This window comes from Pseudomonas farsensis (genome assembly GCF_014268805.2).
GTDB classification, from domain to species: domain Bacteria; phylum Pseudomonadota; class Gammaproteobacteria; order Pseudomonadales; family Pseudomonadaceae; genus Aquipseudomonas; species Aquipseudomonas farsensis.
The window spans coordinates 1,525,467-1,639,870 of record NZ_JABWRF020000001.1 but is presented as its reverse complement, the minus strand read 5'-3'; the positions used below and the strand labels follow the sequence as shown (position 1 = coordinate 1,639,870).

Annotated in this window: 105 protein-coding genes and 3 pseudogenes (2 of these 108 cut by a window edge); 42 read left to right on the top strand and 66 right to left on the bottom strand. The window is 61.8% G+C overall.

Annotated elements, in window-relative coordinates:
• A protein-coding gene (locus HU719_RS07535; protein WP_186536389.1) for an alpha/beta fold hydrolase crosses the window boundary here: on the top strand, positions 1-551 show its 3' portion. 262 nt of this gene lie to the left of the window's left edge; 551 of the gene's 813 nt are visible here — the last part of the coding sequence; its start codon lies off the left edge, out of view; the stop codon is at positions 549-551.
• Positions 538-1,701 carry a PAS domain-containing sensor histidine kinase gene (locus HU719_RS07530; RefSeq protein ID WP_186536388.1) on the top strand — a complete coding sequence of 388 codons (1,164 nt, stop codon included), beginning with the start codon at positions 538-540 and terminating at the stop codon, positions 1,699-1,701. Before HU719_RS07535 ends, HU719_RS07530 begins: the two co-directional genes overlap by 14 nt.
• 31 nt (positions 1,702-1,732) lie before the next feature.
• On the opposite strand, the gene metC is transcribed toward HU719_RS07530, so the two are convergent.
• The 6 genes from metC to HU719_RS07500 form a co-directional block, all read right to left on the bottom strand.
• On the bottom strand, positions 1,733-4,432 hold the full coding sequence (metC, locus tag HU719_RS07525) for a cystathionine beta-lyase (protein ID WP_186536386.1): 2,700 nt from the start codon (positions 4,430-4,432) through the stop codon (positions 1,733-1,735).
• Between the two features lie 155 nt (positions 4,433-4,587).
• On the bottom strand, positions 4,588-5,178 hold the full coding sequence (locus tag HU719_RS07520) for a cysteine dioxygenase family protein (RefSeq protein ID WP_186536384.1): 591 nt from the start codon (positions 5,176-5,178) through the stop codon (positions 4,588-4,590).
• A gap of 24 nt (positions 5,179-5,202) precedes the next feature.
• Entirely contained in the window at positions 5,203-6,021 is an 819-nt protein-coding gene (locus HU719_RS07515; RefSeq protein ID WP_186519531.1) for an amino acid ABC transporter ATP-binding protein, read from the bottom strand.
• Positions 6,011-6,691 (bottom strand): amino acid ABC transporter permease, encoded by a 681-nt coding sequence (locus HU719_RS07510; RefSeq protein ID WP_186519533.1) that lies wholly within the window; start codon positions 6,689-6,691, stop codon positions 6,011-6,013. Before HU719_RS07510 ends, HU719_RS07515 begins: the two co-directional genes overlap by 11 nt.
• Entirely contained in the window at positions 6,681-7,415 is a 735-nt protein-coding gene (locus HU719_RS07505) for an amino acid ABC transporter permease (RefSeq protein ID WP_186536382.1), read from the bottom strand. The genes HU719_RS07510 and HU719_RS07505 overlap by 11 nt, the downstream gene beginning before the upstream one ends.
• Positions 7,415-8,254: a transporter substrate-binding domain-containing protein gene (locus tag HU719_RS07500; protein WP_186519537.1), complete on the bottom strand. Its 840-nt coding sequence runs from the start codon at positions 8,252-8,254 to the stop codon at positions 7,415-7,417. Before HU719_RS07500 ends, HU719_RS07505 begins: the two co-directional genes overlap by 1 nt.
• A gap of 291 nt (positions 8,255-8,545) precedes the next feature.
• Here HU719_RS07500 and HU719_RS07495 point away from each other — a divergent pair, with 291 nt between their 5' ends.
• From HU719_RS07495 to HU719_RS07475, 6 genes and pseudogenes are all read left to right on the top strand, one after another.
• Entirely contained in the window at positions 8,546-9,403 is an 858-nt protein-coding gene (locus HU719_RS07495) for a LysR substrate-binding domain-containing protein (protein WP_186536380.1), read from the top strand.
• A 68-nt stretch (positions 9,404-9,471) separates the two neighbouring features.
• Entirely contained in the window at positions 9,472-10,395 is a 924-nt protein-coding gene (locus tag HU719_RS07490; RefSeq protein WP_186519541.1) for a DNA-3-methyladenine glycosylase family protein, read from the top strand.
• Positions 10,396-10,533: 138 nt separating this feature from the next.
• Positions 10,534-10,857 carry a chorismate mutase gene (locus HU719_RS07485; RefSeq protein ID WP_186536378.1) on the top strand — a complete coding sequence of 108 codons (324 nt, stop codon included), beginning with the start codon at positions 10,534-10,536 and terminating at the stop codon, positions 10,855-10,857.
• 183 nt (positions 10,858-11,040) lie between these two features.
• Positions 11,041-11,178, top strand: a pseudogene (locus HU719_RS23580) (chromate transporter); the annotation flags it as partial.
• Between the two features lie 54 nt (positions 11,179-11,232).
• Complete coding sequence (locus tag HU719_RS07480) at positions 11,233-11,382, top strand: hypothetical protein (protein ID WP_186536376.1); 150 nt, start codon at positions 11,233-11,235, stop codon at positions 11,380-11,382.
• A 115-nt stretch (positions 11,383-11,497) separates the two neighbouring features.
• The gene (locus HU719_RS07475; RefSeq protein WP_186536374.1) at positions 11,498-12,598 is read left to right on the top strand and encodes an SMP-30/gluconolactonase/LRE family protein; all 1,101 of its coding nucleotides are present in this window, start codon (positions 11,498-11,500) and stop codon (positions 12,596-12,598) included.
• On the opposite strand, the gene HU719_RS07470 is transcribed toward HU719_RS07475, so the two are convergent.
• The 3 genes from HU719_RS07470 to HU719_RS07460 form a co-directional block, all read right to left on the bottom strand.
• Positions 12,586-13,110, bottom strand: a complete 525-nt coding sequence (locus HU719_RS07470) for a hypothetical protein (RefSeq protein WP_186536372.1) — start codon at positions 13,108-13,110, stop codon at positions 12,586-12,588. The genes HU719_RS07475 and HU719_RS07470 overlap by 13 nt on opposite strands.
• A gap of 301 nt (positions 13,111-13,411) precedes the next feature.
• A complete protein-coding gene (locus HU719_RS07465) occupies positions 13,412-14,071 on the bottom strand; it encodes a hypothetical protein (RefSeq protein ID WP_186536371.1) in 660 nt (219 codons plus the stop codon).
• 1,265 nt (positions 14,072-15,336) lie between these two features.
• Complete coding sequence (locus tag HU719_RS07460) at positions 15,337-15,570, bottom strand: PLD nuclease N-terminal domain-containing protein (RefSeq protein ID WP_186536370.1); 234 nt, start codon at positions 15,568-15,570, stop codon at positions 15,337-15,339.
• Between the two features lie 164 nt (positions 15,571-15,734).
• Here HU719_RS07460 and HU719_RS07455 point away from each other — a divergent pair, with 164 nt between their 5' ends.
• On the top strand, positions 15,735-16,238 hold the full coding sequence (locus HU719_RS07455; RefSeq protein WP_186536369.1) for a CinA family protein: 504 nt from the start codon (positions 15,735-15,737) through the stop codon (positions 16,236-16,238).
• 54 nt (positions 16,239-16,292) lie between these two features.
• Here HU719_RS07455 and HU719_RS07450 read toward each other — a convergent pair whose 3' ends face one another.
• The gene (locus HU719_RS07450) at positions 16,293-16,586 is read right to left on the bottom strand and encodes a DUF6555 family protein (protein ID WP_186536368.1); all 294 of its coding nucleotides are present in this window, start codon (positions 16,584-16,586) and stop codon (positions 16,293-16,295) included.
• 221 nt (positions 16,587-16,807) lie between these two features.
• Between HU719_RS07450 and HU719_RS07445 the strand changes: the two genes are divergently transcribed.
• Entirely contained in the window at positions 16,808-17,272 is a 465-nt protein-coding gene (locus HU719_RS07445) for a PA2171 family ribosome-binding persister protein (protein ID WP_186536367.1), read from the top strand.
• A gap of 35 nt (positions 17,273-17,307) precedes the next feature.
• On the top strand, positions 17,308-17,451 hold the full coding sequence (locus tag HU719_RS07440; RefSeq protein WP_186519561.1) for a hypothetical protein: 144 nt from the start codon (positions 17,308-17,310) through the stop codon (positions 17,449-17,451).
• Between the two features lie 182 nt (positions 17,452-17,633).
• Here the strand turns inward: HU719_RS07440 and HU719_RS07435 are convergent, their stop codons facing one another.
• From HU719_RS07435 to HU719_RS07415, 5 genes are all read right to left on the bottom strand, one after another.
• A complete protein-coding gene (locus HU719_RS07435; RefSeq protein ID WP_186536366.1) occupies positions 17,634-18,782 on the bottom strand; it encodes a GGDEF domain-containing protein in 1,149 nt (382 codons plus the stop codon).
• A 214-nt stretch (positions 18,783-18,996) separates the two neighbouring features.
• The gene (locus tag HU719_RS07430; protein ID WP_186536365.1) at positions 18,997-21,546 is read right to left on the bottom strand and encodes a bifunctional diguanylate cyclase/phosphodiesterase; all 2,550 of its coding nucleotides are present in this window, start codon (positions 21,544-21,546) and stop codon (positions 18,997-18,999) included.
• A gap of 114 nt (positions 21,547-21,660) precedes the next feature.
• Positions 21,661-22,221: a DUF4174 domain-containing protein gene (locus HU719_RS07425; protein ID WP_186536363.1), complete on the bottom strand. Its 561-nt coding sequence runs from the start codon at positions 22,219-22,221 to the stop codon at positions 21,661-21,663.
• 216 nt (positions 22,222-22,437) lie between these two features.
• On the bottom strand, positions 22,438-24,798 hold the full coding sequence (locus HU719_RS07420; protein WP_186536361.1) for a DNA polymerase II: 2,361 nt from the start codon (positions 24,796-24,798) through the stop codon (positions 22,438-22,440).
• A gap of 73 nt (positions 24,799-24,871) precedes the next feature.
• Complete coding sequence (locus HU719_RS07415; protein WP_186536359.1) at positions 24,872-25,789, bottom strand: LysR substrate-binding domain-containing protein; 918 nt, start codon at positions 25,787-25,789, stop codon at positions 24,872-24,874.
• A 172-nt stretch (positions 25,790-25,961) separates the two neighbouring features.
• Here HU719_RS07415 and HU719_RS07410 point away from each other — a divergent pair, with 172 nt between their 5' ends.
• From HU719_RS07410 to HU719_RS07375, 8 genes are all read left to right on the top strand, one after another.
• The gene (locus HU719_RS07410) at positions 25,962-26,738 is read left to right on the top strand and encodes a YqcI/YcgG family protein (RefSeq protein ID WP_186536357.1); all 777 of its coding nucleotides are present in this window, start codon (positions 25,962-25,964) and stop codon (positions 26,736-26,738) included.
• Between the two features lie 2 nt (positions 26,739-26,740).
• The gene (locus tag HU719_RS07405) at positions 26,741-27,370 is read left to right on the top strand and encodes a LysE family transporter (protein WP_186536355.1); all 630 of its coding nucleotides are present in this window, start codon (positions 26,741-26,743) and stop codon (positions 27,368-27,370) included.
• A gap of 32 nt (positions 27,371-27,402) precedes the next feature.
• Positions 27,403-28,503, top strand: a complete 1,101-nt coding sequence (locus tag HU719_RS07400; RefSeq protein WP_186536353.1) for a hypothetical protein — start codon at positions 27,403-27,405, stop codon at positions 28,501-28,503.
• A 107-nt stretch (positions 28,504-28,610) separates the two neighbouring features.
• The gene (locus HU719_RS07395; RefSeq protein ID WP_225917125.1) at positions 28,611-29,333 is read left to right on the top strand and encodes a sel1 repeat family protein; all 723 of its coding nucleotides are present in this window, start codon (positions 28,611-28,613) and stop codon (positions 29,331-29,333) included.
• Between the two features lie 72 nt (positions 29,334-29,405).
• Entirely contained in the window at positions 29,406-30,104 is a 699-nt protein-coding gene (locus HU719_RS07390; RefSeq protein ID WP_186536352.1) for an AzlC family ABC transporter permease, read from the top strand.
• On the top strand, positions 30,101-30,415 hold the full coding sequence (locus tag HU719_RS07385) for an AzlD domain-containing protein (protein ID WP_186536351.1): 315 nt from the start codon (positions 30,101-30,103) through the stop codon (positions 30,413-30,415). The genes HU719_RS07390 and HU719_RS07385 overlap by 4 nt, the downstream gene beginning before the upstream one ends.
• Complete coding sequence (locus tag HU719_RS07380) at positions 30,412-31,245, top strand: AraC family transcriptional regulator (RefSeq protein ID WP_186536350.1); 834 nt, start codon at positions 30,412-30,414, stop codon at positions 31,243-31,245. Before HU719_RS07385 ends, HU719_RS07380 begins: the two co-directional genes overlap by 4 nt.
• Positions 31,246-31,309: 64 nt before the next feature.
• A complete protein-coding gene (locus HU719_RS07375) occupies positions 31,310-31,534 on the top strand; it encodes a hypothetical protein (RefSeq protein WP_186519585.1) in 225 nt (74 codons plus the stop codon).
• A 30-nt stretch (positions 31,535-31,564) separates the two neighbouring features.
• Here HU719_RS07375 and HU719_RS07370 read toward each other — a convergent pair whose 3' ends face one another.
• Positions 31,565-32,353: an EAL domain-containing protein gene (locus HU719_RS07370; protein WP_225917124.1), complete on the bottom strand. Its 789-nt coding sequence runs from the start codon at positions 32,351-32,353 to the stop codon at positions 31,565-31,567.
• A gap of 207 nt (positions 32,354-32,560) precedes the next feature.
• Between HU719_RS07370 and HU719_RS07365 the strand changes: the two genes are divergently transcribed.
• Entirely contained in the window at positions 32,561-33,538 is a 978-nt protein-coding gene (locus tag HU719_RS07365; RefSeq protein WP_186536349.1) for an AraC family transcriptional regulator, read from the top strand.
• Positions 33,539-33,638: 100 nt separating this feature from the next.
• Here the strand turns inward: HU719_RS07365 and HU719_RS07360 are convergent, their stop codons facing one another.
• The 5 genes from HU719_RS07360 to HU719_RS07340 form a co-directional block, all read right to left on the bottom strand.
• Complete coding sequence (locus HU719_RS07360) at positions 33,639-34,112, bottom strand: copper chaperone PCu(A)C (protein ID WP_186519589.1); 474 nt, start codon at positions 34,110-34,112, stop codon at positions 33,639-33,641.
• Complete coding sequence (locus HU719_RS07355) at positions 34,113-34,721, bottom strand: SCO family protein (RefSeq protein WP_186519591.1); 609 nt, start codon at positions 34,719-34,721, stop codon at positions 34,113-34,115.
• Between the two features lie 276 nt (positions 34,722-34,997).
• Entirely contained in the window at positions 34,998-35,582 is a 585-nt protein-coding gene (nfuA, locus tag HU719_RS07350) for a Fe-S biogenesis protein NfuA (protein WP_186519593.1), read from the bottom strand.
• A 57-nt stretch (positions 35,583-35,639) separates the two neighbouring features.
• Entirely contained in the window at positions 35,640-36,674 is a 1,035-nt protein-coding gene (locus HU719_RS07345) for an acyltransferase family protein (RefSeq protein ID WP_186519595.1), read from the bottom strand.
• Between the two features lie 108 nt (positions 36,675-36,782).
• Positions 36,783-39,083 carry a fatty acid cis/trans isomerase gene (locus tag HU719_RS07340; RefSeq protein ID WP_186536348.1) on the bottom strand — a complete coding sequence of 767 codons (2,301 nt, stop codon included), beginning with the start codon at positions 39,081-39,083 and terminating at the stop codon, positions 36,783-36,785.
• 167 nt (positions 39,084-39,250) lie between these two features.
• Here HU719_RS07340 and metH point away from each other — a divergent pair, with 167 nt between their 5' ends.
• On the top strand, positions 39,251-42,958 hold the full coding sequence (gene metH / locus HU719_RS07335; RefSeq protein ID WP_186536347.1) for a methionine synthase: 3,708 nt from the start codon (positions 39,251-39,253) through the stop codon (positions 42,956-42,958).
• On the opposite strand, the gene pvdQ is transcribed toward metH, so the two are convergent.
• A complete protein-coding gene (gene pvdQ, locus HU719_RS07330) occupies positions 42,936-45,335 on the bottom strand; it encodes a bifunctional acylase PvdQ (protein ID WP_217843698.1) in 2,400 nt (799 codons plus the stop codon). The genes metH and pvdQ overlap by 23 nt on opposite strands.
• Before the next feature lie 225 nt (positions 45,336-45,560).
• Between pvdQ and HU719_RS07325 the strand changes: the two genes are divergently transcribed.
• A complete protein-coding gene (locus HU719_RS07325) occupies positions 45,561-45,923 on the top strand; it encodes a fe2+ zn2+ uptake regulation protein (RefSeq protein ID WP_186519602.1) in 363 nt (120 codons plus the stop codon).
• Between the two features lie 36 nt (positions 45,924-45,959).
• On the opposite strand, the gene HU719_RS07320 is transcribed toward HU719_RS07325, so the two are convergent.
• The 18 genes and pseudogenes from HU719_RS07320 to HU719_RS07240 form a co-directional block, all read right to left on the bottom strand.
• Positions 45,960-46,148 (bottom strand): hypothetical protein, encoded by a 189-nt coding sequence (locus HU719_RS07320; RefSeq protein WP_186519604.1) that lies wholly within the window; start codon positions 46,146-46,148, stop codon positions 45,960-45,962.
• A gap of 189 nt (positions 46,149-46,337) precedes the next feature.
• Positions 46,338-47,191, bottom strand: a protein-coding gene (locus tag HU719_RS07315) for an IS5 family transposase (RefSeq protein ID WP_186537262.1) whose coding sequence is annotated in 2 segments (ribosomal slippage) — positions 46,338-46,835 and positions 46,838-47,191 — 852 coding nt in all. Because the reading frame shifts where the segments join, the coding sequence is not laid out codon by codon here.
• Positions 47,192-47,618: 427 nt separating this feature from the next.
• The gene (locus HU719_RS07310) at positions 47,619-48,071 is read right to left on the bottom strand and encodes a hypothetical protein (protein WP_186537263.1); all 453 of its coding nucleotides are present in this window, start codon (positions 48,069-48,071) and stop codon (positions 47,619-47,621) included.
• Positions 48,072-48,353: 282 nt separating this feature from the next.
• Complete coding sequence (locus HU719_RS07305; RefSeq protein ID WP_186537264.1) at positions 48,354-48,857, bottom strand: hypothetical protein; 504 nt, start codon at positions 48,855-48,857, stop codon at positions 48,354-48,356.
• Positions 48,858-49,587: 730 nt separating this feature from the next.
• Positions 49,588-50,049 carry a hypothetical protein gene (locus tag HU719_RS07300; protein ID WP_202883369.1) on the bottom strand — a complete coding sequence of 154 codons (462 nt, stop codon included), beginning with the start codon at positions 50,047-50,049 and terminating at the stop codon, positions 49,588-49,590.
• A gap of 1,334 nt (positions 50,050-51,383) precedes the next feature.
• On the bottom strand, positions 51,384-51,911 hold the full coding sequence (locus HU719_RS07290; RefSeq protein WP_225917123.1) for a hypothetical protein: 528 nt from the start codon (positions 51,909-51,911) through the stop codon (positions 51,384-51,386).
• A 450-nt stretch (positions 51,912-52,361) separates the two neighbouring features.
• Positions 52,362-52,580, bottom strand: coding sequence for a hypothetical protein (locus HU719_RS07285; RefSeq protein ID WP_186537265.1), 219 nt, complete (start codon positions 52,578-52,580; stop codon positions 52,362-52,364).
• Between the two features lie 29 nt (positions 52,581-52,609).
• Positions 52,610-52,816: a colicin E5-related ribonuclease gene (locus HU719_RS07280; RefSeq protein WP_496197693.1), complete on the bottom strand. Its 207-nt coding sequence runs from the start codon at positions 52,814-52,816 to the stop codon at positions 52,610-52,612.
• A 37-nt stretch (positions 52,817-52,853) separates the two neighbouring features.
• Entirely contained in the window at positions 52,854-53,324 is a 471-nt protein-coding gene (locus tag HU719_RS07275) for a hypothetical protein (protein WP_186537267.1), read from the bottom strand.
• The gene (locus HU719_RS07270; RefSeq protein ID WP_186537268.1) at positions 53,321-54,241 is read right to left on the bottom strand and encodes a hypothetical protein; all 921 of its coding nucleotides are present in this window, start codon (positions 54,239-54,241) and stop codon (positions 53,321-53,323) included. Before HU719_RS07270 ends, HU719_RS07275 begins: the two co-directional genes overlap by 4 nt.
• 781 nt (positions 54,242-55,022) lie before the next feature.
• Positions 55,023-55,298, bottom strand: a complete 276-nt coding sequence (locus HU719_RS07265) for a MafI2 family immunity protein (protein WP_186537269.1) — start codon at positions 55,296-55,298, stop codon at positions 55,023-55,025.
• A gap of 30 nt (positions 55,299-55,328) precedes the next feature.
• A complete protein-coding gene (locus HU719_RS24000; RefSeq protein ID WP_496197692.1) occupies positions 55,329-55,418 on the bottom strand; it encodes a hypothetical protein in 90 nt (29 codons plus the stop codon).
• Positions 55,384-55,581: pseudogene (locus HU719_RS23755) on the bottom strand (polymorphic toxin type 50 domain-containing protein); the annotation flags it as partial. The pseudogene HU719_RS23755 and the gene HU719_RS24000, both read right to left, overlap by 35 nt.
• A 44-nt stretch (positions 55,582-55,625) precedes the next feature.
• Positions 55,626-55,916 carry a MafI2 family immunity protein gene (locus HU719_RS23995; RefSeq protein WP_496197689.1) on the bottom strand — a complete coding sequence of 97 codons (291 nt, stop codon included), beginning with the start codon at positions 55,914-55,916 and terminating at the stop codon, positions 55,626-55,628.
• 4 nt (positions 55,917-55,920) lie between these two features.
• Positions 55,921-56,247 (bottom strand): polymorphic toxin type 50 domain-containing protein, encoded by a 327-nt coding sequence (locus HU719_RS07255; protein WP_186537270.1) that lies wholly within the window; start codon positions 56,245-56,247, stop codon positions 55,921-55,923.
• A gap of 23 nt (positions 56,248-56,270) precedes the next feature.
• Positions 56,271-56,588 carry a MafI2 family immunity protein gene (locus HU719_RS07250; RefSeq protein ID WP_186537271.1) on the bottom strand — a complete coding sequence of 106 codons (318 nt, stop codon included), beginning with the start codon at positions 56,586-56,588 and terminating at the stop codon, positions 56,271-56,273.
• A complete protein-coding gene (locus tag HU719_RS07245; protein ID WP_217843697.1) occupies positions 56,585-63,334 on the bottom strand; it encodes a two-partner secretion domain-containing protein in 6,750 nt (2,249 codons plus the stop codon). Before HU719_RS07245 ends, HU719_RS07250 begins: the two co-directional genes overlap by 4 nt.
• Positions 63,335-63,358: 24 nt before the next feature.
• A pseudogene (locus HU719_RS07240) lies at positions 63,359-65,121 on the bottom strand (ShlB/FhaC/HecB family hemolysin secretion/activation protein).
• A gap of 383 nt (positions 65,122-65,504) precedes the next feature.
• On the opposite strand from HU719_RS07240, the gene HU719_RS07235 reads away from it, so the two are divergent.
• The gene (locus HU719_RS07235) at positions 65,505-65,885 is read left to right on the top strand and encodes a Mor transcription activator family protein (RefSeq protein ID WP_186537286.1); all 381 of its coding nucleotides are present in this window, start codon (positions 65,505-65,507) and stop codon (positions 65,883-65,885) included.
• A gap of 110 nt (positions 65,886-65,995) precedes the next feature.
• Here the strand turns inward: HU719_RS07235 and HU719_RS07230 are convergent, their stop codons facing one another.
• Genes HU719_RS07230 through HU719_RS07220 form a run of 3 tightly spaced genes read right to left on the bottom strand, consistent with a single transcriptional unit; the run spans position 65,996 to position 72,103 of the window.
• Positions 65,996-69,667 carry a translocation/assembly module TamB domain-containing protein gene (locus HU719_RS07230; RefSeq protein WP_186537285.1) on the bottom strand — a complete coding sequence of 1,224 codons (3,672 nt, stop codon included), beginning with the start codon at positions 69,665-69,667 and terminating at the stop codon, positions 65,996-65,998.
• Positions 69,667-71,409: an autotransporter assembly complex protein TamA gene (locus tag HU719_RS07225; protein ID WP_186537284.1), complete on the bottom strand. Its 1,743-nt coding sequence runs from the start codon at positions 71,407-71,409 to the stop codon at positions 69,667-69,669. Before HU719_RS07225 ends, HU719_RS07230 begins: the two co-directional genes overlap by 1 nt.
• A 52-nt stretch (positions 71,410-71,461) precedes the next feature.
• The gene (locus tag HU719_RS07220; protein WP_186537283.1) at positions 71,462-72,103 is read right to left on the bottom strand and encodes a GNAT family N-acetyltransferase; all 642 of its coding nucleotides are present in this window, start codon (positions 72,101-72,103) and stop codon (positions 71,462-71,464) included.
• 161 nt (positions 72,104-72,264) lie between these two features.
• Here HU719_RS07220 and xthA point away from each other — a divergent pair, with 161 nt between their 5' ends.
• The 3 genes from xthA to HU719_RS07205 all read left to right on the top strand — a co-directional run bounded on the left by xthA (position 72,265) and on the right by HU719_RS07205 (position 74,698).
• Positions 72,265-73,077 (top strand): exodeoxyribonuclease III, encoded by an 813-nt coding sequence (gene xthA, locus HU719_RS07215; RefSeq protein ID WP_186537282.1) that lies wholly within the window; start codon positions 72,265-72,267, stop codon positions 73,075-73,077.
• A 147-nt stretch (positions 73,078-73,224) separates the two neighbouring features.
• Positions 73,225-73,542: a DUF2388 domain-containing protein gene (locus tag HU719_RS07210; protein ID WP_186537281.1), complete on the top strand. Its 318-nt coding sequence runs from the start codon at positions 73,225-73,227 to the stop codon at positions 73,540-73,542.
• Between the two features lie 145 nt (positions 73,543-73,687).
• Positions 73,688-74,698 carry a zinc-binding alcohol dehydrogenase family protein gene (locus tag HU719_RS07205; RefSeq protein WP_186522191.1) on the top strand — a complete coding sequence of 337 codons (1,011 nt, stop codon included), beginning with the start codon at positions 73,688-73,690 and terminating at the stop codon, positions 74,696-74,698.
• A 7-nt stretch (positions 74,699-74,705) separates the two neighbouring features.
• On the opposite strand, the gene HU719_RS07200 is transcribed toward HU719_RS07205, so the two are convergent.
• Complete coding sequence (locus tag HU719_RS07200; RefSeq protein ID WP_186537280.1) at positions 74,706-75,629, bottom strand: LysR family transcriptional regulator; 924 nt, start codon at positions 75,627-75,629, stop codon at positions 74,706-74,708.
• A gap of 115 nt (positions 75,630-75,744) precedes the next feature.
• Here HU719_RS07200 and HU719_RS07195 point away from each other — a divergent pair, with 115 nt between their 5' ends.
• Entirely contained in the window at positions 75,745-76,971 is a 1,227-nt protein-coding gene (locus tag HU719_RS07195; protein WP_186537279.1) for a M20/M25/M40 family metallo-hydrolase, read from the top strand.
• Positions 76,972-77,115: 144 nt separating this feature from the next.
• Here HU719_RS07195 and HU719_RS07190 read toward each other — a convergent pair whose 3' ends face one another.
• Positions 77,116-77,388, bottom strand: a complete 273-nt coding sequence (locus HU719_RS07190; RefSeq protein WP_186537278.1) for a PepSY domain-containing protein — start codon at positions 77,386-77,388, stop codon at positions 77,116-77,118.
• A 241-nt stretch (positions 77,389-77,629) separates the two neighbouring features.
• Here HU719_RS07190 and HU719_RS07185 point away from each other — a divergent pair, with 241 nt between their 5' ends.
• The 6 genes from HU719_RS07185 to HU719_RS07160 all read left to right on the top strand — a co-directional run bounded on the left by HU719_RS07185 (position 77,630) and on the right by HU719_RS07160 (position 84,802).
• Entirely contained in the window at positions 77,630-79,171 is a 1,542-nt protein-coding gene (locus HU719_RS07185) for an ABC transporter ATP-binding protein (protein WP_186537277.1), read from the top strand.
• 12 nt (positions 79,172-79,183) lie between these two features.
• On the top strand, positions 79,184-80,281 hold the full coding sequence (locus tag HU719_RS07180; RefSeq protein ID WP_186537276.1) for an ABC transporter permease: 1,098 nt from the start codon (positions 79,184-79,186) through the stop codon (positions 80,279-80,281).
• A gap of 59 nt (positions 80,282-80,340) precedes the next feature.
• The gene (locus HU719_RS07175; RefSeq protein WP_186537275.1) at positions 80,341-81,267 is read left to right on the top strand and encodes an ABC transporter permease; all 927 of its coding nucleotides are present in this window, start codon (positions 80,341-80,343) and stop codon (positions 81,265-81,267) included.
• A gap of 336 nt (positions 81,268-81,603) precedes the next feature.
• Positions 81,604-82,686: a BMP family ABC transporter substrate-binding protein gene (locus HU719_RS07170; RefSeq protein WP_186536784.1), complete on the top strand. Its 1,083-nt coding sequence runs from the start codon at positions 81,604-81,606 to the stop codon at positions 82,684-82,686.
• Between the two features lie 141 nt (positions 82,687-82,827).
• A complete protein-coding gene (locus HU719_RS07165) occupies positions 82,828-83,793 on the top strand; it encodes an isopenicillin N synthase family dioxygenase (protein WP_186536785.1) in 966 nt (321 codons plus the stop codon).
• Between the two features lie 217 nt (positions 83,794-84,010).
• Positions 84,011-84,802, top strand: coding sequence for an outer membrane protein OmpK (locus HU719_RS07160; protein ID WP_186536786.1), 792 nt, complete (start codon positions 84,011-84,013; stop codon positions 84,800-84,802).
• A 296-nt stretch (positions 84,803-85,098) separates the two neighbouring features.
• Here HU719_RS07160 and HU719_RS07155 read toward each other — a convergent pair whose 3' ends face one another.
• Genes HU719_RS07155 through HU719_RS07140 form a run of 4 tightly spaced genes read right to left on the bottom strand, consistent with a single transcriptional unit; the run spans position 85,099 to position 87,930 of the window.
• Complete coding sequence (locus HU719_RS07155; RefSeq protein ID WP_186518405.1) at positions 85,099-85,833, bottom strand: amino acid ABC transporter ATP-binding protein; 735 nt, start codon at positions 85,831-85,833, stop codon at positions 85,099-85,101.
• Entirely contained in the window at positions 85,820-86,467 is a 648-nt protein-coding gene (locus HU719_RS07150) for an amino acid ABC transporter permease (protein WP_186536787.1), read from the bottom strand. Before HU719_RS07150 ends, HU719_RS07155 begins: the two co-directional genes overlap by 14 nt.
• Positions 86,468-87,133, bottom strand: a complete 666-nt coding sequence (locus HU719_RS07145) for an amino acid ABC transporter permease (RefSeq protein WP_186518409.1) — start codon at positions 87,131-87,133, stop codon at positions 86,468-86,470.
• Between the two features lie 11 nt (positions 87,134-87,144).
• Positions 87,145-87,930, bottom strand: coding sequence for a transporter substrate-binding domain-containing protein (locus HU719_RS07140; protein WP_186536788.1), 786 nt, complete (start codon positions 87,928-87,930; stop codon positions 87,145-87,147).
• Between the two features lie 251 nt (positions 87,931-88,181).
• Between HU719_RS07140 and HU719_RS07135 the strand changes: the two genes are divergently transcribed.
• Positions 88,182-88,880, top strand: coding sequence for a FadR/GntR family transcriptional regulator (locus HU719_RS07135; protein ID WP_186536789.1), 699 nt, complete (start codon positions 88,182-88,184; stop codon positions 88,878-88,880).
• A 6-nt stretch (positions 88,881-88,886) separates the two neighbouring features.
• On the opposite strand, the gene HU719_RS07130 is transcribed toward HU719_RS07135, so the two are convergent.
• The 3 genes from HU719_RS07130 to HU719_RS07120 form a co-directional block, all read right to left on the bottom strand.
• Positions 88,887-89,549, bottom strand: a complete 663-nt coding sequence (locus tag HU719_RS07130) for a TetR/AcrR family transcriptional regulator (RefSeq protein WP_186536790.1) — start codon at positions 89,547-89,549, stop codon at positions 88,887-88,889.
• Positions 89,550-89,654: 105 nt separating this feature from the next.
• A complete protein-coding gene (locus tag HU719_RS07125; RefSeq protein WP_186536791.1) occupies positions 89,655-90,590 on the bottom strand; it encodes a 5'-nucleotidase in 936 nt (311 codons plus the stop codon).
• A 157-nt stretch (positions 90,591-90,747) separates the two neighbouring features.
• On the bottom strand, positions 90,748-91,629 hold the full coding sequence (locus tag HU719_RS07120; protein WP_186536792.1) for a LysR family transcriptional regulator: 882 nt from the start codon (positions 91,627-91,629) through the stop codon (positions 90,748-90,750).
• A gap of 115 nt (positions 91,630-91,744) precedes the next feature.
• Between HU719_RS07120 and argC the strand changes: the two genes are divergently transcribed.
• Both argC and HU719_RS07110 read left to right on the top strand, forming a co-directional pair.
• The gene (gene argC, locus HU719_RS07115; RefSeq protein WP_186536793.1) at positions 91,745-92,674 is read left to right on the top strand and encodes an N-acetyl-gamma-glutamyl-phosphate reductase; all 930 of its coding nucleotides are present in this window, start codon (positions 91,745-91,747) and stop codon (positions 92,672-92,674) included.
• Between the two features lie 72 nt (positions 92,675-92,746).
• Positions 92,747-93,433, top strand: coding sequence for a GNAT family N-acetyltransferase (locus HU719_RS07110; RefSeq protein ID WP_186536794.1), 687 nt, complete (start codon positions 92,747-92,749; stop codon positions 93,431-93,433).
• Positions 93,434-93,587: 154 nt separating this feature from the next.
• Here HU719_RS07110 and HU719_RS07105 read toward each other — a convergent pair whose 3' ends face one another.
• The 5 genes from HU719_RS07105 to HU719_RS07085 are packed head-to-tail and all read right to left on the bottom strand — an operon-like array spanning position 93,588 to position 98,021.
• Positions 93,588-94,343: an ABC transporter permease gene (locus tag HU719_RS07105; RefSeq protein WP_186518426.1), complete on the bottom strand. Its 756-nt coding sequence runs from the start codon at positions 94,341-94,343 to the stop codon at positions 93,588-93,590.
• A complete protein-coding gene (locus tag HU719_RS07100) occupies positions 94,343-95,548 on the bottom strand; it encodes an ABC transporter substrate-binding protein (protein WP_186536795.1) in 1,206 nt (401 codons plus the stop codon). Before HU719_RS07100 ends, HU719_RS07105 begins: the two co-directional genes overlap by 1 nt.
• On the bottom strand, positions 95,535-96,356 hold the full coding sequence (locus HU719_RS07095) for an ABC transporter ATP-binding protein (RefSeq protein WP_186536796.1): 822 nt from the start codon (positions 96,354-96,356) through the stop codon (positions 95,535-95,537). The genes HU719_RS07100 and HU719_RS07095 overlap by 14 nt, the downstream gene beginning before the upstream one ends.
• On the bottom strand, positions 96,353-97,417 hold the full coding sequence (locus HU719_RS07090; protein WP_186518432.1) for an acyl-CoA dehydrogenase family protein: 1,065 nt from the start codon (positions 97,415-97,417) through the stop codon (positions 96,353-96,355). The genes HU719_RS07095 and HU719_RS07090 overlap by 4 nt, the downstream gene beginning before the upstream one ends.
• A 43-nt stretch (positions 97,418-97,460) precedes the next feature.
• On the bottom strand, positions 97,461-98,021 hold the full coding sequence (locus HU719_RS07085; RefSeq protein ID WP_186536797.1) for a carboxymuconolactone decarboxylase family protein: 561 nt from the start codon (positions 98,019-98,021) through the stop codon (positions 97,461-97,463).
• 101 nt (positions 98,022-98,122) lie between these two features.
• Between HU719_RS07085 and HU719_RS07080 the strand changes: the two genes are divergently transcribed.
• Together HU719_RS07080 and HU719_RS07075 are read left to right on the top strand one after the other, a co-directional pair.
• Complete coding sequence (locus HU719_RS07080; RefSeq protein WP_186518436.1) at positions 98,123-99,037, top strand: AraC family transcriptional regulator; 915 nt, start codon at positions 98,123-98,125, stop codon at positions 99,035-99,037.
• Positions 99,038-99,110: 73 nt separating this feature from the next.
• Positions 99,111-100,511: an XAC2610-related protein gene (locus HU719_RS07075; protein ID WP_186536798.1), complete on the top strand. Its 1,401-nt coding sequence runs from the start codon at positions 99,111-99,113 to the stop codon at positions 100,509-100,511.
• Positions 100,512-100,728: 217 nt separating this feature from the next.
• Here the strand turns inward: HU719_RS07075 and HU719_RS07070 are convergent, their stop codons facing one another.
• From HU719_RS07070 to HU719_RS07025, 9 genes are all read right to left on the bottom strand, one after another.
• A complete protein-coding gene (locus HU719_RS07070; RefSeq protein WP_186536799.1) occupies positions 100,729-102,141 on the bottom strand; it encodes a DOPA decarboxylase in 1,413 nt (470 codons plus the stop codon).
• A gap of 95 nt (positions 102,142-102,236) precedes the next feature.
• On the bottom strand, positions 102,237-103,181 hold the full coding sequence (locus HU719_RS07065; protein WP_186536800.1) for a LysR family transcriptional regulator: 945 nt from the start codon (positions 103,179-103,181) through the stop codon (positions 102,237-102,239).
• Between the two features lie 242 nt (positions 103,182-103,423).
• The gene (locus HU719_RS07060) at positions 103,424-104,128 is read right to left on the bottom strand and encodes a YebC/PmpR family DNA-binding transcriptional regulator (protein ID WP_186518443.1); all 705 of its coding nucleotides are present in this window, start codon (positions 104,126-104,128) and stop codon (positions 103,424-103,426) included.
• Positions 104,129-104,235: 107 nt separating this feature from the next.
• Positions 104,236-105,114 carry a DMT family transporter gene (locus HU719_RS07055; protein ID WP_186518445.1) on the bottom strand — a complete coding sequence of 293 codons (879 nt, stop codon included), beginning with the start codon at positions 105,112-105,114 and terminating at the stop codon, positions 104,236-104,238.
• A 160-nt stretch (positions 105,115-105,274) separates the two neighbouring features.
• Entirely contained in the window at positions 105,275-107,761 is a 2,487-nt protein-coding gene (locus HU719_RS07050; RefSeq protein WP_186536801.1) for a sensor domain-containing protein, read from the bottom strand.
• 147 nt (positions 107,762-107,908) lie between these two features.
• Positions 107,909-108,409: a GNAT family N-acetyltransferase gene (locus HU719_RS07040; RefSeq protein WP_186536802.1), complete on the bottom strand. Its 501-nt coding sequence runs from the start codon at positions 108,407-108,409 to the stop codon at positions 107,909-107,911.
• A gap of 68 nt (positions 108,410-108,477) precedes the next feature.
• The gene (locus HU719_RS07035) at positions 108,478-108,897 is read right to left on the bottom strand and encodes a RidA family protein (RefSeq protein ID WP_186536803.1); all 420 of its coding nucleotides are present in this window, start codon (positions 108,895-108,897) and stop codon (positions 108,478-108,480) included.
• Positions 108,898-108,968: 71 nt separating this feature from the next.
• Positions 108,969-109,181, bottom strand: a complete 213-nt coding sequence (locus HU719_RS07030; RefSeq protein WP_186518453.1) for a PLD nuclease N-terminal domain-containing protein — start codon at positions 109,179-109,181, stop codon at positions 108,969-108,971.
• A gap of 96 nt (positions 109,182-109,277) precedes the next feature.
• Positions 109,278-109,748 carry an FAD/FMN-containing dehydrogenase gene (locus tag HU719_RS07025; protein ID WP_186536804.1) on the bottom strand — a complete coding sequence of 157 codons (471 nt, stop codon included), beginning with the start codon at positions 109,746-109,748 and terminating at the stop codon, positions 109,278-109,280.
• A 132-nt stretch (positions 109,749-109,880) separates the two neighbouring features.
• Between HU719_RS07025 and HU719_RS07020 the strand changes: the two genes are divergently transcribed.
• The 4 genes from HU719_RS07020 to HU719_RS07005 form a co-directional block, all read left to right on the top strand.
• Positions 109,881-110,888: a helix-turn-helix domain-containing protein gene (locus HU719_RS07020; protein WP_186518457.1), complete on the top strand. Its 1,008-nt coding sequence runs from the start codon at positions 109,881-109,883 to the stop codon at positions 110,886-110,888.
• 509 nt (positions 110,889-111,397) lie between these two features.
• Positions 111,398-112,771, top strand: a complete 1,374-nt coding sequence (gene ppnN / locus HU719_RS07015) for a nucleotide 5'-monophosphate nucleosidase PpnN (RefSeq protein ID WP_186518460.1) — start codon at positions 111,398-111,400, stop codon at positions 112,769-112,771.
• Between the two features lie 132 nt (positions 112,772-112,903).
• Positions 112,904-113,584 carry a response regulator transcription factor gene (locus HU719_RS07010; protein WP_186518462.1) on the top strand — a complete coding sequence of 227 codons (681 nt, stop codon included), beginning with the start codon at positions 112,904-112,906 and terminating at the stop codon, positions 113,582-113,584.
• Positions 113,562-114,404 carry the 5' portion of a sensor histidine kinase gene (locus HU719_RS07005; protein ID WP_186534919.1) on the top strand. The gene runs 549 nt beyond the window's last position, so the window shows 843 of its 1,392 coding nt (coding positions 1-843); it begins with the start codon at positions 113,562-113,564; its stop codon lies beyond the right edge, outside the window. Before HU719_RS07010 ends, HU719_RS07005 begins: the two co-directional genes overlap by 23 nt.

The window sequence follows — 114,404 nt, the reverse complement described above, 5'->3', positions numbered from 1 at the left end:
TGATCGTGGTGGGGCATTCGGTCAGCGCCATGATCGGCGCCCTCGCCGACCGCCTGCAGCCTGGGCGCATCGCCGCCCATGTGATGGTCGGGCCCTCGCCGTGCTACATCGACTCCGACGGCTACGTCGGCGGTTTCACCCAGGCCGACATCCACTCGCTGCTGGAGACCTTGGACAGCAACTACCTTGGCTGGTCAAGCACCATGGCCCCGGTGATCATGGGCGCCCCTGGGCAGCCGGCGCTCAGCGACGAGCTGGCTAACAGCTTTTGCCGGACCGACCCGGAAATCGCCCGCCAGTTTGCCCGCGTGACCTTCCTATCGGACAACCGCCAGGATATCGCCGGCCTTGAAACTCCGGTGCTGATCCTGCAATCGACCGAAGACATGATCGCCCCGGTTGCCGTCGGCCACTACCTGCACGGGGTGTTGCCAAACAGCCAACTGTGCATGATCGACAATATTGGCCATTGCCCGCACATGAGCGCACCGACCGCGTGTTCAGAGGCCATGGACGGGTTCCTGGCGCAATGGGCGCATGCCCATGGATAGCCACCTGCCAAGTGCCGACGCCCTGTTCGAACGGGCCCCCTGCGGCCTGGTGGTGACCACAGAAGATGGCACCATCCTGCGCAGCAACGACACCTTCAACAATTGGCTCGGCACTGAGCGCGCAACGCTGCTGGGGCGCAGGTTCCAGGAATTGCTGACCATGGGCGGGCGCATTTTCCATCAGACCCACTGGGCGCCGCTGATGAAGATGCAGGGCTCGGTGGCTGAGGTGAAGCTCGACCTGATACACCGTGACGGCCAGATCATCACCATGCTGCTCAACGGCGTGCGCCGCGACGATGAGCACGGGGTGTATTACGAACTGGCGCTGTTCGGCACCCAGGAACGCGACCGCTACGAGCGCGAACTGCTCAACGCGCGCCGCCGCGCCGAAGAGCTGCTTTCGCAGAAGACCCTGGCCGAAGGCGCGCTGCAGCAGGCCCAGCAAGAGCTGGCCGCCGCCTACCAGAGCGCCGAGCGCCGCGCCGTGTTTGCCGAGCAAATGGTGGCCATTGCCAGCCATGACCTGAAGAACCCACTGACCGCCATCCGCATGGCCACACAGCTTTTGGAGCGTTCGGAACACCGCGAGCGGGACCGACGCCTGCTGGAGAGCATTGCCAGTTCCTCGCAACGTGCCCAGAGGATGATCGCCGACCTGCTCGACTTCGCTTCGGCCCGAATCGGCCAAGGCATCAGCATTCGCCGCGAACGGGTCGACTTGCAAGCAACCGTCGAGCAGGGCCTGGGCGAGCTGCGCGTGGCCTTTGCCCATGCCTCGATCCGCCATCTGGCTCGCGGGCAAGGCCAGGTCAACCTGGACCCGGACCGCTTGCAGCAGATGGTCGGCAACCTGGTCGCCAACGGCGTGAGCTACGGCGACCTGAGCTACCCGATCACCCTGACCACCGACCTGCGTGCTGACGCGGCGCTGATCACCGTGCACAACCACGGTCTAAGCATCCCCCAGGACCTGCTGCCAAGCCTGTTCGAACCCATGACCCGCGCCAGCGACCGCGCCGACACTGTGCGTTCGGTTGGGCTGGGGCTGTTTATCGTCAGGGAGCTCAGCGAGGCCCACGGCGGTGAGGTCAGCGTGCGTTCCTGTGCGGTGTATGGCACGACCTTCAGCATCCGGCTGCCGTTGTAGAGCGGCTCAAACAGCGCGATGCCAAGGCGCCTCAGCGCGCCCGCGCCAACGCCTGCTGCAGGTCCCTTCGCAACGACCCCACCTCCTCCAACCCCACATGCAGGCGCAGCAACGGGCCGTGCAGCGGCGCAGCGAACTGCCGATCACCTGGCTCTGCGAGCATTACCAGGCTTTCGAAGCCGCCCCACGAGGCGCCAATGCCGAACAAGCGCAAACCATCAGCGAAGGCTTCAGCGCAGCCGGGGCGGTTGCTTGCCAGCTCGAAACTCAGCAGCCCGTTGCTGCCCTTGAAGTCGCGTTGCCACAGCGCGTGCCCCGGGTGACCAGGCAAGGCCGGGTGATAAACCCGCGCGACCTGCTCATGGCCCTGCAACCAACTGGCGATTTCCAGTGCCTGGCGCTCATGCACCGCCATGCGGCTAGCCAGGCTGCGCGCACCGCGCAGCACCAGCCAGGCATCATCCGGGCTGACCGTGCAACCACACGTGTCGCTGCTGCGCGATAAGGCAGCAAATGCGTCTGCGGTAGTACACACACTCCCCATCATCACATCGCTATGACCCGCCAGATACTTGGTCAGCGCCATCACCGAAATATCTGCGCCCAAGGCCAGCGGCTGGTACAGGTAGCCCGAACCCCAGGTGTTGTCTACGGCAAGCAGAATGCCGCGGGGTTTGCACAAGGCCGCCATGGCTGGCAAGTCATTGAGCTCGTACAGCAACGAACTGGGGCTCTCGCTGTAAACCATGCGGGTGTTGGCGCGCAATGCGGCCTCCAGGCCTTGGCCGTCTGCTGCGAAGTACTCCACCTGCACGCCGAACGGCTGCAGCAGCTCGCGGGCCAGGCGTCGCACCGGGCCATACACGCCATCGCTGATCAGCAAGTGGTCGCCGGGGCGCAGGTAGGCGAGGAACGTCTGGGTGATTGCCTGAAGCCCGGTTGCAAACAGCTTGGTGCGGTGGCCGCCCTCAAGCTCACTGACCAGGTCCTCCAATGCAAAGGCGGTGGGGTTGCCTCGGGCGCCGTAACTGAGCACCCGCTCCTGGTCACGCCGGCCACGTGCCGCACGCAGGTCGGCGACGCTGTCGAACAACACCGTGCTCATGCGGCTGACTGGAACGTTTACCGGGTGCGCCCCCTGCCCCGGTTCGCCACGCCCGCCATGCACCAGGCGGGTAGCGACAGGGTCGCCTTCGGTCAAAGGGCTGAAGCTGGCCGTCTCGGCGGCGTTCATTTGCGCGATCAACCCGGTTTCCCACGCCAGATAGCGGCGAGCGGCGTCCTTGTTACCGGCATGGCGGTCGTGCACGAAAAACAGGAAGTCGATGCAGGCGGCGTCCGGGAGTGAATCATCGCCCTCGACGGACGGCCAGTCGGCCAGCAGCGACCGTGGGAACAGCCGCGCTGACTGGCGCTGGGCGTCAGGCAACTCGCTAATGGCCAGCTCAGCCACGCGCGGGTCATCGGCGATCAGTACCAGGCGTCGTGTTTCTGCACTGACCTGCGCCGCCAAATGCGGGCGGATGGCCCACTGCGCGCCTTGCAAGTGGCTTTTGCGGAACGCCGTGCTCGGGCGCAGATCCAGCAGCAAAGCACTGTCCAATTCGCCGGCGCTGGCCTCGGCCAACGTTACCGCAAGCGCCGGTGCCACCGGTAACGCCAGCCCGCTGGCCAGCCCCTCTTGCAGCACATACGCCTCGTGGCCCATCTGCCGCAACCAACTGGCCACTACCGGTGCTCGCACGCCATCGTCATCAAAAAGCACCACCTGCGCCTTGCGCACACCCAGGTACAGGTCAGTGCCCTGGATCAACTGCCCGCCAGGGCAATGCTGGGCGCCCGGCAGGCTGCCGGCGGCGAATTCCTCAGGGGTACGCACATCGCACAGAAACAGCGTGCGCTGCGCGTGCTGCTGCCACTGGCGCACTTGCGCAGCCGTCACCCATTGCACACCGGCTTTGCGCGCCAAAGCATCGGCCCGCGCCTGCTGTCGCGCCAGCGCCGCGCCGCTGTGCGCGGGGTAAGCGCGAGCGCTGCCGTGTTCCAGCGGCAGGTCCACCAGGTACCAGCCCTGGGTGCCGTTTTCCAGGGCATATACGGGGTTGTCGATACCCAGGTTGAGCAACGTCTGCGCACCAATGATGCTGCGTGTTCGCCCGGCGCAGTTGATCACCACTGGCGTGTGCGGGTCGCTGACCAGGTCGTCCAGTCGATAAGCGAGTTCACCGTTTGGGCAGCACGTGGCACCTGGGATGTTCATCTTGGCGAACTCCTCCAGCGGCCGGCCGTCAAGCAGCACCAGCGGCTTGCCTTGGCGCTGCCATTCGGCCAGTTCCTGCGCACTGATGCGCGGCGTATGGCAGGCATGCTCGATCAGCTCGCCAAAGGCCTTCGATGGCAGGTGCACCCCTGCAAACAGTTCGAACCCCGCCGCCTGCCAGCCCTCGCTGCCCCCCTCGAGCCTGTGCACGGCGCTGTAGCCCAGCGCCTGCAGACGCTCGGCGCCGCGCCGGGCAAGCTCGCCGCCGTCAGCGTCGTAGATCACCACCCGCACCGCAGGGTTCGGCGCCAGGCGCGGTGCTTCGATTTCCAGCCGGCTGTACGGCAGGTTGACGGCATAGAACAGGTGAGCTTCGCCGTACTGGCCATGCTCGCGCAGGTCGAACAGGGCGATTTCCTGGTCGTCGAATAGCCAGGTGTGCAGCAGCGCGGGGGTGATGCTCGGGGTCATGGGACGCAGTCCGTGGTCGTTGGGGGGGTGGGGTTCAAGTTGGTAGACTGTTGTGGCTGGGCCGGCCTCTTCGCGGGGCAAGCCCGCTCCTACAGGGACAGCGCAAGGCGCAGACTTCACGCCATCCTGTGGGAGCGGGCTTGCCCCGCGATGCTTCACAGCCCGTATGCAGCAATCGAGGGCGCCATATGCGATTTGTTGTAGTTCACCACGCTGCCGTCGTCCTTGACCCCGTAGCGGTTTTCCAGCGACTCCAGCGGCCGCCCGTACAGGTGAAAGTGCAAGGTCGGGCTGTCGCCTTCCACGCGGATGCCGTGCAGGTCTTCACCGAGAAACGCCACCGGCGTACCCGGCTGCACCACCACCTCGCGCTCCAGCACAAGGCTTGCCCGGGCTGGGTCCCGGCCATCGTCTTCGCGGCGGTACACGCGGTTCAGCTCCTGGCCCTCCACGGCCACGATAATCGCCCAGGTTTCATGGTTGTGCGGCAGGGTCGCCTTGCCGGGCAGCAGCGAGTTGACATACAGCGTTGGCGACTCGCCGTCGTCGTTCAACCGGTAGCGAAACTGCGTTTCGCCGGTCGCGGCATCCGGCGCCGGGAAGCGTTCGAAGTTGAACAGCTCGCGGTGCTCGGCAAGCCCCTCGAGCAGGCTGACAATCTGCTGCAAGGCCGCGCGGTCGACGCCACGCTCATGGATGGCGCGCACCTGCGCCAGAAACGGCTGAATCACGGATTCACGGGACATAGCTGGGGTTCTCTGGTTATGGGGTCATACGCTGAGGCTGTAGCGCCCCAGGTTGCGGTACACATCGGGCGCCGGGCGGCTCGGGCGTTGGCCGCCCTGCCCCAGCGCATGCTGCAGGAAGGTGCGGGTACGCTCGTGGACCGGGTCGCCAAATATCTGTGCAGCGCTGCCGTGCTCGACGATGCGGCCATGCTCGGTGAAATACACCTGGTCGCTGATCTCCTCGGCAAAGCGCATCTCATGGGTGACCAGCACGCAGGTCATGCCCTCTTCGGTGAGCTCGCGGATCACCGCCAGCACCTCGCCAACCATCTCCGGGTCCAGCGCCGAGGTGACCTCGTCGAACAGGATCAGCTCTGGCCGCATCGCCAACGCCCGGGCAATTGCCACGCGCTGCTGCTGCCCGCCCGACAGCTCACCGGGAAAGGCCGCTGCCTTGTGGCCCAGCCGCACTTTGTCGAGCAACGCCAAGGCCTGCTCACGGGCCTCGTTGCGGTTGCGGCCAAGCACCTTGGTCGGGGCGATCAGCAGGTTTTCGAGCACGCTCAGGTGCGGGAACAGGTTGTACTGCTGGAACACAAAGCCAACCTGCTTGCGCAATGCGATCAGCTCGGCCTCACCGCGCAATTGATCGACCTGGGTCTGGCCAATGCGGATGCTGCCAAGCTGGGGCCGCAACAAGCCGGTCAGGCAACGCAGAATGGTCGACTTGCCCGACCCCGACGGGCCGATGATCGATACCGCCTGGCCTTTATGCACGTCAAGGTCGATGCCCCGCAGCACTGGGTTGTCAGCAAATGCCAGGTGCACGTCACGCAGCTGGATCAAAGGTTCAGAAGGCATAGCGGCGCTCCAGGCGTTGGGTCAGGCGGGCGATCGGGTAGCAATAAGCAAAGAACAACGCCAGCACGCTGAAGTACACCAGCACTGTGAAGCCGCTGCGGTTGACGGTGTTGGCGGCAATCTGCGCGCTGTCGATCAGGTCGTGTACACCCACCAGCGAGGCCAGCGCCGTGCCCATGGTCACCACCGCGTACAGGTTCATCCAAGGCGGCAGCATGCGCCGCAGGCATTGCGGCAAAATGATCGAGCGCAAGATCTGCCCACGGCTGAAGGCCAGCGAACGCGCAGCCTCCCACTGGGTGGCCGGGATTGAGGCCACCGCACCGCGAAAAATCTCTGCCACGTTGGCGCTGGCTGGCAATGCCAGGCCCACGGTGACCTTGAGCCAATCAGGGAAGGCCACCCAGGTGCTGCCGACCTGGATATCGAACGGGAATACGTAAGACGTGAAATAGATCAGCACCAGCCAAGGCGCATTGCGAAACACTTGCACCCACAGCCGTGCCAGCGCCCGCACTGGCGCCAATGGCGAGAGCAACAGCAGGCCCACCAGCAGCCCCAGCAGCGTGCCCAGGCCGATGGCGCCGACGCTCATCTGGATATTCTGCAGCAGGCCCATGCCCAGCGTTGGTGCCCAGTGCCACAAGGTGGCAAGGTGTTCAGTTGCCATAGCCAGGCATCCTCAGGCGCGCTTCCACAGCGCGGCCGGCACAGTTGACGGCAAAACTCAGCAGCCCGTAGAAGGCCAGAATGAGGATCATCAGCTCGATGACGTTATCGCCCTGGGTCCAGATCATGATCGAGGCGTAGGTGATGTCGTTGACGGCGATGGCCGAGGCCACGGCGGTCATTTTCACCAGGTCGATCAGGTTGTTGACCAGCGCCGGCAAGGCAAAACGCACCGCCAGCGGCAACTGCACCTGGAACAACTGCTGGCGGCGGCTGAAGGCCAGTGAGCTGGCGGCTTCCAGGGTTACCGCAGGCACTGCCTCGATACCTGCACGTAGCGCTTCGGCATGGAACGCGCCCTTGTGCAGCGAAATCACCAGCACCACCCAGGCGAAAGGTGTCATCGGGTTGGCGTTGCCCAGGCTCTGGTTGATCAGCATGTTAAGCACCAGAAACGCGCAGTACAGCTGCACCAAAGTTGGCGTATTGCGCGTGACTTCGATAAACGCCCGCGCCGGCCACTGCAACCAGCGCCGCGCCGAGGTCACGGCCGCCGCCAGCAGCACGCCCACCAGCAGGCTGCCGACAATGCTCCACAGGCACAGCCACAGCGTGGTCAGCGCGCCGTCCAGCAGCTTGCCGCTGGCATGGCTTTCGAGCAGAAAGCTGTAGTTCAGTCCGAGCCGGGCCAACTGCCCGACCAGAACGTGCAAAAGCTCGCTCATCAGGCGCCTTCGCCCTGCAGCTTGGCGCGCAGTTCAACCAGCGCAGGCGATGCTGGGGTGATGTGGTTGGCCTGCTCACGCTCGATCAGCCAGCCGCTGCGGTGCCATTGCTTGACGAACGGGTCCAGGCGTTGCTGGGTGTCGGTTTCGCCCAGACGGGTCCAGATAACCGATGGCGCCGGGTTCAGCTCAGGGGCCAGGGCGCGGTAACCGCTCCACTCGCCGCCCTTTGCCAGTAGCGGGTTGATCAGCGTGGCATCGTGCACGGCAGCTACGCAGTTGTTGCCGCGCAGGGCCAACAGCGATTCGGCGGAGGTCTTGAAGGCTTTCAGGTCAGCGCCCAGGTCGAGCAACGCCTGGGTGTAGCTGCTGCCCTGGGAGGTGCACACCGGCTGGCCTTTGAGGTCGGCCCAGGTTTTTACCGGGCTGCCCTTGGCCAGCGCGGCGGTGCCGCCGACGCGGTAGAACGGCGTCGGCACGTGGCCTAGCAGCTTGTCGCGCTCTGGCGTCCATTCCATGTTGGCGATCAGCAGGTCGACCTTGCCCTGCTGCAAAAACTGCACGCGGTTGGCAGGCTGCACGGCAACCAGGTCTACTGGCACGCCGAGCTGGCGGGCCAGATCGCGCGCCAAGTCAACACTGAAGCCCACCGGCTCACGGGTGGCCGGGTCGATAGCGCCGAACGGCCCGCCCGACAGCACCACGCCCACCGACAATTTGTGACGCTGCTGGATCTTGTCCAGGGTGGCATCGGCCTGGGCCAGGCCGCTGGCGGCCAAGGTGGAGCTGGCGAGCAGCGTGGCGAACAACCCGCGACGGGCGACGGTGGACAGCGACATGGTGGGGTTCCTCATCCCGGCAGCCGGAACATCCGGCCAATGAGGGCGCATGCTAGGAAGTTGCCGGGGCAAGGGGAAATTCAAATAACGACTATCGTTATAACTGTCAGGTTATAGCCATTAAAAAATCCGGTTATAAGCCGGTAAATAAAGGCTTCCACTATTGATCCATTCCACAAGCGCCGACAAACACATAACAAATCTTTATGCTTTAGCGCTACCCCGTGATGTAAAACGTGGGAGCGGGCTTGCCCCGCGATAGCGAGCCAAAATAACCACAGGCCCCACCCAATGACCGAACCCGCCCTGGACCTTGAACTGCTACGCACCTTTGTCGCCATCGCCGACCACCCAAGCTTTGCCGAAGCCGGCCGCCACCTGGCGCGCACCCAGGCCTCGGTGAGCCAGCACATGCAGCGCCTGGAACAACAGGTGGGCGTAACGCTGTTGCGCAAGCAAGGCCGCCACAAGTCGCTGACCGATGCTGGCCGGCAACTGCTGCGCCATGCCCGGCAAATGCTCGCGCTCAACGACGAAGCCCTGGCTGGCCTGCGCCAGGACGGGCCAAGCGGCGTATTGCGGATCGGCTCACCGCACGATATCGCCGACACCATCCTGCCCCCTTTGCTCAGCCATATCGCCCGCTCGGCGCCCAGGTTGCGCCTGGAAATCGACGTCGGTCGCAGCCCCTTTCTGATGGACGACCTGCAACGCGGCAAGATCGACATGGTGATATCGACCCGCACCGCGCCTGGGCTTGAGGGTTTTGCCTTGCGCACCTCGCCGGTGTGGTGGGTTTGCGCAGCGCAGTACCAGCATCTCCCCGGCGAGCCTCTGCCACTGGTGCTGGTGGACGAGCCCAGCCTGTATCGCAAGCTTGCGCTGGAGGCGCTGGAGCAGGCCGGCATCGCCTGGCGCCAGGCCTATCGGGCATCCAACCTGATTGGCGTCAAGGCGGCGGTTCGCGCAGGCTTGGGCATCACGGCACGCAGCCAGGAAATGGTCGGGCCGGACATGCGCGTGCTGGGGCAAAGCGATGGGCTGCCGCCGCTGCCGGACGTTACCTATTACCTTTGGGTACGGGCCAACACGGTCAACCCGCTGGTCCGCCAGGCCTACGCGATGCTGCGCAGCAATGCCAGCGCTTAGCTGCGGTTGCAATCGCCGTTGAACCGCTGCATGGTCAACGCCACGCTCGCCACTGACCCGAGGCACTGATGAAGATCATCGCCGGCCAGCCCACCGACGAACTGGAGCTACCCTTCACCCCGCCACTGGACTGGGCGCGCATGCTGCGCTTTTTCACCGGCCGCGCCACCGGCGGCGTGGAGACCGTGCAGGGCGAGGTCTACTACCGCACCCTCAGGCTTGCCAGCGGCGATGGCCTGCTCAGCGTGCACCGAGACCCTGCCCGCGACTGCCTGATCGTACGCGTCGACGGCGAAGCCAGCCGCGCCTTGGCCGAGCTGCAGCCACGCCTGGCGCGGCTGTTCGACCTGCACACCCAGCCGCAGGCGGTGCGCCAGGGCCTGGCCCAGGACCCTTGGCTGGCCGGGCTGGTGGACGCAGCGCCCGGCCTGCGCGTGCCAGGTGCCTGGTCAGGCTTTGAGCTGGTGGTGCGCACCATCATCGGCCAACAGGTCAGCGTCAAGGCCGCGACCACCATCACCGGCCGCCTGGTCGAACGCACCGGCATACCGGCCAACGCCCCCGCCCACCTGGGCATCCCCTGGCACTTCCCCACCCCGCAGGCGGTCGCTGAAGCCAATCTGGACCGTATCGGCATGCCGACGCGGCGTGTCGCTGCACTGCAGAATTTTGCCAGTGTGGTTGCCCAGGGCGAATTACTGATCGACAGCGAGCAACCCGACACGCAAACCCTGCGCCGCCAACTGCTCGGCCTGCCCGGCATCGGCCCGTGGACCGTGGAATATGTGGCGATGCGCGCCTGGCGCGACACAGACGCATGGCCAGGCACCGACCTGGTGCTGATGCAGGCCATCAGCAGACGCCTGCCCGCGCTTGCAAGCAAGGCCAGCCAGGCCCGGCATGCCGAAAGCTGGCGGCCTTGGCGGGCTTATGTGGCGATGCACCTGTGGAACGAAATTGCAGATCAGCTGGGTGCTGCGCGTGGGGGATGAAGCGTACAACTGCGCGCTACAGTGGCAGCCAAACAGGCATGGCTCGATCCCTCGGACCTGAGATGTGGAACGTGCGCAGAATACGTCACACTGTGGCACTCTCCCAAGCGCACAGACACTCGAAACGGAGCCCTGCACATGGAAGTACGTTGCACCTCGCTGGACGAAGTCCGGCAACACATCGATGAAATCGACCGTTCGATCGTCGCCCTACTCGCAAGACGCGGCAATCTGGTCAACCAGGCTGCGGCCTTCAAGCAGACCACCGATGACGTGCGGGCGCCGGCTCGGGTTGAGCAGGTGATCGGCAAAGTTCGCGCAATGGCCGTGGAATCCGGGGCCAGTTCAGACGTGGTTGAAAAAGTATATCGGGCGCTGATCGCTGCGTTCATCGCGCAGGAATTGCAGATCCACGCAGGCAAAGACGCGCCCGCTCGTCTCCCCGGATCTGCGCAGCTTTAAGTCTTACTAACGGCATGACTTCTCAGGTGCCCCATGACCGATGCGCAACACAGCCCTATGGGCTAATGCCAGTCAATTAAGCCCATAGGGGCCGCTTCGCGGCCCATCGCGGGGCAAGCCCGCTCCCACAGAATGTATGAACAGTGCCTTCGTGGGAGCGGGCTTGCCCCGCGATGGGCCTAACTGACTAGCATTAACCCTTGGGCGGTTTTTCTGATCTTCCTGCGCCTGGGGCTGACCGCTTGCCCGCCCCCCGTTACACACCTGGGCTATTTTCGCGAAGAGTTCCTGGCCAGGCGCAAGTGGCTGAGTGCGCGCAGCGCAGGCGGTCCCTGGGCCGCTGCTCACTTTTTTGCAGCCTTTCTCGGAGCCTCGATGAATCACACACCGCAAGACGCTGCCCTGGCGCTGCTGGCCTTGGTTGCCTTGATGTTCTGGAGGCTGCGACCATGGTTGGTGGTGCTGAGCGGCGGCCTGCCGGGCGGGCTGTGGATGAGCGGTAGCAAACCCCAGTCCAGCCCATAGTTGTACGACGTCATTTGACGCGACTTGCAAAAATCCTGATGATTGCTCGCGCACCCGGCTGGCTAGCCGCGCGCCTGCGCCGGAGCGTCCCTATAAGAACAATCAGGATTTCCCAATGCCCTCTCGCCCGTCACAGTCCCCAGACCGCCGTCACTTCCTGAAGCAATCGTTGACCCTGGCAGCCGTTGCTGCTGGCGCTGCCAGCCTGCCGCGTATCGCCCTTGCAGGCGAGGCCATCAGCCAGCGCTACCCCGATCCGATGATCGAGGTGATAGACGACAGCTTCACCCAGTACCGCATCTTCAACGCAGGCGTCGAGCGCCTGGCCACCGGCATGTACTGGGCCGAAGGCCCATTGTGGGTGGGCGACGGACGTTACCTGCTGTTCAGCGACGTACCCAACAACCGCATCATGCGTTGGGACGAAATCAGCGAAAGCCTGGGCGTCTACCGGCACAATTCCAACTATTCCAATGGCCTTGCGCGCGACCTGCAGGGCCGCCTGATCGTCTGCGAAGGCTCCACCACCAGCAGCGAAGGGCGCCGCGTCACTCGCACCGAGCACGATGGCAGCATTACGGTGCTGGCCGACCATTTCGAAGGCAAACGCTTCAACTCGCCCAACGACGTGGTAGTCAAGAGCGATGGTTCGGTGTGGTTTACCGACCCGCCGTTCCAGATGGGCAACAACTATGAGGGCCACAAGCTCAAGCCAGAGCTGCCGGACGCTGTGTACCGGATTGACGGCCAGAGCCTGAAGGTGACGCAGGTCATCAAGGACTTCTCCGGGCCGAACGGCCTGTGTTTCTCGCCTGACGAAAAAAGCTTGTATGTGATCGAGGCACGCGCCAAGCCCAATCGGCTGGTGTGGGCTTATACGGTCAATGCCGACGGCACGCTGGGCGAGCGCCGCAAGCACATCGAGGGCACAGGTTTCGGCGCGCTGGACGGCATGAAGTGCGATGAAGACGGCAACCTGTGGTGCGGCTGGGGCAGCCCGGGCGTTAAAGAAGCCAACCCGGAGCTGCTCGATGGGGTACGGGTATTCAACCCGCAAGGGGTCGCTATCGGCCATATCCACTTGCCGGAGCGCTGCGCGAACCTGTGCTTCGGCGGCGCTGCTGGCAACCGCCTGTTCATGGCCAGTTCCCGCTCGATCTATGCGCTGTACGTCAATACGCGCGGCGCAAGGCTGCCGAGCACTCAGGCCAGCTGAATGAACACTGCATAGCCGCCCAACAGCACCCAGAAACCAAGGAAGATCCACGGCGTGCGCAGCGAGAACATCAGCGACTTGCGGTGCCCGTCGCGGGAGGTTTCGGCTTCGCTGAACAACGGCGATTCATCATACGCAAGCCCCATCAGCGGCTCGCTGCGCAGCAGGTTGCTTTGCTTGACCTGCCAGTGATCGATGATGCGGTAGGCCGCGCGGATGCCTGGCCAGGCGTTGAGCGAGCTGAGCACGCCGAGCGCTGCCAGGAACGCTGGAACCATCAGGGTGAACATCTCGCCCCAGCTTTCGTTGAGGTTGCCCATGGCCGACACAAAGGCGATGACCAGGAAGGACTGCGCGGCAAGGTAGGCGTCAGTGCGGTTGGCCAGGATGCTGGTTTCGTATTGGATCTCGCGCCGATAGAAGTCCAGCCGCTCCTTGGGCGAGCCAAACATCCGGGCATTGTGTTCGTTGACCTCCTCTTCGGGGGTGGTCGGGGTGATGATCCGCGGCACGCGCAGGCTCCAGTGACAGGGTGACCTGGAGTAGAAGCATGGGCAGTGGCAAAGATTCAGTGCAATCGACTCAGTGGTTAACCCCTCACTCTCTGGTTATCGTGCGGAGCCCTGCTTTCGTGGCGAGCGGGCTTGCCTCGCTCGCCACAAACAGCCCGCTCGCCAAAAGGGTATGCCCGAACCTGAGAATGGGCACAGCAGGCCTGGCCTCCTCCCTCCCAAGACTGGTCGGGATACCTGATCGGCAATAAAAAGGTGCTTTGACACCCCCGCCCGCACACCTCGTAGCTCTCAGCAGCACTTACTCTACTGGACTGAGTTTAATGGCAATTTCCTTTAGGCCGTCTTTCAAAGATTTTTCAAGCTTGGCATCATTAGATTTTCCAAGATCCGCAAAAATCTCATACTTGATCTCATTATCAGCGTTCAGCCATCGGATACTAGTAAACCTAGTATTTCCACGCGTCGCCACAGCCTCTTTTATCAAGGGACTGCCACGCTCTTGCTTCTTCACATAATCATCATCAAAAATTATTACTTTCTGAGTCAACGGCACTTTATAATCGCTTTCATAGCTAACCAAATAGCTGTTCGCACACAAATATACAGACATCACACCATTCAATCCCCCTCCTTTTTTCTCCACGCCAGAGGGCGCCTGATTCTCAAGCTTACAACCCAGTTTCTCGATCATCGTCCTAGAAGGAGACTCTAGAACCACTTGTTCATTCCGCCTCCCAGACTCAAATTTTGCCTTAGATACCGCTTCATTAAATTGTTCAAAAGTTGGGAACTCAGGTGCTTTAACCGACCTTGCGCTTACCGAAGAGCGCATAGCCTCGAGGCGCTTCTCAAACCTTGCGTTGCCGGTAAGCGGCTCAATCTCTAACTTAGCAAAAGCAAACGATGGAACAAAAACAAACAGCACAACAAACAGCACAACAAACAACTTATTTCTCATATCACCACTCCGACAAGTTACAGGACGTAGCCTCGGTACTCTTACATGGCGTTACATGAGCTATACTTTGCGGCGTCCATCCATTCTCACAGATCTCCTCCGTCAGATATTTATTATCGCTCTCTTTATCTTGCATACCCGCCCAGTGGGTACCCTCCACATACCAACCACTATTACCGCAAAACCCGCAGCCTGCGTACGAGCGGCCAGTCAACGTTTCCTCGGCCTCGAAGAAACGATACTCACCAGTAAGCTCGTTGGTTTGCATCGAGTCTGTAGCCAACATCCACATTTGTATAGGATCCCAACTGACCGACTCATTGAAACCAGCCACACAGTTCGCGCGGGAAAACATCCCAACACCTGCCTGTAAATTTCCACAGAACACCATCGCAACCACAAAATAAAAGTATACTAATCCGCCCTTCATACTTGAACCCCCATACACAGCAACTATCAGTTCACCACAGAATTCACTTTCTCATATACCTGGAACCGCAGCCATTAAGTCCGCTGGCGCAACGACTAATCAGACCTCCAAGGCAACGCTTTCCAAGGGTGCCTTCCAATACCTTTCGCGCACCGCACGCGCACATTGAAACGTATCGGAATACCTTTTTTTCAGAAGAACAATTTTTCAAATTATTTCAATGACGTAGACGCCGCCGAAAACCACAATTTAACCAGATCAGAAATTACACTCAGTTGGAAACCTGATGACCTACATATATATTCGGATGGATTTTAATTTTTATCTCGCTTTGCCCGCGATAGCCGCTGACTACAAGCCGCTAAATAAGAATTTCGCTAACCTTGGAGGTAAGCCGCTACACCCTCTGTGACGGTACTCCATCCTCGTCTGCAACGTGATCCGCCCTTATCGCTGAGAGCCTAGCGCAGTCGTCGCGGCGAGCGGTCTTGCCCCGCGTTGGGCTGCAAAGCAGCCCTGAATACTCAATTGTCGGCATAGATCTCGCAATAGAGCTGTGCGAGGGCTGCTTCGCAGCCCAACGCGGGGCAAGCCCGCTCGCCACAAACAGCACGTTTGCCACAGGGGGATGTATGGGCCTGAGATTGGGCACAGCCTACCCCTCCCAAGCCCGGTCCGGATCCTTCGGCTTGCGCTCGCCGTGCCCTCGCGCAGCTTTCTGCGCGGTGGAATCATGGCCCGTACCGGTAGAGCCGTCCGGGCGCCGGGCGTCGTTGTCTCGCTCCTGCTCACCTTGTGTGTCTGGTTTCTGGTCTGGCTTGCTCATGGTGCCCTCCTACCCTTTGCTGTGTTCTGGCGACGTCGGCCCGGTGCCGCGCTTGATGCCGCGTGGCCCTGCGATGCCCCAGATACCCAGGCCGACCACAGGCAACGCAACCAGCACCAACGCCCACATGATCTTGGTAGCGTCGGACTTGTCACTGCGAAACACGCTGACAATTGCCCACACATCGATCAACAAAATGATCACCACCAGGGCGATCCAGAAATACGTCACGGGTTCATTCATGCTCTTTGCTCCTGCTCAGGGGTTTTGCCTCTGTCATTAGAGGAAGCCACCGCTCTGCACAAAGTTCAGCGCAACTGCCCATGGGTCATCTGCCGCCACCCATCTGCACTGAACCATTGCCCCGAATCCCACGTCCATCGCAAAACAACTCGCGAGAACGCACCATGGCGCCGGCACCCGTACTGCAAACACTCGACTACCTCAAAGCCAACAAACTGCTGCTGACCACCGCAGAATCCTGCACCGCCGGCAGCATGGTCGCGCTGCTGGCGCAGGTGCCCGGCACCGGTGAGGTGCTTGAGAGTGGCTATGTGGTGTACGCCCCCAGCGCCAAGCAGCGCCTGCTCGGAGTCAGCCCGGTCACCATCGAGCGATACGGCCTGACCAGCGAGGCGGTGGCGTGGGAGATGGCGCTGGGCGCGCTAAAGGACAGCCAGGCAACGGTTGCCATTGCCACAACAGGCGTCTCCGGGCCTGCGCCCGAAGGTGGCGTGGCGCCGGGCACCCTGTGTTTTGCCTGGGCATTCGCCGGGGAGCCACTGGCGGTGTTTACTCGCACTCAGCGGTTTTTTGGCACACGCGAAGAAGTCATGCACCAAGGTGCACTGTACGGGCTAGGCAAGCTTGCCCATTACCACCAGCGCTGGCTGCGCGGTGAACGGGCGTGATGCAGCGGTAGTCACAAGGCCAGGGGATTGCGCATCCCCCGGCACGGGATTGACTCAGGCGTCATCCGTGGTGGTAGAGAATTTCCTCACATCCACCGGTGGCGCCACGAACTCCGGGCCCTGCCCTGATGGGCGCCAACGCACATTGGCTAAACCATAGCGCTCGGCCATGGGCCGGCTGACCTTTTTGATCTTGTGCTGACCGAACCTGGGAATGATCCCCACCCCGGCGTCACAACTTGCCCAATGCCAGGCTTCGGCATTGTCCATGCGCTCCAGCCGGATGATGAAAGTCCGGAATTCCCCATGTAGCTCGTACTCGATCACATACAGTTGCTGTCCCGCCATCGGACTCTCCTCCATCGATTCACGGTCAATGGAGCAGGCGTGTGCAGAAAAAATTCACTTAATTTGACCAATCGGTCATACGGCATTTTGCCACCGCGGGTTCTTGCCCGGGCGACTGCGCACCAGACGCCTGCCGGTGATCATCCTTTTTGAACCTTGCTGTTTGCACCCAACTCCACCCTAGGCAACCGTGATTTCAACCCAGCCCGCAGAGGTGCTTCATGAATGCTATCGAACTGCTGACCAACGACCACAAGCTGGTGAAGAAACTGCTCGAAGAATTGTCGGCCACTACCGAGCGCGCCGTAAAGAAACGCGCCGAGTTGCTGCAGCGTATCGAGCAGGAAGTGCGCATTCACACGCAACTTGAAGAAGAGATCCTGTACCCGGCGATCAAACAGGCCGGTGGCAAGGAAGAAGCCAAGATGTACTACGAAGCCAAGGAAGAACACCGCACCGTCGATTCGCTGGTGATGCCGGACCTGCTGGAAACTGACACGGGCACCGTGGAATTTGCCGGCCGCGTCAAGGTAATGAAGGAGCTGCTCGAACACCATATCGAGGAAGAGGAAAGCGAGTTGTTCCCAACGGCCCGCAAGCTGTTGGGCAAGGACGCGCTGGAGGCAATGGGCCAGGCCATGGAGGCGCAGAAAAAACTGCTCAAGGGCGAGCAACGCGCCGCCTGAGCCAACCCTGAATGCCGCCCACCGAGGAGCCGATCATGGCCGACCCCAAGCACCCCGACCCGTATGTTGATGACGTCCCGCAAGACCCTGGTGAGCCTGTGCCCAAACCTGCGCCTGAAACAGAAGCACCGGAGTGGCCCGAGGGCCAGGTGCCGCCTGAAGAGCAGTCGGATGGTTGATCGCTAGGGTCTCAAGGCTGGTGCACGCCTGTTCGGGCCTCATCGCAGGCTGTCGCCAGCTCCTACAGGCGTTGAGCCAGACGCCGATATCGCACTGACGCGGTCTCTGTGGGAGCTGGCGACAGCCTGCGATGAGGCCTGGACAGTATTGATCAGCCTCCGATGCCAAATACAGCAGCGTTCTACAGGCTGTCCACCAACTGCAGGCTGTCACGCCCGCTGCGCTTGGAGGCATACAGCAGCACGTCGCCCTGTTCGATCAACGCAGCCAGGCTTGCCGGAGGACGGTCGAACAGGTTGGCGCCAATACTCAAGGTCACAGGTTCCGGCGTAATACAGGTTTGCGCCGCCAACTGCTGGAATTGGCGGCGCAAGGTGGTTGCCAGCGCCTCGATCTGCACCCGCGAAGCACCGCCAACCAAGATTACGAACTCATCACCCCCCAGCCGCGCAGCAATCGCCCGCTCCGGCAACAGGCTGCGAATCATCTCGCTCAAGGCAATCAGCAAGCGGTCCCCCGCAGGGTGGCCGTGATAGTCGTTGACCAGTTTGAAATGGTCGATATCGATCAGCAACAATGCCCCCGGGCTTACCGGGGTCACCGTGGCAAGCAGGCTGGGCGCCCGGACTTCAAGGGCGCGGCGGTTGTACAGCGCGGTCAGCGGGTCACGCGCTGCCAAACGCTCGATACGCTCCTCGCGGCGGTAACGCACAGTGCCGGTCATCGACAGCGCGATCAGCATGATCGCCATGGCCCCTTCGACCAGCGATATCTGGATGATCAGCCCGCGGAACGCCATCAAATCTATGAAGGTGCCAGGCACCAGCGGTGGCAAGGTCTTGGCCAGGTAAAACGAGCCGTGCAACAGCAACACATAGCGCAACTGCACTGCCCCCACGCTTAGCGACTTGCCATGCGGGCGCAAAAGCACACTGGCATGCAGCGTCAACAGCGCCACCAGCAGCGAGTTGACCACCAGAAACGTCTTCGACCACTGCGCCCAGTCCGGCAGCAGCAACAAACCGCCCCATGCGGGTATCGCCAGGTACCAGGCCCTGGACAAGCGCGTCTCGGTAAACCTTGAAACGCCCAGCAGAAACAGCCAATGGGCGCACACCAACATGCCGTTGGCAAACCAGATACCGATGAACAAATAGCCGCTGCCACGCATCAGCGCCAGGCTTGATCCGATGCTGATAGTGGCAAAACCTGCGCTCCAGCACAGCAGCGAAGGCTCGCGCACACTGCCCCACTCAACGGCCAGGTACAAAGCTGCAGCGGCCGCCAGGGCGATAGTGAGCGTGAGCATGGTGAAAGCGTCGAACGCCATGGAAAGAGCTGCCTGTAACGTTTGGTGCGGTGGGTGATTGTAAGCGCTGGGAGGGATTTTAGCTGCGCCGAATGATATCTAAATGATGGCACCCCGTCGGGAAACCTATTCACTCGAGTGCGCGGGCGCGACAGCATACCGGGGAATGTGCGCAAAGCCAGTGCTGGCGCGCTGTGGGTGAGAAATAAACCGGCGACAGGGCCTGCACACGCGGTCAGGGCAGCATGGCCATCTGCTCTTGCATCAGCAGCACCAGTGCACCCTCTTCCAACGGGTGGCTAAGGAGGAAGCCCTGCACTTCATGGCACTGGTCGTCGTTTAGCAGCGCCAACTGCTCGACAGTCTCCACACCTTCAGCGGTGACCGTCATGCCCATGGCGTTACCCAGGTTGATGATGGCCTGCACCACACTGCGGTCGCTGGCGCTGCGGCCCAGCGACTGGATGAAGCGCTTGTCGATCTTGATACTGTCGAACGGGTAAGTGCGCAGGTAGCCAAGCGAGGAATAACCCGTGCCGAAGTCGTCCATGTTCAGCCGCACGCCCAGTTCCTTGAGCGCATTCATGGTATGCAAGGCGCCCTCGACGTCGTTGAGCATGACCCCTTCGGTGATTTCCAGCTCCAGGCGGTGCGCCGGCAGCCCGCTGGCACGCAGGGCATCAGCCACATCACGGACCACATCGCTGCGGCTGAACTGCGCAGGCGACATGTTCACCGACACGGTCACCGCCAGCGGCCAGTGACGGGCGCTGGTGCAGGCATCAAGCAGCACCTGGTTGCCTAGCAGCACGATCAGGTCGGACTCCTCAGCCAAGCCGATGAACTGGTCAGGCCGCATCAGGCCATGCTGGGGGTGCTGCCAGCGCACCAGAGCCTCGACCGACGCCACCTGCACGCCATCGACGCTATAGCGGGGCTGAAAGTGCAGCACCAGTTCGCCACGGTCGATGCCCTCGCGCAGTTCGCGCTCAAGGGTACGTTTTTCCAGCACTGCCGCGTTGAGCTGCGCCGAGAAATAGCGCCAGGTGTGCTTGCCGGCCTGTTTGGCGCTGAGCAAGGCGACGTCTGCATAGCGAATCAGGTCACTGGCGGGGCCTGGGTAGTCGGATGCAAGGACCACGCCAACGCTGACGCCAATGCGCACTGTATGGCCCTCGACCAGCATGGGTTGCTCCAGCGCCTGTACCAGGCGGGCGCAAAAGCGGTCGACTTCAGGCTGCTTTCCTGGGCGGGCCAGTACCACGATGAACTCATCACCGCCAAGACGCGCGACCAGGTCGCAGTCGCGGGTGATGCGCCCCAGGCGGCCGGCCACTTCGATCAGCACCGCGTCGCCCGCTGGGTGACCGAGGCTGTCGTTGATCGGCTTGAAGTTGTCCAGGTCGAGCATCAGCAAAGCTTTGGCGTTTTCACTGCTTTCAAGGTAACGGAACAGTTTGTTGCGATTGGGCAGGCCGGTCAGGGCGTCGTGCAGCGACAAATGCTGGATCTGCGCATGGGCGGCCACTTCGTCGGTGATGTCACTGCTGGTGCCGCGATAGCCGTGGCAACGCCCGTCGCGCAGGATAGCCCGCGCCGAAAGGCGACAGATACGCTGCTGGCCTAGGTGGTCGTGGTATTGGCAACGCAGGCTACCGGTGGCAGCGGTGGCGGCAAGGCCCTGCAGCCAGTGCTCAATCTTGCCGGTGTCGCAATCGAGCAGCTCGGTAACCGGCTGGCCTAGCCAGGCCGTTACCTGCAGCCCGGTAAGCTCGCTGAAGCGGTCGGACAAATAGCTTACGCGCAGCTCGGCGTCGGTTTCCCAGATCCAGTCCGAGGCAGCCTCGGCTACCGCCTTGAAACGCTCCTCGCTGATTTGCAGGGCGCTGCGCGACAATGCCAACTGCTGGTGGCTGCGGTCGATCTCGCCGCTGGTGCGCATGGCCTGGCGGGCGATGAGCGCGACGAACACCAGCATCAGCAGCACGCCGAGCACCAGCGGTGGCAGCACCGTGCGCAGCAACTGCGTACCCGGCGCCTCGATATACCAGGTGAGCACATGGCCGCTGCCTTCGAGCGCCAGCATGCCCTGCCCGTCCCCGGTCGGCGGGCTGGCACTGGTGGCAAAGCCTGACAACCCCGCACTGCGCCCTAGCGATTCGAGCAAGCTGGCATCGAGCACCCGCACGAACACCAGCACCGCCCGCGAGCCGGGCAGATGGTGCGGCTGCGAGGGCGCGCGGATTACCGCTGCTGTGAACAGCGACGGCTGGCCGGCAAACAGCATGTACCCAGAGCTGGCCTGGTCCCGCTGGCCAGCCTTGTGCGCCAGTTCGACAATACGGCCGCTGTTGGCACTGTAGTGGGCAAGGGGTTGGTCGGTCAGTTGACCATCGACCATCGCGTAATGGGTGCCCTCGTCGTCGAGCACGAACACGCCTTGATAGCCGTCATCGCGGTAAAGGCTGGCGCCGATATTGTCCTCATCGTAGGCCCAGCGGGTATCGACCGTGCCGCTGAGGTGATCGTAGGCCGCTTGCCAGAAGGCATGGGTAAGGAGGAAGGTGCGCTCGTTCTTCTGCAACTGCGCCAAGGCGGATTCTGCATGGAAGCGGCTTTGCGCTGCTTCACGCTCATCCAGCCCTTGGGCAATGCGTAAAAAGGCCAGCAAGCCGATCAATAAAGCCAGCCCCAGCAGGCCGACAAAGGCCAGGGTCAGCCTGCGTACGACCTGGTTACGACTTTTGCGGGGCGGCTCGAGGCCGCTGTAGGTCGCTGCGTCCATTCAGTCACCATGGAGTCCGAGGGTTCCATTCTGGTGGACAGGTGTGCGGGAGCAGGGTTCAAGCAGATACGGGCAGCGCCCGCGCTGGCAAGAACCCAGCCCAATCGGGGTTGCTCAGTCTTCCAGCGGTTTGGGCGGCGCCGCAGGTTTGGCCGGTTTCGCAGGCTTGCTGTCCTTGGCCTTGCTCTTAGGTTCGGCCGGTGCTGCAGCCACCGGCTCTGGCGTGGTGACTGCCTGCTCGCTGGCGGGCAGTGCGTCAACGGCCTTGAAGATCACCTGCGGGTCGAGCTTCTCGCCACTGTCGTCATCCTTAAGCACATGACGCTCGCCGTCCTTGCCCACCAGAATCACCTTGGTGCCCTTGCTTGCCCCAAGCTTCAGCTCGCGGATCAACGCCATGGTGGTTTGCTGCTCAAGGTTCTTGTCTTCGCGCTTGCCCATCATTTGCGCAACGCTATAAAGCACCAGCCCGCGCTCTTTGAAACCAGCCTCGGTGGCCGGGTCTTTGATCGCTGCCTCCAGGCCGCGCAGGGTCGGGTCGGCGCTGCTGGGCGCAATCACCACCAGCGGCCGTGCCTTGCCCTGCTCTTTGGCCAAGGGCGCATCGCTGTCGGCGGCAAGCAACGGGCCGGCGCAAGCGAACAGAGTGGCGAGTGTCAGTGACCTGACGAGCATGGGCATCTCCTTTTCATTTCTTAATACTACGGGCCTTGGCGAAAGGTCCGACACGCAAGCCCTACATTACCGAAAGCATAGTCCAACGCCATGTTTTAACAGGCCCGGCGATTTCTGTCGGAGGTCGCGCGGGACACATGGCGACGTTCAGGCCCGTTGCTCTGATTCGCCAATGCCCATCTGGTTCCTTGGCCCAGGGCAATTTGCCCAGCGTCCTCAGAACAACGGCAACTGCTGATCGACCAAGGCGCTGAAGTCATCGCCCACAAACGGCAGGATGCCATCGGCCACCGGCTGCAACTGCCGGCTCAGGTAATGCTGGTGATCGATCGGCGACTGCAGGTTTTCCAGCGGTTCCGGGCCGCTGGTGGTGATCAGGTAGCTGATCCAGCCGCCGTTCTGGTACTGCCGCGGGCGGCCGAGGCGGGCGTTGTACTCGTCGGCTAGCCGCGCTGCACGTACATGCGGCGGAACGTTGCGCTGGTAGTCGGCGAGCGGGCGGCGCAGGCGCTTGCGGTACACCAGTAGCGCATCGTGTTCGCCGGCCAGCAGGCCGCGTACGGTATCGCACACATAATCGCGGTACGGCTGGTTGCGGAACACCCGGCCGTACAGTTCCTGCTGGAACTGCCGGGCCAGCGGCGACCAGTCGGTGCGCACTGACTCCAGGCCCTTGTAGACCATGTCCTCAGTGCCGTCTTCGCGCTGCACCAGCCCTGCGTAGCGCTTCTTGCTGCCCTCGTCGGTGCCACGAATGGTCGGCATCAGAAAACGCCGGTAATGGGTCTCGAACTGCAGCTCAAGCGCGCACGCAAGGCCCATGGTTTGTTGCAGATGGTGCGCCCACCACTGGTTGACCTCAGCCACCAGTTCCCGGCCAATGCGTGCAGCATCGGCTTCGGCGTGGGCGCCCTTGAGCCAGACGAAGGTGGAGTCGGTATCGCCGTAGATCACGTCGTAGCCACGCGCTTCGATCAGCAGACGGGTCTGGTGCATGATCTGGTGGCCGCGCATGGTGATCGAGGACGCCAGGCGCGGGTCGAAAAACCGGCAGCCGCTTGAACCAAGCACGCCATAGAAGGCATTCATGATGATTTTCAGCGCCTGCGACAGCGGCGCGTTGCCCGCCCGCTTGGCCGCCTCGCGCCCTTGCCATACGCGCTCGACAATGGCCGGCAGGCAATGATCGCTGCGCGAGAAACGGCCACCGCGAAAACCTTCGACCGAATGGGCATCGTCCGGCTGGCGCAGGCCCTGCACCAGGCCCACCGGGTCGATCAGAAAGGTGCGGATGATCGAGGGGTACAGGCTTTTGTAGTCCAGCACCAGCACCGAGTCGTAAAGCCCTGGCCGTGAATCCATCACAAAGCCACCAGGGCTGGCCTCGTCCGGGCGGCTGCCCAGGTTGGGGGCGACAAAGCCCAGGCGATGCATTGGCGGTATATAAAGGTGGCAGAACGCCGCCACCGAACCGCCGCTGCGGTCTACCGGCAGGCCCGTGACGCTTGCGCGCTCCAGCAGGAACTCCAGCAGCCGGGTATGGGCGAAGATCCGCGTGACCAGCTCGCAGTCCTTGATGTTGTAACGCGCTAGTGCCGGCTTGTCCTCGGCGAACTGGCGGTTGATTTCATCCATGCGCTGGTACGGGGTCGATATAGCCTTGCCCTCCCCCAGCAACTGCCGCGCCACGCTCTCCAAGCTGAACGAGGGGAAGCTCCAGGTGGCCGAGCGCAGCGCCTCGATACCATCGATCAGCAGCCGCCCTGGCGCCTCAGCAAAAAAGTGCTTGCCGCTGCCGTGCTCGCGCAGGTGCAGCGGCGCGCCGCCACGGCCCAGGTAAAGCGGCACATTGAGGCGCTTGGCATGCTCGTGCAGCAGGCGCAGGTCAAACTGCACCAGGTTCCAGCCGATGATCGCGTCCGGGTCGTGCAGTGCCAGCCAGTGGTTCAGGCCCTCGATCAACCCTGTGCGGCTGGCACAGTAGTGCAGGTCGAAGTCCACTTCGGCGTCATCGCCGTTGGCCGGGCCAAGCATGTACACCGTGCGCTGGCCGCAGCCTTGCAGGCCGATGCTGTACAGCTCGCCGCGCTCGCTGGTTTCGATATCCAGGGACACCAGCCGCAGCGGCGGGCGGTAGTGTGGATCGGGCTTGAGCTGCGCGTCGCACAGCGTGCCCTGCTCGTCGCTGCGGCCACTGAACTGCACGGGCGCGGTGATGAAACGCTCCATCAGGTAGCGTTCCGGCGGGCGTATATCGGCCTCGAAAACCTCGACCCCGGCCGCCCGCAGGCGTTTTTCAATAGCGATCATCTGCCGGTGCTGCTGGCAGTAAAGGCCGAGCACCGGGCGCTGATCGAAATCGCGCAACTGCAGCGGGTGCAGTTCGACGCCCTGCTCGCCCGCCAGCAGTAAGCGGGCGTGCTCGGCCTGCACAGCCGGGATGAAGGCGACCGAGGTCTGCGCAGGCAAGCGCAGACGGCGCGGCCCCTGGTCGGTAGCCAGCCAGAATTCCACGCAGGTGCCTTCGGGGGTGTCGTGCCAATGGCGGGTCAGGACGAAGCCCTGTTGAAGCTGCACTGCGTGAACCTCTGAGAGGGAAAAGTGACCGGTTGCAGTGTACCTAAACCTCGGCAAGGCCCAAAGCGGCGGGTCAGTACAGGTAGCTGATGGTTTTTTCCGGCAGCACCGGCACCTGCGCCAGCAGGTAGTCGCGCAGCTTGTGCATCTGCCGTGCCTTGGGGCTGGTCTTGAGCCAGCTCATGTAATAGCCGTCGCCAGTGGCCACCGCCTGGGGGAACGGCGTGACCAGGTTGCCCGCCGCAAGGTCGGCGCTGGCCAGAACCAGGTCCACCACCGAGATGCCCAGGCCCTGCTGAGCGGCGGATATGCCTTGGTCGAGGGTGTCGAAGACCTGGCCTTGGTCGATGCTGATGTGCGGCGCGCCGAGCCGGGCCAGCCACCGCCGCCAGTCGCGGCGGTCGGGCGAGGGGTGGAGAAACTCGCAGCCGTCCAACGCCGACATATCCGCCGCTGGCTGGGCAAGGTAGTTGGGGTGGCACACCGGGATCAGCCATTCATCGAACAGCTTCAAGCTTTCGACGTCCGCCTCGCAGCGGCCATCGCCCAACAGGATGGCGCAGTCGTAGGGCTCGGAATAGAAGTCCACGGCGTCGATGTCCATCCACACGCTAGACAACTGCACCGGGTAGTTGTTTTCGACTTTCTTGAAGCCGTCCAGCGCGCGCAGCAGCCAGCGGACGGTAAGCGTCGACGGCGCCTTGATACGCAGGCCGTAGCGGTCCTGGCGCAGCAATGCGCAGGCGTTTTCGATGATCTTGAAGCCCACCTTGAGCTCTTGAGCCAGCAGGCTGCCGTGCTCGGTGAGCCGCAGTCTCGGGCCACGACGCTCGAACAGGTCGCAGCCAAACAGCGCCTCGAGGGTCTTGATGTGATGGCTGACCGCCCCCTGGGTCAGGGCCAGTTCCTGCGCCGCACGGGTAAATGAACCGTAGCGCGATGCGACTTCGAAGGCGCGCAGGGCATGCAGGGCTTGAATCCGTTCCGACATCAAAATGCCTTCAAAGCATGAGCGAGACTAATAGTAGGTCATAGTTCCAGGCGTTTTACAACGCCGGGGGCACCGCTGAAAATGCCGTTAAACAATAACCACAGAGAGCCTAACCGTATGGATATGCCGGGAAATTCTCTTTTACAGCTGGTTTGAAACCCCAGGGGAAATCATGTTTACGGGTTATGGAAACTGCTATCGCCTGGATGCGCTAGAGCTTGCCGATGAACATGTCCAGAACCGTCACCACTGGACACACAAGACCATAGAACAATTCAAGGAAACCCTCGCCAACCCCGACTTCCCATGCCTGTTCGGGCGCAAGGCGGTAAAGGCGCGTACCTGCCATATCATTTTCGCCCGGGCCGAGTGCCTGGCGGCCGACATCGCCCGTGGCATGGCCGAGTACATCCGCACCATCGAACCTATCCCGCTCAAGCAACGGGTCGGCAACCCCCTGCTGGTGTTTCTCGAAACCGCCCCCAATACCTCGCTACAGGCGCAGCAAGCCTTGGCCTGGGAGGTGCTGGGCGAAGTGCATGCCCGCGACCCGCAACCCTGGCCTGCCGATATCCCGCAAGACCCCCACGACCACCAGTGGGCCTTCTGCTTTGCCGGCATGCCGCTGTTCATCAACATGAACTTCCCCGGCCACCAGCAGATGAAAAGCCGCAACCTGGGCAAGCACATTGCCTGGGTGGTCAACCCACGGGAAAGCTTCGACGAGGTTGCCAGCGCCGAAACCGCGAGCGGCCAGCGCATCCGCGAGCGCATTCGCGACCGTGTACGGCACTACAACGACGGCGTCATGCCCGACTCGCTAGGCTTCTTCGGCCAGCACGACAACTATGAATGGAAGCAGTACCAACTGCAGGAACCTGGCTCGCTGAACCCGGCCCGGTGCCCCTTCCACGCCCCTGCGGCACCCGACTCACTGATCGAGAACTGAACGTGAATACCGCCCTCACCGCCACCTATGCCCTCACCGTCCTGCTGCTGATCGCAACGCCGGGGCCGGTTGTCGCATTGATCGTCAACACCGCTGCGGCTTCTGGCTCGCGCAAGGCGGTGTTCACCGCCATCGGCACCAACTGGGCCTCGCTGGTACTGATTGGCGCTGCGGCCTGGATCATCATGACCAGCGCGGCCATCGACAAGTCCTGGCTCAACGGCATGAGCCTGCTGGGCTGCCTGTTCATCGGCTACATCGCCGTCGGTACCCTGCGTGAAGCACTGCAGGCGCCGGCACCGACGCAGGCCGAGCAGCCAGCCCAGCAAGCGCCGCGCGGGGGCTTGTTGCAGGGGTTCATGGTGGGTATTTCCAACCCCAAGGACATCATCTTCTTTATCTCGTTCTTCCCGCAGTTCATCCAGATCACCGAGTCGTTCGGCAAGAGCATGGTGGTGCTGTCGTTGCTGTGGGTCGCCATCGATTTCGCCGTGCTGAGCCTGTACATCTTCGCCATCGGGCGCATCGCCTCGCAGCGCAGTAGCCGCATCATCAGCCTGGCTTCAGGGGTTGCACTGCTGCTGATCGCACTAGTCGGGCTGGCCTACAACCTGCGCGAACTGGCTGCCTGAAGCCTGAGCAACGACAATAACAAGGAGCGCCGATGAGCCCCCGTAACACCTCCCAGCCCGGCATCAAGGGTGAGGCGCTCCCCTTGCCGCTCGACTACCAGCGTTTTCTGCAACTGGGCAGCCGCCGCGCGCCACAGACGCTGTACGTGCACGAGCGCGGCTACCGCTCCGGCACCATCAATACCGATGCGCTGGGCATGCGCTATAGCTACCTGGCCGGCAAGCGTTATTCGCTGGCCGAACGAGGCGGCGCGGCGCGGGTCAACCTGCTGGTGGGCGGGTCCAGTGCGATGGGCATCGGCGCGAGTTCCGACGAGCACACCGTGGCCTCGTACCTGTCGGCACTGACCGGCGAAGTGTGGTTGACCCTAGCCGGTTGTGGGCTCAGCGCTACCCAGGAATTGCTGCTGTACCTGACCCACCAGCACCGCCTGGGCCAGGTGGGCCATGTTGTGGTGCTTAGCGGCCTTAACACCGTCGCCCAGGAAACCCTTGGCGAGTTGTTGGCCGCAAGCCCCGAGCCGCACAAGGCGCACGCCTATCAGGCGCTGCTCAACCGCTTCAACGAAGGCGTACAGCACAGCGAACAACCGCGCCGCGAATCGCTATGGCAACGCCTGACCCACGCCTTTTTGGCGCCACAGCCCGAGCCGTGGTCAGCGCTGGATGCCTTGGCGCCTGCCGACAAACGCCTGGCCCGGGCTGCCGACTGCATTGGCCGCACGCTGTGCCAGTGGGAGCGACTGCTAGCCAACAGCCACACCACCTTCACCTTCATTCTGCAGCCATTGCTGCCTTGGTGCCGGGAACAGGTGCCTGCCGCGGAACAGCGCATGCTGCAAGGGCTTGAACAGCAGCCGAGCAATTTCGACCGGCTACTGGGCAGCACCTTTGACCGCCAGTTGCACCCGGCTTTTTTCCGGCGCATCAAAGGCCATGCCGAGCCCATCCCCTGCTACGACATGAACGGCATGCTCAGCAGCTCACTGGTATTTGGCGAGCATCTGTTCGTCGACCGCCTGCACTTCAACGACCGGGGCAACAATGCGCTGGCCAAGGTGATCACCGCAAAACTTGGCCTGGCCCAGGACAAGCAGGCGCTGCGCAATGTCGCGCCCATCAAGCAGCTTTAACAGGCGGTCGTCAGATAGGTCAGGCATGGGGTTTCGGCAAACCGTGCAGGCTGGCTAGAATAGGCCGTCGTCGCCCCTGACTCGCCAGAGACATACGCGTACCCACCATGACTTGCCTAGCTGTCCACATTCGCTCGCGCATTCTTCCTGCCGCAGCCCTGCCGCTGCTGCTGACAGCCTTCGCCGCGCAGGCACTGGAAGTGAGCATCGACCCTCACGCCGACCTGCTGTACCGCCAGGCCCTGCCGCTGCTGGAGCAGGCCGACGAAGTGGTAGGCATAGACACCCCAAGCCCCATCCGTGCAGTGGCTACCGACCCCGAGCTGAGCCGCCAGGGCCAGGCTATGGCGCGCACCTTGCCCACGGCGGTGGCGTTGCTGGAAAAGTCGGTGGCGCTGGGCCACCCGGTTGCGCAGTACCGCCTGGCGCTCTACTACACCACCTACTTGCCCGCCACGCAGATCGCCGATGCGGCCTGCCCGCTGCTGCAAGCCAGCCTCAAGCAGGGCTTCGCACCGCCCGCCCTGGCGATTGCCCGCTGGTGCCAGCCGTACAACGCCAGCCCCGCTTACCGCGAGGCGCTGGAGGCAGTGCCGGGCATGGCCACGCTGTATGCACCCTACTACCCGCAACCTGCCGCACGCCTGGCGTGCAACCGTGCAAGCCCGCAAGGGCTGCAAATGCAGTGGGGGCGCCAGCGCGATTATCAGGCCGAGGTGTACCGCCTGCTGGGCGATCTAGACCCACAACACCGCCAGGCACTGTTGCAGAAGGCCGTGGACATCAACGGCTGTGTGGCCGCGGCGCAGCGCCTGACCAGCAGCCGCTGAGCAAGATCGTTCAAGCCAACAGCCCCTGCCCTCTGCCATGCTGGCCTGCCTGGTCGATACGTTGCACTGCCCATGCCTAGCCCGCCCGTTGCCCGCCAAGCCTTTGTCCACGGCGCCATTGCCAGCTTGCCATTGTCACTGGCGGTCGCCCCATGGGGGCTGCTGGCAGGCTCCATGGCCATCGAGGCCAACCTCAGCCCGCTGCAAGGCCAGGGCCTGTCTGCCATCGTCTTTGCAGGGGCTGCACAACTGGTGGCGATCGGCATGCTCAAAGGTGGCGCCAACCTGTTCTCGATCCTCCTGACCACTTTGCTGCTGACCTCGCAACACCTGCTCTACGGCCTGTCGATGCGCCCAGTGCTGTCGGGGCTGCCCGCGCGCTGGCGGCTGGGGCTGGGCTTTCTGCTCACCGACGAATTCTTTGCCCTCACCAGCCAGCATGACCAGCAACAGTTCAACCGCTGGTATGCCTTGGGCGTCGGCCTGACGTTCTATGTGGCGTGGAACCTGTTTACCCTGGCCGGTATCGTGCTCGGCCAGAACATCCCGCATCTGGACCGCCTTGGCCTGGACTTTTCCATCGTCGCCACCTTCGTGGCGCTGATCGCCCCGCTGGTGCGCAACGTACCCACCGTGGTGTGCGTCGCGGTGTCACTGTTCTGCTCGGTGCTGTTCAGCCATTGGCAGTGGGAAACCGCGCTGGTTGCCGCGGGCCTGCTCGGCATGGCCGCCGGGTTCATCTGCCTTAAATGCTGGGGAGGCCGCGCATGATCTGGCTGTTGATAGTCGCCATGGGCGCGGTGGTATTTCTCAATCGCTACGCCTTTCTCGAGCCGCGCCTGCCCCTGCGGTTGAGCTCCAACGCCCGGCAGTTTCTCGGTTTTGCCGTGCCTGGCATGCTCACGGCGATTTGCGGGCCGATCATCTTCATGCCGGGCCATCAATTGACCCTCAGCCTGTTCAACCCGTATTTGCTGGGCTCGTTGGTAGCCATCGCGCTGGTGCTGTTGACCCGCAGCGTGCTGCTGAGCATGCTGGCAAGCATGTTGATCTTCTTTCTTTTGCGCAGCTGGCTGGCATGACCACGCCCCTGCGTGAACAGGCTCACTTGTGGCAGGCAGCCGCGCTCGGCGATGTCGAGCTGTTGCATGCGCGCTACGTGCAGCAACGCTTCGCCCCGCATGTGCACGATGGCTACGTGTTCACCGTGATCGAGGCCGGCGCCCAGCGTTTCTGGCACCGTGGCAGCGAACACCTGGCGCCGGTCGGCAGCATGGTGCTGATCAACCCCGACGAGCTGCATACCGGCGCTACCGCCCATGAGAGCGGCTGGCGCTACCGGGGCTTCTATCCTGAAACCGACCGGGTCAGCAGCGTGCTCGATGAACTGCAGATCGGTGGCCGTGGGTTGCCGTTGTTCAAGGACAGCGTTATCCACGACCCCGCACTGGCGGCGGCCTTCAGCCAGCTCAACCAGGGGTGCGAGGCCGGCGCCAGCGTCCTTGAGCAGCAAACTGCCTGGCGCCATGCCGTGCTGGCGCTGGTGCAGCGCCATGGCCATTGCCGCGAGCCGGCGGCGCCTGGCAATGAGCCGCTGGCGGTCAGACGCGCTCGCGACTTACTCGAAAGCCAATTAGCCGACCCGCCATCACTGGAAGCGCTGGCAGCGGCGGTAAACCTCTCGCCGTTTCACTTTGCCCGCGTGTTTCGCCAGGCCACCGGTTTACCGCCCCATGCCTGGCTCAAACAGCGCCGGCTGAGCCGCGCCCGCGAGCTGCTACGCAGCGGGCTGTCGGCCCTGGAGGTTGCACTGAGGCTTGGTTTTGCCGACCAGAGCCATTTGAGCCGGCAGTTCAAGCAAGCCTACGGCGTAACCCCAGGCGCCTTTCGCCAGGCCTGTCAGCCGCGCTGAAGCGTGTCTCAGGCAGCCTTGGCCCTGGCTGCTACACTCAGATGGCTGAACGGAGGATGCCATCATGTCCGAGCGAGAAATCACCCACCTGCTGTCGCTGATGAATCAACGCCAGGCCTGCCTGAGCAGCGCTTGCAAGGAAATCGCCGACTGGATCGACCGCCAGGGCGACATGCCCGTTGCCGGCAAGATCCGCGAGAGCCTCAAGGCCCTTGAGGCGGACGAGGCAAGAGTCCGCAGGACCCTGACGTCGCTGACCGTTGACCGGCCGTTACCGCGTTTTCGCTGAGCTGCCTGTGCCTTGTCCAGCGAGCGTCGGCTAGCGCTCCAGCACTACGCGCCATTGCGCTACCGGCGTCAGCACCGACGGCCGGGCAAAGTGGAAACCCTGCAGCCATGTGGCGCCGCTCGCCAGAGCGCGCTCATGGTCCTGCTCATCTTCAACCCCTTCGACTACCACCTGCGCGGCTAACCCTTGGCACAGCCGCAGCAGATGATGGAACACCTGGGCATCGGGCCCCGCTTCTCGGGCCCGGTGCAAATAACCACGGTCGACCTTGAGCACATCCGGGCGCGCCTGGCGCACGAACGCAAGGCTCGCAAAGCCTGCACCAAAATCATCGATGGCCAGCTGGCAGCCCAGCGCCTGTACCTGGGCAATGAATGCCAGCGTGCGCTGCGGGTCCGCAGGCGTTGCGCTTTCGGTGATTTCCAGCACCAGCCGCGCGGCTACCTCTGGGCGCTGGCGCAAGCGTGCCCAGAGCGGGTGCCAGGCCGTGCTGTCATAGGCACTTTGCGCCGACAGGTTGCACCCCAGGCGCAGTTCGGGGTGCTCCTCAAGCGCGCTGATGACGCAGGCCATCACGCTGCGGTCGAGCAGGCCCATGGCGTGCTTGCGTTCAAGCGCCATGATCGGGTTGAAGCCCAGTTCCGGGCCGTCGTGGCGCAACAGGCTTTCGTGGTAGAGCACTCGGGCCGGATCACGCGCGTCAACCACGGGCTGAAAAGCCAGCAGAAAGTGGCCCAGGGCAAGGTCCTGGTAGACAAGGCGGGCACGGTGCAGGTCATCCCGCTCTTGTGCAGGGTCTGCATCCAGTGGATGATTCATCGGTCTGTTCGCTCCATCGCTTGGCCGGCATCCTGCTGGCGATCACCTCCTCATGGAGGCGCGCATGGTCCCACCCGCCCGACACGCCGAACAGTGTCCTCCGGCTCCCTTTGGTTGTCCCCTGACCCGGACGACTGACCCTCTGCCCCCGGCCGGCGTCAGACCCGGCACAGCAAGTTACCGCCCTTCGCGCTTCAGGACAGCTTCATGCATACCGTTTCTCGCAGTTACTTCACCACCCTGGCCCAGGCGTTGATCCGTGCTGGCGCCGACATCGACCCACACGACCCGATCCTGGCTGAAAGCGGCCGGCATATTCGCCTGGTCAAGGTCTACGAATGGCTGGAAGAGGTCGTCCGGCGCACAGGCGATGCCGACATCGGCCTGCGCGTGCTTGCCCATGCACACCCGGCAATGCTCGGCCAGCTTGGCTATGCGGTAATGTCCTGCGCGACCTTGGGCGATGCCCTGCAGCGGTTGGTGTGCTTTCATCCGCTGACCACCAACGGCTCGATCCTGCGCCTGGAGCAACACCCAGGTGAAGTGCGTTTGATTGGCTTCGAGGTCGGCCCGCCTGCGCCGCGGGTGTTCATCGATGCGGGCGCCGCGATGACCCTGGGCCTTCTGCAGTGGCTGACGCCGGGGCACACGGTTACGCCGCTGGAAGTGGAACTGGCCTACCCGGAACCTGCCGATACACGCGTGTTACGCAGCCTGTTCGGTGAACGGCTAGTGTTCGGCCGGCCTTACAACAGCCTGCGCTTGCCCGAAGAGGTGTGCCGGCTGGCGCTGCCGACGGCTTCGCCGGAACTGGACCGGTTGCATGGCGAGTACGCAGCCGCGCGGCTTGAAGAGCGGATCGAAGGCTCTACCACCTCGCGGGTGCGCCGCGCGCTCACCGAGCAACTGACCATGGGGCAGCCTACTGCACTCGAGAGCCTGTCCGCGCATCTACGCCTGAGCCGGCGCAGCCTGCAAAACGCCTTGGAGCGCGACGGCGTGAGTTTTACCGCACTGCTGGATGAAGCCCGCCTGACCCAGGCCCATAGCTTGCTGCGCGATTCGGTGCGCAGCGTCAAATACATTGGCGCCAGCTTGGGTTTTCGCGACCCCAGCAGTTTTCACAAAGCCTGCCTGCGCTGGTTCGGCATGCCGCCTGGGGAATACCGCAAGTTGCGCGGGTGAGTCGCCTGGCACCGGCTTCGCCGGTGATCGCGGCACAAGGCCGCTCCTACAAAGGAATGCGCCGCGAAGGGCCGCAACGCGGCCCTCGCTTGCCCGCCAATCAGTGCTGATGCGCGTGATCGTGCCCGGCACCCGCAGTCAGGGCGCGGACTTCAGCCTCGACCTGCACGGTTTCCTTGGCGCCCTTGGCGTCTTCGATGGTCAGAGTCAGCGGCACATGGTCGCCCTCCTTCACCTGTTGCCCAAGGCCAATAAGCATGACGTGGTAGCCATTCGGGTCGAGGGTCACCGGCTTGCCGGCCGGCAGGTCCACCGACTTGACCTCACGCATGCCCATCACATCGCCCTTCATGGTCATTTCATGCACCTGCACGGTCTTGGCAACCGGCGAAGCGACGCTCACCAGCTTGCTGTCGCTGCTGGCGGTCAGGGTCATGAAGGCGCCGGTGGCCTGCTGCTGCGGCACGCTGGCACGCACCCAAGCGTCGCTGACGGTGGTCTGGGCCAGGGCCGGCAATGCCAGGCCGCACAGGGCCACGGCAGCCAGGGCGCGTTTGATCGGTTGCATCGACATTCAGCAGATCTCCATCAGGGTAAGCAGGTCCTCGGTACATTCCTTGGCGTTCAGGGAATGGCCCAGGCTCAGGCGCAGCGTGCCACGGGTATCGTAGACGTAGCTGGTGGACGAGTGCGAGATGGTATAGGTGTCGCCAGCCGGAACCTTCTCGTAAAACACCTTGAACTCGCGGGCGACCGCGTCGATTTCCTCGGGGGTGCCGGTGAGCGCGGTGAACGACGGGTCAAACGCCTTGACGTAGGCATCGAGCACTTCAGGGGTATCGCGCTCCGGGTCCAGGGTGATGAACACCACTTGGAACAGCTCGCGGTCACGGCCCTTGAGCATGTTGCGGATCTGCACCGCGCGCGCCAATGCAGTCGGGCAGACCGCCGGGCACTGGGTGAAGCCGAAGAAGATCATCGGCATGCTGCCGTAGAAGCTCGACAGGCTGCGTTCATTGCCTTGAGTGTCCTTGAGCTTGAACTTGCGCCCAAGGATCTCATTGCTCATGTTCTTGCCGTACTTGAAGTCAAGGCCACGGGCCGGGTTGCAACCGGCCAGCAGGCCGAGCCCCAGAACGCCCATCCCGGCCACAACGGCGCGCCGGGTCAACAGATCAGTCATGGAACCATCCTTTACAGGGAAGGTGCCGACCCTTGGCGTGGGCCGGCCAGAAAACCGGCGCATTCTGGCATGACACCCCTGCATCATCTACCCGACTGAAGCAGCACCGGCCTGCAGCCCTTTGAATACGGGGCGCGACCTGTTGTCGCAGGGGTTGAATCCGTAACAGTTTGTTGCTATGGATCAATGCACAGTGCAAAAAAACATCGCGGGGCAAGCCCGCTCCCACGCGGGCTTTGCGCTGTGGGAAGAGCTGCCCCGCGATGTTGAAACGCATTAGTAGTAGGCGTTTTCTTTCTGGCTGTGGTCGGTCACGTCACGTACACCCTTGAGCTCCGGGATGCGTTCGAGCAAGGTGCGCTCGATGCCGTCCTTGAGGGTTACGTCAGCCTGGCCGCAACCTTGGCAGCCGCCGCCGAACTGCAGCACGGCAATGCCGTCCTCGACTACGTCGACCAGGCTCACGGCGCCGCCGTGACTGGCAAGACCGGGGTTGATCTCGGTCTGCAGGTAGTAGTTGATACGCTCGTTGACCGGGCTGTCTTCGTTGACCATCGGCACCTTCGCATTGGGTGCCTTGATGGTCAGCTGGCCGCCCATGCGGTCGGTTGCGTAGTCGACCAGCGCGTCCTCCAGAAACGGCACGCTGACCGCATCCAGGTAGGCGGTGAAGCTTTTCAGGCCGACCGGCTGGTCGTCGGGTTTCTCTTCACCGGGCTTGCAGTAGGCGATGCAGGTCTCGGCGTACTGGGTGCCCGGCTGGGTAATGAAAACGCGGATGCCAATGCCAGGCGTGTTCTGCTTGGAAAGCAGATCGGCCAGGTAGTCATGGGCGGCGTCGGTAATGGTTATAGCGCTCATGTAAGTTCCTCACAGACTTGCCGGCAGTGTACGCCAACCTGTGCCCCGAACAAAGTCCTAGCATTTGACTCGGGATAGCGCCAAGGCAGGCGCCCTGCCCTCTGCCGGCGCCATCCAGGCCTTGAGCCGCCAATACAGGCCGCGTTCCAGCCAGTGGTAGCTGAGCCACGACATTAGTCCGATTGACGGCACGCAGATGGCGAACACCAGGTACGGGTTCAGGTGCAGGCGCTCGCTGGCGAACAGCCCGGCGTACAGTACCAGCACGTGAATCAGGTACACCGAGTACGAACAATCGCCCAACGACTTGAGCAGGCGGTTGCCCTTGAAGTACGGTTCAAGGGCGATGAACGCCAGCACCACCAGCGCGCTGGGCAGGCCCCAGTGCAACAGGCGCTGCGTGGCGTCGAGGTGGTACAGGGCAAAGCCGGCCAGGCCCAGCAGCCCGAGCGGCAGCCACAACCCCTCGCGGATCAACCCCCGGCGATACAGCACACCCAGGCCAATGCCGAGCAAGAACTCATAGACGATGTCGTTGTTGTAGAAGCGGCTGAGCACGCCAAGCCGGCCAAGCACTTCGCTGACTAGCAGCAGTGCTGCGGTAACCATAAGCAAGTGATGGCGCTGGCGCACCATGAATGCCAGGCCAAACAGCAAGTAGAAAAACATCTCGAAATTCAGCGTCCAGCCAACGTTCAGGGTTGGATACAGGCCATAGCCACCTGGGTTTTCTGCCGGGATGAACAACAGCGACAGCAGCAAGTGCTGCCATTCGAACACTTGGTGCGGCATCCAGCGGCTGGCGATCAGCATCAGCACGGCCATCAGCAAGGTATAGAACCAATAGGCGGGGACGATTCGCAGTGCGCGGTTGAGCAAGAACTCGCCCGGCGCGATGTCCTTGTCACGGGTCGAAAGGTAAATCACCAGCCCGCTGATCACGAAGAAAATATCCACCCCCACCGCGCCACGGTCGGCGAGCAGTTGGCCAATCGGCCCGGTGGCGTGGAAGTCGAAGAAGATTTGCATGAAGTGGTGGCAGACCACCACCCAGGCGGCGAATGCCCGGAGAGCCTGAAGCGAATACAGCATGCCGGTTCCTGCGGTTTTCGGTGCATTTCAGACCCTGGCAGGCTCACCCGCCAAGGCCCCATTCACCGTGTCCGACCGCAGGTGGCCGGCAAAGATCCGCCGGCCCGATCAGAGGTTCTCGTAGCGGTTCATGTCCAGCACCCCGGCCTCGCGCGGGTCAGTTTCCAGGAGGAAGCTGTTCAAATCATGGAAATAGCGCCAGAACTCGGGGTGGCTGCGGCGTATGCCCCAGCGCGTGACGATGCGTTCGAAGCTTGCCTTGTCATCGCGTGCCGCTTCCAGGCTTTCGACAAACTCGGCCACCTCGCCTGCCGGCACGTTGAACATGAAGTTGGGGTAGCTGCTGAGCACGCCGGGGTACAGCGTCAGGGTGTCCAGTCCCGGCTGGTAGCGGTAGGCCTCGCCCAGCAGGAACGCCACATTGCTGTGGGCACGGTTGCGCAACAGGCTATAGACCTGGCGCTGACCGTCCTTGCCCTCGATGCGCAGCATGCTTGCCTCAGGCAACTGCCCGATCACCTTCAGGCCCGCCGCCGGGCGTGACACCAGGCGGCTCAAAGACTGCTCGGCATCGCGGAACTCTTCGCTCATCTGCGGCCGTGAACAGTACGCGCCCTGGCAGCGGTTGATGGGGTCGGGCGCGGCATTCAGGCTGGCGGTGCGCTGCAGCAATTGCAGGCCGAAGTCACGCTTAGGGTCGTGCTTGTCCAGTTTCAGCCCGCTCGGGGTATCGGTGTCGATGTCCTCGTAGTCCATCCACATCTTCACCTTGCCGCTGTTCTGGTACCAGTCGCTGAGAATATGCCCGCGCTGGCTGGCCGGCATCAGGCGCAGGAAGTTGACCTCTGCGCCGTTGCGGATCAAGTCGAAGTACAAGCGCGTCTGCAACTGGTGGGAAACATTGCCGTACACGTCGAAATTCACCGCCAACTGATAATAGGTGCGTTCAAGCAGCGGGTAGTCGAACAACCAGATGGTCAGCGGCACGTCACCGATCAGGCCCTTGTTCACCGAAGCGCTGTCGAAGTGGCGGAAAATGCTCAACAGCGCATTGTCATTGCCCGCCCACAGGGTCGACCAGCTCGGCGGCGGCAATTCGGCATAGGCGTCGCGGCGCAGGCTTTCATACTGGTTGCGCTTGTCGCGGTAGGCGTGCCAAAGGCTCAACACGCTGCCCACATCGTCGATCTGCCCCGGCATGGCCAGCAGTGGCGTTGCCTCGCCGCGGTAGGCGGCATCGGTGATATAGCGGTCGTGGGCCGGCTCCTGGAACAGCGCCCAGAAGTTGTCGCGAATCACATCGGTGGCAATCTGCCCACGGCACACCGGGCCACGAATGAACGTGCGCACGAAGTACTCGGCGTTGTCCAGCATGAACTGGTAACGGGCCACCGCCGGGATGGCCTCGAAGGTTTCAAACGGGTTAGCGCGGTGGCGCGGGCCGTAGCCGGGCAGCGCGCTGGCATGCCAGTCGCCGCTGTAGAACAGCTGCTTGACCCGCTTGAGCTTCTGCGGGCCCATCGGGTAGCTGATGTGGGTCTTGTGCACGATCACACCCTGTACCGGCACCAGGCGGTAGTAGAAGTCGGTGCCGGGCGGGTCGTTGGGGCGGCGGGTGGCGATCAGGTCGACGGGCTGGCCACTGGGCGTACGCGAGCGCACCCACTGGAAGTAGTGGCCCGGCTCGCCGCCGACAAAATAGATATGCGCCAGGAACAGGTGCTCGTACAGCCAGCGCGCCACCAAGGCCTCGGTGGAGCCCGGGCGGTTCAACAGCTCTTCCCATTCGCCAATCTGCTGCATCTCGCTGGCATTGGCCTGGATCGCAACTTTCTCGACCGGTGCGCCGGCTGCCAGCCAGCGCTGCAAAGTGCGGTATTGCTGGTCAGTCAGCCCGGTGACGGCAAGCGGCATGCCCTCTTTGGGATGTGCGCCGGCATAGGCATCGAACTCATGGGGCAACGGGCACATGTTGTTGCGGTTGAGCCCCAGCACGATTTCCTCGGGCAGCTTGGCATTGGGCACCAGGGGCGTCGAATGGCCAAGTTCGAGCATGCGCGCCATCAGCGCGGCCTGGCTGCCCTGCTGGTCGAGCACCGAATAGAAGCCGTCCTTGCGCCAGCCAGCCACGTCACGGGCGTCATAGAACAGCCGCGTGGTGGCCACCGCAGCGGTGCGATCGCCCTGGTACACCGGCACCTTGGAGGCGCCACGCTCGGCACCTTCGGCACTGCCCAGGTTGAGCTGACAGGCCGCATCGTTACAGGCGTGGCAGGCCACGCACTTCTCGGTGAAGATCGGCTGGATATCCCGGGTATACGAAATCGTCGGGCTGGAGAGGGGGGCCTGCGCAAGCACCTGTGCACTGAGCAGCAGTGCGCAGGCGCTGGCAAGTAAACGGAGCAGCATGTGCCGAATGTCCTGGTTCTTGAAGCATCACGATATGCCGAATCGGGCGTTGGGTGCGTCAGCCGCGCCAACATGAAGGAAATTCATGCAAAGTGGCAGCAGCCCTAAAATCCATGCAGCTTTGTTATTATCCGCACCTTCTGATATTCGCCCGACCAGGTAGTCCTATGTCCGACCGCAGCGCTCGTTACCAAGCACTCCAGAACGCACTCAAAGAGCGCATCCTGATTCTCGACGGCGGCATGGGCACTATGATCCAGAGTTACCGCCTCGAGGAAGGCGACTATCGTGGCACGCGCTTCGCTGATTGGCCAACCGATGTTAAGGGCAACAACGACCTGCTGCTGCTCAGCCGCCCGGATATCATCGCCGCCATCGAAAAAGCCTACCTGGACGCCGGCGCCGATATTCTTGAAACCAACACCTTCAACGCCACGCAGATTTCCCAGGCCGACTACGGCATGCAAGGGCTGGCCTACGAGCTGAACGTCGAAGGCGCGCGCATTGCCCGCCAGGTGGCGGACGCCAAGACCCTCGAAACCCCGGACCGCCCGCGCTTCGTCGCCGGCGTACTCGGCCCGACCAGCCGCACCTGCTCGATCTCCCCCGACGTCAACGACCCAGGCTATCGCAACGTCACCTTTGATGAGCTGGTGGTCAACTACATCGAGGCCACTCGCGGCCTGATCGAAGGCGGCGCCGACCTGATCCTGATCGAAACCATCTTCGACACCCTCAATGCCAAGGCGGCCATCTTTGCCGTGCAGCAGGTGTTCGAAGAAGACCAGGTCGAACTGCCGATCATGATTTCCGGCACCATCACCGACGCCTCCGGCCGCACCCTGTCGGGGCAGACCACCGAGGCGTTCTGGAACTCGGTGCGCCATGCCAAGCCGATTTCCATCGGCCTGAACTGCGCCTTGGGCGCCAAAGACCTGCGCCCGTACCTCGAAGAGCTCGCAAGCAAAGCCGACACCTTTGTTTCGGCGCACCCCAACGCAGGCCTGCCCAACGCCTTCGGTGAATACGACGAAACCCCGGCAGAAATGGCTGCGGTGGTCGAAGAGTTCGCCGCCAGCGGTTTTCTGAACATTATCGGCGGCTGCTGCGGCACCACGCCTGGGCATATCCAGGCCATTGCCGAAGCCGTTGCCAAATACCCGCCACGGGTCATCCCCGAGATCCCCAAGGCCTGCCGCCTGTCGGGCCTGGAGCCGTTCACCATCGACCGCCAGTCGTTGTTCGTCAACGTCGGTGAGCGTACCAACATCACAGGTTCCGCTCGCTTCGCCCGGCTGATCCGCGAAGAAAACTACACCGAGGCCCTGGAAGTGGCGCTGCAACAGGTCGAGGCCGGCGCCCAGGTGATCGACATCAACATGGACGAAGGGATGCTCGACTCCCAGGCGGCCATGGTGCGCTTCCTCAACATGATCGCCGGCGAGCCCGATATCTCGCGGGTGCCGATCATGATCGACTCCTCCAAGTGGGAGGTCATCGAAGCAGGCCTCAAGTGCATCCAGGGCAAGGGCATCGTCAACTCGATTTCCATGAAGGAAGGCGTCGAGCAGTTCAAGCACCACGCTCGCCTGTGCAAGCGCTATGGCGCAGCCGTTGTGGTCATGGCATTCGATGAAGTCGGCCAGGCCGATACCGCCGCGCGCAAAAAGGAAATCTGCAAGCGCAGCTACGACATCCTGGTCAACGAAGTGGGCTTTCCGCCCGAAGACATCATCTTCGACCCGAACATCTTCGCAGTTGCCACCGGCATCGAAGAGCACAACAACTACGCCGTCGATTTCATCGAGGCCTGCGCCTACATCCGCGACCACCTGCCCTACGCGCTGAGCTCCGGTGGCGTGTCCAACGTGTCGTTCTCGTTCCGTGGCAACAACCCGGTGCGCGAGGCGATCCACTCGGTGTTCCTGTTCCACGCCATCCGCAATGGCTTGACCATGGGTATCGTCAACGCCGGCCAGCTCGAGATTTACGACGAGATCCCGGCCGACCTGCGCAACAAGGTCGAGGACGTGGTGCTCAACCGCACCCCCGAGGGCACCGATGCGCTGCTGGCGATCGCCGAAGACTACCGCGGCGGCGGCGCCGTCAAGGAAGTCGAGAACGAGGCCTGGCGCTCGCTGCCGGTAGGCAAACGCCTGGAGCACGCGCTGGTCAAGGGCATCACCGCGTTCATCGTCGAGGACACCGAAGAGTGCCGCCAGCAATGCGCGCGCCCTATCGAGGTCATCGAAGGGCCGCTGATGAGCGGCATGAACGTAGTCGGCGACCTGTTCGGCGCCGGCAAGATGTTCCTGCCCCAGGTGGTCAAGTCGGCGCGGGTGATGAAACAGGCCGTGGCCCACTTGATCCCGTTCATCGAGCTTGAAAAAGGCGATAAGCCCGAGGCCAAGGGCAAGATCCTCATGGCGACAGTCAAGGGTGACGTGCACGACATTGGCAAGAACATCGTTGGCGTGGTGCTGGGCTGTAACGGCTATGACATCGTCGACCTGGGCGTCATGGTGCCGGCCGAGAAGATCCTGCAGACCGCCCGCGAGCAGAAATGCGACATCATCGGGTTGTCGGGCCTGATTACCCCGTCGCTGGACGAAATGGTGCATGTCGCCCGCGAAATGCAGCGCCAGGGCTTCGAGCTGCCGCTGATGATCGGCGGCGCCACCACCTCCAAGGCCCATACGGCGGTGAAGATCGAGCCCAAGTACAGCAATGACGCGGTGATCTACGTGACCGACGCTTCCCGTGCGGTGGGCGTGGCGACCCAGTTGCTGTCCAAGGAACTCAAGCCGGCATTTGTCGAGAAGACCCGCGCCGAGTACGTCGAGGTGCGCGAGCGCACCGCCAACCGCAGCGCCCGCACCGAGCGCCTGAGCTACGCCCAGGCCATCGCCGCCAAGCCTGGCTACGACTGGGCCAGCTACCAGGCGGCCAAGCCTTCGTTCACGGGCGTGAAGGTGTTGGACAACATCGACCTGCGCGAGCTTGCCGAGTACATCGACTGGACGCCGTTCTTCATCTCCTGGGACCTGGCCGGCAAGTTCCCGCGCATCCTCACTGACGAGGTGGTGGGTGAAGCGGCAACGGCGCTGTACCAGGACGCCCGCGAAATGCTCGACAAGCTGATCAACGAGAAGCTGATCAGCGCCCGTGCGGTGTTCGGTTTCTGGCCAGCCAACCAGGTCAACCACGACGATATCGAGGTTTACGGCGACAACGGTGAAGCACTGGCCACCCTGCACCACCTGCGCCAGCAGACCATCAAGCCTGACGGCAAGCCGAACTGGTCGCTGGCCGACTTCGTGGCGCCCAAGGACAGCGGCGTGACCGACTATGTGGGCGGGTTCATCACCACCGCCGGCATCGGCGCCGAGGAGGTGGCCAAGGCTTACCAGGACAAAGGCGACGACTACAGCTCGATCATGGTCAAGGCCTTGGCCGACCGCCTTGCCGAGGCCTGCGCCGAGTGGCTGCACGAGCGCGTGCGCAAGGACTACTGGGGCTATGCCCGCGACGAGCACCTGGACAACGAGGCGCTTATCAAGGAGCAGTACCGTGGTATCCGCCCTGCCCCAGGCTACCCGGCGTGCCCGGACCATACCGAAAAAGAAACGCTGTTCCGCCTGCTGGACGGCAGCGCGATTGGCGAAACCGGCCCAAGCGGCGTGTTCCTGACCGAGCACTTCGCGATGTTCCCGGCCGCAGCAGTGAGCGGCTGGTATTTCGCCCACCCGCAAGCGCAGTACTTTGCCGTGGGCAAGGTGGACAAAGACCAGATCGAGCAATACAGCGCACGCAAAGGGCAGGACCTGAGTGTCAGCGAACGTTGGCTGGCGCCTAACCTGGGTTACGACAACTGACGCTCCCACGGCGCTCAGTGCCAGCGGGGCAGCACCTCGCGGTCGCCGTGGGAAATTCTATGGTTTTGTACAACCCTGTTTTCGCCAGACATATCTCCTTGTGGTGAGCGGGCTTGTCCCGCTCACTGATCACCACCTGGCGATACTGCGGGTCGGCTTTTATCTGCGCTTCGGTAAACGGGATCGGCGCAAGCTTGCCAGCGGCAAAGGCCTTGGTCTGGTCCGCAGCATGGCTTGACCCCGCCTCGCTCGACAGCGAAAACGCCAGCAACCCCTCGGCCTTAGGCCCGTGCTCGGTGAAACTGACCACCTGCAAATAGCTGGTGCCGCTGACCACCAGACGCTTGCCGGGCGCCACCGGTACGCTGAGCATGGCGTTGTAAACACCCAGCTCCTGCGGCCCACCCGCAACCGGCACACCGTTCATGCCCTGCTGCACCTGCCCCCAGCGCATATCATCGGCCAGGCCCGCTTCCTTGACCTGCGCCAACGATGCCAGCGCTGCCTCGCGCAGCACCTTGCGCACCGCCGCCTGCTCGACGGCAAGGCCGCGCGGGGTGTGCTGCGGGTCGGCAGGGTCAAACGCCACACGCCAGGTTTCGGGGTGTTCGGCCAGCACCGCCGCGATGTTCTCGAAGTGCACCAGGCCAATGCCCGCCTCGAGCCCGGCCTTGCCATCCCACGCCTGCAAACTGGCGCACAACGCCTTGAGGTCGGCTTCGACCCCTTGGCACCACTGCAGCAAGTCCTGGCGCAATACACGGGCCAGGTACACCTCGTCATCGAACACCATCTGCTGCAGCTCAGCCACGCCGAGCTTGGCGCTGCCCTGCAGGCGATTCAGGGCAAAGCGTGTACGCATGCGCAGCGGCTCGTCGGCGCGGCTGACCAGTGGCGAGAAGCCCGTCAGCGGCGCTGCCGGGTTGACCTGCCAGGCAGAGTCATTGGCATGCTGCACATAATCGCGGCGCTCAAGGCTTGGCAGCAGGCTGGGCGGGAAGATGCCCGGCTGCGCAGCCTGCGGGTCGACCTTCCACTGGCAAGCGCTACGCGAGCCGTCCAGCACGACCATGGGGCCGCTCGCCTGCGGGTTGCTGCACTGCGCCAACAACGCCTGGTCCACATACGGCACCACCGATTGGTTCAGGTACAGCGCTGCGCCCGATTCATCCACGGCCAAGGTGTTGACCCACGGTATACCTTGCAGTTTGCCCACCGACGCCTTGAGTGCCTGCACACTGTCGGCCCGATTGACCTGATACCACTGCTCCAATACCCGGGTGTTGTCGAGGTTGGCATCGCGCAGGCTGAAGGCCGCCTGCCGGTCCCAGTCCAGCCGCCCAGGCCATTGCACCACCGGGCCGAACCTGGACAGGTACAGCGGCCGCTCAACCTGCTGCAAGGCGCCGTCATCACCCTTGACAGTGATGCTGACCGGGTACTTTTCAAGCGCCAGTGACTCGCCGTCGAGCAGGTAGCGGGTCGGGTCTTTCGGGTCCAGTTGCAGGCGGTACAAGGTGAAGTGTTTCGAGGTGTCGACGGTGTGGGTCCACGCCAGGTGCTGGTTGAAGCCGATATTGACCACCGGCAGGCCCGGCAGCGCCGCGCCCATCACATTCAGCTTGCCAGGGATGGTCAGCTGCATCTGGTAAAAACGCATGCCGCCAATCCACGGGAAATGCGGGTTGGCCAACAATAGCGCGCGGCCACTGGCCGAACGCTCGGCGCCCACCGCCACCGCGTTGCTGCCACGGGTCTGGGCAAACTGCTCCTGGCGCGCCAGCACTTGGCTGTAATCAACCCGCGGTGCCGCTGCCGCAAGCTCAGGCGGCGCCGCTGCGACTACTGCTTCGGCAAACTGGCCAAGGCCGCCTTCGGCAAGCAGGCGGCGGGTCAGCTTGACCAGATCGAGGCTGTCGATCGGCCGCACCCAGTCCCCGGCCCCGCACTCGGCAGGCAAGCCTTGGCTGCGGCGCTCGGCCAGCGCGCGGTTGTAGCCGCTGGCATAGCCTTCGAGGCGGTCACGCATTTCAGGGGATTGCGCCTGCCAAAAACCTTCGACCGCCGCACGGTTGTTGAACCAGGTGAAAAACACGTCGCTGGGCAGGTTTTCGCGCTCATCGGCTGTTTTGCCAGCGGCGCCGAAGTAACGTGAACGCTCGCCATTGACCGTCAGCACCTCGTTGGCCAGCAAGCACAGGTTGTCCTGCGCGTAGGCGTAACCGATGCCGTAGCCAAGGCCGCGCTCGTTTTCGGCCAGGATGTGCGGGGTGCCGAAGCTGGTGCGGCGGATCTGCGCAGTAGCGTCAGCCGCCACCTCGTGGGCCTGGCTGGCCAGGCTCGCAGCGGCCAGCACCGCAGCCAGGCTCAGCTGCATGACAGGACGTGATGAAAAGGTCACAGGCACTCCTCGTGCGAATCGGGGGTCATCCCGATCAAACGATTGGCCTGCCGGAAATTTTACGGTGTTGTCGGGCGCGCGACGCTTTCATTCAGGTGATGTGAGTTTTTTTTCGCCGAGGGCTGCAGATTTGCCGCGCTCATCCGTCTTATCCAGTGAGGCAACCTGTTTTCTGGACGGTCCACGAAAAGGAGCATTCACATGTACAACCCGCAACCCTCGACGCAGACGCCGCCGCCCCAGGCCGGTGCGCCGTTCGGCGAGCATGAGCGAGTCGGCAATGAGCAGATCCGCGAGCTGCTGCGCGTGTTCGGCCTGCGCACCAGCCTGATCCGCCTGAAGGTCATCGACGCCTTGCACGCCGCCGACCGCAATGGCCGCAGCATCGGCGTGCGTGGCGTGCATGCGCAGCTTGAACAACTGGATATTCCGCTGTCGTTCCTCAGCGTGCGCGAAGTGCTCAAACGCCTGTGCGCAGAAGGGGTGATCACCCTGGGTAGCGACAAGTGCTACACCCTCGACCCACAGGCCCGGGCCGTGCTCGACCAGCACGCCGCACGCTGAGCGCCTGGCCGGCCGCAGCCCGCCGGCCCAAGCCCTTCAGGGTTTGACTTTGCGCCGCAGCAGGCCGTTGATCACTACCACCACAACCGCAATGCCGATGGCCAGGTACTGGAACGTCTGCTCGCTGATGGTGCCCTGCTTCTGCAGGTGGCTCAGGCCGAGCATGAGGCCCAGCACTACCAGGATGATCAGGATCGAATATTTCAGGCGCTGCACGTGTGTCATGGGAGTTTCCTTGCGACATCAGGGACATGGGGCTATGGCGAAGCCTGCGGCATGATACCTCGCAAGGGCTGAAGACGCTGATTTTCCTCGGGGCTATTTGTGAGCCTTTAACCAAAGGCCAGGCTAAACCCTCTGCGCATCGAAATGTTACCCGCGGAATGAGGGATGAATCGAGGTGAAGTGGCAGTGTTAGGCTCTGTACGAAAAGAGATGTCGCAAACGCCGCATAGCGCAAGCCAGTGAGACCATCGCGGAGTAGCTTTTCGCGAGCTTGTCGAAGCGAGTCACGATACGTCGGTTCTCTTTCAGCCAGCCGAACATTCGCTCGATGATGTTTCGCTGCCGGTATTTTGGGCGGTCAAACAGTCGTGGCAAACCAGGCTTCGGCTTGCGCTTCATTTTCCGTAATTGGATCACCGGCTGCATGCGATAGCGATCGCAGTACTGCCGCAAAGCTTCGGCGTCATAGCCTTTGTCAGCGAGAAGCCATCGGCACCGTTTCCGGGGGCGACCGCGTTTGCCGGGAATGCTGACATCATCGAGCAAGGGCTGGGCGTAGCTGATATCACTGGCTTGACCGCCAGAGAGAAGGAAGCGCAACGGCACGCCGTTGGAGTCGCAAAGCATATGGATCTTGGTTGTCAGTCCGCCTCGGCTACGGCCTATCGCATGGTCAACGGGTTCATCAGGCCCCCCTTTTTCCCGGCGCCTGCAGAGGCTCGGGTTGCGCGTACTGTCGTCGAGTCAATCATCCAGGTCTGCAGGTCAATCAGGCCATGCTCGTTCAGTCTGATGTGAAGCCGCTTGAGCATGTGGTCAAAAGTGCCTCGGTTTCGCCAGTCACGAAATCGCTGGTAGACCGTTGACCAAGGACCGAAACGCTCAGGCATGTCACGCCAAGTAGCGCCGGAGCAAAGCACCCACAGCACACCATCCAGCATCAAACGTTCACTAAGCCGTGGTCGGCCTTTGCGCTGGCCTTCAGTGAACAGGTCCGCGACCACCGTCCAGGCATCTTCCGAGAGTTCATAACGCTTTGCCATCACAGAATTCCTTTTCGTAGATGGTTGAGAACTCTACAAAAAATCAGCCTTGGGCCGGTGCTGCTTCGGTTTCTCGGTATTTCGTACAGAACCTGGAAATGAAATTGCTTGCCACCGCCCAAGCTTTTCGCCCGCCGCTTGTTGCTCCGAAGCAGGGTCATTGCTGATCCTCGCCAAAGGTACACCTGTAGTAAAAGTAAGGGAGTTCCGAACAGACTGCCTAAACACGCACTCTAAGCAAACGAGTTTTTAAAGTCACGATTAACACTCCACAGGCGTGCAGTCACCGCGAATGAATGTGCCAAGCAACCACACTCATTGGACCTTCGACCCATTACCCGGCGAGTCACTCTCAGTGTCGCAACTACCTCCACCTGAGCACCTGCTTCATTCACCCCAATAGCTTCTGGTGGAATAAATTCACCAATCAATTCAATTCTAACTTAAAGAAATTACTGCTAATAAGCTCTATGTTTTCGCTAGTGCTCAATGATAGAGCGGCAAGGGCCGACCCAATATCACTGGGCACTTCGGAGATGCGCCGTCCTATTTGAGGTGCGACGATTAGCTTGTAGCGGTCGCCTCTATAGTCATAACTAAAGAAGCCTTTTTTTGCCATGATGGAAAATGACTTTAAGTAGCGATCTCTCTGCGCAGTAGCATTGAACTCTGGAACATTGCGGTCAATTACTTTAAATCCAAAATTTTCGCCTAACGAGTCTACATAGTCATACACCCTCTCATAATTCTCGATAGAGCTTTTGACTAACTCAGGTACAAAACCTTGTCCGGCAGTCGCAAAGTGCCCAAGCAGCCCATCTTCAAAATATGCAAAGAAATCTAAATCATGAGCTTCCAAAAAATCTTCATCCATCTCCATTATTCTGCTCCAAAGATATTTGTACAGTTTTCGCAGCGTGGAACCACTTCTCCTGTTCGAGGACGAATGGCGGAAGTGAATTTATATCGTCGAGTCTAAGCTTAGGATTGCTCAAAAGCAATTCGTTAGCAGCTCTGAACTCAGCACAACGACCCAACGTATTTCCACATGCTGTCTTCACACCCAAGCCCCCAAGGCTGTCTGCATAAGCTTGCAGCTCGGGGGCAATCGTACTTGGAACTACCCCATTAGATGTGGTGGCTATTTTTCCTGTCAGCGGATCTATAGCGCCGACAACTGTAGCCGGTTTGTGCTTTTTGAATGTTGAATGTTGAATGTTGAATGTTGAATGTATTGCTCAAGTTTTAGAGCAGCTTCATCAAGAAGCTCAGCAGTTTCGCGGTTCTGTGCACCGGCTATCGTAGCATCGACACCAGCCGCAGCACGCCTTTTACCTAACAATACCCTTAGTACCGCAGGAGCGCCTTTAAGGGCAAGCGCTGCATCCAGATCCCAAGTGACACCAGTAATCCCACCGCCCAATACAATCGAAAATCTTTGCACCAGATCGTTGAGTTCTGCAGGGCTGCTCGAAACACCAGCAATTTCTCTCAAATAAATAGCAGCAGCTTTCGCCAAATTGTTCCTTCCAAGCTTCAGGAATAAGACTTGGCTCGTCGGCCCAGTCGCTGCCGCCGCTCTGAGACCATTGCGAGTTTGTATTAAATAACCCATGATCGAGGAACTGTTCAGTAGTCGATTGGAATGCTTAAACATCTGACCCATTGGCGGTTATCGCATTTCTAACACTCCAAGTAAGTACATTGTTTTGAGAGGCTAGACGCTGAATACTGGCTGTCGCGATCAACAAATCTTCTGAAAGTGCAGCAACTCAGGGCTTCCCGGAGGATAACTCGCCAGAAGAGCCTGTAATCGTGCATTCTCTACTGCATCCATTTGAACACCTGGGGCCGTCCATCACGATCGGCCATGAGCTCCACCCGATCGCCGATCTCGTAGAGCCTGGAGCGCGGGATGCCGTCCACCCTCGCGCTACTCAACTGGCCGCAACATGCCGGGTTCGAGGTCAACTGGAGGATCAGAATCCGCGTCATCAAGGGGTGTTTGGTTATTATCGCGGAGTAAACAAACAGCCCCACCACTGTCGAGTGCTAAGCTCAATGCTGACGTGCTAGATCAAGAGCAACCGCCAACTGGATCCTACTCTGTCGTGAGCGAAGCGACTTTCCGTACTCCTTCACACTAGTAGTTTGAAAATCCACTACCTCCCCACTCGGCCTTGAAATCTCAAGCCAAACCACTTCCTCCCCATTAACCAGGACCGCATATAAATCCTCAGCTTGCTCAGGCGTCCAATTCAACACAAATGCGCTACCGATCAAGCCAAGCCTGCCCGCCAAGACAGAGAACAACTGATTTCCCGGCTCTCTAAGCCCGCTCCATGACTTAGATAGCTCTTCACGAAAATATTGTTCCGCAAGGCTCCCTATTAGTTTCATTTAATAACCCCCGGAGTAGTCGTTATCAAATTACCAAACCTATCAGTAAGAATGCTCATAGTAGAAGTAGGCTGACCACTGAATTTATCAATACCAATAGAATGACCGAGATTCACCTCTCGAACATATCGAATCCCATCTGCACTATCTAAAGTTCGTGCTACAGGCGAACTCACCACCTCTTTACTTTGAAGCAAAGTGCGAAGTTCTGCCTGCCCTATAGTAAACTGACTTGCATTCACCTCAGAATTATAGTGACGACTTATAACGTGCTCCCAACCTGATTTTTTGTCACCGGTCCTCAAGTTGATACGTGACTGAACGCGTCCAGAAACCTCAATGGCCACTGTAACATCAACACCAGCCGCAGCAAGCCTTTTTGCTAACAAAGCCCTTAGTATAGCGGGGGCACCTGTAAGAGCAAGCGCGGCATCCAGATCCCATGTGACATGTCCCATGGCGCAACCCAATTAGGATCATCTTTATTTGAGACTTGGACAATCGCTCCCGCGCGATCATTCCTTACAACATAAGAACCATCCTTAGCGACCTACCCACTAGCTGGATCATTAAGACGGCTTCCTGACAGAGCATCAAAACGAGTATCTTTCGTCACAACCGCTTTGATTGGATTATCGATTACTTACTACATAGAGTTTTCCCTGCGGCCCCGCTTACCCCCTTGGCTGGCAATTTTTAGTTCAATCGTAATTGAAATTCTATTTGTACCTATGAGTTTCCAACGTAAATACTATTATCTGGAAGACTCATCACCCAAGGCTCAGAAAAGGAAGAACAGAACACATCTAACCTTCTACCATCAGAAAAAATGAATAACGGATCAATAGGCTGACCACTCGCGATCCATGACATATCAACAACTGACAGCCCTACCAAATCCTCTGTACGTGTATTTATCTGATCATCCCAACATGCAAATAAGAGCTCTTTACCTTGAGATACTCTCCAAGCACTACTAGTGACAAACCTCCAATTATCGCCGGAGATAACCAAGGAATCACCACCCCACTCAACATTCTTAATGCAAAGTGGGAGAAAAGGTAAGACAAGCCTTAAAAAATCAAACATCAGTCTACCTGCTCAATATGAGTTCTTTCTCTAATCCACTTTTTCCTTTCAGCTTTAGAAAGGCCTTTCGGTGGCTGCGGTGACATACCCGTCGCCAGGTCTATTGGCCCGCCACTTGCATCTTCAAATGACGCTCGTTGAGGACTACGACCATCCGCCTGTATCACAAGAACACGCGAGTGTCTCAGGGTCTGCCGCATTCCCAAAGTAATATTCATTACCTCCATCGTTGACAAGCTCACTAGCGCCGCCTTCCAATATAGAACGAAATACTGTCCGTCTAGCAGGTCCTCTAACGCACCTGCATCCTCATATGTTGAAATCCTTATATAAAGCCCATATTCTTGGTGAACGAGAACCTTGATTTTTTCTCCGGCTCTTAAATCAATCGTGGCTGATCTTACCAGATAACACTGTTAAACCAACTCAACTCCTGTTGAGTAGGAGCCCGCTTAGTGTCTCTATCGTCAAGTGCATCGCTGCACTTAACTGGGCGTGCTGTTACAGGGGCGTAGCGGTTAGCTTTAGTCTCGTTAATTCGGGCTTTAGTCATGTCAAATTCCGCGCCATCTTTGTATGTAATTTTTAATCCAGGCTCGCCAGCTTGTAAAGCGAGTCTTTCAGCGCACTGCCAAAACTTCCACCTAGCCCAACGCCTTACTCAATGCTCTGCCGGTGATGTTTTGCAGTGCGCGGCATTAAATTACGCCTGCCAGAATGTTAGACAAACGCCATATTCATCTAGAAGATCATCAGAAACTTCAAACTGAAATACTTTACCTGGAAAAGAGTCGGATAAAGCGCGCCCCCAATACTTAGTGATCTGCTCGGCAAACAAATGACAAAGACGATAATCTTCTTCTGATAGACCCACTTTAAACACGGGTCGACCTGGACCACCCTCCCACTTTGAAAAGAACTGATTTATTGAAAAAATATTCCTGTATCGCTCAACGTCTCTACGCGATGTACTTTTCCCCAACACACCAGGTTCGATCTCAACCAGCCCGTTCAAATTAATTTTTTTTGAATCGTATTGCTGAGCGTCAGGCAGCCAGAAAATATGACCATCGACCTCAATAAAATCGGGAGAGAGCAAACCCAGAACAGAAACTGCCTGCTCTAATGAAACCAAGTGCCCTACATATGAAAAAAACTCCCCAGAGCCAATATCTGAAACAAACAGACCCAACGTTTTTTTTGAAATATCACCCTGACAAATCTTCATCATTTCAACCCCAAGCTATCAAGAACCGAACGAGGAACATCCCCCTCAAAAACTTTCGTATCACTTCCCTTCTTGGAGAAATATGTGCCATTCGGAGTTTGATGCCATTCGATCACCTTAATCCGAGAGCTGACACATCATATAGTGCGCGCCCTCGGGACCGTAGACAACAACATATCCGCCCCCAGATTAACAGAATCGGGAGTTTTCCTTTGCAACGGATACTGAACACCACCACGCGCTCCCGTAACCGTAACATTCGCCCCCTAATCCCCCTGGTGCAATATAAATCAATAGTATTATCGGCGGAGTCCGTAATGAACCTTGGTGTGCCTGGGGCGTGAGCGTTTACTTTTGCACCATTTAAAATCTAACGAACACAAACTCCATCAATATGTCGCTACCGATCATGCTCTCAATAACCTTTCGACTTCACAGCGAAATCCATTTCATTTAATGACGCGGAAAAATCAATAATACAATCCATGCATGAAATTCTCTTACCCCCTTGATTCCAAAACCTTCAATACCAAGAGCTGCAATATCATTATTTTTGCAATAGTCGATCAGACTAACTCCATCACCCACATCAAATAAAGGAGAACCACTCCACATTAATTTTGGAGTTATGGGTAAATCCTCTACAGACACCTCAACTTTAATCAGCCCCATGTCGCAACCCAATTAGGATCATTTCTATTTTAGACTTGGACAATCGCTCCCGTGCGATCATTCCTTACCACACAAGAACCATCCTTAGCGATATACCCAGTAGCTGGATCATTAGGACGGCATCCTGACGGAGTATCAAAACGAGTATCTTTCATCACAACCGTTTTGATTGGATCATCGATTACTGACTGTATAGAGCTTTCCGTCCAGCCCCGCTTACCCATTTGGTCAGCAATTTTTGGTTCAATCGTAATTGAAATTCCTTTTGCACCATCAACTCACAGAGATAAGGCTCACCCCCTCACTGATGACTACTTCCTCTGGGATCTCATTATAGACAAAAATCTCATCACCTAAGTTTAAAATGGATAGGCAAAAACCATTATCAAACGAGAGAGCAACACCTATCACTACATCTTCTGCTAAGGACTGAACAAGCGACGCAGACACTAACCTCCTTCCTACAACATCGGAAAAATAACGTTCACCAGAAATATTAAAAATATCTTGCCTACCGTATTCACCTAGATCACAGCTTGAAATCGGACTTAAAGAAAAATATATAGACGCACCATCAGGTCCGCCATAGAATTTCCCGATTTCAGAATTTTCAAATAAAAGTTCGAGCTCTTGAGGCGCAGAATCCCTCTCGGAAGAGAAAACATGGCATAGAGCATTTACTGACAGTAGTTTCTTACTGAGCACTGTTAAAAGCCAGGCAATCATAAGTCCAGGATAATTCATTGCCTAACACCTCCCTTTAATGCGCTCTGTACAGATGGATTTTGAGTTACCCCATCTTTCAGGATAGTAACGGACGTTCCATCAGGCTTGGTAACAACCACATCATTACCCTTAACTCTGAAAAACACATCACCTCGTGCGCCATTTACTCCTTGCCCAGCAAAAGTCCCAGGGATTACTTTTTCAGGGTTACTCCCAATGCCATGAATTTTATCGAGTACCATTTTACGATCTGCTGAGCTTGCCGCGTTGCCTCCGAAATCTTCGACGTGCTTACCGAGTTTTTTGCCTAGCTGCTTCGAATCTACTTTAAATGCTGCACCAGCACCTACGCCACTTGCAGGAAGAGATGTGGCACCTGGTTTTGGAAGAAGACCGGACACATCCCCTTTTGGACCACCTACCCGCTCAGCCCTGACAGCAGCCCAGTACTCATACGCCTTATTTGCATTAGATGAAACCCCTGGCCCTACCCCAGACCGGCTGCCACCTGTTCCAGCCATCCCGGCTATACCGCCGATTATGACAGAACCGTAGCCATACACCTCCTCCAGGGATTTCAAGGCCTTGAGGCTTCGATCGATAAGTTCGAATTTATAGCCCTCGCAGCTGGCTGTCGCACACTGCAACTGCCCAAGAGCAGCCAGCCCGCCCTCGACCTGAAGCATCAGGTCCTTCGCGCGCGCCGGGCCCATGGTCTTTAATGCGTCTTCGAGATTCTCCTGGCTTTCCTTGTTGTATCCAGCGCCTTCCCAGACGCCGGCCTCACACTCAAGATTTCCTTTGCATCCCTGGATATCCTCAACAAAATACTCAGTGCGCTCATGGTTCAGGAAATTGTACTGGGTAGCGTTTTTCGCGATCCACGCGCCCGTTTCCAGGTCTTTGGCATCGGAACTCAGCAGCGTAGCTGCCACCCGTCCCACTAGCTGAGAAGACATGACGAGCAGAGCATCTCTGTTCTTGGGGCTAATACGTCCCTGCTACGCTTTACGCAACGTCCACCATCGGCAACTTACGTCAGGCTCAAGCATCACCCAAGCCTCTGATGTCGAGTTACAGATATCAAAAACAACATGAACCCCTGCTCCCGCGTCATCCCGAATAAATCCAATAAACTTTACACTTTCCGAAGAAACAACGGCCAACTCCTGCTCAGCAAACCGCAGCATGACCTGAAACGACCCCATTATAGCGCTGAAAGAAAAATCAACCTCCAGATCACTGCTATGAGATTTTTTATGTAGCGATATAACGACAAACCTGGATCAACCTCGACCGGCTCAATACCAAATTCCTCCAAAAAATCATTGGCATTTGGGAAGTCCATCAAAGCCCCCTTAGCGAATAGGTATGATTGCGTTAAGCTTTCGAGTTCCATCTTCAATAACTTAAAACGTACTCTGAAAATTCGCGACCTTACCAGATAGCCTCATAAACAATGGTTTCCTAACCTCAAATTTTCCGAACTGGTTAGTGAACGTGTTCACCACGTTGCCTTCAGTTTCAGCCGCGAGGGCCAAGTGCTCGGCCAGCATTTGGCGACCACTTGCGTTATCTGGAACACCGAGCCTCTTCATTTCAAGGGCGAGCTGATTAGAACGAGCTGCGTTGTGAGAGCTGCTAGCCACACGTCCAAACAGAAAGTCAAACTTACCCGGTGCTATCTCTAACCCTTTTGTACCAACCTAATTACTCTTAAATTTCACGCCGTTTAAATACCCAAACTCCCTGATCAAGTATCGGCTCCGAGGCATCTAGCCGCAAGCACTTCACTGTAACCGTCCAGTCACCCTCGTAATCAGCAATCACCTCAGTTTCAACGCAGTAGGCAGACTCAAAATCATCATCATCGATTTCTCCGTCAAAATAGAATCTAATATCCAGAATCAGTCCCGATACTGAAAATATAACAGCACGAAGCTTCCCTGAAACCTCACCTAACAATGCCCTTTGAATATTCAGACGGGCCATCACGATCACATCATCAAGAGAACACATTATTTACGGCCTCGCTGGCACAATGCGGATACCATACTTTGAGTAGTGAATTATCCCATTAGCTGTAGGTGTTGCCACGCCTGCTCCATCTATATACGTCGCTATAGCCCCCAAAATTCACCCTTTCTTTCGAGCCTGGCATGCCAACTGGAATATTACCGACCTGCTGTCCAGTTCCAGCACTTTCGGCAAGCTCGCGGGGGTCACTGCTCAAAACACTACGGCCTGGCTTGTACGAATTATGACCTGGAAAGTGCTTATCTTGAGCACTTTATTTAACAGCGGGCATCTCTTTTGCACCTACAAATCATACTCTCGACGACAGTAGACAAAACCTCCCAAGCACTCAAGTCTTCCAATCGGATCCGACTCAAACTTGCATTGCAAATCTATGCGAAGAATTTTGTCTTGACCAATTGAGGCTGAAATATTTGTAGCAACAACCTCTAAGCTCTCCCAGTCAAAGTCTGTAGGTTGCCTGTCAAGGTAGTAGCAAATAAGCAACGTCCGATCATCCGCCAGAGAAAGAGCGATCGCTCTTATTGAAGGATATATCTCACCAATCAGAGCGCGCCAAACACATAAAACCAACCAATCAGGTAAAACTTTCGTGACTCCGCTCTAACAGCAACAGGATTTGTCGGAACAATATGCGCTCCGTTCTTGCCTGAATGCATTGTTCCATATCCCGTCGCCAAACCAGAGGAGCCATCAACACCAATATTTTACCAAAATCAACTATTGGCTGACCTCGGGAACCATAACCTACGACAGGAAACTCTCCTGCATGAGCACCATTCAACGGTTTTTGAGGATCCACACCCTCATCAAAATAACTGCGTCCGGGAATAAAATTGTTATGCCCCAGAACATGCTTGCCTTGCTGCCCAGCATGAATGTTGCTGGCTACGTTGTCCAGCAAGGCACCTGTGGCTTTTGCACCAACTAACTGCCAAGGGCCTCTCTGCGACGGTACACGACCCGCCCAAGCTCAGATAACACCGGAAGTCTTTCGCCACCCACAATCAATTCAGAACGGCATCTCAAGCTAGAATTTTGATATGCCGTATATTGACAAACAATATCTTCAATCTCCTCGACGTCATCCTCAAGGTTCTCTTCAAGATAGAACCTCAATACCCACTCATCACCACACCACAGCAATGCGACCATTCTAAAGTTGGCAGAAACCGCCCCTACCAACGCCTGAACAAGCATTAGCACTTGAAAGTTCCAATCTTCCAGCACAGGCTGATCACTCATTTCTGACTCCAGTTTGGATTGGTGGGGACAATGCTCGGCTTTTTTGTTCCCTTGATAATAAATACGTTAGTCGGCTGACCAGTTATACCAACGCCGAGATTAACGTTAGTTCCAGTAACACCCTCAAATTTAACCACTGGAAAACCTTGACTATTCTTTCCTAGGATTTTCACTTGGCCGGAGTGGTAAGCGTCAAGCACTTTTTGAGCATCTGAAACACTGTTCAAGAAACCAACGCTCCCCCGCTCCTCAAGCTGCTGTGTCCCTGAAGTATGACGATTCTGCCTCTGGCTTATTTTTGTTGAGACCTCAGGAAAGTCTTTAGGTGTAAGTATTCCTTTTGCACCACCTACCCGCTCAGCCCTGACAGCCGCCCAGTACTCATACGCCTTATTTGCATTAGATGAAACCCCTGGCCCTACCCCAGGCCGGCTGCCACCTGTTCCAGCCATCCCGGCTATACCGCCGATTATGACAGAACCGTAGCCATACACCTCCTCCAGGGATTTCAAGGCCTTGAGGCTTCGATCGATAAGTTCGAATTTATAGCCCTCGCAGCTGGCTGTCGCACACTGCAACTGCCCAAGAGCAGCCAGCCCGCCCTCGACCTGAAGCATCAGGTCCTTCGCGCGCGCCGGGCCCATGGTCTTTAATGCGTCTTCGAGATTCTCCTGGCTTTCCTTGTTGTATCCAGCGCCTTCCCAGACGCCGGCCTCACAATCAAGATTTCCTTTGCATCCCTGGATATCCTCAACAAAATACTCAGTGCGCTCATGGTTCAGGAAATTGTACTGGGTAGCGTTTTTCGCGATCCACGCGCCCGTTTCCAGGTCTTTGGCATCTGAACTCACCAGCGTAGCTGCCACCAGCCCCACTAGCTGAGAAGACATGACGAGCAGAGCATCTCTGTTCTTGGGGCTGATTTGTGTCACAAGCTGCCGCAATTGGCTAGCCAGTGCTTCGTTGGCGCCAGCGGCAACGGCACCGCTGGTGAAGTCCCTCCCTGCAGCCTCCGCCACCAGCCCACCCACTAACGCGTGAGTCGCAATCTTCGTGGCGCTCCCGCTTTCGAGCTTCAGATTACCCACGGCGTTGAACGCTGTGGCAGCAAGGGTGTTATAAAGCGAGTCTTTCAATGCACTACCAAAACTTCCACCCTGGCCCAGCGCTTTGCTCAACGCCGTGCTGGTGATATTTTGCAGTGCCTGATTGGCCGCAAATCGGCTGATGTCACCAACGCTATTTAGCGGCGAGAGAATTTTGTCGGTAGGCAGTTGGGTTTCCGTACCTGTCCACGCGTCGAAATAGCCTGCGGTAAGTCCACCGACTATTGCGGTAATGGCCAACTGTTTCAGGCTGTCACTACTGAAAGTGTCTTTGAGCACTTTGCCCAAGTCACCCTGATTGTTGATCAGGCTAACCGACACCTTGCTCGATAAACTGCCGGCCGCACCGACGCCAGCACCTGTAGCCGCCAAGCCGGCTCCTGAGCCGCTTAGCACACTTGCCGCCGCCATGCCGCCGATGGCTGCCGCTGCGATCGCGATGGCTATTTGCATGGCAGGCCCCATGCCAGAGCTGCTGTATTTCCAGCTGTCGTGGAGCTCGCGGACCTGTCGCCAATCGACCTTCCCCTGCTCTTCCGCGGTCTTCAGCCAAGCCAGGTTTGGATCAGCTTTGACCATGGCGTCGATTGCTTGACGTACACCTTTCTGATCAAGCTGGCGGATATCGATCTGCAGGCCTTCCACCGCTTTGATAGCCACATTCCCCTGAGCCAAAAGCTGTGTCTGACGAAGTGTTTCATCGGTCCAACCTTCACCCTCAGCGGACTGCCACACCACGTTACTCTTGCTCTTTTCGTGGCTCTCCTGATGCAGATCTTTCACTGCCTCGAAGGTGATACTGCCCCCACTTTCCAACTTCAGGTCGTTGCCACTATCTAACTTGGCAGCCTGATAAAGCTGGTTGCCTTCACTGACCAGTACCAGGTCGCCGCCGGAGGTGATCGTGCTGCCGACATGTTTGATATCGGTCACTTCATCACGCTGGGTCTTCTTGCTGCCAAAGCTGCCTTTCTTGTTGTAGTTATAAAGGTGGTAATCACTATTCTGGGCGGCTTCAAGCGATAGCTTCTCGCCTGCATAAACGTATGCTTCGTTATCAGCGGTCAGATGGCTGGCACCGACGCGTACATTCTTCTCGGCATCGATGAATAGATCACCACCAGCCTCAATTATTGATGACTGCTGACGTACTGTATCGTCCTGCTGGTCGACCTTCTTCCCCCTGCGCTTGCTGTGGTACTCAGCATGAAGCTCATTAGCTGCAGCAGTGATTCCTACGTTGCCTCCTGCATAGAGTTGCAAATCCTCACCAGCCTTGACGGTACTGGCGACCACAGAGAGATCACCGCCTGCACTAGCGGTTAAGTTGCCATCTACCAGCACATCACTGCCATGCTGGGTAACCTGGCTTCGGCTGAAGCTTGATCGTTTGAAGACTGCGCTGCTGCTGTCCCTTTCCTCGGCAGATACGATCAGCAAGTTGGCGCCGGCCGTCACGATAGCATCACCACCGGCTTGCAAAGCGCCACCGATGTTCAACACATTGAGGCCGGCAGCGAGGTCGAGGTTATTGCCTGCTTCGATACGCGCCGCGTTGTCCGCCGTGCTGGAACTCCATTTGAAGACAGCGTTCTGGCCCTTGGTGGTGCCGATAGTGCGTTCGTTGGTCAGGTTGCCAGTAAGCGCATTGACGCTGACATCCTCGCCCTTGATGATTCCTCCCATCGCGTTGCGGATGCTTTGGGACGCCAACAGCGACAAGTGCTCGTTAGCCTCCATCAAGCCGGTGTTCTGGGCATTGCCTGCCACGGCCTGCAAGTCTCTGTCGGCCCTCAACGTCCCTTGGTTCTTCAGGTCCCCCCCGGTTATCAGCGCAACGTCCTGCCCTTGGATCAATGCCCCATTAGGAGCCAAACGATCATTGGCATGGGCCAGGTACAGCACTGGAACCAGCACCTGCTGGCCATTCACCTCGCGCGGTTCCATCCACACGATGTCATGGGTCAGCGCGGCGACCTGTTCAGCCGTCAGCCCGACACCCGGCGAGAGGTTCAGCTCATCCTTGCTGGCGATGGAGTTGTCCATCAAGTAGCGGAACATCTCTTCGTCGCTGGTCAACCCCTCCAGGAAACGCTTGCCGGTCCGCTCGACCACCGCTTCTCGGATCAGGCGTTGCTCGTATAACCCATCACCCAGGCGACGCATGGACTGATCAGGCTCATAACCCAGGGCGTTGAGCAAATAGTCGGAGCTTAGGAAGGTCTTGAGGTCAGCAAATCGTGGGTTGGTTTCGACCAAGTACGGGTGGCTTGGGTTATTGCTGACCTGGAACAGGCCGTTAGTCCCTTGCGGTAAATCGAAGCCTGGCAGGTTCACTGGATCGACCGCCTGCTGGGCAAGATCAGGCGGCAATTGACTGTTGAGGTGCGACACGTTCTTCTCAGTCAGACTGACGTCGGTGTCAACCTTCACGTCTGGGCTGCGGGTGATGCTTTCACCCGGCCGGACGACCGCATTACTGAGGGTCTGGGTGCCAGTGATACTGACGTCACCGCCGGCCTGAACCACCGCCTGGGTGGCAACATCGCCTGATGTCTGGACGACGCTGTAGCCAGTGCGCACGCCGATCCTGATCGAACTCAGTGGCATCGTGGTGGGCTTGTAACTCGCCGAATCCGGGTTGTGATAATTGTTGTAGGTGGGGATACGGGCGACGAAGCCGTAGTACTCGTTGCGGTCTTTGGTGTAGACGTAATAACCGGAGGTACGCTGCTCACCACCACCGGCGCCCGTGTTCCAGAAGTTGCTGGCGGTGATGGACAGGTCGTTCACCGCTGAAACGGTGCTGTATTGGTTGTCGAAAGACTCGCCGCTGAAGCTGAGGTAGCCACCAGCGACCAGATTTGCACGCGCAGAGTCTTCGGTTATCTGGGTACCGTAGACCTCAACCACACGGTAGTCGGCTTCACAGTGTTCGCCTTTGCAGTCGTCAGTATTCATCAGCCTGATCGAACCTGACACCTGCTGCAGGCTGGTTTTGAACACTTCCTTGCGGTTGATCAGGCTGTCGGCCAGCAGGCGCATGTCGCCGGCGCTTTCCAGCGTGCCGGAGATATTCTCGATCAGGCTTGCCCGCTGCTGGCTGGCGTCCTTGGCGATGTCCAGGGAGCCGAGGCTGTACAGGGTGCCGCGCAGGTTGGTCAGGCTGTCGGTATGCACCAGCATATCGGCGCCACTGAAGATCAAGCCATCCTGGTTGAGCAGCGTTTGCGACTCGACGCTCAACTGCTGGCCAGCCCCGAGGGTGCCGGTGTTGGTCAGGTTGTCGACCTGCAGTACGAGGTCGTTGGCGGCGGTGATGCGCCCGGCGTTCACCAGGCTGGTGCCAAGGTGGTAGGTGCCCTCGCCGGCGCTTCGAACTTCGGCATGTTCACCGAATCTCGCGCTGGTCGCGCTGATGGTCATGCCGCCCTGGCTCAGCAGGCTGCCGTCGCCGCTGTAGGTGCCGGTCAGGATCAGCTCCAGCGAGCCATTGGTTTCGATGTGCCCGTCATTGACCCAACTGCCGCCGCTGGCTTCGATCGACTCAGCCGAAAGCAGCTTGCCGTCGGCGGTCTGAATCAGTTTGCCAACCTTGAGCGTCAGTTTTTTTGCCTGTAGGACGCTGGTGTTAGTCCAGTCGTCAACCTCCAGGCTGAGCGCGCCGTTGGTAATGAAACTGCCACCTGCCTGGCCGGCATCGGCGAGGCTGACGTCAAAACCCTGATCGCCGGCATGGCGCAGAGCGCCACCTTGGTTGCTCAGCCCCTTGCTGTTCAAAGCGAAACTGGCGTTGTTGATTTCCACAAGGCCGGCGTCGTTGTTGAACAGGCCGCCCAAGGTGAATTGGCTCTTGCCATCGCTCCCCAGCGCCCGCAGTTGCCCCTTGGTGTTGCTTGCTGAGCCTGCATTGATCTCTAGGCTGTCCGCTGCTTCGACCAAGCCCTCGTCGTTGTTCAGGGCGCCTTCGAGGGCCAGGACGATCTGCTGGCCATTGACGGTGCCCTTGCGGTTGTCGAGCGAAGCCGCCGTTACCTTGAGCGGCCCTTCCTGGGCCTGCAGCACGCCTTGCTGGTTGATCAGTTCACCCGCTTTCAGGTCGAGTTGGCCGCTACCGGCGATGACTTTACCGAGGGTATTGTCGAGCGCTTTGGTGGTCGTGACGTCCACGCCTGCTTTACTGGCCTGCAATGTGCCGCTCTGGTTGTCCAGGCTCTCTGCTCGAACCGTCAGGGTGCCGGCCTTGCTCAGTATCAAACCGTCGTCGCTGTTGTTCAGCGCCTGCTCAACCGTGATCTCCATCGCCTGCTGACTAAGCAGCACACCGCCAAGGTTCGTCAGCGAACCGGCCTTGATCGTTGCCTGGCCTGCTGCTATCTGAGCGCCCGTATTGTCGAGCGACTGCAGGTCGGTGCTGAGGGCGCCAGTGGCGACAATCTTGCCGCGGTTGGTCAGCTCGCCGCCGTTGATCTCAAGGGCGCCGTGGATGTTGCTGCTACCGTCGGCATTGACACCGGCTTGCACGCTGCCTTGGTTGACGATGTGCTGGCCGCCCAGGCGCACTTCATCGCGGGCTGCCAGGCTTTTGTCCTGCTCCAAGGTCAGCTTGTCTTGTGCTTGCACGTTGGCCTTGCCGCCGGCATAGGCGCTGTCGGTGAGCGTAATGTCCTGGGCCTGGATGTCGAGGTTGCCACTTGCCGATATGCGAGCGGTCGTTACCTCGCCATTGGCGTCGATCTGAATGTCACCCGCGCTGGCAACCAGGTCGCCCGCCGTCTTGACCCCGACGCCTTCCTCGGTGCCGACCAGGCGGATGGCGCCTGCGTACATGCCGCCAAGCGCTGAGGCATCGATGGCCAACTGCGGCTTGGTGCTGCCGTCATCCGCGCGGGCAACCGCATCGAGGGTCTTGGCATCGACATCGTTGCGCCCGGCGACGATGGTCAACTTCTTCGCATGGATCTGGGCATTGATCTGCGCAGACCGCGTGATGATCTCGACGCTGTCGATGTTGCTGGCGTTCAGACCAGCCCCCTCGATGGCGACCGCACCGTCATCGACCTGGAAGCGCTCCAGCCGCCCTCCCTTGCCGATCACAGGCTTGCCCGTGGTCAAGGTCGCCTGGGGTGTATTGATGAAGCCGCAGCCGCTGCAGGTGATGCCGTAGGGGTTGGCGACGATGACCCGGGCAGACTGCCCGGCCACCTCGGTGTAGCCCTTGAGCTGGCTGGGGCTGCCGCCGATAACTTCGTTGAGGATGACCTGTGCCGAGCCGCTTTTGGTCAAGTTCGGGTTGCCGATGACATGGCCGCCCAACTGCGTATGGGACGTTTGCGTCGACCCGTTGTTGAGGATGAGCCCTTGTGTGCCGACGTTGTAGTCATGGAAGACGTTATGAGACAGCCCTGTGCCGTTCGGCGTGGCAATGTTGATGACCTGCACGCCATTGGCCGAATGGTCGAGCTTGACGCCCGGCGTCACCACGACGATGCCCTCGGCCTGCGCCCAGAGGGGCTGCCAGAACATGACGTTGGCCAACAGGAAAGCGAGCGCCCGAGTAGGGATACCCCAGAATCGGTCGCGGGGTTGCTCGGCCGCAGTCAAAAGGCGTGCGAACGGGAAATGAGAACGGGCATCCATGCAGGAGATCTCGGTAGAGTTGGTTCAGAAGAACAGGTCAAGGCGGAAATAAATCGGCGCTTCACGCTCGGTCAGTGCATCGGGGCGCTCAACGGAGCGTGCGAATGTCACGCTTGTGGCCACGTGTTGACCGCGGGCGAACAGTTCCAGCGAATGGCTGGACATGCGCCCATGCTGGTCTGCGTTGTATTGATCGCCGCGAATCACGCCCAGGTCGTAGCCAAGGCTGGTGCCGTACTCGGCGATCACCGGCCGTAGCCATGCCAGCGACACCGGCCGGGTCCAACGCAGGTCGGTGCGCCAGTAACCGCCGCTGTCTCCCGACAGCGACTGGTCCTTGTACCCACGGATCGACGACTGCCCACCCAGGCTGGTGCGCTGGGAGCTGAACAGCACATCTTCGCTGCGCTGGCCGGTCATCAGGCTGGTCAAACTGAATGACTCGCCCCACAGCTCGAAAGGCTGCTGGTAGGTCGCGGTGGCGCTGTACTTGCGGTAGCGCGCGACCGGCTCACCTGCACGCGGATGGCCGTTATCCTGAGCATCAAGCAGGCCAATACCTTGCTGCATGCCCAGGTCGAAGTTGACGAACGCGTTGCCGATGCGGCGGCCGTGATTGATGCCGAACTGCGCTTCGCTGATCCGATTGCTGCTGAACGTGAGCTTGCTGTCTTCGATGAAATTGTTGGTTCGCAGGTAGGAAATGCCGCTGCTCAGGGACGTCTTGCTCACCGCATCGCGGTGCACGACCCGCTCGGCCTGGAAGGCGTGGGTCTGGGTATCGCCGGTCTGCTTGAAGTTGTAGCCATTGACCGGAATCTGCGAACGGTACTCGCTCTGGCTCAAGCTGTAGGTGAAGTTCCACCATCCCCAGGGCACGTTGTAGTAAAGCGCCGTGCTGCGCGAGGTATGTTGATGGTCGGTCATCGCATCGTGGTTGCCTCGCAACGACAACTGGTCGGCCAGCCCCAGCGGGTTGTCCCAGTCGAAGGTCAGCCCCATCTGTTGCTCGCCAGTGCTGCGCTGCCCGCCATTGTTTCGCGTCAGCCCGGCACGCCAAGGCTTTCGCCAGTGCTGCGCTGCCCGCCATTGTTTCGCGTCAGCCCGGCACGCCAAGGCTTCTGGGGGGTATTGGTGACCTCGACCTCACTACCGCCAACATTCCTGCCCGGCTTGAGCTCCATTTTCGCCTTGTTCGAAGGCAGGCGATTGAGCTGGTCGACCATTTGCTCCAGCTCGCGCAGATTAACCAAATCGCCGACACGCCCCGGAAAAGCCATTGAAATCTCGCGATCCGAGAGATGGCTATCAGGGGCAACTTTGACCTGCTCCAGTCGCCCCTCAACGACAAGAATCTGTAAATGTCCAGTGGTCAGCTTTTGCTGAGGCAAATACGCCCGGCTCGTGACCAGGCCCCTCTCGATGTACCGGGCTGTAATCGCCTTGAGCAATGCGTTGAGTTGCGAAACACCGAGGCATTGATTGATGTATGGCCTCAACAGTCGGTCGCGCTCAGGCTCCGATAGATTGTCGGCGCCTTTGATCTCTATTTCTTGAACAGGTAAACACCTGGCCTCAGCGGGAGCCGTGTGATCTGGCGAATGAGACGGAGAACCCGGTAGTTCCTTGAGGTCTTCCAAGCGTCGGCGTTGCTCTTCAAGCAGACGCTCCTGCCGTTCACGAATCAGATCTGTATCACCCGGTGTGGGCGCACCGTGGGCGACGCGCAATGGGTGGACGCTGAACAAAATAATTAGGAGGCTGGTTATACGAAGGGGTGACGGCATGCGATGACAAATGAATACTGGCTATATGATGGCCATTAATATTATAGCGCCTGATTTATGACGTCAAAGAAACACACAAAATCCCCTGGACGACTGTCCACCAAGGGTAATGCACCCTATCCGCCATCATGGAACACCTTCTCCCTGACGCTCCGGTGCCTGTAGCCATGGAGGCCGGTGCATTTCCTACACGATGAGAAACAAATCCCTGCGAACAGTGGGCCCCAGAGGCTACAACTCCCGGTCCGTATCGCGCCTAGCGAGGCTTTCTGGTGCTGGTCGAAAATCGAGCCAGGTCACAGGGACATCCCCTTGGAGCCTTTGCGACGCACACCCGCCAAAAGGCGGTGGCGTCAAACCACTCCCGCAAAAGGAAGCCTCGTATGGAAATGCCAGACCTCAGCAACATCGAAATCAACCAACTGCCGCACTCCCTGCAATCGCTGATCGAATGCATCGGCCTGGAAAACGCTTATCACCTGACTTGCGCCTTTGGCGGGCGGCCGAAGTACATTCCCAAGCACCGCGAACGCACCAAACTGGCCGATGTACTGCCGGCAGATGCACTCGACTCACTGATCAAACGTTACGCGGGCATGGCGCTGGAGATCCCCAAGGCCGACCACTTCCAGCGCCAGTTGCGCAACCAGCAGATTCAGAAAGAGAGCGCCGACGGCCTGTCGCGCAGCCTGTTGGCTGACAAGTACGGCTTGAGCTTGCGCCAGATCGGCAATATTCGCCGCCTGGAATGCCCTGCGCGCTGAAGGGGATGCAGCAACGCCAAGCGCCCCGAGACAGCTTCAGGGCTTGTACTCACGCTGGCAAAGAAGATTCGCAGCCGGCCAGCAATGGCCGGCGCGAACCGAAAGTACGATCAGAAATCGCGCTTGTAGAAGATATCCAGCGAGCTGGCCAACCCGCTTGCTGCTTCCAGGTACACCTTGCGGCTAAGCTTGTAGCGCAAGGCAATGGTGTTGGCCGGCTCGAACACCCCTACCCCATAACGCAGGCTCAGGCGCTCGGTAAGGTTACCGCTGGCGACCACGCTGGTGCTGGTGCCCGAACCTTCGGTATCCAGTTGGAAATCATCGATACCCAGGTTTGATGCCAAGCTGCCCGTAAGCCCGGCACTGCCCGCCAACCCCAGGCCCAACGCAGCCTCCGCAAGCATGTTGCTGTCTTCCCCCGATGCCCCCAGCGGGCGCCCCATCACCAGGTACGACAAGGCCTGCTCCTGGCTCATGGCAGGCTCCGAGAACACTTGCGTGGTCGGTTGCTCGGCGCTACCGGTCAGGCGAATACCGGCAATCACATCATCGACCTGGCGAATGGCTTCGATATCCAGATACGGCTGGTCGATGGGGCCGGCGAACAGCAGCCGGGCGCGGCGGATGGTCAGGCGCTGGCCGTAGGCGCGGTAGCGGCCGTCGGCCAGGCTCAGCTCGCCACGGGTATCGAGGTTGTCACCGATGTGCACATGGCCGAGCAGGTTGGCGGTCAAGCCGAAGCCACTGAACGACAACTTGTCGCGCCCCACCTCGACGTCAATGTCCATGGCCATCGCCATGGGCGCTTTGCCCTCTTCGGTCTGCTGGCCGACGATAACCGTGTCATCCGAGACCTTGACCGTTGAAGGCGGCAGCTCGCGGACCACGATCTTGCCTTTGGGCACCAGCACTTTGCCGGTGATTGCCAGGCGGTCGTTGACCAGGCGGATGGCAAGGTCCGGGGCCACTTCAAGGGTGGCGTACGGCTCGACGCTGACCGGCAACTGTTGGCCCTGAAGGCGCAGGTCCATGCCCAGCGCCTGGCCCCAGGTCAAATACCCTGACAGCTGGCCACGCCCGGCGCTGCCGCTGCGCCAGTCGCCGTTGAGTTGTACGCGCTCGCCGGCGATCTGCGCCTGCACTGCAAGCCCTTCAAGGCTGACCGGCAGCTCAGCGCCACTGACTTCACCCCCGGTGAGTGCCAGGTTGCCGGTGACCTGCGGGGCCATCAGGCTGCCCGACAGTTGGCCGCTACCATTGAGTTGCCCGGCCAGGCGCTCGACCATCGGCAGGAACGGCCGCGCAATCGACAGGTCGAGCCCGGCCAGGCGGAAGTCACCCGACAACGGCTTGTTGCGCCCAAGCGGGTCCAGCCGCGTGTTCAGCGCCAGCTCACCCAGGCGCTCGCCACGGAAGTCCAGGCGGGTATCGACCCGGCGCGGGGCCAGGGTGCTGTCCAGGCGCAACACTTGGTACGGCAGGTCGACCCAGCGACCGTTGTCGCGGATGCGCAGCGTGCCGCCACCGGCATCGATGCGCACGCTGCCTTTGGGGCCGCTGGCGGGGATGTCCAGGTTGACGTCGGCATTAAGCAGCCCTTCCCAGGCAAAGTCTTTGGGGAACCATTGCGCCAGGCTGTCCAGCGGGAACTGCTTGAGGTGATAGCGCAGGCGAGGTTCCGGCGCCAGGCGCTGGTCTTCGCCACACAGGCTGGCCTGCCCCGAGCGCCAGCAGTGCGCGCCAAAGTCCAGCTGGCCGCTGGCCAGGCGCTGCAGCTTGGCCGGCGCCTGCAATTGCCAGTCCTGGCCGCCAGCCTGGATACGGCCACTGGCCAGGCGGCCGCGCCAATCGCCCTTGGCCAGGGTGCCATCCAGTGCCAGGTCCAGCTTGAGCTTCGGGCCGTCCAGCGCAAGGGTTGCAGCTTGCTGGCGGATATCGCCCTTGCCTTGCACATTGAGCGTGCCCAAGGCGGTTTCGCCCAAACGGATGGCGCCGGCCTTGAGGGCCAGTTGACCGCGCTGGGCGCTGTCCAGCCGCGCATCCAGGTTCAGTTGCTGCACGCGGTTATCGGCCTGCGCCAACTGCTGGCCTTGCACGGTAAGGCTGCCCTGCGGTGCTGCCAGGGTGCCGGCCAGGTCCAGGCGGCCCTTGAGCTGGCCTTGCAGTTGCGGCCACAGCTGGCCGAGGCGCGGCAGGTCGAGGTCGACGCGACCGGCCAGGCGTTGCTGCAAGCTGGCGCTGCCGTTGATGCGGTTGTCGCCCAGTTGCACAGCCAGGCTGCCGAGCGTCCAGTTTTCGCCTGCCCCATCGGCATCCACCTTGAGTAGCGCAGGCTGACCGCGCAGGCGGCCTTTGAGGTCGAGCTGGGCCTTGAGCTGCAAGCGCTCGGCCTTGAACTCACCTTGGCTGCGCAGCGGGCCTGCCAGTGTGCCCGGCAACTCGGCCAGCCAGTACGAAGGGTCCAGCGCCGACAGCTGCATGTCGACATCCCACGCCAAGGTATCGGCAAAGCGCAGCGCAACGCTGCCCGCCGCCTTGCCCTGCCCTGCGGTCAGGGCCAGTTGCGGCAGGCGCACCTGGGCCAGATCGCCTTCGAACGGGCTGACCAGCTTGAACGCGCCAGCAGGGCCGTCGAGGTCGCCATCGAAGGTGCCGTTGTAGTTGCCGTCGCGGTATTTCACCTGGGCGCTGAAGCGCTTGAGGGTGACCTGTGGCGGGGTTTGCAGCGGGTACAGCCGCAGCCAGGGGAAGTCCAGCCAGTCGGCAGTCGCCTCAGCGCTAAGCCCTTGCTGCCAGTCAACGCTGGCTTGCAGCTTAAGGTGCTGGGACTCGCTGGCGGTAAGGTCAAGGGCGTCGAGTTGCGCGCCTTTGGCGTCGACCTTGCCGGCCAACAGCAAGGCGATCGCGCCTTGCTCGGCCGGCAGCGCCGCGGCGCCAGACAATTTATAGCCTTGTTGCAGATCGCCTTTGGCATCCAGGTTTATGTGGTTCAACGCCAAGGTGTCGGGCAGGCTTGCTGCCGGCTTGAAGGCATCGGCGCGAATATTGAGCTGAGCTGGCAGGTGCTTGGCCAGGGCCTGCAATTGGCCGGTGAGCCGGGCATTGAGGTAGCCACTGCTGGTTGCATCCAGTTCCAGGGTTTTCTGCAGCTCGCCCTTCAGGCCAAGCGCCAGTTGCCAGGGCTGGCCATCCACCGGGGGCAACTGCAGCGAGCCTTGCAGTTGCAGCGGCCAGTCGCCCTGTGGCTGCAGGTCGCCTTCAAGGTTCAATAGCAAGTCGTCGCGGCGCAGTTGCAGGCTGTCGATGCGCAGGCCGGCCGTGGTCCAGTGCGCCGCCAGTTGCAGGTCGCCCAGCAGGTCGCTGCCATCCAGGCGCAACTGGCCGACTTTCACCTCGCTGACTTCAATAGACAGCGGCAGGTTCAGTTGCGGCAGGCTGAACGGGGTGTCATCCGCCGGTTCTTCACTTGGCGCAAAAGCCATGTCGATGCGGGTGGCCTGCAATGCGTCGATGCACAGCGCACCACGCAGCAAGCAGGCCGCAGACCAGCTCAGCGAAGGCTGCAGCAGTTCGATCTGGTCTTCGCCACTGCGCCAGCGCAACGCGCTGGCCTGCCAAGTGCCGCCCAGGCGCCCGGAAAATTCGCTGACCTCAAGCCCGGGCACCAGGCCCAGCGCCCAGCGGCTGCCGGCCTGTGTGCCCAATACCGCAGCCAGCGCCACAACCACCAGCAGCACCAGTGCGCCAAGGCCGAACAGGGTGTATCTGAACACGCGCATCACAGCTCGGGCCCCATGGAGAAGTGCAAACGAAAACCACCGTCGCCATCCAGTGCCCGGGCCAGGTCCAGGCGTAACGGCCCGACCGGCGACACCCAGCGCACGCCGATACCGACGCCGGTCTTGAGGCTGGGCAGCTCCAGCGAATTGAACGAGTTGCCCTCGTCGATAAAGGTGGCTACACGCCACTTCTCTGCAACCGAGTACTGATACTCGGCGCTGCCAGCTACCATGTAGCGCCCGCCAATGCGGTCGCCTTTGTTGTTTTCCGGCGACAGCGATTGATAGTCGTAGCCGCGCACGCTCTGGTCACCACCGGCAAAGAAGCGCAGCGACGGCGGGATATTCTGCTGGTAGCCGTTGGTGGCGCTGCCGCCGAACTGCACGCGGCCCAGAAAGCGATGGCGCTGGCCCAGGGTGGTCAGGCCCTTGAGCAGCACATTGCCGTGCACCAGGTTGGTGTCGGAGGCCAGGCCTTCCTTGGCCACCTGCATGTCGAATTGCAGCCGGTAGCCATTGTGCGGGTCGATGCGGTTGTCGCTGCGCAGGTAGGAATAACTCACCCCAGGCATCAACAAGGTACTCAGCCCCGAGTCGTCGCCCAGCCGATATTCCTCGCGCTGGAACTTCAGCGACACCACGCGCTGCCAGCCGCTGGGCAGCTTGCTGTGCCATTCCGGGCCGACGGTCAGCAGTTTGCTCAAGGTGTCGGTGCCGGAGATTTCTTCGTTCTGGTAGCCGCCGGCGAAGCGCAGCTTGTCGGTGAGCGGTGGGTCCAGGGGAATGTCGTACCACAGCCCGAGGTTCTGCCGGGGCGCCGACAGCTCGGTTTCCCAGCCATAGCTGTGGCCTTGGGCGTTGACCCAGTGGCGCGTCCAGTTGGCCTTGGCGCGCGGTCCGACGTCGGTCGAAAACCCCAGGCCCAGGCCCATGGTGCGCGGTTTGCGGGTATCCAGCCGGACCTCTACCGGGATCTGCTCGCCCACCGCCGCGGTGGGGGCCGCATCCACCCGCACGCCTTCGAAATAGCCGCTCGATTGCAGGTCGTTGTTAAGCTCGGCGATCAGCTCGGAGTCATACGGGGTGCCCGGCTTGAATGGCACCATGCGCTGCAGCAGGTCATCATCGAGTGGCGTATCGCCACCAAAGGTGACCGCGCCCAGCCGGTAGCGCGGGCCGCTCTGGTAGACCAGTTCGATATCGGCAACGCCCGCCTTGGGGTCTACCGCCAGACGCTGACGTTCGAAGCGGCCACTGAAGAACCCGTAGCGCGAGGCCTGGTTCTGGATCAACCGCTTGGCATCTTCGTAGCGCCCATGGTTAAGCGGCGTTCCGGGGCGCAGCGCCTTGCTGTCAGGAATGCGAAACGCCTTGAGCTCGCTTGCCGGCCCCTCGATGCGCACGATGACATTGCGCAGGCGCACAGGCTCGCCCGCCTGCACCCGGATCACCAACTGCGGGCCTTTGCCGGCCTCGGCCGGGGGATGCACTGCGGTCTCGATCTGCGCCTGGTAATACCCCAGCGCCTGGGCAGCCTTGCGCGCCTGCTCTTCGGCACCACGGCTGAAGCGCAGCAACGCGTCTTCGTCGCGCTCGCCCAAGCTGCCGATGTAGTTTTCGATATTGCCTTTGAGCGCCTTGTTGGCCGGTTTTACCCGCACCAGCAATTCGCTCTGGGCCCATGCCATGGAGCTGGCGGCCAGTAACAACAGGCCCCAGCCAAGTCTTCCTGAATACGTCATGCGGCGCATGCTACCAGAGCGAGGCGGGCAAAGGCGCCGCCGGAGATTTCAGTCACACTATCGTCGCCGCGGCATAGGCCGGGTTGGGGTGAAAAAACACCCGCTCGCGAATAGGCCCCACAGCAATTTCGCCGATCTCTTCATAGCCCTGGCGCTCGTAGAAGCCCAGGTAATGGGCATTGCCGGTATCCAGCACCACCCCTTGGGTGCCGGGGTCTTCGGCGCACCAGTTGTGAACGGCCTGCAACAGTTGCTCACCGTAATGCTGGCCCTGAAACTGCGGGTGCACACCCAGCAGCGGCAGCATGTGCACCTGCTCAGCCGGCAGGCAACTGGCCAGTGCCGCCTGGTAATCCAGATAGCGCCGCGTGCAGCGCAGGCCGGTGCCCAGCATCATGCGCAGGCGCCAGGCCCAGCTGTCGGCAACACCCAGCCTGCGCTGCGGCGGCACGATCAGCGCGACGCCCACCAGGCGGTCGTCGACCAGCAGGCCGATGGCCGGCAACTGCAAATAGAAATGCTGGCGCAGCCATTCGCGGATGACCACCCGCAAGCGCCGTTCGAACCCGGGGCGCTGGCCCTCGAACAGCCAGGCATAAGTGGGCTCATGCCGGTAAGCGTGGTACAGCAACGAGCGCGCTTCGCGGGCGTAGCCCTCGTCGAGCATGCAGATACGGGCAGGGGCTTGGGGCATTGCGGGCTATCCTCCTGGAATGGCGTGTGTCCCTTGGAGGTGCAAGACCCTGCTTGGTTCACCTCTTTGAGCACGTTAGCAGCGCCCGCCTGCGCCCGCCACGCTGGCCGCAGGCGCCGATGTCGGCTAGCATCGGCGGCTTTTACCAGGATTGCCTTTCCATGAAAGTCGTCTCGTTCAACATCAACGGCCTGCGCGCCCGCCCGCACCAGCTGGCGGCACTGATCGAAAAGCATCAGCCAGACGTGATTGGCCTGCAGGAAACCAAGGTCAGCGACGAGCAGTTCCCGCTGGCAGACGTCGAGGCGCTCGGCTATCACGTACACTACCACGGCCAGAAGGGCCATTACGGCGTCGCACTGCTGTCGCGCAACGCCCCGCTGGAGCTGCACAAAGGCTTCGCCAGCGATGAAGAACACGCCCAGCGGCGGTTCATCTGGGGCACCTTCGCCGATGCCAACGGCACCCCGATCACCGTGATGAACGGCTACTTCCCGCAGGGCGAAAGCCGCGACCACCCCACCAAGTTCCCGGCCAAGCAGCGTTTCTACAGCGATCTGCAAACCCTGCTTGAAACCCGCTTCAGCAACGACCAGCCACTGCTGGTGATGGGCGATGTGAACATCTCGCCGCAAGACTGCGACATCGGCATTGGCGCCGATAACGCCAAGCGCTGGCTGAAGACTGGCAAATGCAGCTTCTTGCCTGAAGAGCGCGAATGGATGGAGCGCCTGAAAGCCTGGGGCCTGGTGGACAGCTTCCGCCACTTGCACCCGGAGGTCGCCGACCGCTTCAGCTGGTTCGACTACCGCAGCCGTGGCTTCGAGGATGAGCCCAAGCGCGGCCTGCGCATCGACCTGATCATGGCCTCGCAAGGGCTGCTGCCACGGGTGCGCGCAGCAGGCATCGACTACGAACTGCGCGGCATGGAAAAGCCATCGGACCACGCGCCGATCTGGCTGCAGCTAGACTGAACCTCGGGCCGGGCTGCACCCTGCAGCCCGGTTGCGCTGCCAGCGCGGTCTGCCGCCACCCGGCACAGCGATGGAACTCCGCCCCGCGCGCACTGCTCAAATCTCGTGCAGTAGTTCCCCTGGCTTCACCCAACCGGAGGTTTACCCATGCGCCACTTACTGCTCGTCCCCTCGTTGCTGCTCCTGCTCCCTGCCGGCGCCGCCCTCGCCCGCGTCGATGCTGGTGATGTCGCCACGTCGGCCGGGGTTTCCGCTTCGCTGTATTCGACCTTCAAGGACGACAAACGGGTCATCCCTGCCCGTGACGAGCTCAGCGCCTTTGTCGCCAGTGGCGGTGCCATCCGTGGTGTCTATCTGGAGTCCGCGCTGCAACAGGCCCGCCAGGACAACCCTGGCATGCAAGTCAGCGACGAAGAACTGGCCCGGGCACTGCTGTCGCAGGACGACCCGCTGGCACCCCAGTGAAACCCACCACCCCATCGCCGGCTGAGCGGCGATGGGGTTGGTCGGCATTTTCAATGAATCGGCGAAACTCTTGCGCTGATTACCCTGTTTTACCCGTGCCCCCACACGGCTAAGGTTTCTCCATCCCTACCGAGGAACCTTCACCATGAAAGCGATTGTCTTCACCGAGCACGGCCTGCCCATCGACGACCCTGCCGCCCTCTACCAAACCGACTTGCCCGACCCAACCCCAGGGCCGCGGGATTTGCTGGTGCAAGTGCGCGCCATTGCAGTCAACCCAGTCGACACCAAGGTCCGGGCCGGCAGCGGCAGCACAGCAGCGCCGAAAGTGCTGGGTTGGGACGCCGTGGGCGTGGTGCGCGCAGTTGGCGACCAGGTCAGCCTGTTCCAGCCAGGCGATGAGGTGTTCTACGCCGGCGCCATCGACCGCCCAGGCAGCTACAGCGAGCTGCACCTGGTGGATGAACGCATTGTCGGGCACAAACCACGCAGCCTCGACGACGCCAGCGCCGCTGCGCTGCCGCTGACCTCCATCACCGCCTGGGAGCTGCTGTTCGACCGCCTGGGCGTTGCCGAAGGGGGTGGCGAGGGGCAAAGCCTGCTGATCGTCGGCGCCGCAGGGGGTGTGGGCTCGATGCTTGTGCAACTGGCGCGCAAACTGACCCGCCTCACCGTCATCGGCACCGCGTCGCGCCCAGAAACCCAAAGCTGGGTGCGCGAGCTTGGCGCCCATCATGTCATCGACCATAGCCAACCCCTGGGCGAGCAGTTGCAGGCTGCGGGTGTCGGCGAGGTGGACCTGGTGATCAGCCTGACCCACACCGACCGGCATTTTGCCCAGTTGATCGACGCACTGCGCCCCCAAGGCCGGCTGGCGCTGATCGACGACCCCGCCAGCCTCGATGTGGTGCCGCTCAAGCGCAAATCGCTGTCGCTGCACTGGGAGTTGATGTTCACCCGCTCGCTGTACCAGACCGACGACATGATCAAGCAGCACCAATTGCTGGAGCGGGTTGCCGGGCTTATCGAGGGTGGCGTGCTGCGAACCACCTTGGGTGAGCACTTTGGCGAAATCAACGCCGCCAATCTGCGCCGCGCCCATGCCTTGATCGAAAGCGGCAAGGCTCGCGGCAAAATCGTCCTCGAAGGGTTCTAAACGGCGGCTACGGGGCGCCCGGCAGTGGTTGAAGCTGGGCGAACCGGGCTTGCAGAAACGCCCGCAACGCCTGCAACGCCGGGGTCAACGCCTGGCGATGCACGCACACCAGGTGCAACGGCGCTGGCAGCCCGTAGCCTTGCGGGAACAGTTCCACCAGGCGCCCGGTGCGCAGGTCTTCATACACATCCAACCGCGACTTGTAGACAACCCCCAGCCCAGCCACGGCCCAGCGTCGCACCACATCGGCATCGTCACTGACCCGGTCGCCGGTCACCGCCACGGTCTGTAGCCCCTGCGGGGTAATGAACCCCCAACGCTCGTAAGTCTGCTCGCCCATCACATAGCGCAGGCAGTTGTGCCCGGCCAGTTCCTGCGGCGTGCGCGGGGCGCCGTGCCGGGCGATATAGGCAGGCGCTGCGCACAGCGTGCGACGGTTGTCCGGTGCCAGCGGCAGTGCCACCAGGCTTGAATCGGCCATCTGGCCATAGCGGATGCTGGCATCGAGGCGGTCCCCGAACAGGTCGGCCACCTGGTCACTCAGGCGCAGTTCCAGCGTGATGCCGGGGTGCTCGGCCTGGAACTGGTCAAGCCACGGCAGCAAGGTGTTGCGCCCAAGGTCCGATGAGGTCGACAGGCGCAAGGGGCCGGTGATTTCGCCACGGCCCTGCTCCAGCGCTACCTCGCCGTCCACCAGCGCCGCCAGCACCTGGCGCGCATGGGGCAGGTAGCGCAGGCCTTCATCGGACAGGCGCAGGCGCCGGGTGGAACGCACCAGCAGGCGGATCCCGAGGCTGCGCTCAAGGCGCTGCACAGCGGCGCTGGCAAGGGCCGGGGAGATATCCAGCTGACGTGCAGCGGCGGAGAAACTGCCGCTGTCGACGGTGCAGACGAACACCTGCAAATCGTCCATACGCACGAGTTTTTTCATGAAGGGGCTCACAACCCGTTGATATTCATGGCAGCGATGCTGAGGGATATGCCGCACAAGGTCTACGCTTGAGTGTTCATGACTTTGAAATTCATCATGGAACGAGGCCCTGCCCATGCATTTGCTCCGCCCTTCCCTTGCCATTGCCCTGACCCTGGCCTGCGCCAGCACCCAGGCCGCCGAGCCCTCGCCACAAGAGCTGCTCAAGCAGGCCCAGGCTGAACAGCAGCACTACCTCGACACCCTCAAAGCCCTGGTTTCGGTGGATACCGGCACCGGCACCGAAGCCGGCATCAGCCAGGTCAGCGCCGAACTGGTCAAGCGCCTCAAGGCGCTAGGCGCCCAGGTGCAGACCCACCCGGCCAAGCCGTCGGTGGGCGACAACATCGTCGGCACGTTCAAAGGTACCGGCAGCAAGGATTTCCTGCTGATGGTGCACTACGACACGGTGTTCGGGCCTGGCACTGCCGCCAAGCGGCCGTTCCGTATTGACGGCGACCGCGCCTACGGCCCAGGTGTGGCTGATGCCAAGGGCGGTGTGGCGATGATCCTGCACGCGGTGAAGCTGCTCCAGGACCAGCAGTTCAAGGGTTACCGGACCTTGACCGTGCTGTTCAACCCAGATGAAGAAATGGGCTCGGCAGGCTCCCGGCAGATCATCGCCGAGCTGGCCCGCAAGCATGATTACGTTTTCTCCTACGAGCCGCCTGACAAAGACGCCGTGACTGTCGCCACCAACGGCATCAACCGGCTGAAACTCGAGGTTAAAGGCCGCGCATCCCACGCAGGCTCCGCCCCCGACGAAGGCCGCAATGCGCTGGTCGAGCTTTCGCACCAGTTGCTGCAACTGAACGCGCTGGGTGACAAGAGCAAAGGTACCACGGTCAACTGGACCCTGGCCAAGGCGGGGGAAAAAGCCAATATCATCCCTGCCCTGGCCAGCGCCGAGGCCGACATGCGCTACAGCGACCTTAGCGAAAGCGCGCGGGTCGAGGCCGATGCCCAGCGCATCATCAAGAAGGGCCTGGTGCCCGATACGCAAGCCACCGTCACGCTGGAAAAGGGCCGGCCACCGCTGGCTAAAAATGAAGGGTCGGCGCAGTTGGCCAAGACCGCGCAGCAGCTCTACGGCAAGATCGACCAGCGCCTGGAGCCGATTGCCATGCGCTTTGGCACCGATGCCGGCTACGCCTATGTGCCGGGCAGCGCCAAGCCTGCGGTGCTGGAAACCCTGGGGGTGGTCGGTGCGGGGCTGCATGGCGATGACGAATACATGGAAATAAAAAGCGTCGCCCCGCGGCTGTACCTGAGCGTGGCGATGATCAGGGAGCTTGCGCAGTAAGCGCGTGTGCAGCGCCGCTGTAGGAGCGGCCTTGTGTCGCGAGGGGCTGCGCAGCAGCCCCGGCGATCTTGCATAAGGCGGATATCTAGGGGCTGCTGCGCAGCCCTTCGCGACACAAGGCCGCTCCTACAGCGCGTTTGAAGATCAATTATCCAGCTGATCCTTGATGATCTTGCCGGTCTGCGGATCTACCTGGAATTCATACTGCTTGCCATCGGCCTTGAGGCCTTCGCCTTCCCAATGGCCATCATCGGCCTCAATCTTGGTGATCTGCGTGTAGCCCGCGCCCTTGAGCGCAGCTTCTGCCTGGTCCTTGTTGACCTTCCAGTCCGCACCGGGCTGGTCAGCCCACGCCGCTGAAGCACCCAAGGCACCGGCCAGCGCAAGGCCTGTGAACAAACGAGTCATCGCTTTCATTGCCAACTTCCTTTTAGTGAAGGGTTCAAGGATGCGACTCAACCAGCCGCGCCGCAGTTCATTCCAGATGCACAGGCGCCCCACTTTGGCGCCGACACTGCCCCATGAACCACCATCGCACCGCGCGGCGGCCCAACCTTGAACAGCCCCAGCCCTTCAAGCACGGGCCCTGCGCAATTATCTGACCACTTGGCCATGTTTTTGCTTTGTAACCTGCTCATCACCCACACCCGAGCAGCCCATGTCCGAATCCCCCTCGCCGCTGCGTCTGGAGCTTCGCGCTATCACCAAGCGCTATCCAGGCACGCTGGCCAACGACCGTCTCGACTTGCGCATCGGCACCGGTGAAATTCACGCCCTGCTCGGTGAGAACGGCGCCGGCAAAAGCACGCTGATGAAAATCATTTATGGCGTCACCGCCCAAGACAGCGGCCAGGTGCTCTGGCAAGGCCAACCGGTGCAGATACGCGACCCGGCGCAGGCGCGCCAGCTCGGTATCGGCATGGTGTTCCAGCACTTTTCGTTGTTCGAAACCCTCACCGTTGCCGAAAACATCGCCCTGGCGCTAGGCCGAGCTGCCGGCAGCCCGCAGCAACTGGCACCGCGCATCGCCGAGGTGTCGCAGCGCTACGGCATGGGCCTTGAGCCGCAGCGCCTGGTGCACAGCCTGTCGATTGGCGAGCGCCAGCGGGTCGAGATCGTGCGCTGCCTGATGCAGGACATCAAACTGCTGATTCTCGATGAGCCCACCTCGGTGCTCACCCCGCCTGAAGTCGATGAGCTGTTCGTCACCTTGCGGGCACTGGCCGCCGAGGGCTGCAGCATCTTGTTCATCAGCCACAAGCTCGGTGAGGTGCGCGCCCTGTGCCACAGCGCCACGGTGCTGCGCAGCGGGCGCGTGTCCGGCGCCTGCGTGCCGGCCCAGTGCAGCGACCTGGAACTGGCGCGGCTGATGGTCGGCGATGCCGAGGGGCTTGAGGCCAGCTACCCGAAACGGGCCGGCGGGCTGCCCCGGCTGCGGGTCGACGACCTGACCTGGCGTAGCAAGGACCCGTTCGGTACCTCCTTCGAGCATCTGCGCCTGGAAGTGCGCAGCGGCGAAATCGTCGGTATCGCCGGAGTGGCCGGCAACGGCCAGGATGAGCTGCTGGCGCTGCTCAGCGGGGAAACCCGGCTGCCGGCAGGCGAGCGCGAGCGCATTACCCTGGACAACCAGCCGATGGCTCATCTTTACCCCGACGCGCGCCGCGCCCTGGGCCTTGCCTTTGTTCCGGCCGAACGCCTGGGCCATGGCGCGGTGCCAGACATGACGCTTGCCGACAACGCCTTGCTCACCGCCTTTGAGCAGGGCTTGGTCAGACGTGGCTTGATCCGCGCCAGTAAGGTACAGGCGCTGGCCGAGCAGATCATCCAGCGCTTCGCCGTCAAGACCCCGGACACCCAGGCCCGCGCCCGCAGCCTGTCGGGGGGCAACCTGCAGAAATTCATCCTTGGCCGCGAAATCCTGCAACAGCCAAAACTGCTGGTGGCGGCGCACCCGACCTGGGGCGTGGACGTAGGCGCGGCAGCGGCGATCCACCGGGCACTGATCGCCCTGCGCGATGCCGGCGCAGCCATTCTGGTGGTCTCCGAGGACCTCGACGAACTGCTGCAGATCAGCGACCGCATCGGCGCGCTGTGCAGCGGGCGCCTGTCGCCGCTCAAGGCCACCGCCCAGACCCACACCGTAGAGGTCGGCGGCTGGATGGCCGGCCAATTCGATACCGCGCATCACGCTGCCTGACGAGACCCTGCCATGTTGCTATCCCTCGAACCCCGTACCCGGCAGTCGCGCGCCATGCTGCTGCTCTCACCGCTGCTGGCCGGGCTGCTGACCCTGTTCAGCGGCGCCTTGCTGTTCAGCGCCCTGGGGCATGCCCCGCTGGCAACCTTGCATACCCTGCTGATCGAGCCGATAAGCGACCTTTACGGCGTGTCCGAGCTGCTGCTCAAGGCCCTGCCGATTCTGCTCTGCGCCCTGGGCCTGGCAGTCGCCTATCAGGCGCGCATCTGGAACATCGGCGCGGAAGGCCAATTACTGATAGGTGCCCTGGCCGGCAGCGCGCTGGCGATTCAACTGATCGACTGGGACAGCCGCTGGGCGCTGCTGTGGGTGCTACTGGCCGGCACCTTGGCCGGGGCGCTGTGGGGGGCGCTGGCCGCCTGGCTGCGCACCCACTTCAACGCCAATGAAATCCTCACCACCATCATGCTCAACTACATCGCCCTGAACCTGTTGCTGTACTTCGTGCACGGCCCGCTGAAAGACCCGGACGGTTTCAGTTTTCCGCAGTCGGCGATGTTCGGTGATGCCAGCCGGCTGCCGGCGCTGTTCGAAGACGGCCGCGTGCATGTGGGGCTGTACTTCGTGCTGCTGGCATTGGTGGCGGTATGGGTGCTGCTGCACAAGAGTTTTCTGGGCTTTCAGATCAAGGTGCTGGGCCTGGACCGCCGCGCCGCAGGCTTTGTCGGCTTTCGCGAAAAGCGCCTGGTTTGGCTGGCGCTGCTGATCAGCGGCGGGCTGGCGGGGCTGGCCGGGGTCAGTGAAGTCAGCGGGCCGATTGGCCAGTTGGTGCCGCAGGTGTCGCCCGGCTACGGCTATGCGGCGATTACCGTGGCGTTTCTGGGGCGCCTCAACCCGTTCGGCATTCTGCTCGCCGGGCTGTTGATGGCACTGCTGTACCTGGGCGGTGAAAACGCGCAGATGACCCTGAACCTGCCGCAATCGCTGACCGGCCTGTTCCAGGGAATGATGCTGTTCTATCTGCTTGCCTGCGACGTGCTGATTCTCTACCGGCCACGGCTGACGCTTGACTGGCGGCGCCGGGCAGCGCTGGCGGCTGCCAGCGCCTGAATTCCCCTGACTTTTTACGTATGCCTGGCGCCGCTGGCGCGCAGGCTGAGGCTTGGATTATGGATCTCGATCTACTGGGCAATATCCTCTACGCCATGGTGCGCTGCGGCACCCCGCTGCTGCTGGTGGCGCTGGGCGAGCTGGTGTGCGAAAAGAGCGGCGTACTCAATCTGGGCCAGGAAGGCATGATGCTGTTTGGCGCAGTGGTGGGGTTCATCGCCGCCTACGCCACGGGCAACCTGTGGCTTGGGGTGTTGATGGCGTGCCTGGCCGGCATGCTGCTGGCGGCGTTGTTTGCCTTGGTGGCGCTGGGCTGCCAGGCCAACCAGGTAGCCACCGGGCTGGCCCTGACCATATTTGGCGTCGGGCTTTCTTCCTTTGTCGGCACTGCCTGGGTGGGCAAGCCACTGAGCGGTTTCGAGCCCGTGGCCATCCCGTTGCTGGCAGACATTCCGCTGATCGGCCACATGCTGTTCAACCAGGATGTACTGGTTTACCTGTCGTTTGCGCTGTTCGGGCTAATCACCTGGCTGCTGCTCAAAAGCCGCCCGGGGCTGGTGCTGCAAGCGGTCGGTGAGAACCCCGACGCCGCCAGCGCCATGGGCTTGCCGGTACTGCGCGTGCGCACCCTGGCGGTGCTGTTCGGCGGCGCCATGGCCGGGCTTGCCGGTGGCTACCTGTCATTGGCCTACACCCCGATGTGGGCTGAAAACATGACCGCTGGGCGCGGCTGGATTGCCTTGGCGCTGGTGGTGTTTGCCAGCTGGCGGGTGCTGCGGGTGTTGCTTGGGGCCTACCTGTTTGGGCTGGCCAGCATTCTGCACCTGGTTGCCCAAGGCATCGGCGTGAGCTTCCCGGCCAATCTGCTGGCGATGCTGCCCTATGTGGCAACCATCGTGGTGCTGGTGGTGCTGTCGCGCGATGCCCTGAAAACCCGCCTGTATGCGCCGGTTTCGCTTGGGCAACCGTGGAAGGCCGGGCACTGATCTGCTGGCGTGTACTGACTTCACGCAACCCTGTGTAGGAGCGGCCTTGTGTCGCGAAAGGGCTGCGCAGCGGCCCCCTGCGATCTCGCATGAAGCCGAGATCCTGGGGCCGCTGCGCAGCCCTTTCGCGACACAAGGCCGCTCCTACACGAGGTGGCGTCGCTTACGGCAAGACCATCCGCCGCGCACCAGCAAGTGGCGGTGGCAACGCCCCGGCGCACCACCCCGGCGCCGTTGCCGCAACGATCCCCCACCAAATGCTGTTTTTGCCCACATGGTCAGCTTTTTGCAGTACTCCCTTCGCCACACCACAAGACCAACAGGAGCCCACCCCAGATGCCCCACAACAAGACCAAGCACCTGCTGCGCACCCTGGCCGCGGCCATAGGCCTTGCCAGCGTCATGTCCGCCAGCGCCGCCGACCCACTCAAGGTCGGTTTCGTCTATATCGGCCCCATCGGCGACCACGGCTGGACCTACCAGCACGAACAAGGCCGCCAGGCGCTGATCAAGCAGTTCGGCGACAAGGTCGACACCAGCTTCGTCGAGAACGTCCCGGAAGGCGCAGACGCCGAGCGAGTCATCCGCAACATGGCCAAAGGCGGCTACGACCTGGTGTTCGCGACCTCCTTCGGCTACATGAACCCCACCGCCAAGGTGGCCAAGCAGTTCCCCAAGGTCACCTTCGAGCACGCCACCGGCTACAAACAGGACAAGAACCTCGGCACCTACCTGGCCACTTCCTACGAAGGCCGTTATGTCGGCGGCTATCTGGCCGCAAAAATGACCAAGACCAAGAAAGTCGGCTACGTCGCCTCGTTCCCTATCCCTGAAGTGCTGCGCGATATCAACGCCATCCAGCTGGCGCTGGACAAGTACAACCCCGGCACCGAAATCAAGGTGGTGTGGGTCAATTCGTGGTTCGACCCGGGCAAAGAGGCCGACGCTGCCAACGCGCTCATCGACCAAGGTGTCGATGTGATGTTCCAGCACACCGATAGCCCGGCGCCGATCCAGACCGCCGAACGGCGCGGCGTCTATGCGGTGGGCTACGCCTCGGACATGGCCCACTTCGGCCCCAAGGCAGTGCTGACCTCGATCGTCAATAACTGGGGCCCGCACTACATCAAGAGCACCCAGGCAGTCATCGATGGCACCTGGAAATCGCAGGACTACTGGGGCGGCCTGGCAGATGGCACCGTTGAGCTGCCCATCAGCGACCTGGTACCCGCCGATATCAAAGGCGGCGCCGAACAGATCATCGCCAGCATCAAGGATGGCTCGTTCCACCCCTTCACCGGCCCGATTGCCGACCAGAGCGGCACTGTGCGGATCGCCGCAGGCGCCGTTGCCAGCAACGCTGAACTTGCCGGCATGAACTACTACGTCAAAGGCATCACTGCCCAGTTGCCCAAGTAACTGCAACCCGGTGCGCCGTCCCTCCGCTTCGGAGAACCGCGCACAAGGCCGGCTGAGCCGGTCGTTTCGCTGCCTGGGTACGAGAAGACTCGCAGCTAACCGGGCCGCCCGTAGCGGCGGCCCGGACACCCGGAGCCACACATGGACACCCTGCCGATCATCGACATCACCGCGCTTTACCAACCCGACCCCGGCGCCCGCCAGGCAGTGGCCCGGCAAATCGACGCCGCCTGCCGTACCTGGGGTTTCTACTACATCAAGGGCCACCCGATTGCCCCTGCGCGTATCGCTGCCCTGAAGGCCGCCGCAGTAGACTTCTTTGCCCGCTCAGCTGGCGAAAAACTGCGGATCGACATCACCCAAAGCCAGCACCATCGTGGCTACGGTGCAATTGCCACCGAGCAACTCGACCCCAGCCGCCCAAGCGACCTTAAAGAAACCTTCGACATGGGCCTGCACCTGGCCGCCGACCACCCCGAAGTGCTCGCGGGCAAGCCGTTGCGCGGCCCCAACCGCCACCCGGACATCCCCGGTTGGGAGGTGCTGCTGCAACAGCACTATGAGGACATGCATCAGTTGTCGCTGACCCTGCTGCAAGCCATGGCCGAGGCACTGGGCATCGCCCCGGACTTTTTCGAGCAGCGCTTCGACCAGCCGATCAGCGTACTGCGCATGATCCACTACCCGCCGCGCCAGGCGGCCAGCAGTGCCGAGCAGCAAGGTGCCGGCGCCCACACCGACTACGGCTGCATCACCCTGCTTTACCAGGACGACGCCGGTGGCCTGCAGGTGCAGAGCCGCAGTGGGGAGTGGATTGATGCGCCGCCCATCGAAGGCACCTACGTGGTCAACATCGGCGACATGATGGCGCGCTGGAGCAACGACCGTTACACCTCGACCCCGCACCGGGTGATCAGCCCGCTGGGGGTAGACCGCTACTCGATGCCATTCTTCGCCGAGCCCCATCCCGACACCGAGATCAGCTGCCTGCCGAATTGCTCGGGCACTGACAACCCGCCGCGCTACCCGGCGGTTTCGTGCAGCGCCTATATGCTCTCGCGCTTCGCCCAAACCTACGCCTACCGCCGCGAGCAGGCCGCTGGCTGAGCCCTGTGATGGCGCAACGCCGCGCCATCCTGAAGCACCTCGACGCCGCGCAGCTTCACCGCTGCGCGGCGTCTTGGCATCTGCGCCCGGTAAACCCGCAGCCGTGCAGATATCTGTCTGCGCAGACAAGAATTGGCGCCGTTCTTGCTCTGCTCTGAAAGCCTGACCAACACGACAGGTTCAGCACTCGATAACGACAACAACCAAGGAGCTTCAGATGACGCGCACCACCCCTTCGCTGCTGCTGGCAGGCGGTTTGCTGGCAACCGGTCAGGCCCTGGCCGGCGACCTGCTGCTGTGGCAGGACAACAGCCTGACCTACCTGAACGGCATCGACTTCAAGGTCGACCCGCCCAGGCAGCAGACCGTCACGTTCGAGCACGCCAGCGGCTGGAGCTTCGGCGACCTGTTCTTCTTCGTCGATGGCATCAAGTACAACACCAAGGCCACCAACGGCGCAGGTGACGGCCACAGCTTCTATGGCGAGCTGAGCCCGCGGCTGTCGCTGGGCAAAATCAGCAACACCGACCTGTCGTTCGGCCCGATCAAGGATGTGCTGATTGCCGCCACCTGGGAGTTTGGCGAGGATGACGTCGATGCGTATCTGATCGGCCCGGCGGTAGACCTGAACATTCCAGGCTTCGACTACTTCCAGCTCAACACCTACCTGCGCACCCCCGATGGCAAGCGCGACGGCAAGAACGTCTGGCAGATCACCCCGGCCTGGAGCTACACCATCCCGGTGGGCAATTCCAACGTGGTCATCGATGGGTTCATCGACTGGGTGGTCGACAACGACAAGAGCTACCACGCCAACTTCCACTTCAACCCGCAGATAAAATACGACCTGGCCAAGGCCATGGGCTGGGGCGAGAAATTCTATGTGGGTGTGGAGTATGACTACTGGAGCGACAAGTACGGCATCGACAACGACAGCTTCCTGGGCAAGGAAGTGCTGGGCGGGACTGACCAGAGCGCGATCAGCTTGTTGCTGAAAGTGCATTTCTAGCGCGCTGTAGCGCCAGCCTGCCAGGGCCTCATCGCAGGCTGGCGCCAGCTCCCACAGGGATCCGGGCCAGACTCGGATATCGCGGCTGTGCGTGGTCACTGTGGGAGATTCTATGGTTTCGGGCAAGTCGCTTTTGATTATGTAGGAGCAGCCCTTTCGCGGCACAAGGCCGCTCCTACACTGACCGCGTAGACGACATCGATATGGGGATGGGCGAGCTCTGTGGGAGCTGGCGCCAGCCTGCGATGAGGCCGGAGCAGGTTTGCACAAAGCCATCGTATCCCCCACAGGGGTCCTCAGCCCCCCGCCACCGCGCCAATGAAATTGGCAAGCTCTGCCGTCTGCGGTGCGGCGAACACCTCGCGCGGGTGGCCGACTTCGTGCACCTTGCCCTGATGCATGAACACAAGCTTGTCGCCAACCTCACGGGCAAAGCGCATTTCGTGGGTGACCATGATCAGGGTCATGCCTTCACGGGCCAGTTGGCGCACCACGCTGAGCACTTCGTTGACCAGCTCCGGGTCCAGCGCCGAGGTGATTTCGTCGCACAGCAGCACCTTGGGCGACATCGCCAAGGCCCGGGCAATTGCCACCCGTTGCTGCTGCCCGCCAGACAACCGGTCCGGGTAGGCATCGACCTTGTCGCTCAGCCCCACCCGCGCCAGCATCTGCTCGGCAAGATAGCGTGCCTCGGCCTTGCCGGCCTTCTTCACCACTTGCGGGGCCAGCATCACGTTTTCGCCCACGGTCAGGTGCGGGAACAGGTTGAACTGCTGGAACACCATGCCAACCTTCTGGCGCAGCGCGCGCAGGTCGGCGCGGGCGGCGTCCAGGTACTCGCCGTCCACCTCGATGACCCCGTCGCTGATCGACTCCAGGCCATTCAAGGTGCGCAGCAAGGTGGATTTGCCCGAGCCGCTGCGGCCGATAATCGCCACCACCTCGCCCTCCTCGATGCTCAGGTCAACGCCCTTGAGCACATGGTTGTCGCCGTAATACTTGTGCAGCGCGGACACTCTAAGCAGGGGCATGCAGCCTCCTTTCCAGATAACGGGCGCTCAGCGAGAGCGGGTAGCAAAGGATGAAATAGCCCACGGCCACCAGGCCGTAGATCAAAAAGGGCTCGAACGTGGCGTTGGCCAGCATGCCGCCGGTCTTGGTCAGCTCGGTGAAGCCGATGATCGAGGTGACCGCCGTGCCTTTGACCACCTGCACCGAAAAACCAACGGTAGGCGCTACGGCAATACGCAGCGCCTGCGGCAGGATCACATGGCGCAGTTGCTCAAATCGGGTCAGCGCCAGGCTGCCAGAGGCCTCCCACTGGCCACGCGGGATCGACTCCACGCAACCGCGCCAGATTTCAGCCAGGAACGCGCTGCTGAACAAGGTCAGGGCAATGGCCGCCGCCATCCACGCCGACACGTCCAGCCCAAACAGCGCCAGGCCGAAGAACACCATGAACAGCTGCATCAACAGCGGCGTGCCCTGGAACAGCTCGATATAGCCACGGGCGGCGCCGCGCAGCAGCGGCTGCTCGCTGATCCGCGCCACCAGCAGCAACAGGCCAGCGGCGCTACCACAGACAAACGCCACCAGCGACAGCAGCAAGGTCCACTGCAACCCGGTCAGCAGGTTGCGCACGATATCCCACAGGGTGAAGTCCATTCAGCGTCTCCCCATCAACAGGCGCTGGCCGATCCACGCCAGCAACTGGCGCACCACAATCGCCATCAGCAGATACAGCAGCGTGGTCAGCAGGTAGGTTTCGAACGCACGGAAATTGCGCGACTGAATGAAGTTGGCGGCGAACGACAGCTCCTCGGTGGCGATCTGCGAACACACCGCCGAACCAAGCATCACAATCACGATCTGGCTCGACAGCGCCGGCCATACCTTGGCCAACGCCGGCTGCAGCACCACGTAGCGAAACGCCTCGAAGCGGCTCATGGCCAGTGCCGCCGCCGCCTCCAACTGGCCCTTGGGCACAGCCTGAATGCCGGCACGGATGATCTCGGTGGAATAGGCCCCCAGGTTGATCACCATGGCCAACACCGCCGCCTGCCACTCGGTCAGGCGCACGCCAAGCGCGGGCAAGCCGAAAAAGATGAAAAACAGCTGGACGATGAACGGCGTGTTGCGGATCAGCTCCACGTACAGCCCGAACAGCGCATCGAAAGGCCGCAGGCGCCAGGCGCGGGTAACCGCGCCGACGACACCAATGGCGACCCCGAGCACGGTGCCGATCAGGGTCAGTTGCAAGGTGAACAGTGCGCCCTTGAACAGCAGGTCGCCCTGCGCCAGCACCGGGGCGAAATCAAATTGATAAGCCATCAGTCAGGCGCTCAGAGGTCGGCCGGCAGCGGCTGCTTCAGCCATTTTTCAGCGTTGCGGTTCAGGCTACCGTCGGCCTTGGCCGCATCCAGCGTGGCGTTGACCTTTTCCAGCAGCGCCGGCTCCTGTTTGGCCAGGCCCACATAAACGGGCGAATCCTTGAGCTTGACCTTCATCACCGGGACCTTGGATGGGTTTTTCTCGGCGATGGCCGCCATGACCACACTGCCGCTGGCAATCAGCTCGACCTGGCCGGACAGGTAGGCGGCGATGGTCGAATTGTTGTCTTCAAAGCGCTTGATGATGGTGCCTTTGGGCGCCACGGCGCTGAGTTCCATGTCTTCGATGGCGCCGCGGGTGACGCTGATGGTCTTGCCGGCAATGGCGTTGATGTCGCTAATCTGCGCCTCGGCCGGGCCGAACACTGCCAGGTAGAACGGCGCGTAGGGGCGCGAGAAGTCGATCACGGCCACCCGCTCCGGGTTCTTGCCCAGGCTTGAGATCACCAGGTCCACCTTGCCGGTGGTCAGAAACGGAATACGGTTGGTGCTGTTGACTGGCGTCAGCGCAAGCTTCACGCCCAAACGGTCGGCCAGCAGCTGCGCGGTGTCGATGTCCAGGCCGCGCGGTTTGAGGTCAGGGCCAACCGAGCCGAACGGTGGGAAGTCCTGAGGCACGGCGACCTTCAGCACGCCACGGGCGGTGATGTCGGCCAGCGCGTCGGCCTGGGCCTGGGCAAGGGTCAGGGCGCCGGTGCAGAACAGGGTTGCCAGCAGCAGGGGACGGAACGTTTTCATCGAAAGGCCTCGCACAGGGTCCGAAAATGGGCTGCTGGGCCAGTGCACGGGTCATGCCAGCCTTGGCTAAAACCCCGTAGCTCGCAGGGTGCGCGGCTATTTCAAGGTCTTACTGGTCTGAACAGTTGCCGCGCCACGCCCCGCTTTCGCGCAGTGCCGCCACAGCCTGCGCCACAACGAAGCAAGGCTTGCCAGCACAGGCCAATTCACCGTAAAACGGTGCCCATCGCTCTCAGACCGGTCTGCCCAGCATGCTTGCCACCCCTGCCCGCCCCGTCCCGGAAATCGCCTTGCAGGCGATCCGCAAACTGATCGAGGAAGACGGCTACCTGCCCGGTGACGCGCTGCCCTCACAGCGCGACCTGGCCGAGCGCCTCGGGGTCAGCCGTGCCTCGCTGCGTGAGGCGCTGTCCACGCTGAGCGCCTTGGGGCTGATAAGCGTACAACCGGGCAAAGGCGTGTTCGTGCAAACGCCCGTGGCACCGGGCGGCGTGCCGAGCGGCTTTGCCTGGCCCTATGCCGAGCAGGTGTCGGCGGCCGATACCTTCCAGTTGCGCTACGCCCTTGAAGGCTTTGCCGCAGGCCAGGCGGCGCTGGCACTGACCGCTGACGACCTGGACGAACTGCAAGCCAATGTCGAGGCGATGGCCCTCGAGCTTCGGGCTGGGCGCTTCGAAGCGGCGGCGCGGCTGGATTTCGCGTTCCATCAGAAACTGCTGCAGGCTAGCGGCAACCGCGCGATGCTGCAGGTGATCACAGCCAGCCAGGATATTTTTCTGGAAAGCCAGAAACTGCCGTTCATTCGCCCCGAGCGGGCCATGGAAACCTGGCAGGAGCATCGCAAGATCCTGCGCGCCCTTACCCGCCGCTCGCAGGCGGCTGCGCAGCGGGCCATGCAGGAGCACATCCGCAATGCCGCTGCGCGTACCGGAGTGGTGTTTGCAGGGTAAGACCCGTTACGCCTTGATGTAGCCCATCACCGACTCGCAGATCATCTGCTTGTGGCGCGCCTTGACCTGCTCATCGGCCAGGTCGATCTGGAAGATATCGCCAAAGGTGTGCCGGTTGGAAACCCGGTAGAAACAGAACGAACTCATCAGCATGTGCAGGTCGATGACCTCGATGCCCGGGCGGAAAACGCCCTCGGCCACGCCACGTTCCAGGGTGCGGCCCAGCGCCTGCAGCACCAGGCTGCTCATTTCGCGGATCGCTGGCGACTGCTTCACATACTCGCCGTAATGGATGTTTTCGGTACAGACGATACGCACGAAATCGACGTTGCGGTCGTGGTGATCGAAGGTGAACTCCACCAACCGCCTGATCGCCTGGTCGGCCGGCAGCGACTCAAGCTCCAGGCTGTGTTCGGTCTTGCGGATATCGCCATAAAGCTTCACCAGACACTCGACGTACAACTGCTCCTTGCTGCCGAAGTAGTAGTAGATCATGCGCTTGGAGGTGGCGGTGCGCTCGGCGATGGCATCGACCCGGGCACCGGCCAGGCCCTGCTGGACAAACTCGGTGATGGCAGCCTGGAGGATATTCTCGCGGGTTTTCTCGGGGTTGTTCTTGCGCGCCTTGCGCGCCCCCTCGGCTTCAGGCTTGACTACCGGATCACTCATACCGACTCACAGGCTCATTATTGGAATGGGCCGATTATCCGTGAGCCGGGCGATGCAGGGAAGCACGCTGTTGGTCGGATGGTCAGGTTTGCCCATGGCCGGCACTCAGGCCGAGCGGTTGGTCACGCCAAACGGCACATGCACCGAGGGCACCACGGTGCTGGTGCTCTTCAGATGCCCTGACTGGTCATCGAAAAAGATATGCGGCTTGAGCACGCGCAACACCCGGCGTTTTTCGATCCCCCCCAGAAAAAACGCATCGTTGGCCATCACGCCCCAGCTTTTCAGGGTATTGAGCGCCCGTTCGTGGGACGGCGCATTGCGTGCGGTCACAATCGATACGCGCAGGCGGTTCAGGTACTCGGGGTGTTCGAGGCGGAACTGCTCCTCTGCTGCCTGGATGCGCGCGATGCGGACGAAGAACTCCTTCAGCGGCCCTGGGTTGTGTGGCTGGGCGACGTTCTTCACCTCGTGTGCATGGAAACGGTCCAGCCCGCCAGACTGCATCACCGCTTCCGACTCATCGCCGGCCAGCACACCATCGAAGTCGAAGGCGATGCGCAGGTTGTCGTCGCTTTCGTCATCGTCGAACTGCGAATCGAGCACCTGCCCTGCCGGGTAGCCGGCCTGGATCGCGGCGTCCACGTGGCCCTTGTCGGCGGAGAGAAACAGGGCGATGTTCAGCGCCGGAATGTACTCGTACGGCGAGCGGCCCTGGGTGAAGATCGCCCGGGTCATGTTCAGGCCGTAGTGGTTGATGGTCTTCATCACGCGCAGGCCAGTATCGGGGTCGTTCTGCGACAGCAGCACCACCTCGACCAGCGGGTCCTCGGGGTCATCGCGCAGGTTGTTGAGGGCCAGCAGGCGCTTGATGAACGGATAGGCGATGCCCTTGCCCAGCGGGACGTCCAGGTGTTGCTCCTGGTATTTGCGGTATTGCGCTTCGCCGTCACGGCGGAACACTGCATCTGACTCGCTGAGGTCGAAAACGGCGCTTGAGGCAACACCGATGACCAGGCGGTCGTCCAGTTCGAAGGGCATGCTGCGGTCCTTGTGCAAGAGGTGTGGGCAGAGTACACCAGCGCCGTTACAGGACAAGCCCGCCGGGGCGTGTCGCAGCCCCTGTAGGGGCGGCCTTGTGTCGCGAAAGGGCCGCAAAGCGCCCCCGGCAATATCAGCTTGAAGCACAAATCCTTATTCACTGGCGCAGCTTGCCAAGCGCCGCCAGCACATGCCCGGTGGCCTGCTCCAGCGCCCCTTCGCGGCAGGCGATGCCCAGCTGGCGCCACAAGCCGGGGCGCAACGGCCGGCGAATGATGCGCGGATCATGCGGCTGCTCTTCGCCCTCCTGCGGCAGCAGGGTCGCCCCGTAACCCGCCGCCACCAGGCTCTTGATCGCATCGTTGAAGTTCAACTCGATGCGCGCCTCGGGGTAAAGCCCGGCGCCGGCAAACCACTCTGAGGTCACCCGCGACAACTGCGTGGTGCTGTCATTGAGAATCAACGCCTGCCCGGCAAGCCAGGCCGGGGTGATGCGCGCCGGCGCCTGCCAGTCGCAGGGCAGGTACGCCATGATGGGGTCACGCCGCCACTCGGTCACCCGCAACCCCTTGCCCGCCACCTGCGGTAAGGCCACCAAGGCGATATCCAGGCTGCCCTGGCGCAGTTGCTCGAGCGAGGCCTGCGAGGTCAGCACCTGCACCTGCACATCGATCCCGGGGTGCTCCACCCGCAGGGCTTGCAAGGCCTGCGGCAACAAGTGGGCAATGGCCCCGGTCGAGGCGCCCAGGCGCACCCTGCCGGCCAGGCCTGCTACCTGACGGTGCACTTCTTCGAGAGCCTGGTCTGCGTCGGCCAGCAACTGCCGGGCACGGGCCAGCAGGGTTTCACCGATGGCCGTGGCGCGCACCTGGCCACGGGTGCGGGTGAGCAGCGGTGCGCCGATACGCGCCTCAAGGTCGGCGACATGCAGGCTGATGGTCGGCGGCGCCAGGTTGAGCTGACGGGCGGCGCCGGCAAACGAGCCATGCTCGGCAATCACCACCAGGGTACGCAGGCGGTCGAGGCTGATTTCTCGCATTGGGGCACCCGGAAAGTACATCAGTTTTCATGAACGTCAGCATCATGATATTCAAATTTTCTTTAGTCCAGCGACAAGCGAGGATAACCCCGACTCCTCCTCCACGGACATTCCCATGCACCAGCCACTTGTCTTCATCGATGGTGACCAAGGCACCACCGGCCTGCAGATCCACGCCCGCCTGCATGGCCGCCAGGACTTGCGCCTGCTCACCCTGCCCGACGCCGAGCGCAAAGACCCCAAGCGCCGCGCCGAGGCCATCAACAGCGCCGACATTGCCCTGCTGTGCCTGCCCGACGACGCCGCGCGCGATGCGGTGGCAACCCTGCACAACCCGGCGGTCCGGGTGATCGATGCAAGCTCCGCGCACCGCACCACGCCGGGCTGGGTCTACGGCCTGCCGGAGCTGGATGCCCAGCAAGCCGCGCGCATTGCCCAGAGCACCCGCATCAGCAACCCCGGCTGCTACCCAACCGGCGCCATCGCCTTGCTGCGCCCGTTGGTCGAAACCGGGCTGCTGCCTGCCGACTACCCACTGAGCATTCACGCCATTTCAGGCTATTCCGGCGGTGGCCGGGCTGCCGTGCAACGCTTTGAGCAGGCCACTGACGCAGCACTGCCAGCCTTGCAGTTGTATGGGCTGGAGCTTGCCCACAAGCATGTGCCGGAAATCCAGCAGCATGCAGGGCTCAGCGCCCGCCCGGTGTTCGTGCCGGGCTACGGCGCCTATCGCCAAGGCATCGTGTTGAGCATCCCGCTGCAACTGCGCCTGCTACCGGGGGTCACCGCCGAGCAGTTGCAAGCATGCCTGGAGCAGCATTACCAAGGCTCGCGCTACGTACAGGTAATGCCGTTGTACCAGCAAGGCCCTGCCCCGGCGCTGGACCCACAAGCCCTGAACGACAGCAACGACCTGCGCCTGGCGCTGTACGCCAACCCCGAGCACGGCCAGGTGTTGCTGACCGCGGTGTTCGACAACCTCGGCAAAGGCGCATCGGGCGCTGCCGTGCAGAACCTCGACCTGTTGTTGACTGGGCTGCGCTGAAGACTCCGGGTAGACTGTGGCCCCGCCTTGTTCGAGACGGGGCGTTTCAGCCCACCCGGAGCCTTACCCGCGATGTTCATCCTTCGCCGCCTCGACGGCGTGCCACCTGAATCCTTCCAGAACCAGATCCGCCAGTTGGTGATCGAGCATGTAGGCCAGCTCAGCAGTGTCGGCATCAGCCAGGACAACGCGCTGTACCCGCTGTATCAGTACGGCGTGGGCCTTGAAGTGCACCAGTACCTGATGGCCCTGGACGGCACCCGTGGCCTTGCCGTGCAACTGACCCTGGCGTTGGATGCCGATGCCCCGGACCAACTGCTGGGTTTCGCCTTGACGCTGCCTGCCCAGGACGACCCAGAGGCCTGTGCCCTGGCCTACCTTGCGGTGGCGCCCAGCCACCGGCGCCAGGGCATTGCCCGCGCCCTGGTCGATGACCTGCGCAGCCGCTATGCCTGCGTCGAGCTGAGCACGTTCGCCGGGCAAGTGCCGTGGTTCGAGGCGATGGGCTTGCAGGTGGTTGCCAGCGCCGGACCGCAGGTGTTGATGAGCAGCACCGGGCGCCCCAGCGGGGCGTTGATCGGTCGGTTGGATGTCGCGCCGATCTACCAGACGCTGGAGGTCATGCAAATTCACGCGTATCTGCTCAAGCATCAGGGCGATGAAGCGATGATCGAGGCCGAGCGGCTGCGTGACGAGCGCCTGGACAGCCTGACCGAAGAAGCCAAGGCCTGTGTTGCCCAGCGCCTGATGCGCCACTGAGATCAAGCGCCGTTTGCACGGCGCATCGCAGGCTGTCGCCAGCTCCAACAGGGTCTGGCCAGAGTTCAATATCGCGCCTGTGCGCGGTCTCTGTAGGAGCGGGCTTGCCCCGCGAAGGGTCGCACAGCGACCCCAGATGGCTAACCTGCCCTACTCAGCCATGCACCCAACGCCGGTGCAAGCCACGGGCAAGCGCATCGAGCATGAACCCCAGCACCCCGATCAGCAGCACCATGGCCATCAGTTCCGAGTATGCCAGCCGGTCGCGGGTATCGAGAATAAAGTAGCCCAGCCCCGCACTGACCCCCAGCATCTCGCACGGCACCAGCACGATCCACAAGATGCCGATGGCCAGACGCACGCCGGTCAGAACATGGCCGATCACCCCCGGCAAAATCACCTTGCACAGCGTCTCCCAACGCGTCGCACTCAGGCTACGGCTCAGTTGCAACCAGCGCGGATCAAGCTGGCGCACGCCAGCGGCGGTATTGAGCAAGATCGGCCACAACGCGGCAAACGCCAGCAAGAAATAGATCGGCTGGTCGCCCACGCCCATCAACATCACCACCACCGGCATCCACGACAACGGCGAAATCATGCGCAAAAATTGGAACGCGGGCGTGGTCGCTGCCTCCAGATGCCGATAACTGCCCACCAAAAGGCCCAGCGGCACCCCGATCAGCAGTGCCAGCAGCAAGCCAATCAGGATGCGCTTGAGGCTCACCCAGATGTGCCCGTAAACCTCGCCCTGGGCCAATAGCTCGACCAGGCTGTGCAAGGTGGCCTGCGGCGCGAAACGCGCCGACAGCCCGTCTGCGGCGCCAAACAGGCGCACGCCGGCCCACCACAACAACAGCAACGCTGCCAGGCCAGCCAGACCCAGCGCGCCATGCACGATGTGCCTGCGCATCAAACCGCAAACTCCTCGCTACGCTGGAAGTTCTCGGCGATGCCAAAGGTCGCAGGCCCGCCCACGGCGGCAATGGCGTTGCGCACAAAGCGGTCATCCACCAGATCGCGTGCCACGTGGGCCGGGTCGAGCCCGGCAAGAAAGCCGTTTTCGCCCTCGATCAAGGTGTTCTTCAGGCGCTTGACCAGTTCTTCGGTATAGCTTGGGAACGGGTAAGGCTGAAAATCGATGCGCTTTTCATCCCACTGCTGGTGCTGGATGGCGCCACTGGCGATGTAGGCCGCGCGGTCTTCGGCAGCGGGCGCTAGCACCTTGCTGAGCACGGCCGCTTCATGGGGGGTGTAGCGGTTGGGGCCGGCCTTGGACAACAAGGCTGCGGCCTCGGCGCGGTGCTCGCGGATCCATTGCTGGGCCTTGACGATGGCATTGACCACTTTCTGCGACCACTCTGGGCGGTTGTTCAGGTCATGCTCGTGCATGAACACCACGCAACAGGCATGGTTACGCCACACATCGCCCGTAAAGCGCTGCACCCGCCCAACCTTGAGGTTTTCGGCCAGGGCGTTGAAGGGCTCTGCAACGATGTAGCCGGCGATGCGCTTGCTGGCCAGGGCCGGCGGCATGTCCGATGGTGGCAGCACCAAAAGATTGACTTCGTTGGCCGCGAGCGTGGCGCTGGCAGGTTTGGAAACCGCCTTGAGGCCGTTATCACTGAGCATCTGTTGCAGCACCACGTTGTGGATCGAGTACCAGAACGGTATCGCCACCGTCTTGCCGCCGAGCTGGCGCATGTCGCTGATATCCGGGGCTACGGTCAAGCCCGAGCCGCCGACGTGGTTCCACGCCACCACTTTGGCTGGAACCTTGCTGCCATAGCGCGCCCACACGGTCATCGGCGACAGCAGGTGGATCACGTTGACCTGCCCGGAGATGAACGCTTCGATGACCTGCGCCCAACTGCGCAGCAGCACCGGGCGTTCGGCCTTGATGCCTTCGGCCTCGAACAGGCCATTGTTGTGCGCCACCAGCAGCGGCGTCGCGTCGGTGATCGGCAGGTAGCCGATACGCACGGGCGCGTCGGGTTCGGCGGCAGCGCGCGCCTGCAAACTGGCCAGCAACGGCACGGCGCCGGCTGCGGTCAGCATGGCGCTGAGCTTGAGGAAATCGCGACGCGAGGTGGTGGAACAGCAGTCATCCATGCACATGGACAGCCTCCGAGGGCAAGGGAGATGGGGTGGGTTCGGCTGTGCGGCTTGCCCGCCGTAGGGTTTTGAGGATGTCGATACGCAACGCGCCAAGCTCCTCGACCCGCTGCGCCCGTGGCTGCGGCAGGTCGATGTGCCATTGCCCGAGGGTGCGCGCCGGGTGGTTGCCCAGTAGCAGCACGCGATCGGACAGCAGCAAGGCTTCGTCGATGTCGTGGGTGATCAGCACCGCCGCGGTGTTGTGGGTGGCGATCAGTTGCAACAGCAGTTGCTGCATATCGGCGCGGGTGACTTCATCCAGCGCCCCGAACGGTTCATCAAGCAGTAGTACTTCGGGCTGGCGGGCCAGACAGCGGGCCAGCGCCGTGCGCTGGGCCATGCCGCCGGAAAGCTGCGCCGGATACTGGCCACGGGCGTGGGCAAGGCCCACCGCGGCAATTGCATGGTCGATGCGGGCGCGCCGCTCACCGGCAGAGAGCTTGGGTTGGCGCGCAAAGTCCAGGCCGAAGGCGACGTTCTTCTCAAGGCTCAGCCAAGGCAACAGGCTTGGGTCCTGAAACGCCACCGCCAGGCGCGGGTGCGGCCCGGCAAGGACCTCGCCATGCAGCATGACGCTGCCGCCACGCGGCTGCTGCAAACCGGCAAGCACCCGTAACAGGCTCGATTTGCCAACCCCGCTGGGGCCCAGAATCGTCACCACCTCCCCCGGCGCCAGGGCCAGGTCAAACTGCTCAAGCACAGCCTGCCAGCCACCCTCGCGGGGGTAGCCCAGGCTGATGTCGCGGGCCTGCAGTAACACCTCGGTCATGCCGAGGCCGCCTGGCGGTGCAGCTCGGCGCGCAGTTGCACAAGGCTAGGGGTGACGATGGGCACGAATGCCGACTCGCGCCAGCGCCGCGCGAAACCCTCGCCGTAGGCATTCAAGTAGGCCTTGCCGCCGCTTGCCTGCAACTCAAGTTGCACGGCATCGGCAGCGCATTCGGCCAAGGTGATGCGCAACTTGAACAGCGCCGCCGGCTGGGCCAGGAAGCGCCCCTCGTGCAAGCCTTGCTTGAGTTCGCCGACGGTGTTTTCCAGGCGCTCGTGCAGCACTTGGCGGGCCTCTTCAAGGAACGAGCCTCGGCCATTGAGATGCTCCTGCACCTCGCTCAACGAACGCCGTGCCAAGCCAATTGCCATGCCGCATTGCAAGGCAAGGAACGCCGGGCGGACGCGGGGCAGGAACTCGCGGGCGTTCTCATGCAGCAGCCAGTCGCGGGCCAGCTCCACCTGATGGAAAGCCAACGCTGCGGTGTTGCTCGATTGCAAGCCCATCAATTGCAGGTCATCGGAGCGTTCGAGCCCCTTGGCGTCAGACGGAATGGCCAGCACGAACGGCGCACCACCGGCATCGCACTCGATGGCGGCAGCCACCACGAAGCCGCACTTGCGCAGGTTTGTCACCCAATGCAGGCGGCCTTCGAGGGCCCACCCCTCTGCCTGCGGCCGGCCACGCACTTGCAAGGCCTCGATGCCGGAAAGAAACTTCATGGCATTGGAAAGCCCGGTGGCACCGGCCAGTTCGCCTTTGAGCAAGCTCGGCAGCAGGCGCTCGCGCAGGGCCTGGTTGGGGCTGTGCAGCAGGTATTCGATGAAGGCGCGCTGGCCCCAGCAGACAAACGCAGCAGCCAGCGAGCGGTTGGCGATGGCCGCGATGGCTTCGACCCCATCGCTCACCTCACCGCCCGAACCGCCGAGTTCTGCGGCCACGCCAACGCGCAGCAGCTGTGATTCGGCGATATGTGCCAGCACCTGGTGCGGGTCGCACTGGCCCTGGTCGATGGCTTCGGCGTTGGCATCCAGCCATTGGCGAAAAGCGCTATCAAGCATGTCCCTACTCCTTAGATACGCCGGACCGGCCGGCATCGGGCGGTTAAGCCGAAGGCTGCCAGCGGTACTTGCCAAGCTCTTCATTGAGCGGCGTCTGGGCGAACACATTAGCAAAGTTGCACAAGGTTGCGAGGCTCACCCCGAGAATCACTTCCAGGGCGTTGCCCTCGCTGAAGCCGGCGTCGCGCAAAGCCTGGTAAGTGGCGTCGCTGACATTGCCACGGGTGGCGATCACTTCGCGGGTGAATGCGGCCAAGGTTTCATAGCGGGCGTCGGGCAGCTCGCCACGGGCACGCAGCGCATCGACCACTTCCTGGGGCAGCTTGGCTTTGTTCAGGGCCACGGCGGTGTGGCCGGCAACGCAGAAATCACAGCCATGCTGGGTGGCGGCAATCAGTTGCACCACTTCGCGCTCGGCCAGGTTGAGCTCGGATTTGCCATTGAGCGCCGACACCGTCACGTAGGTTTCAAGCGCCGCCGGGGCGTTGGCCAGGATGCCGAGCAGGTTGGGGATGAAGCCTGAGTTCTTCTGCGCGTTTTCAAGGAACGGCCGAGCGGCTTCCGGAGCGGTCTGCAGGCTGTGTAGAGTAATGCGCGCGGACATGGGTGACCTCCTTTGATGTAAGTCGCTACAGTCTGTTGGTTATAAGAAGTAGCATCCATATTCATCAGTCGCCTTTCCTTGCTCCTGAGTGTTTGCATTAGATGATTTCTTCCAGCCACCTCGTTGATTGGTTATTAGAAGGCCTGGAGCTCGACGCCAGCCTGTTCCATGTCGGGCGCTACTGCGGCGGCTGGCATGCCAGCACCCAGGGCATGGGCCGGGCCAGTTTTCACCTGGTGGTGCAGGGGCACTGCTGGCTGCACATCGACGGCCAGGAGCAGCCACTGCAACTGCGCAGCGGCGATGCGGTGTTCCTGCTGCGCGACCTGGCCTATCGGCTGTCCAGCGCCGATGCCGCCGACGACGCGTGCGCCCTGCCCCGGCGGGCCATGGAGCCACTGGACCTGCAAGCCGGCGATGGCGTGGGGCTGGTGTGCGGGTTCTTCGATTTCAACTCGGGCCTGTCGTCGCTGGTGGTCGAGGGCCTGGCCAGCTGGATTGTGCTGCGCGCCGAAGACCCGGCCGGGAGCGCTGCGCGGGCATTGTTCGGGCTGATCCTCGAAGAGTGCCGGCGCCTGCCGCAGCCTTCGCAAACCCTGCTCGAACGCCTGACCCATCTGCTGTTCCTGTATGTGCTGCGCCAGCAGGTGCATGCCGGCCAACCGCTTGGCGGGCTGGTAGCGCTGGCGCGTCAGCCGGCCTTTGCCGGGCTGCTCGAACAATTGATCGAGGACCCGGGCCAGCCTTGGACCCTTGAAAGCATGGCCGCCTGCACCGGACTTTCGCGGTCGGCGTTTTTCAAGCGTTTCAATGAACTGGCCGGCGAATCGCCCGGCCAGGTATTGCTGGCGCTGCGCATGCGCCATGCCTGCCAGCTGCTCAAGGCGGGCAACACCGTCGAGCAGGTAGGCGCGCGCGTGGGTTATCAGTCGGTTGCAGCCTTTACCCGAGCCTTTGCCAAGGCCGTCGGCGTGCAGCCTGGGGCGTACCGCAAAGGCGTTGCCGGGCGTGCGTGAAGCCTGTATTGATTGCCACCCAGCCCCAGAGTTGCCGCTATACTCGCGGCCTTTTCAAGCAAGGAAGCGTTGAATGCGCACGTTCCTCAGCGGTGCAGCCCTGAGCCTGGCCATGGCCCCGCTGGCGATGGCCGAGCCCCGGTCATTCGCGGTTACCGACCCCAGCGGCCAATTTCTGCTGGAGGTGTTGTTCGCCGAACTGCCCAAGGAGCCCGAGCACCTGGCCCCGGTGCTGATCACCGTGCGCGATCGGCAGACGCTGGAAACCTTGCAGCAGTTGCAGACGCAAATGGACGACCCGCCCGAACCTGGCGCCGAAGGCACCAGCGACTGGCTCAGCGGCCCGTATGGCGTGCTCAACTTTGGCGACTTCAACTTCGATGGCCGCCAGGATGTCGCCATTCGCGATGCCAGCGAAGTGATGGAGATTGGCACCTACCGCTACAACGTCTATCTGCAGGATGCCCAGCAGCGTACCTGGGCCTTGCACCCTGCCCTGACCGAGCTTGCCCGTGATACACCGCTGGGCCTGTTCCAGCTCGACAGCGCCACGCGCACCTTGCGCGTGCAAACCCAGCGCGGCTGCTGCTGGCGCCGCGACGCCAACTGGCAGTTCAAGGGCGGCGAACTGCTGCTGGCCAGCGCCGTCACCGAAGAAGAAATCCCGCCCAACGAAAGCCAGGGCACCAGCATGCCCCGTGGCTACGTGCAGCGCACCCGCGGCGCGCGGCACGACGGCACGTGGCAGGAGCAGACGCGTATCGAAGGGCCGATCATTGAAAGCCCGCAAATGCTCACTGGCACCCTGGACGGCAAGCTACCGGTGCAGCTGTGGTTCCAGGACCAGGGCGCGGTGATCATCGGCGAGCTGCGCTACACCCAAAGCGGCAGCGGCGCGCCCATCCAGTTGGTCGGTGAGCGTGACGACTACGACGACAAACCCAATGTGTACCTCTTCGAGTTCGCCGACGATGGCCGCCAGACCGGCATCTGGCGCATGACTGCCGACATGGGCGACCCAGGCGCCTACACCGGCACCTGGATCGACAAGGTGTACAGCAAAAAGCCCGAGCTGGCCCTGCACCTGCGCCATGGCGGCCCGGAACCTGCGGCCACGCAACTGGGCGATGTTGCGCCCGACCAGCGCAGCGGGCGCTACCAGATGCTGGATGATTTCCTCGGCCGCAACGGTTACCTGGACCTCGCCGTGCTACCAGAGCGCGATGCCGAAGGGCGCGAGATCGCCCAGTTCAGCCTGCGCCTTGAAGACAGCAAGACCGGCGCGCCGATCATCAGCGAGCAGCACCGTGTGCCGATGGAGGCTGACAACCTGATCATCGTGCGTGAGGCGCAGGCGTCCAAAGGCAATGGGGCTTACCACATTCAGTTGGTCAAAGGCTTTGCGGTGGTGAAGTACAACGCCGCCCCCGACAACCCGCAAATGATGACCGGGATGTATCGCAAGCAGCCGTAAACGGGCTGGGAATCAGGCCAATGGGGGGTGATTCCATGGTTCTGTACAAACCAATTCTCGCCAGACATATCTCCTCGTGGCGAGCGGGCTTGCCCCGCGTTGGGCTGCGAAGCAGCCCTAAAACCTTCAATTCAAAAGGTAACCCTGAGGGCTGCGACGCAGCCCAACGCGGGGCAAGCCCGCTCGCCACAAAGGCGCCCATCAGACCAGCTCCATCTCACCCCAAAACAACGCCCTGCAACCGCTCCCACAAGCGCTGCACATGCTCACGCTCGGTCGGCAGCGCCCCAACCGATACCCGCACCATCCATTCCCCCTGCAAGGTCGCCGGCGTCACATAGGCATCGCCCGACGCATTGAGCCGGTCCGCCCAACTGCGGGTATGCGCATCCAACTGCGCCCCCGCCAGCCCAGCCGGGCGATGGCGGATACAGAGGGTTTGCAACGGCACCGGCGCCAGTAGCTCCCAATCTGCCGCAGCCTGCACCTGCTCGGCCAGCCAGTGGGCATTGTCCAAGTCACGTCGCAGCCGCTGCTGCAACGCCTCGACCCCCTCGCAGCGCAGCATGAACCACAGTTTCAGCGCGCGGAACCTGCGCCCAAGCGGAATACCCCAATCACGCAGGTTCTTCACCTCACCATCCACCGCCGATTGCAGGTAGCTGGGGTTGGTGCTCATCACCCGGATCAGGTGCTGCGAATCGCGCACGTAATAAATCGAACAGTCGAACGCCACCCCCAACCACTTGTGCGCGTTGACCACCACCGAATCCGCAAGCTCGATGCCGTCCCACATCCAGCGGCACTCCGGCAGAATCATCGCCGAGCCTGCCATGGCCGAGTCCACATGCAGCCACAACTGGTAAGCCTGGGCGATTTCGCCGACCGGGCGCAGCGGGTCCAGTGCAGTGGTGGCGGTGGTGCCGGTAGTGGCCACCACCGCGCACGGCTGGTTGCCCACCGCCAGGTCTTGGGCGATGGCCTCGCGCAGGGCGTCAGGGCGCATGGCGAACTGCTCGTCGGTGGCGATCAGGCGAATGTTGTCGCGGCCAAAACCTGCCAGCAGCGCGGCTTTGTCCACCGAGCTATGGGCTTGGGCGCTGATGTAGACGATCAGTGGCTTGGCTTGGGACTGCAGGCCACCGCGCACCAGGGCGTAATCGGTCGCCCGTTCACGGGCGCAGATCAGCGCAACCAAGGTGCTGCTGGAGGCGGTGTCCTGCATCACCCCGCTCCACTGGGCCGACAAGCCCAGCAACTGGCGCAGCCAATCCAGGGTGGTTTCCTCCAGCTCACTCAGCGCCGGGCTGGACTGCCACGACAGCCCCAACACGCCAAGCCCGGTGCTGAGAAAGTCACCCAGCACCGAAGACAGCGTGCCATTGGAGGGGAAATAACCATAGAAATCCGGGTGCTGCCAATGGGACAGGCCCGGCATCAGTAGCTGGTCGACATCCTGCAGAATCGCCTCGAAGGGCTCGCCCTGCTGCGGGGCGCCGCCGGGCAACGCAGCTTTGAGATAGCCGGGTTCGACCTGAGCCATCACCGGGCGCTGGGCAATGTTCTGGCGGTAATCGGCGATCAGATCGATCAGTTGGTGGCCATGCTGGCGGAATTGTTCGGGGGTCACGAAGGTGCTCCTGGGGTGAGGCCGGCTCAGCCGACACAGTGCCAGCAGTCTAGAACCCTGCACCGCCGGCAATAACCCCACTTCATGCATAGCTGCTATGGCAAAGACGCATGCCCGCCGTGCACGCCGAACTGCGACTGGCGCCACAGCTCGTAGACCCGGTTACGCAGCCAGCGGTGCTCGGCCGAGGCCTGCAAGCGCTGATGCCACACCACCCAGTAGCGCTGGGTGTGCTGAACAAAGCCCAGGGGCCGCCAGGCCAGGCCATGCAGGCGGGCGAGCTGGCAAGCGATGTGTTCCGGCACCGTAGCCAGCGCCTGGCCGTTGCCCAGTACCTGCACCATGGCGCTGAAAAACGGCACTTCGAGGCTCACCCGGCGCTGTAGCCCCTGGCTGCGCAGATGGCGGTCGATGAAGCTGTCCTTGTCGCCGCCACCGGATACGCGCACATGCTTGTAGGCCAGGTAATCGTCCTGGCTGAGGGTGCTGCGGGCAGTCAGCGGATGGTCATGGCACATTAGCGCCACCGCATGGTCTTCGCCCAGCAGCCGCCCGTGCAGGTTGGGCGGCGACTCATCGAACAGCGTGGTCGCCAGATCGATCTCGCCGCTGGCCAGCAGCGCGTACTGCCCGGCCTGCCAAGTGCGGTATTCCAGCGATACGCCGGGGGCTTCGCGTTCCAGGGCACTGACCAGCAGCGGCAGCATGTGCTCGGCAACATAGTCGGAGGCGGCCAGACAGAAGCGCCGCTCACAGCGTGCCGGGTCAAAGGCTGCGGGTTGGCGCAGGGCGATGAGTTCGTCGAGCACCTGGCGTAGCGGCTCCACCAGGGTTTCGGCATGTTCACTGAGCACATAGCTGCGGCCCTGGCGGATCAGCAAGGGGTCGCCGAAGGCTTCGCGCAGGCTGGCCAGTTGGCGGCTCAGGGCACTCTGGCTGCAACCCAGGCGCTCTGCGGCGTGGCTGAGGTTTTTCAGTTGCAGCAGGCAGTCGAGGGTACGCAGGTGGGCAAGGCTGAGGGAGGCGAAGGTTGGGGTCATCGGCGCTGGGTCCCGGACGCTGGCGAGGGCTGTCCCAGCCCACGGTAACCTAAGGTAGGCGGCCAGGTGTAGGAGCGGCCTTGTGTCGCGAAAGGGCTGCGCAGCAGCCCCGGCAATTCTGCATGAGGCCTGGATTTCAGGGCCGCTGCGCGCCCCATCGCGGCACAAGGCCGCTCCTACAGAGATCGCGTCCAGCCGCGATAGTGATGCTAAATGCGGCCTCTGTGGAAGCTAGGTACAGATCAGTCCGTCAGGCCGACATAGACGTTCTGCACGTCTTCGTTTTCGTCGATGGCTTCGAGGAAGGCTTCGACTTCGGCCAGGGCTTCGGCGCTCAGGCTGGCCGCGCTGACGGGGTTTTTAGGCGTATAGCCGATCTTTGCCGACGTGACGGTGAAGCCTTGCGCCGGCAGCGCCTTCTGTACAGCGTCAAGGTCGGTGGTATCGGTGATGAACAGCGCCGAGCCCGGCTCTTCGCCTTCTTCGCAATCCTGGGCGCCGGCTTCGATGGCCGCTTCGTCACGGTCGCCGTCGCCAGTGGCTTCGATCAGGCCCACATGGTTGAAGTCCCAGGCAACCGAACCGCTGGCGCCCAGTTGGCCCTTGCGGAACAACACGCGGATTTGCGCAACGGTGCGGTTGACGTTGTCGGTCTGGCACTCGACGATCAGCGGCACCTGGTGCGGGGCGAAACCTTCGTAGGTGACGGCGGTGTACTGGATGGCATCGCCGTCCAGGCCCGCACCCTTACGGATGGCGCGCTCGAGGGTTTCACGGGTCATCGAGGCTTTCTTGGCCTGTTCGACGGCCAGGCGAAGGCGCGGGTTCATGTCCGGGTCGGCGCCGGATTTGGCGGCGATCTGGATCTCCTTGGCCAGTTTGCCCATGATCTTGCCCTTGGCGTTGGCCGCGGTCTCTCTATGCTTGGCTTTCCACTGTGCGCCCATTTCAGCTCTCTTGTTTCAGGGGCCGGTTCAGGAAGCGACCGGCCAAAAAAGTGGGGAGAGTTTATACGCCCTCGCGCCTGCGTTCGACAACAAATCGTGCAGCCGCCTCATCGGCGGCGCTGCAACCAGGCCGCACCCAGGCCGCTCAGGCAGATCACGCCAATCCCCACTTGCGTGGTGCCATCCGGCACCTGGCCAAACACCGCCCAGCCCAGCAAGCCGGCGAACACGATCTGGCAATAGCTGAATGGCGCCAGCAAGGCCGGCGCTGCGTAGCGAAACGCCTGGGTCAGCAGCAGGTGCGCGGTCATGCCGCAGCCGCCAAGGCCAAGCATCAGCAGCACGTGCGACCACTGCGGCGTCTGCCAGAAAAACGGCACCAGCGCGGTCATCACCAGGGTATTGCACAGCCCTGCATAGAAATTGCTGGTGGTCGGGCTGTCGTGGGCGGCCAGAATGCGCGTGAGCAACTGGTAGAAGCAAAAGCCTAAAGCCGAGCCCAACGGGAACAGGATGGCCGGGGTGAACATCGCCCCGCCGGGGTGCACCACCACCAGCACGCCTATGAAGCCCATTACCACCGCCGCCCATTGCCCGGCGCTGACGCGCTCCTTGAGCAACGGCACCGACAGCGCCGTGACCATCACCGGGGCGAGGAAGTTGACCGAGGTGGCCTCGGCCAAGGGCAGGTATTGCAGCCCTGCGGTAAACAGCAGGCTGGTACTGAGCAGGCTCAAGGCGCGCAGGGTCTGCAACAGTGGACGGCGGGTGCGCAGCACCGCAAGGCCAGCCTTGGGCAGGAAAATCCCTGCCATCAGCAAGGTATGCACGACGTAGCGTGCCCAGACCACCATGATTACCGGGTAGATGCCGCCGAGAAACTTCGACAGCCCATCGTGGCTGGCGAACAGGAAAGTGGCGACCACGACCAGGACGATCCCGCGCAGCGGCTGGTTGACTCCGGACAGCGGCGTACTGGAACTCATGCGGCCCTCAGGCGATGGCCCAGGCCAGGCACCTGGGCATGGGCCGATTCTAGAAGACAACGGCCGGGTTGAACATTGCGCCACACCGGGACAATGTTCCGGGTGGTTCATTTTGTGCGCTTATCGACCACTTTTACACCCGCAAGTGCCACGGTCCCACTCATTCGCCCAACGGCCCGACCTGTTTGAGCCGCTCGCTGGCTGGCACCGGGCGGCCATACAGGTAGCCCTGGAAGTTGGAACAGCCTTCGGCCATCAGCCGCTCCATCTGCTCTGGCGACTCCACGCCCTCGGCGGTGGTCTTGATCATCAGGCTGTTGGACAGCTCGGTGATGGCGCGGATGATCGACATCGCCTCGCGGCTGTCGCACATGTCGTGGACGAACGACTTGTCGATCTTGATCCGGTCGAACGGGAACGAACGCAGGTAGCCCAGCGACGAATAGCCGGTGCCGAAGTCGTCCAGCGAAATCGCCACGCCGAGGTCTTTGAGCGCACGCAGCATGCGGATGTTTTCGTCGCTATTGCCCAGCAGCACGGACTCGGTGATTTCCAACTCAAGGCGCGTGGCCGGCAGCCCCGAATCGGCCAGGGCCAAGGCGACGATATCGACCAGGTTCGCGTTCTTGAACTGCACCGGCGACAGGTTCACCGAGACGGTTTGATCGGAGTCCCAACCCGCTGCTTCCTGGCAGGCAAGGTTGAGCGCGCGGGTGCCAAGTTCGTGGATAAGCCCGGTTTCTTCGGCGATCGGAATAAAGTCCATAGGCATGATCATGCCGCGCGATGGGTGCTCCCAGCGCATCAGCGCTTCGTAACCGGTGATCGCGTTATTTTGCGGGTCGACCACTGGCTGGTAGTGCAGTTGCAACTGGCCCAAGTGCAGCGCGGTGCGCAGGTCGGTCTCGACCAGGCGCCGCTGACGGGCGGCAACATCGAGCTCCACATGGAAACATTCGAAGCGGTTACGCCCGTTGCGCTTGGCCTCGTACAAGGCCATGTCGGCGTAGCCCAGCAATTGCTCGGCGTGTTCGTGGTCACCGGGCGCGATGGCCACGCCAATGCTTGCCCCCACCGTGAACTGGTGGCCTTCGATGCGAAATGGCGGGCTGATGGCCGCGATCAGGCGCTGCGCGGTGTTGCGCGCAGCGTCACGGCTTTCAAGGCCGGTGAGCACGATGGCAAACTCGTCGCCACCCAGCCTTGCCAGGGTGTCGTGCTCGCGCAGCTCGCGGCGCAGGCGCTTGCCCAGGGCGCGCAGCAGCTTGTCACCAAAGGCGTGGCCGAGGGTGTCGTTGATATTCTTGAAGTTATCCAGGTCCAGGCACAGCGCGGCGGTCAGCCTGCCGCTGTCTTCACCACGCAGCAAGGCCTGCTTGAGCCGCTCGTGGAACAGGGTGCGGTTGGGCAGGCCGGTCAGCGCATCGTGGTGGGCCATGTGGTGAATCTGGGCGTGGGCGGCCAGCTCTTCGGTGGCATCCTCAGCGACGAACAGCACGTAGTCGCCCTGCCCTTCGCGGTTCTGGCAAAGCATGGCGCGGCTGCGCAAGGTGCGCGCACCGGCGGCGGTATCGACGCGGGTTTCTGCGCTGTAGCCCTTGGTGCTGCGCGCACCACGGCCAAGCTGTTGTTGCAGGTAGTCGGCAGCGGCCGCCGGCAGGCCCTGGCCCGGCAATTTGCCGATCATGCTCACGCCCTGGCCGCCGAACAGGCGCTCGGCTTGCTGGTTGGCCAGCAGGATCTCGCGGCTTTGCAGGTCCTGCACAATCACGCTGGCCGGGATATTGGCGATGACCGAGTCGAGGAACTGCGACAGCGTGGTCATTTCCTGGCTGTATTGCTCGGCAAGCTCCTTGGCCTTGAGCAGCTCAAGCTCCTGATGACGGCGCTCGGAGATATCGCGGGTGATCTTGGCGTAGCCAATCAACTGGCCGCTGTCTTCGTCGCGGATCGGCTCGATTACCACACTGGTCCAGAAATGCGAGCCGTCCTTGCGCTGGCGAATGCCATCAGCCTGGAACCGCCCTTCAAGGCGTGCAGTGGCAAGGCTCAGGGCGGGTAGCCCGGCGTCGCGGTCGGTCTGGGTGTAGAACACCGAGAAGTGCTGGCCGACGATCTCGTCGCTGCAGTAGCCCTTGGCGCGCTCGGCGCCAGCATTCCAATTGACCACGTGGCCCTTGGTGTCGAGCATATAGATGGCGTAGTCACGCACCCCTTGCACCAACAGACGGAAGTGGCGCTCCTGCTCACGTTGGGCCAATTGCGCGCGGTACTGCTCGGTGCAGTCGCGGGTGATCTTGGCAAAGCCCACCAGTTGCCCTGCTTCATCGCGCACCGCCTCGATCAGCACATGGGCGCGAAACGCCGAGCCATCCTTGCGCAGGCGCCAGCCATGCTCTTCGAAGCGCCCGGTGCTACGGGCCTGCTCAAGGTTGCGCGCAGGCACCCCCGCCGCGCGTTCTGCCTCGCTGTAGAACAACGAGTAGTGCTGGCCGACGATCTCATTGGCGGTATAGCCCTTGGCGCGCTGTGCCCCGGGGTTCCAGTTGGCAACATGGCCATCAGGGGTGAGCAGATAAATGGCGTAATCCACCACGCTCTGGATCAATAGCCGGTACATCGCGTCAGAGCTTGCAGCTAACGACATGGGGGGTTACCTGAACCTGCAGACAGCACCAAAAGGAAAAGCTACCTACCCTCTGTGTCGGTCCGGGTGGGTACTTGACGATGGTGGCATTATGCCGGTTGACGGACGGTTTTTGTGCGTTTGGTCACGAAAAAACCTGCGTTGCGACTAATGTCGTAGGCCGCCGACCAAAAAGTTGCGCAGCTGCGGCTCGTCATCCAGGGCAACCTCTTCAAAGGCGCGTGCAAGGCCTGCCAGCAGCGCCTGGCAAAAGCCTGCCGCGGCTGAGTCTTGTGCGTGATAGCGCAGCAGCCAAGCGGTGCGGGTGTCCGCGAGGAACTGCCCCGCCACGACGCTGCCGATGCCCTGACGGCGGTAACGCTTGAGGATGAACAGGTCAGCCAGCTCCAGCGCATTGATGCCGGGCACCTCGCTGGCCTCGATCAGCACGAAACCTGCGATAAACCCGTCGACCAGCACCAAGTGCGCGCCCCAGCCGGGCGAGTGCCAGTAACGCTGCAAGTGCGGCTCATGAATATAGAAGCGCCCGTCTACCTCGACATCTTCCTGCTCCCAGTCAGACGACTCATAGGCATAGAACTGGTAGAGGTTGCGGATCAGGTCCGCCTGCTCGGGGTGGGTCTTGAGCAGCTCGATGGGGGCTGGCATAGCGGGCTCGATAGGTGAACGGGGGGCGATTGTAGCCGGGCGGCCCGCCCCCACCAAGGGTTGCCCGATCAGCGCGCTGGCAAGGCGGCCATGGCGTCGATTTCGATCAGCATGCCATCGAGCGCAAGGCGCGGCACCGGGATCAAGGTGCACGTGGGCGTCATGGCTGAACCCCAGGCTTGGCTGGCGGCAGCGACCCATTGCTGCAGGCGCGCCTCACTGTGATCGACGATCAGCAGCGTCAGTTTGTAGACGTCGCCAAGGCCCGCGCCTTTGGATGCCAAAGCAGTCTGCAGGTTGACCAGCGCCTGCCGGGCCTGCTCGGCAAACTCGGGGGCAAGCGTGCCTTGGGCATCTTCGCCGCCCTGCCCTGCAATCGATAACAGGCGGCTGCCCGCCTGCACTTCAGCAACATGGGAATAGGCGTTGGCGCTGGGGTCGTAAAGCCCCTCGGGGTTGGACAGGGTAATAACGGCTGGTTTGGTCATGCGGGCGCTCCGTCAGGGTAGATAGAGCGCCGGAGTATCAAACCTTGGGTTAACTCGAGGTCAAGCCCTGCTTACTTTTCTTCGAGCACCGCCCGCCCCTTCACCGCCTTTGGCCCGCGCCAGGCCCAGAACAGCAAGCCGGGGAACGGTGCATAGACCACGAACACCACCCACAGCATCTTGCGCTCGGCGCGCCGGTCGCTGCCGATGATGTGCCAGATGGCCCATACCTCAAGCGCGATCACCACAAGGGCGACGAAGAACCAGATCGTTCCGATTTCCATGAGCATTCTCCCGTTGGCATGTACAGCTTTGGGTAGCTGCACTGGCCAAGGGTTCAAACGGATATGGCGGACAACGTCACTGGGGTGGGTTGGGGGTCACTTCTGGGTTGCCGCTTCAAGTGCCGCCTTCAACTGCGCAGGGTCGGCGAACTCGCGCTGCTGCACCAGGTTGCCCCTGTCCAGGGTCAGCCACAGCACCTTGCCCTCGGCGCCAGCATACTGGCTGGCGACGTGGCCTTCGCGGTCCAGCATCACCCGGTAGCTATAGTCGCGCATGGCCGGCACGGCGAACAATTTGCTGATGATCGCGGGCATCCGCTGGATATCGGCAACGAACACCGCTTTGCGCGCTTCCAAGTAGCCTTTCGGCGCGTCGGCCAGTGCCGCCTTGACCAGCTTGGCGCCGTCCATGTCGCGGGCCACCAGCAGTACCCGCACCTCTTCGTTCAAGGTATAGGGCTGATCGTACTGATCATTCAGCGTCCACGGCGCCAGCCGCTGGCCAGGCTCTACGGCGTGGGCAAGCAGGGGCAGCAGGCTGAATGCGAGTGCGGCAACATATTTCATGACGGTGGATCCTGGTTGGAAAGGCGGCCAGCATAGCCCAATGCCTGGGGTTTGCGTGCCGCCATGGCCAGTGTTGTCTTTCCCGACGCCGCGCCGCACACTCATCGCGCCAGCCAGGAAACGGAGTCCGCAGTGCCAACACCACGCCAGTTCAGCAAGAAGACCAGCACCAGCAACATGCTGCGCCTGAAGAACACCGACGGCAGCGCCCAGCGCCCGTTTCGCGTCGACTTCGTGCTGCTGGAGCATTTTTCCATGGCCAGTTTCACTGTAGCGATGGATGTACTGGTAACGGCCAACCTGCTGCGTGCGGACAGTTTTGCCTTCACGCCGCTGTCGCTGGCGGGCGACCGCATCATCAGCGACCTGGGCCTGGAGCTGGTGGCCACCCCGCTCGCCCCGCAGGGCCTGCGCGACGTCGATCTGCTGGTGGTCTGCGGCGGCCTGCGCACGGCCCTGAAATACCCGATCCTCGACCGTCTTCTGGCCGACTGCGCCAGCCACGGCATGACCTTGGGCGGGCTGTGGAACGGCGCCTGGTTCCTGGGCCGCGCCGGTGTGCTCGCCGACTACGGCTGCAGCGTGCACCCCGAGCAACGGGCAAGCCTTGCCGAGTGCAGCCCGCAAACACGCATCACCCCGGCCAGTTTCACCCTCGACCGCGACCGCCTCACCGCCGCCAGCCCCAACGGCGCCATGGAGCTGATGCTCGGCCTGGTGCGGCGCCTGCATGGTGATGCGCTGGCCGAAGGGGTCGAAGAAATCCTCTCGTTCTCGGGCGCCCGGTATCGCCAGGTGGGGCCGGGGGCGAAAAAGTCCATGAGCTTGCATTTGCGCACCATCGTCGAGCTGATGGAAAACAACCTCGAAGAAACCCTCAGCCTGGACCAGCTTGCCGCCTACTCCGGGCGCTCACGGCGGCAGATCGACCGTTTGTTCCAGGCACAGCTGGGCACCTCGCCGCGGCGTTATTACATGGAGTTGCGCATTACCAAGAGCCGGCGGCTGCTGCAGTATTCGGACCTATCGGTGATGGAGGTGGCGGTGGCTTGCGGGTTCGTCTCGGTGTCGCACTTCAGCAAGTGCTATGCGGCCTACTTCGGCTACCCGCCTTCGCGTGAGCAAAGGCTCGGGGAATGAGAGCCGGGGCTGCTGAGATGCCATGGTTTTGTACAAGCCTGTTCCCGCCAGACATATCTCCTTGTGGCAAGCCCGCTCGCCACAACTCTCTATCGTTTCCCACAGGATTGGGTCCCACGAGCAATATTGCGATTGAGCACCGCCTCTGTGGGAGATTCTATGGTTTCGGGCAAGTCGCTTTTGATTGTGTAGGAGCGGCCTTGTGTCGCGAAAGGGCTGCGAAGCAGCCCCGGCGATCCTGGTGGTTGCTCAGATCCTGGGGCTGCTTCGCAGCCCTTTCGCGACACAAGGCCGCTCCTACACTGACCGCGTAGACGGCATCGATATGGGGATGGGCGAGCTCTGTGGGAGCTGGCGATAGCCTGCGATGAGGCCAGCACAAGCCTGCTCAAAGATGGAGGGCCTGCGCCAACCCACCGACGTTTTTCCGTTGCCCCCTCGTTGCCGCGCGTTTTTGCTTGTATGGTGTTGGCAAAGAAGGATGTTTTACCCGCACAGGAAAGACTTAGATGCCCCAACGCAATGTCATCAACGCCTCGGTCAGCCCCAAGGGTAGCCTGGAGACGCTGTCGCAACGTGAAGTCCAGCAACTGAGCGAAGTCGGTACCGGCAGCCTCTACACTCTGTTTCGCCAGTGCGCCCTGGCCATCCTCAACACCGGCGCCCATGTCGACAACGCCAAGACCATTCTCGAGGCCTACAAGGACTTCGAGGTGCGCATCCACCAACAGGATCGCGGCGTACGCCTCGAACTGCTCAACGCCCCCGCCGATGCCTTCGTTGATGGCGAGATGATCGCCAGCACCCGCGAAATGCTCTTCAGCGCCCTGCGCGACATCGTCTACACCGAAAGCGAACTGGCCAGCCAACGCATCGACCTGGAAAGCTCGCAAGGCCTCACCGACTACGTCTTCCACCTGCTGCGCAACGCACGCACCCTGCGCCCGGGCGTGGAGCCCAAAGTGGTGGTGTGCTGGGGTGGGCACTCGATCAGCAGCGAGGAATACCAGTACACCAAGAAAGTCGGCCACGAATTGGGCCTGCGCAAACTGGATATCTGCACCGGTTGCGGCCCCGGCGTGATGAAAGGCCCGATGAAGGGCGCGACCATCGCCCACGCCAAGCAGCGCATGCATGGCAGCCGCTACCTGGGCCTGACCGAACCCGGCATCATCGCCGCCGAAGCGCCGAACCCCATCGTCAACGAACTGGTGATCTTGCCCGACATCGAAAAGCGCCTTGAAGCGTTCGTGCGCGTCGGCCACGGCATCATCATCTTCCCAGGCGGCGCCGGTACGGCCGAAGAGTTCCTGTACCTGCTGGGTATCCTGATGCACCCGGACAACCGCGACCTGCCGTTCCCGGTCGTCCTCACCGGGCCGCGCAGCGCCGAGGCTTTCCTGCTGCAACTGCACGCCTTCGTGGGCGCCACCTTGGGTGAAGAAGCACAGCGCCACTACCAGATCATCATCGATGACCCGGCAGAAGTCGCCCGGCATATGGTCGAGGGCCTCAAGGAGGTCAAGCAGTTCCGCCGCGAGCGCAACGACGCCTTCCACTTCAACTGGCTGTTGAAAATCGACGAGGGCTTCCAGCACCCGTTCGATCCGACCCACGAAAACATGGCCGCGCTGGCCCTGCGCCGCAACCTGCCGCCGCACGAACTGGCGGCCAACCTGCGCCGGGCGTTCTCCGGCATTGTTGCCGGCAACGTCAAGGACAAAGGCATCCGCCTGATCGAAGAGCACGGCCCATACCAGATTCGCGGCGACGCAGCGATCCTCGACCCGCTCGGCCGGCTGCTGCAGGCATTCGTCGACCAGCACCGGATGAAACTGCCTGGCGGTGCGGCCTACGTGCCGTGTTATCAGGTCGTGACCTGACCTATACCGGGGCCGCCATTGCGGCCCCGGCTTGTTTCAGCCAGGTTCCTTGACCCAGATGAATTTTTCTTAAATCGCAGCTCCGCTATTCTTTGGCACAATCAAGCCTCAATCCGCCGCCCAGGAACCAGCATGCCTCGCGTACTGACCATTGAAGACGACGCCGTCACCGGCCAGGAAATCGTCGCCGAACTTACCAGCCACGGCCTGGATGTGGACTGGGCCGACAATGGCCGTGAGGGGTTGGCCAAGGCCATCGCCGGGGGTTACGACCTGATCACCCTGGACCGCATGCTGCCCGAAGTCGATGGCCTCACCATCGTAACCACCCTGCGCAACCTGAAAATCGCCACGCCCATTCTGATGATCAGCGCACTGTCGGACGTCGACGAGCGCGTGCGTGGCCTGCGCGCCGGTGGCGATGACTACCTGACCAAACCCTTCGCCTCTGACGAAATGGCTGCCCGCGTCGAGGTATTGTTGCGCCGCAACAGCACACCGATGACCCAGACCCGCCTGCAAGTCGCCGACCTCGAGCTGGACCTGATCAGCCATGAAGCCCGGCGCGGCGAGAGCTCGCTGAACCTGCTGCCCACCGAATACAAGCTGCTGGAATACCTGATGCGCCACTCCGGCCAGGTGATCACCCGCATGATGATCTTCGAGGAAGTCTGGGGTTACCACTTCGACCCTGGTACCAACCTGATTGACGTGCACATCGGCCGCCTGCGCAAGAAGATCGACTCCCCCGGCCAGACCCCGCTGATCCGTACCGTACGGGGTTCCGGCTATGCCATTGCCGAACCCGTCTAAAGGCTGGAGCTCCTCCACCAGCCGCCTGCTGGCGCTGTACAGCTTTCTGTTCGTGGCCTGGAGCAGCATTCTCATGGGGGTGCTGTACTTCGAGGTGTCCAGCTACCTGAACAAGCTCACCCGCCACTCAATGCTGCAACGCCAGCACCTGTTCACCCATATGAGCGGCAAGCAGCTGGACGATGCCCTGGTGGCAAGCCAGGCCTTCGAGGAGCGCAGCTTCGACGCTTACGGTTTGTTCGACGCGCAGCTCAACCCCATTGGTGGGCGCATCCGCAGCATTCCACCGGAACTTGGCCTGGACGGCAAGATTCACGAACTCAAGCGCTGCCTGGATGCCGATGACCCTCACCTGCCCCGCGACAGCTGCGACGCGGTGGCGATCCGCGCCCAGGATGGCCGCTGGCTGGTGCTGGTGCGCGACAACGGTTCGCTGTTCGTGGTCACGCGGATCATTCTGCACGCCTTGCTGTGGGGCATCTCGCTGACCTTGATACCGGGTTTTGCCGGCTGGTACCTGCTGCGGCGTCGCCCGCTCAAGCGTATCCGCGCCATCCAGGCGCAGGCCGACCTGATCGTGGCTGGCGACCTCACCCACCGCTTGCCGCTGTCGAGCCGGCGCGACGAACTGGACATGCTGGCGGCCATCGTCAACGCCATGCTCGACCGTATCGAGCGGCTGATGCACGAGGTCAAAGGCGTGTGCGACAACATTGCCCACGACCTGCGCACCCCGTTGACGCGGCTGCGTGCACAGTTGTACCGGATTCGCCAGCAAAGCCCGGCAGGTTCTGCCGAAGGCGAGGCGCTGGACCAGGCG

Coding starts and splice junctions, on each gene's coding strand:
- HU719_RS07485 (WP_186536378.1), top strand. CDS start 10,534: ATGGAAGTACGTTGCACCTCGCTGGACGAAGTCCGGCAACACATCGAT.
- HU719_RS07490 (WP_186519541.1), top strand. CDS start 9,472: ATGAAGATCATCGCCGGCCAGCCCACCGACGAACTGGAGCTACCCTTC.
- HU719_RS07390 (WP_186536352.1), top strand. CDS start 29,406: ATGCCTAGCCCGCCCGTTGCCCGCCAAGCCTTTGTCCACGGCGCCATT.
- HU719_RS07185 (WP_186537277.1), top strand. CDS start 77,630: ATGTCCGAATCCCCCTCGCCGCTGCGTCTGGAGCTTCGCGCTATCACC.
- HU719_RS07285 (WP_186537265.1), bottom strand. CDS start 52,580: ATGGGGCTGATTAAAGTTGAGGTGTCTGTAGAGGATTTACCCATAACT.
- ppnN (WP_186518460.1), top strand. CDS start 111,398: ATGCCCCAACGCAATGTCATCAACGCCTCGGTCAGCCCCAAGGGTAGC.
- HU719_RS07155 (WP_186518405.1), bottom strand. CDS start 85,833: ATGCCCCTGCTTAGAGTGTCCGCGCTGCACAAGTATTACGGCGACAAC.
- HU719_RS07140 (WP_186536788.1), bottom strand. CDS start 87,930: ATGAAAACGTTCCGTCCCCTGCTGCTGGCAACCCTGTTCTGCACCGGC.
- HU719_RS07340 (WP_186536348.1), bottom strand. CDS start 39,083: ATGCTGCTCCGTTTACTTGCCAGCGCCTGCGCACTGCTGCTCAGTGCA.
- HU719_RS07035 (WP_186536803.1), bottom strand. CDS start 108,897: ATGACCAAACCAGCCGTTATTACCCTGTCCAACCCCGAGGGGCTTTAC.
- HU719_RS07430 (WP_186536365.1), bottom strand. CDS start 21,546: ATGGACGCAGCGACCTACAGCGGCCTCGAGCCGCCCCGCAAAAGTCGT.
- HU719_RS07395 (WP_225917125.1), top strand. CDS start 28,611: ATGACTTGCCTAGCTGTCCACATTCGCTCGCGCATTCTTCCTGCCGCA.
- HU719_RS07175 (WP_186537275.1), top strand. CDS start 80,341: ATGGATCTCGATCTACTGGGCAATATCCTCTACGCCATGGTGCGCTGC.
- HU719_RS07220 (WP_186537283.1), bottom strand. CDS start 72,103: ATGCCCCAAGCCCCTGCCCGTATCTGCATGCTCGACGAGGGCTACGCC.
- HU719_RS07410 (WP_186536357.1), top strand. CDS start 25,962: ATGTTTACGGGTTATGGAAACTGCTATCGCCTGGATGCGCTAGAGCTT.
- HU719_RS07065 (WP_186536800.1), bottom strand. CDS start 103,181: ATGACCCCAACCTTCGCCTCCCTCAGCCTTGCCCACCTGCGTACCCTC.
- HU719_RS07190 (WP_186537278.1), bottom strand. CDS start 77,388: ATGAAAGCGATGACTCGTTTGTTCACAGGCCTTGCGCTGGCCGGTGCC.
- HU719_RS07325 (WP_186519602.1), top strand. CDS start 45,561: ATGTACAACCCGCAACCCTCGACGCAGACGCCGCCGCCCCAGGCCGGT.
- HU719_RS07245 (WP_217843697.1), bottom strand. CDS start 63,334: ATGGATGCCCGTTCTCATTTCCCGTTCGCACGCCTTTTGACTGCGGCC.
- HU719_RS07105 (WP_186518426.1), bottom strand. CDS start 94,343: ATGCGCAGGCACATCGTGCATGGCGCGCTGGGTCTGGCTGGCCTGGCA.
- HU719_RS07030 (WP_186518453.1), bottom strand. CDS start 109,181: ATGGAAATCGGAACGATCTGGTTCTTCGTCGCCCTTGTGGTGATCGCG.
- HU719_RS07120 (WP_186536792.1), bottom strand. CDS start 91,629: ATGCGAGAAATCAGCCTCGACCGCCTGCGTACCCTGGTGGTGATTGCC.
- HU719_RS07180 (WP_186537276.1), top strand. CDS start 79,184: ATGTTGCTATCCCTCGAACCCCGTACCCGGCAGTCGCGCGCCATGCTG.
- HU719_RS07310 (WP_186537263.1), bottom strand. CDS start 48,071: ATGGAGATGGATGAAGATTTTTTGGAAGCTCATGATTTAGATTTCTTT.
- HU719_RS07275 (WP_186537267.1), bottom strand. CDS start 53,324: ATGAATTATCCTGGACTTATGATTGCCTGGCTTTTAACAGTGCTCAGT.
- HU719_RS07415 (WP_186536359.1), bottom strand. CDS start 25,789: ATGTCGGAACGGATTCAAGCCCTGCATGCCCTGCGCGCCTTCGAAGTC.
- HU719_RS07385 (WP_186536351.1), top strand. CDS start 30,101: ATGATCTGGCTGTTGATAGTCGCCATGGGCGCGGTGGTATTTCTCAAT.
- HU719_RS07435 (WP_186536366.1), bottom strand. CDS start 18,782: ATGGCGTTCGACGCTTTCACCATGCTCACGCTCACTATCGCCCTGGCG.
- HU719_RS07205 (WP_186522191.1), top strand. CDS start 73,688: ATGAAAGCGATTGTCTTCACCGAGCACGGCCTGCCCATCGACGACCCT.
- HU719_RS07520 (WP_186536384.1), bottom strand. CDS start 5,178: ATGTCCCGTGAATCCGTGATTCAGCCGTTTCTGGCGCAGGTGCGCGCC.
- HU719_RS07195 (WP_186537279.1), top strand. CDS start 75,745: ATGCATTTGCTCCGCCCTTCCCTTGCCATTGCCCTGACCCTGGCCTGC.
- HU719_RS07305 (WP_186537264.1), bottom strand. CDS start 48,857: ATGGGTCAGATGTTTAAGCATTCCAATCGACTACTGAACAGTTCCTCG.
- HU719_RS07130 (WP_186536790.1), bottom strand. CDS start 89,549: ATGAGTGATCCGGTAGTCAAGCCTGAAGCCGAGGGGGCGCGCAAGGCG.
- HU719_RS07530 (WP_186536388.1), top strand. CDS start 538: ATGCCCATGGATAGCCACCTGCCAAGTGCCGACGCCCTGTTCGAACGG.
- HU719_RS07230 (WP_186537285.1), bottom strand. CDS start 69,667: ATGCGCGTGTTCAGATACACCCTGTTCGGCCTTGGCGCACTGGTGCTG.
- HU719_RS07355 (WP_186519591.1), bottom strand. CDS start 34,721: ATGACTGATCTGTTGACCCGGCGCGCCGTTGTGGCCGGGATGGGCGTT.
- HU719_RS07060 (WP_186518443.1), bottom strand. CDS start 104,128: ATGGGCGCACAGTGGAAAGCCAAGCATAGAGAGACCGCGGCCAACGCC.
- HU719_RS07515 (WP_186519531.1), bottom strand. CDS start 6,021: ATGCCTTCTGAACCTTTGATCCAGCTGCGTGACGTGCACCTGGCATTT.
- HU719_RS07200 (WP_186537280.1), bottom strand. CDS start 75,629: ATGAAAAAACTCGTGCGTATGGACGATTTGCAGGTGTTCGTCTGCACC.
- HU719_RS07100 (WP_186536795.1), bottom strand. CDS start 95,548: ATGTGCATGGATGACTGCTGTTCCACCACCTCGCGTCGCGATTTCCTC.
- HU719_RS07460 (WP_186536370.1), bottom strand. CDS start 15,570: ATGAATGAACCCGTGACGTATTTCTGGATCGCCCTGGTGGTGATCATT.
- HU719_RS07170 (WP_186536784.1), top strand. CDS start 81,604: ATGCCCCACAACAAGACCAAGCACCTGCTGCGCACCCTGGCCGCGGCC.
- HU719_RS07235 (WP_186537286.1), top strand. CDS start 65,505: ATGGAAATGCCAGACCTCAGCAACATCGAAATCAACCAACTGCCGCAC.
- HU719_RS07145 (WP_186518409.1), bottom strand. CDS start 87,133: ATGGCTTATCAATTTGATTTCGCCCCGGTGCTGGCGCAGGGCGACCTG.
- HU719_RS07345 (WP_186519595.1), bottom strand. CDS start 36,674: ATGCTGTATTCGCTTCAGGCTCTCCGGGCATTCGCCGCCTGGGTGGTG.
- metH (WP_186536347.1), top strand. CDS start 39,251: ATGTCCGACCGCAGCGCTCGTTACCAAGCACTCCAGAACGCACTCAAA.
- HU719_RS07080 (WP_186518436.1), top strand. CDS start 98,123: ATGATTTCTTCCAGCCACCTCGTTGATTGGTTATTAGAAGGCCTGGAG.
- HU719_RS07150 (WP_186536787.1), bottom strand. CDS start 86,467: ATGGACTTCACCCTGTGGGATATCGTGCGCAACCTGCTGACCGGGTTG.
- HU719_RS07210 (WP_186537281.1), top strand. CDS start 73,225: ATGCGCCACTTACTGCTCGTCCCCTCGTTGCTGCTCCTGCTCCCTGCC.
- nfuA (WP_186519593.1), bottom strand. CDS start 35,582: ATGAGCGCTATAACCATTACCGACGCCGCCCATGACTACCTGGCCGAT.
- HU719_RS07480 (WP_186536376.1), top strand. CDS start 11,233: ATGAATCACACACCGCAAGACGCTGCCCTGGCGCTGCTGGCCTTGGTT.
- xthA (WP_186537282.1), top strand. CDS start 72,265: ATGAAAGTCGTCTCGTTCAACATCAACGGCCTGCGCGCCCGCCCGCAC.
- metC (WP_186536386.1), bottom strand. CDS start 4,432: ATGACCCCGAGCATCACCCCCGCGCTGCTGCACACCTGGCTATTCGAC.
- HU719_RS07135 (WP_186536789.1), top strand. CDS start 88,182: ATGCTTGCCACCCCTGCCCGCCCCGTCCCGGAAATCGCCTTGCAGGCG.
- HU719_RS07500 (WP_186519537.1), bottom strand. CDS start 8,254: ATGTCGCTGTCCACCGTCGCCCGTCGCGGGTTGTTCGCCACGCTGCTC.
- HU719_RS07090 (WP_186518432.1), bottom strand. CDS start 97,417: ATGCTTGATAGCGCTTTTCGCCAATGGCTGGATGCCAACGCCGAAGCC.
- HU719_RS07440 (WP_186519561.1), top strand. CDS start 17,308: ATGGCCGACCCCAAGCACCCCGACCCGTATGTTGATGACGTCCCGCAA.
- HU719_RS07095 (WP_186536796.1), bottom strand. CDS start 96,356: ATGACCGAGGTGTTACTGCAGGCCCGCGACATCAGCCTGGGCTACCCC.
- HU719_RS07465 (WP_186536371.1), bottom strand. CDS start 14,071: ATGAGAAATAAGTTGTTTGTTGTGCTGTTTGTTGTGCTGTTTGTTTTT.
- HU719_RS07360 (WP_186519589.1), bottom strand. CDS start 34,112: ATGTCGATGCAACCGATCAAACGCGCCCTGGCTGCCGTGGCCCTGTGC.
- HU719_RS07110 (WP_186536794.1), top strand. CDS start 92,747: ATGTTCATCCTTCGCCGCCTCGACGGCGTGCCACCTGAATCCTTCCAG.
- HU719_RS07040 (WP_186536802.1), bottom strand. CDS start 108,409: ATGCCAGCCCCCATCGAGCTGCTCAAGACCCACCCCGAGCAGGCGGAC.
- HU719_RS07010 (WP_186518462.1), top strand. CDS start 112,904: ATGCCTCGCGTACTGACCATTGAAGACGACGCCGTCACCGGCCAGGAA.
- HU719_RS07050 (WP_186536801.1), bottom strand. CDS start 107,761: ATGTCGTTAGCTGCAAGCTCTGACGCGATGTACCGGCTATTGATCCAG.
- HU719_RS07455 (WP_186536369.1), top strand. CDS start 15,735: ATGGCGCCGGCACCCGTACTGCAAACACTCGACTACCTCAAAGCCAAC.
- HU719_RS07025 (WP_186536804.1), bottom strand. CDS start 109,748: ATGAAATATGTTGCCGCACTCGCATTCAGCCTGCTGCCCCTGCTTGCC.
- HU719_RS07375 (WP_186519585.1), top strand. CDS start 31,310: ATGTCCGAGCGAGAAATCACCCACCTGCTGTCGCTGATGAATCAACGC.
- HU719_RS07290 (WP_225917123.1), bottom strand. CDS start 51,911: ATGATGAAGATTTGTCAGGGTGATATTTCAAAAAAAACGTTGGGTCTG.
- HU719_RS07450 (WP_186536368.1), bottom strand. CDS start 16,586: ATGGCGGGACAGCAACTGTATGTGATCGAGTACGAGCTACATGGGGAA.
- HU719_RS07055 (WP_186518445.1), bottom strand. CDS start 105,114: ATGAGTTCCAGTACGCCGCTGTCCGGAGTCAACCAGCCGCTGCGCGGG.
- HU719_RS07165 (WP_186536785.1), top strand. CDS start 82,828: ATGGACACCCTGCCGATCATCGACATCACCGCGCTTTACCAACCCGAC.
- HU719_RS07510 (WP_186519533.1), bottom strand. CDS start 6,691: ATGGCAACTGAACACCTTGCCACCTTGTGGCACTGGGCACCAACGCTG.
- HU719_RS07300 (WP_202883369.1), bottom strand. CDS start 50,049: ATGGGACATGTCACATGGGATCTGGATGCCGCGCTTGCTCTTACAGGT.
- argC (WP_186536793.1), top strand. CDS start 91,745: ATGCACCAGCCACTTGTCTTCATCGATGGTGACCAAGGCACCACCGGC.
- HU719_RS07400 (WP_186536353.1), top strand. CDS start 27,403: ATGAGCCCCCGTAACACCTCCCAGCCCGGCATCAAGGGTGAGGCGCTC.
- HU719_RS07445 (WP_186536367.1), top strand. CDS start 16,808: ATGAATGCTATCGAACTGCTGACCAACGACCACAAGCTGGTGAAGAAA.
- HU719_RS07160 (WP_186536786.1), top strand. CDS start 84,011: ATGACGCGCACCACCCCTTCGCTGCTGCTGGCAGGCGGTTTGCTGGCA.
- HU719_RS07370 (WP_225917124.1), bottom strand. CDS start 32,353: ATGAATCATCCACTGGATGCAGACCCTGCACAAGAGCGGGATGACCTG.
- HU719_RS07380 (WP_186536350.1), top strand. CDS start 30,412: ATGACCACGCCCCTGCGTGAACAGGCTCACTTGTGGCAGGCAGCCGCG.
- HU719_RS07320 (WP_186519604.1), bottom strand. CDS start 46,148: ATGACACACGTGCAGCGCCTGAAATATTCGATCCTGATCATCCTGGTA.
- HU719_RS07225 (WP_186537284.1), bottom strand. CDS start 71,409: ATGACGTATTCAGGAAGACTTGGCTGGGGCCTGTTGTTACTGGCCGCC.
- HU719_RS07085 (WP_186536797.1), bottom strand. CDS start 98,021: ATGTCCGCGCGCATTACTCTACACAGCCTGCAGACCGCTCCGGAAGCC.
- pvdQ (WP_217843698.1), bottom strand. CDS start 45,335: ATGCAGCTGAGCCTGGCTGCGGTGCTGGCCGCTGCGAGCCTGGCCAGC.
- HU719_RS07425 (WP_186536363.1), bottom strand. CDS start 22,221: ATGCTCGTCAGGTCACTGACACTCGCCACTCTGTTCGCTTGCGCCGGC.
- HU719_RS07505 (WP_186536382.1), bottom strand. CDS start 7,415: ATGAGCGAGCTTTTGCACGTTCTGGTCGGGCAGTTGGCCCGGCTCGGA.
- HU719_RS07365 (WP_186536349.1), top strand. CDS start 32,561: ATGCATACCGTTTCTCGCAGTTACTTCACCACCCTGGCCCAGGCGTTG.
- HU719_RS07075 (WP_186536798.1), top strand. CDS start 99,111: ATGCGCACGTTCCTCAGCGGTGCAGCCCTGAGCCTGGCCATGGCCCCG.
- HU719_RS07495 (WP_186536380.1), top strand. CDS start 8,546: ATGACCGAACCCGCCCTGGACCTTGAACTGCTACGCACCTTTGTCGCC.
- HU719_RS07475 (WP_186536374.1), top strand. CDS start 11,498: ATGCCCTCTCGCCCGTCACAGTCCCCAGACCGCCGTCACTTCCTGAAG.
- HU719_RS07125 (WP_186536791.1), bottom strand. CDS start 90,590: ATGCCCTTCGAACTGGACGACCGCCTGGTCATCGGTGTTGCCTCAAGC.
- HU719_RS07265 (WP_186537269.1), bottom strand. CDS start 55,298: ATGGCCCGTCTGAATATTCAAAGGGCATTGTTAGGTGAGGTTTCAGGG.
- HU719_RS07250 (WP_186537271.1), bottom strand. CDS start 56,588: ATGAGTGATCAGCCTGTGCTGGAAGATTGGAACTTTCAAGTGCTAATG.